The following is a 115343-nucleotide window of genomic DNA, read 5'->3' on the forward strand; positions in this document are numbered from 1 at the left end:
AAGCCGATGAAGTTGATTGGGAGCGGGTCACCCATTGGAGATGGGGTGATTCAGGCAGGCCTCAGAGTGATCCAGACAAAATGACGTTGCAGGACTGCGTTGAAGAGCGCCGTCGGATTGATGCGGATAGAACCCGCATTGAAGCCGAACTGTTGGTTGCTAAGCGCCGTCAGGATGATGACGCGATCCGCGACCTTGGTCATCGCATACAGGCGCTGAACCAGCAGGCGGCAGAGCTAAAATTGCGGCGGCATGCATTGGTGACGCAGGCAAATGTAGATGCCTACAAGCGTGCGGCGCAGGAGATATTGCCACCCGACCTTCTCCGCAAATTGTATGACCGCGCAAACGCGATCCAGCAGGAGATGACGAAATGAGCGAGGACGATCTTGACGATCTCGCCATGACACTCGCTCAGGACGTGGTGGGCACGACCGGCGATCCGGGCACCGCTGCGGCGGTGCTCTATCAAGCGTCCGTCGCGGTACTGTTCGCCCATTTCCCTGCCGAGCAGATCGCAGCCGCGTTGAAGGACATCATGGAGATTGCCCACGCCGACGTGGCCGAAGCCTTGGGCGAAGGAGCGACAGTGCAATGACGAACCTTCTCGACCTTGCCCAGCGGCTCGATGACTGTTGGCTCGACATCGTCGCGCCCGACGACAAAGCGGCCAGCTTCGCCCGTTGCGCCAATCTTATGCAGGAGGCGGCGACGCTCCTACGGTCCCATGGAATCCCAAGGGACATCAGCACAGCGCCGCCGGGTGACGGCTGGATATTGGGCTATGATCCGAGCATTGCCGAGCCGGGCCGCTCGCCTTGGGTTCCGATGACTCGCGGCGATGGCGGCTGGTATGACGACGGCGTTGATGTTTATCAGCCGACAATGTGGGTGCCGCTCCCCGATCCCCAGCCGGAGCCTTCAGGCTGGCGGCCAGCGGAAGGTCATATTGAGATCGCGGCCGGTATGCTCCAGGGAAGGCCGGTCTTCATCGCATCCATCATCAAGCCAGACGGCACGCAGGATATTCCCCGCGACTGTCGGCTGGCGAACACGGCCGAGGGCATCAGAGCAGAAGGCTTGTCATGGGCAAGCGACCTTAACCTGCCTGTCGTGGATATGATCGACGCCAATGTGGTGCCTTTCCGCCTGGGGGATCAGCAGTGATGATGATCCTGACCCGCCTCGACGCATGGCTGGGCATGAACCTGTTTCACCCGCCCATCATCCTGCTCTGCCAGCTAACCCGACAGACGCAATATGCCATGTATCGGGCGCTGTGGTTCTTCGCCTGCTGCCATGCAACCTATTACGCGAAGGATGACGGGTGGGGCTGGGCGGCGTTCTTGTGGCTCTGGACGATTATCACCTTCATCAGCGCTGCGTTTACCCCCGATGTTCCGACGCAATCCTTCGGGCTGTTTCGGTTCTTTGTCTGGTCGATGTTGGTGATCGATCTCATCGGCATCGCCTCCGGCGGCGCGCTTCATTCCCTTGCCATCCGGAATCTCATCATCCTGTTTGCGGAGTATGCCGCGACCATCAAGGCGATACCGCCGCGCCGGAAGCGCGAGCGGCGCACCAGCGCGAAGGAGGCCCGCGCTTGAACTCTGGCCCCTTCACCGAAATCACCGATCTCTTGGAGCGCGCGGCCCGAAATGGGACACGGGCCCACCTTAACCACGATCTCGTTCGCGCGCTGATCGCATCCGAGGCATATTCGCTTCTTCTGGCAGACAGGAAGAAGGAGATAATTTCAACATGGCAGGACAACGAAGAAGCGTTGCCCCGGCCGGGCGTACGCAACTCGGGCAGTTCTGGCTCTGGTATCGCGGCGACCGAGATGACTGGTGCATCTGCTGGTACGATGACGGCGGACCAGACGGCGTCCGTCGGACTGGCCGCAAGTCGACAGGCATCGGCGGCGGTAGCCCAGATAACCCACCGAAAGAAGCGCAAGACGCCTTAGCCGAGCATTATCTCGCATCTCAGCAGCCGGCTCAAAAGGCGATCGATGTCGCCTACGTAGAGGGCATCATGGCTGATTGGCTGCTGAAGCACGCCCAGCCCAATCTTTCGGACCCTGTGCGATATGCCAATTCGGTGGCGCACTGGATTGAGTTTTTTGCCGACGAGCGCCGCGCCGGACGCCTGACCGGGCCGCCCACGGTTGCCGACATCAACACTGCTCTGGTTCAACGCTTTCAGGCGTGGCGTATCGCGGCTGGGGTCAGCCCCCATACCGCCAGCCGGGACACGGCTGCTCTACGCCAGCCGCTCAATTGGGCTTGGAAGAATAACATGATCGCTTCGGCGCCATTCGTGCCGGACATCAAGGACAAGCCCGGCCCGAAGGAGCTTGTCTATACCGTCGACCAGATCGCGGCGCTGCTGGACGCGGCGCGTGCGGAACCTGACCGCGAGCATATCGCTATGCTGGTCATGATCGCACTCAGCACCCATGGGCGCATGCAGGCGATTCTCGAGCTAACCACGGACCAGATCCAAGGTAACCTGATCTACTTCAATGCGCCGGGCAGGAAGCAGACGAAGAAGCGCCGATCCATCGTGCCGATCGCGCCGACCCTCGCCCCCTGGCTGGAGGACCTTCCGGACGGCAAGGTGATCCAGTGGAAGAAGCCCAAGCGCAGCGCGGCTACCGGCAAAATCGAATATGAACTGCTGCCGGCGGGCAGCGTGAAAAAATCGTTCGAGAAATGCCTACTTGCTGCGGGCATCAGCGCCGTGGAGACGGATGATGACGGCGAACCTGTCTGGTTGCCGCCTCGCCAGAAGCTGGGCGAGACCGCTTGGCGTCCCAAGCTGGTCGGGCTCGGTTCGCCCAACACCCTGCGCCACACCATCTCGACGGAACTGCATCGCAGGGGCGTCCCTGAGGCTCAGATCGACACGGCGGCCGGGCACAGCGGCGATTCGACCAACAAGCGCCACTACCGCCACCTGAGGCCCGATTACCTCGAGGATTTCATCGAAGCGGTCGAGGATCTGTGGAGCGAAGTCGGCAAGCTGACGACAGCCCATTTGCGATACCAGCGCGATACCAAAGTGGTTGATATGGGTGCCGCTCGGACCAAGCGGAAGCCCAAAAACGGCTGAAAACATAGGGCTTTGATGGTGCCGCTTACGTGACTCGAACACGTGACCCTCGCATTACGAATGCGATGCTCTACCAACTGAGCTAAAGCGGCGTTGGGGCGGCCAGATAACAGTGCTTGGGGCGAAGGACAAGCGCTCAATTCCACTTTCCGCGCCTCTCCCTTGTCGAACCGTATCGGATCATCATTCCTCTCCCGTCTTTACGGCATGTTTACCATCCCGTGTCACTGTCGAGTCTCGAAGGTAAAGCTTTGCCTGGGCTAGGGACTGATTGGATGGACATTCTGCGCGGATATGGAATCGCCAGTGAAGCGGACGATTTCGAGTCCGCGGACGACGCAGCGATCGAAACGCCGCCCCTCATCGGATCGGATGAGCGCCGGATGCAGGTGCGCGCCTATAATTATTGGGCATCGCTGCTGGGCGAGCGCGGCCTGCCCTCGATCGAGGACCTTTCGCCCGAGGACCTGGAGGATTTCGGCCCCTACAGCGTCCTGCTGGACTTCAGCACCGGCCTTGAAAATCCCGCCCTCGTCTATCTCGGCTCCGCCCTGCGCGAGGAATGCGAGATCAGCGGGCCGATCCAGTTCATCAACGACGTCCCCTCGCGCTCGCTGCTGTCGCGGCTGACCGACCATTATCTCCAGATCATCGCCAATGCCGCGCCGATCGGCTTCGAGGCCGGCTTCGTCAACCAGCGCGGCGCGGAAATCCTGTATCGCGGCATATTGATGCCCTTCTCCTCCAACGACGAGACGATCGATTTCGTCTTCGGCGTCATCAATTGGAAGGAAGTCGCAGCCACCGACGTCAGCGCGGAAATCGACCGGGAGGTCGAGGAAGCGCTGCGCACCGCACCCAGCGCGCCGCCGGTCGCCCCGATCTGGGCCGACGGCCCGGCCGCCGACGACGAATTCGGCACGCTCGACCTGTCGGGGATGGAAACGCCCGACGAGGACGCACCGCTGGCCGACTGGCTGGCGCTTGCCCGCGACAGCGCGGAACAGGCCCGCACCAGCGAGGCGCGCAGCCATGCCGCACTCTATCGCGCCATCGGCCTTTCCTACGATTTCGCGCTGGTGACGATTGCCCGGCCGGATGAATATGCCGAACTGCTCGCGAACAGCGGGCTGAAGGTTCAGGCGCGCGCGCCGATGACCGCCGTGGTCAAGCTCGTCTTCGGCTCCGCCTATGACAAGACGCGGATCACCGAATATGCGACCGCGCTGGACCATGCCCGCGCGAAAGGCATCGCGCTCGGCAGCTTCGGCGATTATCTCGCCCACTATGAGGGCGGCCTCAAGGCCCTGGTCCGCGACGAACGCGCCCAGCGCCGCAGCGACGATCCGGCCAGGCCCGACCGGCAACAGACCGCCCGCGCCGCAATGAAGGCCGCCGCCGCGCTCGATCCCTTCGCCGTCGCCACCGACGGGGACGGCCTGGCCGTCGTGATCGCCCGCCGGGAAAAGGACGGCTCGCTCGTGCTGGTCGGCGCCCTGCCCGAGGGATCGGAACTCAGCCAGCGCGCCATCATCGCCGCTGCCAATTGATCCGTCCTTTATCGGTTGAAACGGCCCTGCTGCATTGACAGATACGTATCGAAGGCCGATTCCTCGTCTCCATTCCCTTGCATGCTGTTCCGCCATGCTGCGCCGCGTCATAATATTTCAATTTAGCGTAACTTTATTTCCTATCCTGGGTTGAGCCTCCGGACGCAGTGGCGCATAGTGGACGGCATAGGTTGGAGAAGGCCCGTGGCGGTTCCCCGGCGCCTTCTCCGTTCACAGGAAGCGGGGACGGACCCCGCAAGGAAGAGGCAAGCGCATGACGGCACTGGCGGAGCCAAAGGAACTCGACATCTCCATTCGCGACGCGCTGGAAACGGCGCTGGCCCGGGGCGCCCTGCCCGGCGAGAGCGAGGGTTTCGATCATGATGCGGTCCTGGATGCCGCCGCCTTCCTCGCCCGCACCGCCGGCGCCCGCAGGCCCGGTCATGTCGCCATCGCCATGGAAACGCTGGGCGAAGGGATCAGCGGGCGTTTCATGCGGATCGCCATCATCAATGACGACATGCCCTTCCTGGTGGATTCGATCGCCAATGCGCTCACCGCCGGCGGCATCATCATCCACCGCCTGCTGCATCCGGTGCTGTCGGTCGAACGGGACGGCAACGGCCATCTGAAGGCGATATTGGAGGATGATGCCGCCGGGGCCCGGCGGGAATCGATGATCTATATCGAGGCGGACCGTGTTGATGCGAAGGCCCGCCATGCGCTCACCAAGGCGCTGGAGGATACGCTGGAGGATGTCCGCGCCGCCGTTACCGACTGGCCGAAGATGCGCGAGGCGATGGGCAATGATGCCGACACCGTCACCGATGAGGAAGGCGCGGCGCTGCTGCGCTGGTTCCTGGCCCGTCATTTCACGCAGGTCGGCCATGAACGCCGCCGCCGCGACGGCAAGGCGGATGCGCGCATCGGCATCTGCGCGCTGAAGGATCAGGCATTGCTGGCGCCCGCCTCGCTGGAGGCGGCCTTCACCTGGTTCGAGGAAGGCAAGCGCACACCGCTGATCATCAAGTCCAACCGCCTCTCGCGCGTCCATCGCCCGGTGCTGCTGGACCTCATCATCATACCGGTGCGCGAGGGCAAGCGGGTCACGGCCCTGTCCATCCATGCAGGCATGTGGACCAGCGCGGGGCTGGCGACGACGCCGGACAAGGTGCCGTTGCTGCGTTCGGCACTCTCCGCGCTGATGGACAAGTTCAACTTCGACCCGCACGGCCATGCGGGCAAGGTGTTGACCCATGCGCTGACCGCCCTGCCCCACGACATATTGATCGGCTTCGACCGGGAGACGCTGGAACGGCTTGTGCTGACCTTCATGTCGCTCACCGATCGTCCGCGCCCGAAACTGGTGCTGGGAACGAGCGCGCTCAACCGCCACCTCTATGCCTTCGCCTGGCTGCCGCGCGAGGAACTGACCACGGCGCGGCGCGTCGCGGTGCAGGACATGCTGGCCCAGGCCGCCAATGGTCCGGTGCTCAGTTGGTCGATCGCCCTGGAGGAAAGCGGTCTCGCCCTGCTGCGCATCACGCTCGACCTGCGCGGCGAAGGGGTGGTGCCCGACGAACAGCCGCTCGACCGGCAGTTGAAGCAGATGGTGCGCGGCTGGCTCCCCGCCGTGGAGGAGGCGCTGGCGGAAACCGAGGAAGCGGGCCGCGCCGCCGCCCTCGCCCAGCGTTTCGCGGCCGGTTTCCCCATGGGCTATCGCAACGGCGCTGGCCCGGCCGAGGCGGCGATCGACATCCGTTTGCTGCACGGCCTGTCCGGTCCGGGCGACAAGTCGATCCGCATCTACCGCAACCAGGATGACACCCCCGCACGGTTGCGCCTCAAACTCTACAGCCATGACGCCATCGCCCTATCCGAAGTCGTCCCGGCCTTCGAGAATTTCGGCTTCCGCGTGATCGAGGAGATGATGACCCCGGTGGATGGCGGCTCGCTGGGCCATGTCCAGCGTTTCGTCCTTGAACTGCCCGCGGGCGGCAATGCCGACACGGTGATCGCCCGCGCCGATGTCGTGACCGAAGCCATTGCGCAAGTCACCGAGGGGGTGGCGGAAAATGATCGCTTCAACGAACTGATCGTGACGGCGGGACTGGACCAGCGATCGGTGGTGCTGCTGCGCGCGCTGTTCCGCTATCTGCGCCAGACCGGCATGGCCTATGGCATGGCGACCTTTGCCGAAACGCTGCGGCGCGAACAAGGTATCGCGCGCCAGCTGATCGAACTGTTCGAGGCACTGCACGATCCGCAGGCGAAGGATGGCGCCGCCCGCGCCGCCGCCGCACAGCTGGAGATCGAGGCCGGGCTGGAGAAGGTCACGGCGATCGACGAGGATCGCGTGCTGCGCCTGCTGCGCGCCGTCATCACCGCGACGCTGCGCACCAATTTCTACAGCGATACCGCGCAGGAGGCGCTGGCCTTCAAGCTGGACAGCGCGCAGATTCCCGGGCTGCCCGCGCCGCTGCCCTGGCGCGAAATCTGGGTCTATTCGCCACGCGTGGAGGGTATCCATCTGCGCGCAGGGCCCGTGGCGCGCGGCGGCCTGCGCTGGTCCGACCGGCGCGACGACTTCCGCACCGAGATACTGGGTCTCATGAAGGCGCAGCGGGTGAAGAACGCCGTCATCGTGCCGACCGGCGCCAAGGGCGGCTTCTATCCCAAGCAGCTCCCCAACCCGCAGGTCGATCGCGACGCCTGGTTCGCGGAAGGGACCGAAAGCTACCGCATCTTCATCCGATCGCTGCTCTCGGTCACCGACAATATCGTCAAGGGCAAGGTCAGGCATCCGGCGCAGGTCGTCATCCATGACGGCGACGATCCCTATTTCGTCGTCGCCGCCGACAAGGGCACGGCGACCTTCTCCGACGTCGCCAATGCGATCGCGCTGGACCGCGATTTCTGGCTGGGCGACGCCTTCGCCAGCGGTGGCTCCAACGGTTACGACCATAAGGCCATGGGCATCACCGCCAAGGGTGCGTGGATCAGCGTGAAGCGCCACTTCGCGGAAATGGGCGTCGACGTGCAGAGCGCGCCGGTGCGCGTCGTCGGCTGCGGCGACATGTCGGGCGACGTGTTCGGCAACGGCATGCTGCTCAGCAAGGCGATCAAGTTGGTCGCCGCCTTCGACCACCGCCATATCTTCCTCGACCCCGATCCCGACCCGGCGAAATCGTGGGAGGAACGCAATCGCCTGTTCCAGCTCCCCCGCTCCAGCTGGGACGATTATGACAAGGCGCTGATCTCCAGGGGCGGCGGGGTCTTTGCCCGATCCCTGAAGAAAATCTCCCTCACCCCGGAGGTGCAGGCGATATTGGGCGTGACGGAGAGCGAGATGGAGCCGACCGCGCTCATCGCCGCGATCCTCAAAAGCCCCAACGACCTGCTCTGGTTCGGCGGCATCGGCACCTATGTGAAGGCCGCCGCGCAAAGCCATGGCGATGTCGGCGATCCGGCGAACGACCGGCTGCGCGTCAACGCCGAACAGTTGCGGGTCAAGGTGGTGGGTGAAGGCGCCAATCTGGGCACCACCCAGGCCGCGCGCATCGCCTTCTCGCTGCGGGGCGGACGGATCAACACCGACTTCATCGACAATAGCGCGGGCGTCGACTGCTCCGACAATGAGGTCAATATCAAGATCGCGCTCAACAAGGAAATGACCGAAGGGCGTCTATCCTTCGACGACCGCAACAAACTGCTGGTCAGCATGACCGACGCTGTGGCCGACATCGTGCTGGAGGATAACCGGCTGCAAGCGCTCGGCCTCTCCATTGCGGAGGCGGGCGGCGCGGCGGACCTTGCCAGCTATGTGCGCCTGATCGAAACCTTCGAGGAATCGGGCCGCCTCGACCGCCAGGTCGAGGGTCTGGCCGCCAACGACCAGTTGCTGCGGCGCGGACAGGATGGCCTGGGCCTCACCCGGCCCGAACTGGCCGTGCTGCTCTCCACCGCCAAGCTCGCGCTACAGGACGCGATCGAGCATGGCGACCTCAGCACCGATCCGTCGATGGGCAGCGAACTCGCCGCCGCCTTCCCGCCTGCGATGCGGAAGAAGGAAGCGGACGCCATCGCCGCCCATGCCCTCAGGAAGGAAATCATCGCCACCAAGGTCGCGAACCGCATCGTCAATCGCCTCGGCCTCATCCATCCGTTCGAGCTGGCGGAGGAAGAGGGCTGCTCGATGGCCGACCTGGCCAGCGCCTTCCTGATCGCGGAGCGGCTCTATGACATCCGCAAGCTGTGGGACGATATCGACGCGGCGGACATGTCCGAAGCGGCCCGCCTCGCCCTGTTCGGCGACATCGCCAGCGGCATGCGGGCCCAGATCGCGGACATATTGCGCAGCCTGCCCGCGGGCACGCTGCCCGACGCCGGGCACGCGATCCTGGCCAGCGGAGTCGGCAAGCTGGCGAAACAGGTCGACGACCTCCTCACCAGCGAGGCGCTGCGCCGTGTGAATGCCGTGACCGACGGACTCCTCTCGCTCGGCACGCCGCAGGACCTCACGCGCCGCGCCGCCGGCCTCTTCAAGCTGGACGGCGCGGTCGGCATCGCCGCGCTGGCAGGCCGCCTGTCGGTGGACGAAGTCGCCCTCACCCGCGCCTTCACCCATCTGGGCGAAGCGGTCGGCATCGACTGGGTCCAGTCGACCGCCGCGCGCATGGAACCGTCCGACCCATGGGAACGCCTGCTGATCTCCGGCGTCGCCCGCGACATGCAGCAGGTCCGACTCGACTTCCTGGCCCAGGGCAAGGGCAAGGACATCGCTCATCATGTCGAGGAATGGCTGAAGGCGAAGGGCGCCCGCATCCAGCAGTTCCGCACCCTCGTCCACCGCGCCAAGGCCGCCGCGACGCCCAACGTCGCCATGCTGGCGGAAATCGCCGGACAGGCGCGCGGGTTGCTGGGACGATGAAAAGCGCCCTCCTCCGTCCGCTTCCCGCGGACGGAGGAGGGGATGATGGGCCTATTGCGGCACGTCTGCCGTGCCGTCGATCACGTCCTGAGGCGTGATCTTGCCCAGCCCCGGCCCATAGACCGGCACCACGGGTTCGGCGGGCTTGCGTCCATGCAGCGCCTCGATCTCGGCCTCGCGCTGCTTCAGATACAGTTCGCGATAATAGGCATAGGGATTTTCCTCGTCGCGGATCTGCTGGATCGTCTCGTCGAACGCGGCCCGCTCGCCAAGCTGATTGAGGATCGTCGCCGGGATCACATATTTGGGCTGGTTGAACGGCTTGCCCACAGCGAAGGGCACGATCATCTTGTCAACCGTGTCGCCGATGATGTCGCGCAGCGTCGTCGGCCCGACGATCGGCAGATACATATAGGGTCCCGGCCCCACGCCATAATAGCCCAGTACATTGGCCAACCCGTTGGGCCGATGCGGCAGGAAGAAGGGCTTGCGCTTCGCCACGTCGAACAGCCCCGCCACGCCCAGGGAAGTGTTGACGGTGAAGCGCCCGACCGTCTCCATCGCCTTGCCGGGCTTCAGCTCCAGCATATAGGCCAGGAACACCACCGGCTCCTGCAAGTTGGAGAAGAAGTTGCGGAACCCCTTGCGCACCGGCTTGGGCAGACCCTTGTTATAGGCCTTGGCGACCGGCTCCACCACGGCCTTGTCGACCGACTGCACCGCCTCGAAACTCTTGAGGTTCAGTCGCTCCATCGGGTCGCCCGGCGCCGGCCCCGTCCGCCCGGTGACGACGATATCGCCCTGCCGCGCGACCGGGACCGTCGTCGCGTCCGCCGCACCCGGCAGGTTCGGCAGCACCGGCGGCGGGGGCACGACGATAACCGGAGCGGACGCGGCCTGGGGCGCCTCAGCCGGCGTTGCGACAGGTACGGCGGCGGACGGATGTTGCGGCTGCTGCGTGTCGGCCGCCTCCGTCTGCGCGCCCAGCATCATCATTCCAGCGGCGACGGCCGGCAACAGCATCTTTCAGTCCTTTGCGGAAAGTTCCCCTGCGAAACCATGACGGTTCCGTGTCACCCCCGTTTCCAATGGCGGCTAGTTGGGATGATGCCAACCGTCAAGTGCATGACGTCTCGGCTTGGCGCGAACCGCCGTTCGCCCGCCACGTTCCCGCCGCGCCCATACATTTTGTTACATTTTTTGCGGCAGCTCAGGTTTGCAATTGCGAGTCGTTCGCGTTATTCAACGCCCATCATCCACCTCCAGGACTTGTCCCGCTCCCGATGCACGCCCCCGTCCGCGCTCAAAATCCCAGGAAGAAGAGCGCCAAGGCCTTCTGGCTGAAGCAGCTCCACACCTGGCATTGGGTAAGCTCCGCCATCAGCCTGATCGGCCTGCTGCTGTTCGCCTTCACCGGCATCACGCTCAACCATGCGGCCGATGTCGAGGGTTCGCCACAAACCGTCACCCGATCGGGCACCCTTCCCCCCGCCCTGCTGAAACAGGTCGCGCCCGATGATGCTGGCGCCGATGCACCCGACGTCAAGAAGCCCCTGCCCGCCCCCGTGGCGGCATGGGTGGAAAAGGAAATGGCACAGAACGGCGCTGGCGTGGCGGAATGGTCGGCGGATGAGGTCTATCTCGCCCTCCCCCGCCCCGGCGGCGACGGCTGGGTGTCGATCGACCGGCACAGCGGCGCGGTGTCCAGCGAAGCGACCAGCCGGGGCTGGATCAGCTACCTGAACGACCTGCACAAGGGCCGCAATGCGGGCGATGTCTGGAAATGGTTCATCGACATCTTCGCCGTCGCCTGCTTCCTGTTCGCCCTGACCGGCCTGGTCCTGCTCTGGCTTCATTCCCGCAAGCGCCCCACCACCTGGCCGCTGGTCGCCATGGGCCTCGCCATTCCGGCGGTACTCGCCATCATCTTCATTCATTAAGGGGGATTTTCACCTCATGCAGATCAGCCACAAGATCGTCCTGACGGGTGCCGCCATGAGCGCGGCCGGCGCCATCGCCGCGCCCGCGACGGCGCAGACGCTGGACGTCACCCTCACCCTGCCGCGCCTGTCGGTGGCCGAATATCACCGCCCCTATGTGGCCGTCTGGCTGGAGAAGGAAGGCGCGCCCGCGCGCACGCTGACGATCCTCTACGATGTCGACAAGCGCAACAATGGCGGCGCCAAATGGCTGCGCGACGTGCGCATGTGGTGGCGTGCATCGGGCCGTTCGCTGACCCTGCCCGCCGACGGCGTGTCCGGCGCCACCCGTGCACCCGGCACCCATAAGCTGAGCTTCACCGCGGGCAAGGGCGGCATGCCCAATCTCACCCCCGGCAAATATACGGTCGTGGTGGAAGCCGCTCGCGAATCCGGCGGCCGAGAAGTCGTGCGCGTGCCGCTGAACGTGACCGCCGCAGGGGCCAAGGGCAGCGCGACGGGCCAGTTCGAACTGGGCGCCGTGAACGTCCTGCTGTCACGCTGAAAAGGGGAGAAGTCATGACCGGATTCCGCAAGCTGCTGCTGCTCGCCGCCACTGCTGCCATCACCGTGCCGCAAATGGCCGGCGCCGCGCGTCCCTGGCTGCTGCCTTCCGAAACTATGTTCGCGGGGTCAGGCAATGAATGGTTGACGGTCGATGCCGCCATTTCCAGCGATCTTTATTATTTCGACCATCCGGGCCAGGACTGGCAGCCGGTGGTGACCGCGCCCGACGGCAGCACCGCGGCGATCGAGAACCGCGCCGTCGGCAAGCTGCGCCAGACCTTCGACCTCGGCATCAAGGCGAAGGGCACATACAAGATCGCCGTCGTCAACGAGATGCTGATGGGCAACTACATGCTGAACGGCGAACGCAAGATGCTGCCGCGCGGCACCACCGCCGCGACGCTGGCAACGGCCGTGCCGCAGGGCGCGACCGACGTGCAGACGGCGACGGCGACGACCCGTATCGAAACCTTCGTGACGGCGGGCGAGCCGGATCGCATGGTCTTCGCCACGACCGGCAAGGGGCTGGAAATGATCCCCGTGACCCATCCCAACGACCTGGCCGTGGGCGAACCCGCGACCTTCCAGTTCCTGCTCAACGGCAAGCCCGCCGCCGGGCTGGACGTGGTCGCCGTTCCGGGCGGCATCCGCTACCGCGCCGACCTCAAGCAGATGGATGCGAAGACCGACGCGACAGGCAGGGTGAGCTTCACCTGGCCGGAAGCGGGCATGTACTGGGTCAGCATCAGTTCCGGCGGACGGCGCGGGCCGGGCGGCGAAGGCGGTCCCGCTGGTCCCGGCAACGGCGCATCCGGCGCCGGCGGTCCACAGGGCCAGAACAATCCCGAAGCGCCGCGTCCCATCGGCCCACCGCAGGACCGCGCGACCTATGCCATGACGGTCGAGGTACAGGGCTGATCGCCGCCCCCCTTCGCATCGCCATCCCGCCCGGCCTGTCGCCCGACCCGTTCGAAGGACGGAACGGGCTGGGCCGGATCAGCGACTTTGGCGGGCCGACCATGGGCACAAGCTGGTCGGCCCGCATCGTCGATGCCCCCCCCGGCAGTGCCGAGGCGATCGAGGCCGTCCTTTCCCGCGTCATCGCGCAGATGAGCAATTGGGAAGCGGCATCCGACATCAGCCGATTCAATGCCACGCCGCTCGGCCAGTGGACGACACTGCCGGACGACATGGCACGGGTGCTGCGTGCCGGGCTGGATGTCGCGCGGCTGTCGGGTGGCGCGTTCGATCCGGCGGTCGGCCGGATGGTCGCGCGATGGGGTTTCGGCCCCGGCGGCGTCACCGGCCTGTCCACCACGCCCCATCACCCCTCCCCCTGGACCGCCATAGAGCTGGACGATCGCCGCGCCCGCCGCACGGCAGATGTAACGCTCGACTTTTCCGGCATTGCCAAGGGTTTTGCCGTCGATGCCGTCGCGGCGGCGCTGCATGACCTCGGCGCCCGGCATTTCCTCGTGGAGATAGGCGGCGAATTGCGGGGACAGGGTGTGAAACCCGACCTCCAACCCTGGTGGGTCGATGTGGAGGCGCCTCCCCATCTGTCCCTGCCGACATTGCGCGTGGCGCTCTGCGGCCTGTCCGTCGCAACCTCGGGCGACTATCGCCGCTTCCGCGAGGAAGGCGGCATCCGCCTTTCCCACAGCATCGATCCGGCCACCGGTGCGCCCATCGCCAACGCCGTCGCCTCGGTCACGGTACTGCACGAAAGCGCGATGTTGGCCGACGCCTGGGCGACCGCGATCACCGTCCTGGGCGCCGATCGCGGCATGACGCTCGCCACCCGCCACGGCCTCGCTGCAATGCTGATCCGGCGAACGGCATCAGGCGGTCAGGAATATATGACACCGACGCTGGCCGCGATGCTGGAATGACCGCATGTCCTCCCTCGCGGTCATCCAAAGCTTCAGCCGCCCGGACCAGAGGATAGGTGACCCAATGGCAACAGGGGCCCCGAAATCCATCCTATTTCTCCACAGCAGGCGGATTTACCTGTCCTATTTCGCGCCCACCGGCCTATCCCGCCTCGCTCTTTGAAACATCCGATCGATCACGCCCTCGCGCCTACGCGCGCCCAGGCACGCGCGCGCATATGGTGTGAACTTCGGCGTGAAAATGGCCGAAATCCAAGTGATCAGGCTTCCCGCGATCAGGCGTCGGCCCAGCGCCGCAGCAGATTGTGATACACCCCGGTCAACCGGATCACCTGCGCATTGTCATGCCCCAGATCGACCGCCAGCGCCTGGATGCTGCTGTCGAGGTCGAACAGCATCTGCCGCGCCGCATCGTCGCGCACCATGGATTGCAGCCAGAAGAAGCTCGCCACGCGCCGCCCGCGCGTCACCGGCTCCACCCTATGCAGCGAGGAGGACGGATAGAGCACCGCATGACCTGCGGGCAGCTTCACCCGCTGGACGCCGAAATTGGTCTCGATGGTCAGTTCACCGCCGTCATAGCTTTCCGGATCCTCCAGGAAGACGGTGATCGACAGGTCCGACCGCACGCGAAAACCCGTTCCCGCCTGAATTCGCACGGCATTGTCGACATGGGTGCCGAAGGCCTGCCCGCCCGCATAGCTGTTGAACAGCGGGGGAAAGACCTTGAGCGGCAGCGCGGCGGCAATGAACAAGGCCGACCGGCCGAGCGCATCCAGCACGATCTGCCCCGCCTGCTTCGCTTGCGGGGACTCCTCGGGCAATTGCAGGTTACGTTTGGCGAGCGCCGACTGATGGCCGGAGGTCACATTGCCGTCGACCCATTCCGCCGCATCGACCAGCGCCCGGACGCGGCCCAGCGTTTCACCATCGAGCAGGTCGGGAATGACGGTCAACATATCGGGGCCTCCTTGCCCAGCAGGACGGCAAGCCCCGCCTGCCGCATGATCGCATCGGACGAATGACGCAGATGGTCGGCCGCCTTGTCAAGGAAAGCGGGCGTCGCCGTTTCCCGTACCCGCCCAAGCCAGGACAACGCCTCATCCGTCGCGCCATCCTCGGCCAGCAGCCGGGCAAGGTTGAACTGCCCCCGAAAATCGCCGCTTTGGGCGGCGATCCGATAGTGTCGCAACGCCTCCTCCCTGTCGGGCGCAACAGCCCAGCCATCTTCATGGAAGCTGCCGATATAATTGGCCGCCTTGGCCCCGATCAGACCCGGATCGGACGCCGCCTTGCGGAACCAGTCCAGCGCCGCCTCATGCTCGTCCCGCAAGGCAAGCTGGGTGGCGTAATTGTACATCGCCTCGGCCAGTCCCCGACCGGCCGCGACGCGATAGCATTCCATCGCCCGGTCCGGATCGACGGCCACGCCCCAGCCCAGTTCATAGCAACGCCCGACCATGTTGAGCGCGAACATGTCATGGCTGGCGGCGGCCCGGTTGAACCAGCCGAAGGCGGCGCGTGGATCGGCAGGCAGTTCGATCCCATCCAGCAGCATCTGCCCCAGCAGGAGCTGCGCCTGCACCACGCCTCCCTCCGCCGCGATACGGATCAGCGCGGCGCGATCGCTCCCCGGCTCCGCCAGCCGCGCGGCGAGTGTGTCGGCACTCATCGCGCTCAATTCGGCCAGCGAAGGCAGGGATGGTTCGGTCATCGCATCAATATTTGATGCTGAGCGTCGCAAAGGCCGACCGGCCCGGTGCGAGCATCGCATAATGGTTGCTGTAGGCCTGGCTGAAATAGCTCTTGTCGGTCAGGTTCTGAACATTGACGGAAAGACCGATCTTCTCGTTGAAATCATAGCTCGCCCGGGCATCGAAGCGCCAGTAACTGGGAACGGAGCGGGCGATGGTCTTCGTAGCCGGACTGACCGTGACCGCGCCCGCGCTGTTCTGCGTGGCTGTGCGGTTGTCCGCATAGCCGCCATAGACCCGGCTCATGTAGAAGGCGCCGCCGCCGACATTCAGCTTGGGCAGCACTTCCACATTGGTCCACAGCGAGAAGCTGTGTTTGGCGGTCTGCGGGAACTGGCGGCCGGTGTTGACCGATTCCACCAGAACGGTCTTGGCCGCCTGCCCCGGAACGGCCGCCGCGGTCAGCGCGGTGAAGCCGCCCTCGACGATCTTCGCGTCCATATAGGTGTAACCGCCAAAGACGCTCCACTTGGGCAGGATTTCGCCGTTGAAGCCGAATTCCACGCCCTTGATCAACCGTTCGCCAATGAACTGGATCGTGTTGTCGGCGCCGGTCACGCGGGCATTCTTGGTTTCCGTGCGGAACAGTGCGACGTTCAGCGACAGGCGCGAATGGAACAGGTCCGCCTTGGCGCCGATTTCATAGGATTTGGTGCGCTCGACCTTCAGCGTTTCCTCCGCAGCGGCCCGCAATGCGGCGATGGCGGTGGCGGTGTTCGCCGGGGTCGTGGTGGTGGCGATCGTGCCCAGCGAATTGCCCTCCTGCCCTTCGCCGATCAGGCTGTTGGGCGGCGTGGCCGAGGTTGCGTAGGAGGCATAGAGGCTGGTGTTCGCGGTCGGTTTGAACACCGCGCCCGCCTGCCAGTTGAACACGCCGTCGTCGCGGCTGACGGTCGGGGACACGCCGTTGATCACCGGCAACGTCACCTTCGAATGATAATCGTCATAACGCGCGCCCAGATTGACGATCAGCGATGGGCCGATGCTGATCGAATCGAAGGCGTAGATCGCCTTGGTATGGGCGTCGTTCTGCGTTTCCTGTCCCGGCGTGGTGCGGGTGATCGGGCCGGTGGCGGCATAGTTGCCGTTCACATAATTGACCCAGGGATCGGACGGGTTCGGGTTGAACAGGCTGGTGCAATCGAAGGTCGCGACCTGCGCCACGCTGCACGAGGGACCATTGGTGGTGCCGGTCGAAAAATGGCGCGTGGTCACATTATAGGTGCCGCGACGCGCCTTTTCCCAACTGAGTTCCGCACCGGCGGAGAAGCTGTGCTCGATCGCGCCGGTGTTGAACTTACCGAACAGATCGATCTGGTTTGTCAGCGTGTCGACCGCACCATAGCGGGTGTTGGCACGGCGCCAAACCTGACCGGTGTTGAAGACGTTGCCCTGGCTGTCATCGGGCTGGGTATAGATATAGGCTTGGTCGTTGCGGCTGTAGCGCGCCGTGTTGCGCAACGTCACGCCGCCGAAATCATGCTGCGCGCGGACGGTGAACTGATCCGTCTTGCTCTTGCGGAAGTCGCGATCCTTCAGGCCATAATAGGTGTCGCGGTCGACATGTCCCTTGGTGCCGTTGGCCAGGGTCACATCGCCGACGGCCGGCTGCGAAAAAGTGAAGCCGGTGGGCGCGTTGCACACGGTCGTTGAGCAGGCATAGGTGTAGGGAATGCCGCTGTCGGGCAGTTCATCCGTATCGAGATGATACCAGGAAAGCGTCAGTTGCGTCGGCGCATTCAGGCCGATGGTGAGCGAGGGCGCCACGCCCCAGCGCTTCTGCCAGATGGCGTCGCGTCCGGCCACATCCTGGTCATGCCACATGCCCGCCACGCGGAAGGCGATGGAATCCGTCAGCCGGTAATTCAGGTCCGCCGTGATCCGCTTATAGTCCGCGGTGCCATAGGACAGGTCCATGGCGGCGAAATCGCGGTCGCGGGGAAGCTTGGTGATGATGTTGAGCGATCCGCCCGCGCTGCCGCGCCCGCCCAGCGAACTGTCGGAACCGCGCACCACCTGGATCTGCTCGACGGCGAAGACTTCGCGCGACTGCGCGGAGCTGTCCCGCACACCATCGACATAGGTGCTGCCCTGGCTGTCGAAGCCACGGATGAACGGACGGTCGCCAATCGGATTGCCGCCCTCCGCCGCGCCGAAGGTGATGCCGGGCACGGTACGAAGCGCGTCGACCAGCGTGGCCGAGCCCGTATCCTTGATGACATTTTCGCTGACGATCGCAATCGAGCGGGGGGTATTGATCAGCGGCGCGGTCGCCTTGGGCGAAATAATGTCCTGATTATAGCGGCCATTGACGATGATCTGGCTGGCGTCCGCCTGTTGGTCGGCAGCCGCGCCAGACATGTCCTCCGCCCTGTCGACCGCCAGCGCAGGGCTCGAAACCAACGCCCCCACACACCCCAAGGCCAGGAAGGCCGGTGTCGTGCGGCGGCGATTGTCGTCTTGCATGGTGATGGAGCCCCTATTGCCTAATCTTCTTGGGTTCCAGTTATTGCGACGCGTTCGCATAGTCAAACACTATTGCGAAACAAAATCATTTTGCCGACGGTGCCACTGCCGGGCTTATTCCCTGCGCAAGACGAAAGGAATCTCGACGATTCCCCTGACGCGAACGGCTTGCCCATCGCGGATCATCGGTTTCCAACGCCAACCGCGCACGGCGTCGCGCGCCGCATTGTCCAGTCGCGGGAACCCGCTGCTCTGCGTCACGGTCATGCTTTCCACCGCGCCATCAATGCCCAATGTCAAATCGAGTATCACCATTCCCTGTTCGCGCTTGCGACGGCTTTCGATCGGATAACGAGGCGGCTTTCCGGCGACCATCTGCGTGCCGATATCCCCTCCCTGCACAATGTTCGGGACGACAGCTGTGGCCGTCGCGGCAACGGGCACCGGAACGGCGACGGGCGATGCGGAGGGAACGGACACTGGATCGGGCGTGGTCGCGACGGCAGGGGTTGGCGGCACGGGCACAGGCACCAGCGGCGGGGGTGCGACAATCGCAGGCCGCGACGGCGGCGGCGGGGCTTCGGCGGCGGGCGGGGGTGGGGGCGGCGAGAGGTTCACGACCGAGAGACGCACCTCCTTGAAGCGCGGGACATGCTGGCGCGCCTGCACCAGCACCGTGATCAGCGCCGCGTGGACCAGGATGATGAGCATGACCGCCGGCACATGGACCGTGCGCCGCACGCCGTAGCGAGAGACAGGAAGATCGGACTGCGGAACGAGATAGGGAGAAACCGGCGCCGGCGCAGCCGGGGATGGGACGATCAGTTCATCCGCAGCATCTTCCATCACCCTATCCGCTGAACGAAACATGGCAGATTCCCTTTGGCCGGGCCATAACGCTAATAGTAATGCGACTCATTCGTATATGAAAATAAGACGGGTGGCGACCCGAGGAGGAGAGGATTGTATCGCCACCCGCCCATATCCCCCGGCAAGGGACGAATGCCGGGGGAAGGAGGACAATCAGAGCTTGTAGCCCAAGGTCAGCACCCAGGACCGGCCCTCACCGGGATTGGCCCAGCCATTGTTGCGGATGCTCGTATAATATTTCTTGTTGGTGAAATTCTGCACGTTGAGTTGCGCCGACAGATTCTCCGTGATCGGATAAGACAGCATCGCGCGATGCACCGCATAGGAGTCCGACTTGAAGAGCGGCACGATCGCCATACTGTTCGCCACCAGCGGCGTCGCAAGAGCCCGGTTGGTCAGGAAGAAGCTGCCCTGGTAGGTCAGCCCATAGCCGATCTGCAGCCCGAACGGAAAATTGTAGGTGGTGAACAGGCTGCCTGAATACCGCGGCGTGTTGGTCAGTTGCTGGCCGCGCTGCGGATCGATCACCGACGGATTATTGCCGCAGCCATTGGTCGTGGCCGAGACAGCCGGTGTCCAGGGATTGGCAAGGCAATGGTCCGAAACGCTCTGCAACACCTTGCTGTCGAGATAGGTATAGTTGGCGAAGATCGTCCAGCGCGACGTGATATTGCCCGACGCGCCGAGCGTGACGCCATTGACCCGGTTCCGGCCGTCGCCCACCGGCAGGTTGCCGACGAACGGGTCATTGGTCGCCACCCGATAGTTGGTGCGTTCGTTGCGGAACAGTGCCGCCGTCAACTGAAGCTGGCTGTCGAACAGATCGACCTTGGCGCCGATCTCATAATTGCGCGCCTCTTCGGGTGACAGATCGCAGGGATCGTTGTTGAAATTCGCCGCAGCCGCCAGGCCGCAGCCCGACCGCACGCTGGTCGCCGTCGGATTCTTCGAATTGCCATAGGCAATATAGAGGCTGGCATTTTCGACCGGCTTATAGACCAGCCCGACGCGATAGGAGAAGAGATGGTCCTTCGCGACCTGACCGGCGCCGGGGGTGGAGGCACCTCCCAGGGCAGGCGTGGCGATGGTGTCGGACCGGAATTTCCCGCGATTATATTCGTAGCGCAGGCCGCCATTCAGTTCGAGCTGATCCATCAGCTTGACCACGCCGAAGGCATAGGCCGCGACATTGAACAGGTCGCCGTCCTGGTGGCCGGTGCGGATCCTATTGACCGGCCCGCTATAGTCCGTCGCCGTTCCGATGGCGATCGGATTGAGCGTCGGATTGGGCGTGGCGCCATTGGCGTTGCGCAGCACATTGCCGCTGTCGAGCGCATAATCCTCCTGCATGGCGGAGGTGCCCAGCACCAGCCTGTGGCCGCCGGGAATGTCGAAGGTCAGATCGAGCTGGTTGTAGAGCGCCTGGTTCTCGGAAAAGCGGAAATTACCGCGCGGACCGCCGGGGTAATAGGTGCCAGGCACCTGTCCCGCCGCGCAGGCGATACCCGCCTGGGTCAGGCCGCTCGACAGGCAGTAGCTGCCCGCCTGCGGCGGATCGACCACCAGATTCTGCTCGACCCGCTGCCAGCGCGAGAGATTGCGGATGGAAAGAAGATCGCTGAACCTGTGCTCGAAGATGGCGGTGGCCTGATCGACCGTCTGATCCTGACGGTCGATATTCCTGTAGCCGAGATAGGCGCTGTAGGGCACGCCCGGCAGCGGACCGTCATAGATGCCGTTCTTGTAATAAGGCACGCCATAGAGCGGCGTGTTCCTGTCCTCCTGATGGACATAGAGCAGTGTCAGGGAGGTAGGACCGTCCACGCCCAGCTTGACCGACGGTGCGACGCCCCAACGCTTGTAATGATCGACCTGCCGTGCGGGCACATCATTTTCGTGGACCATGGCGTTCAGGCGCACCGCGATCCGGTCATTCACCCGGACGTTGCTGTCGATCGTCGCGCGATAATAGTCGGATGTGCCGACCCCCGCCTGGATCAGCGTTTCGTCATCGGCCTTGGGCCGCTTGGTGACGAGATTGATATTGCCGCCGATCGCACCCGAGCCGCCATAGACGCTGTTGGCGCCGTTGGTGACTTCGATCTGCTCCAGATTGAACGGATCGGTGCGGCTGTACTGAGCGCTGTCGCGCACGCCGTCGATGCTGATGTCGGTGTTCGCACTCTGGCCGCGCAGGTTGATGCTGTCGCCATAGCCCCCGCCACCCTCGCCGGCACCGAAGGTGATGCCCGGCACGGTCGCCAGCACATCGCGCAGCGTCAGCAGATTCTGTTTCTGGATCGTCTGGTTGCCGATCACGGTGATGGTCTGCGGCGTGTCCAGCAGCGGCCGGACATATTTGGGCGATTCCGCCTTCTCGACCTTCACTGCCGATTCATCGATCGCCGTGTCGGTGACCGTCATCCCGCCGAGCTTGGCGCCCTGCGCGCCGTCCTGCGCCTGAACGGTGGAAGCGAAGGCCATGGCACTGACGCAACCAAGCGCCAGAAAGGAAGAATGTGACATTGCTTTGGACATGGAAACAGAACCCCTTTTCTCTATTCCGGGGCATCTGCTATTGCGACTCGTTCGCATAGTCAATGCTATTGCGAATAATTATTATTTTATGGCCGCATATTATCCCTGAAAAGCCAGCACCTTATCGCGCTGGCCAGATTGGGGGGATCGTCCGCCGCCATGCGTGCCACGTCGATACGCGCGATCAGCGCATTGACAGGCAAGCCCTCGCGCACGGCGGCCGCGCGGAGGGCTTCCCAGAATATCGGTTCCAGGCTGATGGCGGTCTGATGGCCCGCGATGGTCACGCTACGCTTGACAGGCGGCGCGAAGAGCGCCGCCGAAGCGCCATCTTCACGTTCAGCCGACATCGCGTTCAGGGGGAACCGAAAAGGCGGATGTTCGAACAGGGGAGCCCGGAAAATCGCCGTGTACGGGCTCGTCCCCACTGCATGTCGACCAACCCATCCATCAATACATATGCTGGCCGCCGTTGATCGACAGCGTGCTGCCGGTCACGAAGCCGCCATCCTCGCTACAGAAGAAGGCGACGCCTCGCGCGATTTCATCGGCATGGCCAAGACGGCCGACCGGGATCTTGGCGACGATCTTTTCCAGCACGGCGGCGGGCACCGCGGCGACCATGTCGGTGTCGATATAGCCAGGCGCGATGGCATTGACGGTCACACCATATTTCGCGCCTTCCTGCGCCAGCGCCTTGGTGAAACCATGGATGCCGGACTTGGCGGCGGCATAGTTCACCTGACCATATTGGCCGGCCTGGCCGTTGATCGAGCCGATGTTGACGATGCGGCCCCAACCCCGCTCACGCATCCCACCGAAGGTTGCCTTCGCCATGTTGAAGCAACCGCCCAGATTGATGCGCATCACCTCGTTCCAGTCGTCGAAGCTCATCTTCGCGAGCACGCCGTCGCGGGTGATGCCCGCATTGTTGACGACGATGGAGATCGGCCCCAGCGCTTCTTCCACCTGCGCGCACCCGTCCAGACAGGCCTGGTGATCACCCACGTCCCATTTGAAGGAGCCTATGCCGGTCCGCTCGGTAAAGGCCTGCGCCTTTGCCTCATTGCCGGCATAATTTGCCGCGACCGTATAACCCATTTCCTTGAGCGCCAGGCTGATTGCCTCGCCGATACCACGCGTCCCGCCCGTGACGATTGCAACTTTGCTCATATCGGCTCTCCTTAAAAATAGTGACGGACGAAACTCACCTCTCCAACCAGCCGGCCAGTTCGCGACGGGCCAGATTCTCATACAGGTTCATAGCGTCCCGTGACGCGTTCAAACAACTCAAATGGACAAATTTATGACCACCGGCGGCGATAAAGTCCGCTTTGGCTCGAATAGCGATTTCCTCTACGGTCTCCAGGCAATCCGCGGCAAATCCGGGCGTCAGCACCGCGACCTTTCCGACGCCTTGGCCGGGAAGTTTCCTCAGACTGTCATCCGTCGCCGGTCCCAGCCATTTCGCCCGGCCGAAACGCGACTGGAACGTCACCCGTACTTCGCAGCCCAGCGCCTCCCCCAGCAATCGCGCCGTTTCCACGCACTGGTCGCGATAGGGATCGCCCAGCAGCCGCGTCCGCTCCGGCATGCCGTGGAAACTGGCGATCAACAGGTCGGGCGCGAAGTCGAGCGCGGCCAACTGAGTCAGTGTGGAGGCGCGCAACGCCTCGATATAGGCTGGGTCCGCATAATAGGGCGTAAGGGTACGAATGGCAGGCTGCGCGCGCATCTTGCGTAGGGCTTCATAAGCCGCATCCAGCGCCGTCGCGGTCGTCGCGCCGCAATATTGCGGATAAAGCGGCGCCAGCAGGATACGGTCGCATCCCGCGGCGACCATGGCCTCCAGTCGCGAGGCGATGGAGGGATTGCCATAGCGCATCGCCCAATCCACGACCAGTTCGGGCAAACCCTGCTGGAGCGCCGAAGAGATGGCACGGGTATAGACCGCGAGCGGAGAGCCATGCTCCATCCACACCTGTCGATAGGCATGGGCCGACTTGCGCGGCCGGGTCATCAGGATCGGACCACGCAATATCGGCTGCCAGAGCCATTGCGGTAATTCGACCACGCGGGGGTCGGAAAGAAATTCCTTCAGATACCGTCGCACGGACGCTGTGTCGGGCGCGCCGGGTGTACCAAGATTGATGAGGAGGATGCCGATCTTGCCCATTATCCCTCCATCAGCAGCGGCAAGTTGCGGAAACGACGCCCGGCCGTGGTGAACAGCGCGTTGGCGATGGCAGGTGCGACCAGGGGCGCGGCCACGTCGGTCAGACCCGTGGGCGGCGCGGTACTGCGGATCAACTCGACCGTGATCTCGCCGATGTCGCCCAGCCGGGGCAGCCCCATGCGGCCCAATATCGCGCGGGTCGGCATGCCCTTGGCATAGGGTATGGCTGCCCCCATGGCGAGCGCCAGCCCATGGACAAGCCCGCTTTCGATCTGTTGCCGGGCGATGTCGGGATTGACCTGTTCCCCGCCATCGACGGCGGCGATGATCCGGCCGACCTGTAGCTTGCCCTCGGAAATCCCCGCCTCCGCCATGACGGCAATATAGGCACCGTTGATCCTGTGCGCGGCAAGTCCCTGCCCGCTCCCGGCGATCCCGCCCTGCCAGCCGCCCATGGCGCCCACGGTCGCCAGGCAATGCGCCAGACGCGGATTGCCGCCCAGCATCTGGATGCGGAAGGACATCGCCTCGATCTGCGCCTGATGCGCCATTTCGTCGATGAAACTCTCCGTGAAGAAGGCGCCGTGCAGATGCGCATTGGCTCGCGCGAAACCCAGCGGCAGGCCGATCTCGGCGGGGAAATGCTCCACTGCCCAATTGGGCACGGCATAGGGCAGTTCCATGCCTGCCACCGCCAGCCGGCTCGAAACGCCGGCCGTGTCCGCAATCGCCTCGTGCGGCAGTCTGTGATGGGCGATACGCGCCCAGGTCTGCGCCATTGCGCAGGGCGCAGCGACCTTGGCAGACCAGATTTCGATCGCGCCGTTGCGGCCGAGCTTGCCCGCCATGCGCGCATGGGCTGGCGCGCTGGGCCGGTCCTGGATCACATCCTCCAGCCGCGACCAGAGCAGTTGCACCGGCCGCCCCATTTCGCGGGACAGCAGCGCCGCCTGCACGCCCGGCTCGAAATCCATCCGACGCCCATGACCGCCACCGGCATGCAGCGGATAGAGCGTCACCGCCCCCACGGACAACCCCAACGCTTTCGCAATGGCGGCACGCGCCAGGCCGGGCGCCTGGCTCGCCATCCAGACTTCCGCACCTTCATCGCCGATCCGCGCCGTCGCACACATCGGCTCCAGCCCCAGATGCAGCCCCGGCCGCACCTTATATTCGCTGGCAAGGATCGCCGCGCCCTGAGCCAACGGCTGGACATCGCCCTGCGCATAGAGCCGCTCGCCGGAGGATGCGGCAAAGGCCTGCTCCAGCGCCGCTTCCATGCCCCCGCTGTCGACGGGCGTACCGGCAAGCTCGAACACCGGATCGGCCAGGTCCAGCGCCTTGTTCGCCGCCCACCAGTTGTTGGCGACCGCCGCCACCCAGCGTTCCTGCCGGATGAGCTTGAGGAATCCGGTGACGGATTTCGCCGCGCCCTCATTGACGCTTTTCAGGACGGCATCGCCGATCGGTCCCTGCCGGATCGAGGCAAAGACCATGTCCGGCAGGCGGATGTCGGCAGCGAAATTATGGCTGCCATCGATCTTGGAAGGCGTATCGAGCCGCGGCAGTTCCTGCCCGGCCAGCCTGTCCGCATCCGTCTGACGGAAGGGCAATATGTCGGGCAGGTCATAAGTGGCAGCATCCTCCACCACCTCCCCGATCTTCAGCCTGCGCTGGCCGCCGTCGGAGATGATGCCGTTCTGGATATCGCAACTTTCCCACGCCACGTCCCAGCGCGCCGCCGCCGCCTTGCACAGCAGCACGCGCGCCGCCGCGCCCGCCTCACGATAGGCCTGGTGGAACATCGGCAGGGAAGTGCCCGCCCCCGTCAGCATCAGCGCGCGGCGGGTCGCATATTGGTCGATCGTCCAGTCGCCCGCCGCCCCGGCAAGGCGGCTCCAGTCATTGGCCAGCCATTCGCGCGCCAACAATGTGTTGGCATAGAGCGGGCTGACCGGCGCGCTCTGCACGCCGACCGTACGCCAGTCGGCGCCTAGTTCATCCGCCAATATCTGCGGCAAGATGGTGCTGATCCCCTGCCCCATCTCCGTTTGCGGCACGATGACGATGACCTGCCCGGCCCGGTCGATCTTGAGGAAGGCGTTGAAGGCGGTCTCGCCCGGCGCGGTATTGAGATTCGGGCGATAGGCCCTTGGCCACACCGCCCACGCCAGCAGCAACCCCGCGCTCGCGCCCCCGCCGATCAGCAGCGTGCGCCGGTTCAAACCTCTTGTCTTCTGCTGACCCAGCTTCCGCGGTGCGCGCCCCATAGCCCCGCTGATAAAGAGGCTTGGGACGACTGGAAAGCCTTATTGCGCGTCAATCGGCGCAAGTTGGAGGCGACGTATCTCGATCGCCGGACAACGGTCCATCACGACCTTGAGCCCCGCGGCCTCGGCGCGGGCGGCGGCGGCTTCGTTCACCACGGCCAGTTGCATCCAGACCGCCTTGGCACCGGCGGCAATGGCATCGTCCACCGCCTCGCCCGCCGCCTCGCTGCGGCGGAAGATGTCGACCATGTCGATCGGCACGCCGATGTCGGACAAGCGCGCCCAAACGAATTCGCCATGCACATGCTCGCCCGCGATCTGCGGATTGACGGGCAACACGCGATAGCCATGGTCCTGCAAGGTCTTCATCACGCCATAGCTCGGCCGGTCGGGCCGGTCGGAAATCCCGACCAGCGCGATGGTGCGGGTTTCATTCAGCAGATCGGCAATGTCCTGTGCGTCGGTCAACGGCATGATATCACCCTCCAATGGCCTTTCGACATGGGAAGGACGCGGGAGGGACGCAAGCCGTTCCCCCTTCAAAACTTTGCTTGAGGCCGCAGCCACGCCGCTACCTTTTCCGCGATCGCGCGGAAGGCGGCGCCATGCACATCGTCGCCCGCCGCGGGAGGATCGCCCGCGTCGGACCGGCGACGAATGTCGATCGCCAGCGGAATCCGGCCGAGGAAGGGCATGCCCATCTCGCCCGCCGCCGCCTCCGCGCCGCCCTGCCCGAAGGGGTCCGACACCTCTCCGCAATGCGGGCAGGCATAGCCCGCCATATTCTCGACCAGACCGATCATCGGCACCTGCGTCTGCTCGAACAGGCTGACCGCGCGGGTCGCGTCGATCAGCGCCAGGTCCTGTGGCGTGGAGACGATGACGGCTCCGGCAGGCTTGTGCTTCTGCACCATCGAAAGCTGCACGTCGCCCGTGCCCGGCGGCATGTCGACGATCAACACTTCCACTTCCCCCCAGTCCGCCTCGATCAGCTGGGCCAGCGCATTGCCCGCCATCGGCCCGCGCCAGGCCAGCGCCTTGCCCGGCTCGACCAGATGGCCCATCGACAGCATCGGAATGCCGAGCGGGCTTAGCACCGGGATAAGCTGCTTGTCCTTCGCCTGCGGCTTCCTGTCCTCGCTGGCCATCAGTCGCGCCTGAGACGGGCCGTAAATATCGGCATCGACCAACCCGACCCGGATACCCAGCCGTTGCAGCGCGACCGCCAGATTGGCCGAAAGCGTCGATTTGCCGACGCCCCCTTTGCCCGAAGCGACAGCGATGATCTTCATCGGTTTGCGCTCCGCCGTCATCGCGATACGCACGTCGCTGACGTCCGGCAGGTTGAGTGCGCCCTCGCGGATCGCCGCGGCGACGGCATCGCGCTGGTCCAGCGACAGGCCGGCCACATCCAGCACCAGCGACATCACGCCGTCCTTGACCCGCGGCGCGCTGGCGCGGCCGTCGGTCAGTATTTTCAGGCGGGCGGCAAAATCTTCAAGCTCGGTCATGGGAGCGCCATCTAATGGCTTTCGACCTCCGGTTAAACCGGCCGGCCCCCTTTTTTATCCCCCGCGACATCATTCGAAACAATAATCGTTGCGAAGGGCACTGTTTTTCGTGGGAAAGCCTTCCTATAGAGGAGCGATGAACAGAATTTTCGGGTGGATGCCGCGCATTGCGAGCGCCATGGCCCAGGGTCCCTGGGGCGGTAAAAACGACGGGCCGGACGGCAACGACGGCCAAGGCAAGGGCGGCGATGGCGGGCGCGAGGGCGGCCCGCGCAATCCCTGGACCCAACCGGGGCGCCCCTCCGGTCCCAAAGGCCCCTCCGCGATCGAGGAACTGCTCCGCCGCGGCAAGGAAAGCTTCGGCCAGGGCGGCGGTGGCGGCTTCGGCAACCTGCCGCCTCGTCCTTCGGGCAAGGCGCTGTGGCCTGCCGCCATCGGCATATTGGTGGTGCTCTGGCTGGTCCTGACCTGCTTCCACCGCGTCGGTCCGCAGGAACGCGGCGTCGTCACCCTGCTCGGCAAATATAGCCGCACCCTCTCGCCGGGCATCAGCCTGACCTTGCCCGCGCCGTTCGAGAATGTGACGACCGTTGACGTAGAGGAAATCCGCACGATCGACATCGGATCGACCCGCGCGGAAAGCGAGAATCTGGTACTGACCGGCGACCAGAACATCATCGACCTTGCCTATTCGGTGCGCTGGAACATCCGCAGCCCCGAACTTTATTTGTTCCAGTTGTCCGATCCTGACGCATCGGTCCGCGAAGTCGCGGAAAGCGCGATGCGTTCGGTCGTCGCCAGCGTCAGCCTGGAGGATGCGCTGGGCGCGGGCCGGACCGAGATCGAGCAGCAGGTCGAGCAGCGGATGCAGGAAATCCTCGACGGCTATAAATCCGGCATCCGCGTGCAGGGCGTCGCGATCAAGCAGGCCGACCCGCCGACAGCGGTCAACGACGCGTTCAAGGCCGTGTCCGCCGCGCAGCAGACTGCCCAGACCTATCTCAATGAAGCCCGCGCCGCCGCGCAACAGGTGACGGCCAAGGCGCAGGGCGAGGCCGCCGCCTTCGACAAGGTCTATGAGCAGTATAAGCTCGCGCCCGACGTGACCCGCCGCCGCATGTATTATGAAACCATGGAGGGCGTCCTGGCGAACGTCGACAAGACCATCGTCGAAAGCGGCAATGTGACGCCGTTCCTGCCGCTGCCCGAACTCAAGCGCCGGGCGCAGGCCAACACGGCCCAGGGCACCACGACCGAGGGAGGCCAGTGATGCAGGGCCTGGTCCGCCATCCCGTCGCGCTCGCGCTGCTCGCCATCGCCGCGCTGCTGCTGATCGGCAGCACCATCGCGATCGTGCCCGAAACCAAGCAGGGCGTGATCGTGCGCTTCGGCGATCCCAAGAAGATCATCAACCGATACCGGCCGAACGAGGATTTCGGGAAGACCGGCGCAGGCATCATCCTTCGCTGGCCGTTCATCGACCAGGTCGTCTGGATCGACAAGCGCGTCCTGTCCGTGGAAATGGAACGCCAGCAGGTGCTCTCCACCGACCAGTTGCGCTTGCAGGTCGATGCCTTCGCCCGGTACCGCATCGTCGATCCGCTGCGCATGTATATCGCGGCGGGCAGCGAAGACCGCGTATCCGATGCGCTGAGACCCATTCTCGGCTCCGCGCTGCGCAACGAATTGGGCAAGCGGCCGTTCGCAGCACTGCTTTCGCCGGAGCGCGGCCAGGTGATGGACAATATTGAAGCCGGCCTGAACCGGGTTGCCCGCCAATATGGCGCCCAGATCGTCGATGTGCGCATCAAGCGCGCAGACCTGCCCGATGGCGCGCCGCTGGAAAGCGCCTTCACCCGCATGCGCACCGCACGCGAGCAGGAGGCGCTGACGATCCGGGCCCAGGGCGCGAAGCAGGCGCAGATCATCCGCGCGGAAGCCGATGCCAATGCCGCCCGCATCTATTCGGACAGCTTCGGCAAGGATGCGCAATTCTACGATTTCTATCGCGCCATGCAGGCTTATCGTTATACCTTCTCCCCGGACAAGCAGGGGTCGACCGCCATGGTCCTCTCCCGCGACAATGATTTCCTGAAACAGTTTCAGGGGCGTTGATTTCATTACGGAACCAGCGCCATTCAATGACGGTTAAGGCAAGGCGGCGCATCCCGCTCATCGCAAAGTCCCGCCCTTCCTTCGCCAAGTTCATGAGAGGACCGTCACGAGTGCGTTACGCTTATGCCATTACCGGTGCCCTGCTGCTCGGCGGCACGGCCATCGCCGTCACGACCAGTTCCCATGTCGGCGCGCAAGTCGCGCAAAATGAAGGCATGCAGGCAGCGGCTCCCGCCGGCGCGCCCGCCAGTCTGGCCGATATGGTCGAAAAGCTGCAACCCGCCGTGGTCAACATCTCGACCAGACAGCGGGTGCAGGTCCAGAATCCCTTTGCCGGCACCCCATTTGGCGACCTGTTCGGCCAGGGCCAGGCACCGGGCGGCAAGCCCCAAACCCGGCAAGCCCAGTCACTGGGGTCCGGCTTCATCATTTCGGCCGACGGCTATATCGTCACCAACAACCATGTGGTGTCGGCGGGCGCGGAAGGCGCGTCGGTGGATTCGATCACGGTCACGCTGACCAACCGCGAGGAATATCCGGCCAAGCTGATCGGCCGCGATCCGGCGACCGACATCGCCGTGCTGAAGATCGAGCCGAAAAAGGCCCTGCCCTTCGTGAAGTTCGGTGACAGCACCAAGGCGCGCGTGGGCGACTGGGTGATCGCCATCGGCAACCCCTTCGCCCTGTCGGGCACGGTGACGGCGGGCATCATCTCCGCCGTGCATCGCGGCACCGGCGGCACCTATGACAAGTTCATCCAGACCGACGCGTCGATCAACCAGGGCAACTCCGGCGGCCCGATGTTCGACATGCGCGGCAATGTGATCGGCATCAACAGCCAGATCCTCTCGCCCTCGGGCGGCAATGTCGGCATCGGCTTCGCCATCCCGTCGGAACAGGCCGCGCCGATCGTCGACACGCTGCGCAAGGGCCAGGCGGTCAAGCGCGGCTATCTGGGCATCCAGATCAGCCCGCTGGGCGAGGATCTGGCCGATTCGCTTGGCCTTGCCAAGAATCGCGGCGAGTTCGTGCAGGGCGTGGAACCCGGCAAGGGCGCCGACAAGGCCGGGATCAAGGCGGGCGACGTGATCGTCAGCGTGGCCGGCCAGGAAGTGACGCCGGATCAGAACCTCTCGTCCATCGTCGCCAACCAGCCCATCGGATCGCGCGTGCCGATCGTGCTGCTGCGCAACGGCCAGCGCCAGACCGTGACCGCCGTGGTTGGCGAGCGCCCGTCCGAGGATGAGTTGAACGCCTTCGCCCAGCAACAGGACGATGATTTCAACCAGCAACAGGACGACCAGTCCGGCAGCGGCCAGGCGACGCAGCAATCGCTCGGCATTTCCGCCATCCCGTTGACCTCGACCATCATCCGCCAGCTCGGCATCGCGGCCGACACGCGCGGCATCGTGATCACCGCGGTGGACAGCTCGACCGATGCGGGCGCCAAGGGGCTGCGTCGCGGCGATGTGATCATCACCGCCAACAACCGGCCGGTCGCCACCCAGGCGGAACTTGACGCGCAGGTGAAGGCGGTGTCGGCCCAGGGCCGCAGCGCGATCCTCCTGCAAGTCCTGCGTCGCGGCCAGCCTGCGGTGTTCCTGCCGGTGCGGCTGCGCGATAAATAAACCGCTGATAATCAGCGGATCGTTACGGGCCGCGCTTGCCGGGAACCCTGTCTCCCCTCTACACTGAGGCGACAGACTCCGGCGGGCGTGGCCCGAAGCTTTTGGGGAGCATGACGGAATGAGCGACGGCATTTTCATCGGCCTTGGCGCACCGGACAAGGATGGCGGCATCCCTCAGACGCTGAACCTGCGCAGGGCCAACCGCCATGGCCTGATCGCGGGCGCGACCGGCACCGGCAAGACCGTGACGTTGCAGGGCATTGCCGAAAGCTTTTCGGCGCTCGGCGTCCCCGTCTTCCTCGCGGATGTGAAAGGCGATCTGTCGGGCATCTCCATGGCTGGCTCGCCCACCGCCAAAAATGCCGATAAGCTGGTCGCCCGCGCCAAGGAAATCGGCATCGAGAATTACAGCTATGCCGACAATCCGGCCATATTCTGGGATCTGTACGGCGAACAGGGTCATCCGATCCGCACCACTGTCAGCGAAATGGGACCGCTGCTGCTGTCGCGGCTGATGGACCTCAACGAAACGCAGGAGGGTGTGCTTTCCATCGCCTTCAAATATGCCGACGAGGAAGGGCTGCTGTTGCTCGATCTCGGCGACCTTCAGGCGATGCTGGCTTATTGTGCGGAAAATGCCGACAGCCTGTCGGCCCGCTACGGCAATGTGACCAAGGCCAGCGTCGGCGCCATCCAGCGGCAATTGCTCCAGCTTGAATCCCAGGGTGGCGACCATTTCTTCGGTGAACCCGCGCTCGACATTCACGACATGCTGAAAGTCGACGAGAAGGGCCGCGGCTATGTGAACGTTCTTGCCGCCGACAAGCTGATGCAGAGCCCCAAGCTCTATGCCACCTTCCTGCTCTGGCTGCTCTCCGAACTGTTCGAGACGCTGCCCGAAGTCGGCGATCCGGACAAGCCCGTCCTCGTCTTCTTCTTCGACGAGGCGCACCTTCTCTTCGACGACGCGCCCAAGGCGCTGACCGACAAGATCGAGCAGGTGGTGCGCCTGATCCGCTCCAAGGGCGTCGGCATCTATTTCGTGACCCAGAACCCGATCGACATTCCGGAGGATGTGGCGGGCCAGCTCGGCAACCGGGTCCAGCACGCGCTGCGCGCCTTCACGCCCCGCGACCAGAAGGCGATCAAGGCGGCAGCGGATACCTTCCGCGTCAATCCGGACCTGAACGTCGAAACCGCCATCACCGAACTCAAGGTGGGCGAGGCGCTGGTGTCGCTGCTTCAGGAGGATGGATCACCGGGCATCGTGCAGCGCACATTGATCGCGCCGCCGCGTTCGCGCCTGGGTCCGGTGGATGCCAAAGAGCGCGCGATCATCCAGTCGATTTCGCCCTGCGCGGGCAAATATGACACGACTGTGGATCGCGAATCGGCCGAGGAGATCCTCGCCGCGCGGGGGCAGGCCGCCGCTGCCGCCGCGCAGGCGTCCAAGGCGCAGGCCGAAGCCGACAAGGCCGCCGCCGCCCAGGCGAAGGTCGAGGCCAAACAGCGCGAGGCCCAGCTCAAGGAACAGGCCCGGCAGGAAGCCGCCGCCGCCCGCGAAGCCGCCAAGCCATCCGGTTTCGACAAGGCGATCCAGTCCGCCACCCGCTCCGCCGCCTCGTCGGTCGGCCGTCAGGTCGCCAATGAGCTTGGCCGCGCGGTCTTCGGCGGGTCCAGCCGCAAAAGCTCGGGCGGGATCGCGGGTCAATTGGTGCGCGGCATATTGGGCAGCCTGTTCAAATAGGCACGGGGAGAAACGCCATGCGAAAGATGGTCATCTGCATTAAGGGCATCTGCATACTGGGTCTGGCATCCGCCATTCCCGTTCATGCGCAGGATTATCGCGACCTGCATCGCGCCGCCGATGCCGCCATTGCCAGCGACATCGCCCGCGACCGTCAGGCCGAACGCGACGCCAAGCGCCAACCTTACGCCTCGCCCGCCTATGGCCCGATCCGCACCGCCACGGCCGCGCGCAATGCCTGCGCCGCCAAGGCACGGGAGGAGGCCGGACCCGGCACGAAAATCCTCGGGCGGATCGCCGCCAGCAGCATGTCAACAGGATGGGAAGTCGAGGGCGAAGTCGGCCCCTTCGATGGTCAGCGGTCAGTGCCTTTCGTCTGCTCCGTGCGGAATGGATCGGTGAGCGGGATCATGTTGCAGCCGGATCGCTAGACCCTTTCCACCATGTTCCTGCGAAGGCAGGAACATGGTGCCTCTCCAGCCTACGGGCAGGGATCCCTTTCCCCTAAAGCCACACCTTCCCCACCCCAAATATTGCTGCGCCTTTTCTCTACCGATCAGGTTGCGAGAGTCATTGTGCAGGCGCTAAGGAGGGCCGATGCATAGCCCTTCCATCCCGCACCATCCCCTGCGCTTCGGTGATTTCCGGGCCTATCTGCTGGGGCGGCTGACGGCGGTACTCGCGCAATACAGCATGATGGTCGTGCTGGCGTGGCAGGCCTATAATGTCGCGCGCGAAACGATGAGCACGGGGGCTGCCTCGGCCCAGCTTGGCCTGATCGGCCTTGCGCAATTCCTGCCGCTCTTCTTCCTGACGCCCGTGACAGGTTGGGTGGCGGACCATTTCGACCGGCGCAAGATCACCCGCTTCACTCTGTTGCTGCTGATGCTGGCGTCGGGAACCCTGGCCTTCGCAACCTATGAGGGTCGGATCACCCTGCCCCTGATCTTCGGCATCGCCGCCATCGTCGGTATCGCTCGCGCCTTCAACGGCCCGGCCTACAGCGCCCTTGCCCCCAATCTGGTGCCACGCGAAGTGCTGCCCAACGCCATCGCCATTGCCAGCGTCGTCTGGCAGGCGGGGATGATCGCGGGTCCGGCGCTGGGCGGCTATGCCTATGCCATTCAACCCTGGGGCGCCTATGCGCTGGCATCGGGCCTGTTCGCCGTCGCCCTGCTCTGCATGCTGCTGATCGGTCCGGTGCCGCAGCCGCCCCGGGACACCAGCCGCCATCCGGTGCGCCAGATGATCGACGGCCTCACCTATGTCCGCACCAACCGGCTCGTGCTTGCGACCATCACGCTCGACCTGTTCGCGGTTCTGCTGGCCGGCGCGACCGCGCTGTTGCCGGTCTATGCCCGCGACATATTGCATGTGGGGTCGGCGGGCCTTGGCCATCTCGCCGCTTCGCCGGGCATCGGCGCGGGTGTCACCGCACTCTTCTTCTCCTTCCGTCCGATGAAGACCGAAGTCGGTCTGAAAATGCTGGGCGCCGTCATCCTGTTCGGCATCGCGACCATCATCTTCGGCAGTACCGCCTTCCTGCCTCGCGCCATCGCGCCGGAAGTCGGCATCGCCGCCCTGATCCTGCTGGGGTCGGCCGACATGGTATCCGTCTATGTCCGCCAGTCACTGATCCAGCTTCATACGCCCGACGAGATGCGCGGTCGCGTGTCCAGCCTGTCGCAACTCACCATTTCCGCCTCCAACGAACTGGGCGAGGCGGAATCCGGCTTCCTCGCCGCACTGGTCGGCCCGGTCGCGGCGGTGATCGGCGGCGGCATCGGCGCCATTATGATAACCCTTATCTGGGCACGGCTCTTTCCAGAACTGCGCCTTGCCCGTACCTTCGACCCACCTGAAATCCTACCCGAACAAGGGGCGGCTGAATCCAAGCAGGAGAAAGCGCAATGAAGGCATCCAGCATTTTGGAAACCATCGGCAATACGCCGCATATCCGCGTCAACCGGCTGTTCGGTGATGCACCCAAAGGCACGGAAGTGTGGATCAAGTCCGAACGTTCCAACCCCGGCGGGTCGATCAAGGACCGAATCGCCCTGTCCATGATCGAGGCCGCCGAAGCATCGGGCGACCTGAAACCCGGCGGCACGATCATCGAACCGACGTCGGGCAATACCGGCGTGGGCCTGGCCATGGTCGCGGCGGTCAAGGGCTATAAGCTGATCCTGGTCATGCCCGAGAGCATGAGCCTGGAGCGTCGCCGGCTGATGCTGGCCTATGGCGCCAGCTTCGACCTGACGCCGCGTGAAAAGGGCATGAAGGGCGCAATCGAGCGCGCGCTGGAACTGGTCGAGCAGACCCCCGGCTCGTGGATGCCGCAGCAATTCGAGAATCCGGCGAACATCGACGTCCATGTCCGCACCACGGCGCAGGAAATCGCCGCCGATTTTGCTGACTCGCCCCTGGACGCGCTGATCACCGGCGTCGGCACCGGCGGTCATATCACCGGCGTGGCGCAGGTGCTCAAGCAGCTCTGGCCCCATCTCAAGGTCTATGCGGTCGAGCCGACCCTGTCCCATGTCATCAGCGGCGGCCAGCCCGGCCCCCACCCGATCCAGGGCATAGGTGCTGGCTTCATCCCGGCAAACCTCCACACCCAATTGCTCGACGGCGTGATCCAGGTCGATCCGGCTGACGCCAAGGAGTTCGCCCGCCGCGCCGCGCGGGAGGAAGGGGTGCTGGTGGGCATCTCCTCCGGCGCGACACTCGCCGCCATCGCTCAGAAGCTGCCGGAACTCGCCGCAGGCAGCCGCGTTCTGGGCTTCAACTATGACACCGGCGAACGCTATTTGTCGGTGCCCGACTTCCTGCCCGAATAAGGCAGTTCCGGGCCGGGCATGACCGACGCTGCAACCCCTGGCCAGCCACGCAAATGGGCGTGGCTGCTTTGGCTCATGCTGTTCGTCGGCCTGCCCGCCATGGTCGCGACCTGGGAAGGGCGTATACCCGCGTCAAAGCATCCGTTTGACGCCGTTTCGGTCACGCGTCTCAAACGTCCGACAACCCCGCCCCCGCCGGTAGAGCCGGTCGATTTTTATGCGCTCGACCGGAATCAGGCGCGAACGTTCAACGCCGCCGTGCCCTTTTCCCACCTGCCCAATCCGGCGGCGCGGCCTTTCCTCTTCACAGGATCCGAAACCGATCTCGCCCGCGCTACGGACTGTCTGGCCGCGGCGCAACTTTATGAGGCGGGCGACGATGCGTCAGGCGAGCGGGCCGTGGCACAGGTCGTGCTCAACCGCGTACGCCATCCCGCCTTTCCCAAGACCGTCTGCGGCGTCGTCTTTCAGGGGCAGGAACGCGCCACCGGCTGCCAGTTCACCTTCACCTGTGATGGCGCCCTCGCCCGCACGCCCACTCAGGCGGCATGGGAAAGGGCGCGGGAGATCGCCAGATCGGCGCTGGCGGGCAAGGTCTACAAGCCTGTCGGCTATGCCACCCATTATCACACCGACTGGGTGGTTCCCTATTGGAGTGGCAGTCTGGACAAGATCGGCGCGGTGGGCACCCACCTCTTCTTCCGCTGGCGCGGCTGGTGGGGCACGCCGCCCGCCTTCCGCCGGACGGGCGACAATGGCGAGCCGTTGATCGCGCGTATCGCCCGACTGTCCGCCGCTCATCAGGGCGGGCCGGGCGCGGTCGTCGTGCCGTCGGCCGCCTTGCTCGCCGGGGGCGCATTGCATGACCTGGCCGCGCAGCCGCAACAGGCGATCGGGGCGGACTCGCTGGGCAAGATGATGGCGGGCGTGCGGTTGATCGCGATCGCACCGGGCGCGAAAAGCTTCCTGGTCGAACTGGGGCGCAACACGGCGCCGGACAGTTGGCCGGCGCTGGCGCAAACCTTTTGCGCGGGCCGGCCGGAATGCCGGATCATGGCGTGGCGTATCGGCACCGCGCCGGCTGGCCTGCCGTTGTCCGGCGACCAGATGGAAAGCATGGCCTTCGCCTATATCCACAACGATGCGACAGGTTTGCAGCGCGCGCTGTGGAATTGCATACAGACGCCGCGCGGCAACAAGGATGAGTGCATGCGCCAGCGCGTTCCCACGGCAACCGCATCTGCTACGCCTCCCGCCGCACCAGAACTCGCCGGCGTGCGCCGTAAAGAGCGGTTCGAAACGGTGAAGATTACCCCACCTCCCCCCGTCATTGCCGTACCCGCCCAGCCCTGACGTCATGCTCCTGCCTTTGCAGGAACAGGAGATTCCGGGCGCCCTTAATCTCCGTTCTTCGCAGCACTCAAGCGCGGCAACGCACCGATGCGCGCCACCAGTTCGGACTGACGGCTGCAATCCAGCTTCGCATAGATATTCTTGATCTGCGTACGCACGGTATTGAGCGCCACGCCCCGTTCCTGGGACAATTCCTCCAGGCCCCGACCGGCGCAGAGCGCCTGAGCCACCTCCGCTTCAGCCTTGGTCAGGCCATAGAGCGCGCGAATGCGACTGGTAAGACTTGCATCCTCTTCATTCGGATCCGTGGCTATGGCAACGATCTGCCGCTGCGCGCCGACGCGCACCGACGCGATCGAGAGCACATAGGGCGAATCCGCCGCCCGATGGATGAAGATCGCACTGGCCTGCCCGCCCTCGCGCGCCGATGCGATCCTCAGCGCGGTCTGCAGGGCTTCGTCATCGCGGGGGTCGCGTGCCTTCAACTGCCGCTGACGCAAGGTCAGCCCATCTGCCCTGCACAGCAACATATCCGCCGCCCGATTGCAGTCGATCAGCGTCCCGTTCGGGCGCAGCGTGAAGACGGCATGCCCCAGCATATCGAGCGTGGCCTGCAAGGACCGGCCACGGTGATTGATGCGGTCGAGCTTGCTGCGAATCGCGAACATCCGGGCGATATGGCCCATATTCTCCTGGATCACGCGCTCCTCCTGGGAATCGAAGGGCTTTTGCGCGCGGCCGCGATGCAGGCCGATATGGCCGGTCAGGCCATCCCTGTGGATCACTCCGCCCAAACAGCGAAACGTATCATCGCCCATGGGCCTGATCCACTCATTGTAGATTCGGCTGCCCTCATAGATATGATCGGATACGAACGTCTCGACATTCCAGACGCGATTGACGGCTTCGGCCCGAACGACCGCCGCCCCCCATAAGTCGTCGTCCTGGAATTCCTCTTCGTAAATCGCCATTTGCCCGTCGGAAAAATAGCCCGAATAGGAAATCTCGGCGACATGATCGGATGCATGGCCCCAATGCAGCACCCCCGAACGCGCGCCCACGGCGCCCGCCAGCGTGGAAGCCAGCCGGTCGAAAGCCGCATCGTCCGTGGCGGCGTCATAAATATCTTCCGTGCGGATCAAAGCTCCATCCCCACCCGTTCCGTCCCCACGAAACCCAAAGCCGAATGGACTATACCGACTTGATGGATGCCGCATTGCACAAATCGGACATCAACCGGTTCATTTCGGCGCAGAAAATCGATAAGGGCGGTCCGGTGGTCCGCCGCCCTGCCTCTTTCTCCGCCATACCGGTCTCGCCACCGCTGCTGGCGCTATCCGCCATCACCCTGCTGATCCAGGGTAGCACTCTCATGTCGCTCGGCCTTTTCCTTCCCGCCATGGCGGCTGATTTCGGCGGACGGGCCGGTATCGCCGCCACAGCATTTCTGCTGGCGATGAGTATCATGGCGGCGCCCGTCGGCTGGGCGCTGGACCGGCTGGGCGTGCGGCCGGTACTGCTCGGCGGCATCATATTTAGCGCGGCGGGCTATGCCGCTGCATCACTGGCGCAGGAACGGCTGTGGCTCGCGGCGGCGATGGCCGTGGCAGGAGCAGGCGTCGGCTCGTCCACCATCGTGCCAGGTATCGCGATCATCACCCGCCGCCATCCCCGGCGGCGGGGTGCAGCGCTGGGCGTCTTCCTTGGCGCGGCGGTCATGGCGGGCGCGGTCGTACCGCCCCTCATCGGCGGGGCCATTATCCATTGGGGCTGGCGCGCGGCGATGCAGCTCTGCACGCTGGTGATCATACTCGCCTGTCCGGCGCTCGTGCTGGCGGTGCCCAGCGGTCGGATCGCAAGGGCTACCGAGACCGACGAACGCCCGCTGTGGCTCGTCCTGCGCAGCGGGAATGTCCGCCGGATCGTCGGCGCGATGACATTGCTGCAACTGGCAATCAACGGCATACTCTTCGCGGCCGTCGACGGTCTCATGGCGCAGGGCCTTTCGCAACCGGGCGCGGTGGCCGCATACAGCATCGCCAATCTGCTGGGCCTCCCGGCGCTGCTGCTGGGCGGGATACTGGCCGATCGTATCGGGCCGCAGCCTGCGCTGATCGGCACGGCGATGCTGCTGGCGGCCGGCACGGCGGCACTTCTCGGCGTGCGTATCATGGGATGGGGCGGAGTGACCGCCTTTGTCCTGCTATGGGGCATCGCCAGCGCCCTGCCCGGCCAGTCGGGACCGATGCTGCTGGCCGACAGCGTCCACCCGAACGCCTTTTCGCGACTGCTGGGCATCAACACCGCGATCATCAGCCTGGTGGGCGCGCTTGCACCGATATGGACAGACTGGATGCACCTTGCGAGCGGCGGCTATGACCTGCCCGTGCTGATTTATGCGGCAATGGCTCTGGCGGCGGCGGCGCTCGTCGCACTGATCCGCCCATCGGAGACTCGGGCCGACGGACAGGTCAAGACTGCGCCACCGCCGGCAGATCGTCCGCCAAATGCGGGAAGGCAGTAGTCGGACACGGAAAGCCCCTTCACAAACAGCGACCTCGGACCTATATGGGCTGTTCAAATCCGGTCCATGCACCGCCCTCGGGCGAGGCGGGGGCCGTCCCCCGGATCGCTCGGGGATCGGTTTCGTTTAGCGCTCGAAACCGGCGGAATGGGGCGAAAACGGCGGGTTACAAGACGCTGACAGTGCGGATCGGACAGTCCCGGCCCGCACTTTTTTGCGTGACTGCATAGGGGCGAATCACCCCGAAACTTGTCATGCAAAGGCTGAATTTTCGCTGCGATGCGAAAAAATTCGACGAACTACAGGCAGGAACCGCAATGGCGACCAAAGCTCTCCCCACGATCAGCAATACCGGCGCGAAGAAGCGCATCAGAAAGGTATTCGGCGACATCCACGAAGTGGTGCAGATGCCGAACCTGATCGAGGTCCAGCGGGAGAGCTATGAGCAGTTCCTGCGGTCGGACCCGAAGATCGGCTATGTCTCCGGCCTGGAAAAGACGCTGCGCTCGGTCTTCCCGATCCGCGATTTCGCGGGCACGGCGGAAATGGACTTCGTTCACTACGAACTCGAAGAGCCGAAATATGACGTCGAGGAATGCCGTCAGCGCGGCATCACCTATGCGGCGCCGATGCGCGTCACGCTGCGCCTGATCGTGTTCGAAGTGGACCAGGACACCGAAACCCGCTCCGTGCTCGATATCAAGGAGCAGGATGTCTACATGGGCGACATGCCGCTCATGACCCAGAACGGCACCTTCATCGTCAACGGCACCGAGCGCGTCATCGTGTCGCAGATGCACCGCTCGCCGGGCGTCCTGTTCGACCATGATCGCGGCAAGACCCACTCGTCGGGCAAATATCTCTTCGCCGCCCGCGTCATCCCTTACCGTGGTTCCTGGCTCGACTTCGAATTCGACGCCAAGGACATCGTCAACGTCCGTATCGACCGCAAGCGCAAGCTGCCGGTCACCGCGCTGCTCTATGCGCTGGGCCTGACGCCCGAGGATATGCTCGGCTATTTCTACAACAAGGTCACCTTCGTCCGTGGCGAAGGCGGCTGGCAGATTCCCTACACCGCCGAAGCATGGCGCGGCCAGAAGCCGGCGTTCGACATTGTTGACGCCAAGTCGGGCGAAGTCGTGTTCGCCGCCGGTCACAAGATTTCGCCCCGCGCCGCCAACAAGGCGGAGAAGGACGGGCTTGAGACGCTGCTGATCCCGACCGAGGAAGTCTATGGCCGCTACAGCGCCTATGACCTCATCAACGAGAGCACCGGCGAAATCTACATCGAGGCTGGTGACGAAGTGTCGCCCGAAAATCTCGAAAAGCTCGACCGTGCGGGCATCGACCGCCTTGAGCTGCTCGACATCGACCATGTCACTACTGGTCCCTGGATTCGCAACACGCTGAAGGCCGATAAGGCCGAGGAACGCGATCAGGCGCTGGCCGACATTTACCGCGTGATGCGCCCCGGCGAACCGCCGACGAAGGAAACCGCCGAAGCGCTGTTCGCCGGCCTCTTCTTCGATCCGGAGCGCTATGACCTCTCGGCCGTGGGCCGCGTGAAGCTCAACATGCGCCTCGACCTCGATGCCGAGGACACCGTCACCACCCTGCGCGTCGAGGACATCCTCGCCGTGGTCAAGGAACTGGTGAACCTGAAGGACGGCAAGGGCGAGATCGACGATATCGACAATCTCGGCAACCGCCGCGTCCGCTCGGTGGGCGAACTGCTGGAAAACCAGTATCGCGTCGGCCTGCTGCGCATGGAACGCGCCGTCAAGGAGCGCATGTCGAGCGTCGACGTCTCGACCGTGATGCCGAATGACCTCATCAACGCAAAGCCCGCCGTGGCCGCCGTGCGTGAGTTCTTCGGCTCCTCGCAGCTCTCGCAGTTCATGGACCAGACCAACCCGCTGTCGGAAGTCACCCACAAGCGCCGTGTCTCGGCGCTTGGGCCGGGCGGTCTGACCCGTGAACGCGCCGGCTTCGAAGTCCGCGACGTCCACCCGACCCATTATGGCCGTATCTGCCCGATTGAAACGCCGGAAGGCCCGAACATCGGTCTGATCAACTCGCTCGCGACCTTCAGCCGCGTGAACAAATATGGCTTCATCGAGACGCCCTACCGCAAGGTGATCGACGGCAAGGTGACGAACGAGGTCGTCTATCTGTCGGCGATGGAAGAAGCCAAGCACACCATCGCGCAGGCCAACGCCGAAGTGACCGAAGAGGGCACTCTGGCCGAGGATCTGATCTCGGCGCGTGAAGCGGGCGAATTCCTGATGGCGCCCAAGGACCACATCACCCTGATGGACGTCAGCCCCAAGCAGCTCGTCTCGGTCGCGGCCTCGCTCATTCCGTTCCTGGAAAATGACGACGCCAACCGCGCGCTCATGGGGTCGAACATGCAGCGTCAGGCCGTGCCGCTGGTCCGTGCCGAGGCGCCGTTCGTCGGCACCGGCATGGAAGGCACGGTCGCGCGTGACTCGGGCGCGGCCATCGCCGCCAAGCGCGCGGGCATTATCGATCAGGTCGACGCGACCCGTATCGTCATCCGCGCCACCGGCGACATCGAACCCGGCCAGTCGGGCGTCGACATCTATACGCTCCAGAAGTTCCAGCGCTCCAACCAGGACACCTGCATCAACCAGCGTCCGTTGGTGAAGGTGGGCGACCTGATCGAGGCTGGCGACGTGATCGCCGACGGCCCGTCGACTGAGTTTGGCGAGCTGGCGCTGGGCCGCAACACGCTGGTCGCGTTCATGCCCTGGAACGGCTACAACTACGAGGACTCCATCCTGATCTCCGAGCGGATCGTGAAGGATGACGTCTTCACCTCGATCCATATCGAGGAGTTCGAGGTCATGGCCCGCGACACCAAGCTGGGGCCGGAAGACATCACCCGCGACATCCCGAACGTCGGTGAGGAAGCGCTGCGCAACCTCGACGAGGCGGGCATCGTCTATATCGGCGCCGAAGTGGAGCCGGGCGATATCTTGGTCGGCAAGATCACCCCCAAGGGTGAATCGCCGATGACGCCGGAAGAAAAGCTGCTTCGCGCGATCTTCGGCGAAAAGGCGAGCGACGTGCGCGACACCTCGCTGCGTCTGCCGCCGGGCGTTGCCGGTACGGTCGTGGAAGTGCGCGTGTTCAACCGCCACGGCATCGACAAGGATGAGCGCGCCATGGCGATCGAGCGGGAGGAAATCGACCGTCTCGCCAAGGATCGCGAGGACGAACGCGCCATCCTCAACCGCGCGACCTTCAACCGCCTTCAGGAAATGCTGCTCGGTCAGACGGCTGCGGCTGCTCCCAAGGGCGTGCGCAAGGGCGTGGAGATCGACGAGGCCCTGCTGGGCGAGGTCGAGCGTCACGAATGGTGGAAGTTCGCGGTCGCGGACGACACGCGTCAGGCCGGCATCGAAGCCGTCAAGGCGCAGTATGACGAAGCGGTGAAGCTGATCGTCGAGAAGTTCGAGGACCGCGTCGACAAGCTCCAGCGCGGCGACGAGCTGCCGCCGGGCGTGCTCAAGATGGTCAAGGTGTTCGTCGCGGTGAAGCGCAAGCTCCAGCCGGGCGACAAGATGGCCGGCCGTCACGGGAACAAGGGTGTGATCTCGCGCATCCTGCCGATCGAGGACATGCCGTTCCTTGAAGACGGCACCCATGTCGACATCGTGCTGAACCCGCTGGGCGTGCCGTCGCGCATGAACGTCGGGCAGATCTTCGAGACGCACCTTGGCTGGGCCGCGCGTGGCCTCGGTCAGCAGCTCAAGCATGCGCTGGAAGATTGGCGCGAAGCCAATCCGAACGCGCAGGCTGGCGAGATGCCGGATGCGGTCAAGACCCGCCTGCTGGAAACCTATGGCGAGCACTATGCCGACCAGATCAACGGCCGCACGGCCGAGCAGATCGTCGACCTTGCCGAACATCTCCAGCGCGGCGTGCCGATGGCGACACCGGTGTTCGACGGCGCCCGCGAAGCCGACGTGTCCGCGATGCTGGAGTTGGCGGGCCTGCACTCGTCGGGCCAGTCGGACCTGTTCGACGGCCGCACCGGCGACCGTTTCGACCGCAAGGTGACTGTCGGCATCATCTACATGCTGAAGCTGCACCACCTGGTCGACGACAAGATCCACGCCCGTTCCATCGGCCCCTACTCGCTTGTTACCCAGCAGCCGCTGGGCGGTAAGGCGCAGTTCGGCGGCCAGCGCTTCGGTGAAATGGAGGTGTGGGCGCTCCAGGCGTACGGCGCCGCCTATACCTTGCAGGAAATGCTGACGGTGAAGTCGGACGACGTGGTCGGACGTACCAAGGTCTACGAAGCGATCGTCAAGGGCGACGACACGTTCGAAGCCGGTATCCCCGAAAGCTTCAACGTGCTGGTCAAGGAAATGCGCTCGCTGGGCCTCAACGTCGAACTCGCCGCGATGGACGAGATCGAGGAAGACGGCGACGGCTTCGCGCAGGCGGCGGAATAACGGGACTCTGGCCCTTGCCCTCCGAAGGCAAGGGCCATCCCTCCTTCGCCCCGGAATTTTACCCTCTAGAGGGACATGAGATATGAACGAACTGACCAACTTCGCGAACCCGGTCCAGAAGCCGGAAACCTTCGACCAGATCCAGATCGGCCTCGCCTCGCCTGAGCGTATCCGGTCCTGGTCCTTCGGCGAGATCAAGAAGCCGGAAACCATCAACTACCGCACGTTCAAGCCCGAGCGTGACGGCCTGTTCTGCGCCCGCATCTTCGGTCCCATCAAGGACTATGAATGCCTGTGCGGCAAGTATAAGCGCATGAAGTACAAGGGCATCGTCTGCGAAAAATGCGGTGTCGAAGTCACGGTGTCGAAGGTCCGCCGCGAGCGGATGGGCCATATCGAACTGGCCGCGCCCGTCGCGCACATCTGGTTCCTGAAGTCGCTGCCCTCGCGCATCGGCCTGCTGCTCGACATGCAATTGAAGCAGCTTGAGCGCGTGCTGTATTTCGAGAGCTACATCGTCACCGAGCCGGGCCTGACCCCGCTCGAAAAGTTCCAGCTTCTGACCGAAGACGAACTGCTCGACGCGCAGGACGAATATGGCGAGGACGCCTTCTCCGCCGGGATCGGCGCGGAAGCGGTCAAGCAGATGCTGATGGACCTCGACCTTGAGGGCGAGAAGCAGGCGCTGCTGGACGAGCTGGCCGTCACCAAGTCGGAACTGAAGCCCAAGAAGATCATCAAGCGGCTGAAGGTCGTCGAAAGCTTCCTGGATTCGGGCAACCGTCCGGAATGGATGATCCTCGACGTCGTGCCGGTCATCCCGCCGGAACTGCGCCCGCTGGTGCCGCTGGACGGCGGCCGCTTCGCCACCTCGGACCTGAACGACCTGTATCGTCGCGTCATCAACCGCAACAACCGCCTGAAGCGGCTGATGGAACTGCGCGCGCCGGACATCATCGTCCGCAACGAAAAGCGCATGTTGCAGGAAGCGGTCGACGCCCTGTTCGACAATGGCCGCCGCGGCCGCGTCATCACCGGCGCGAACAAGCGTCCGCTCAAGTCGCTGTCCGACATGCTGAAGGGCAAGCAGGGCCGCTTCCGTCAGAACCTGCTCGGCAAGCGCGTCGACTATTCGGGCCGTTCGGTCATCGTGACCGGCCCGGAACTCAAGCTGCACCAGTGCGGCCTGCCCAAGAAGATGGCGCTCGAACTGTTCAAGCCCTTCATCTACGCCCGTCTGGACGCCAAGGGTCTGTCCATGACCCTGAAGCAGGCGAAGAAGTGGGTCGAGAAGGAGCGCAAGGAAGTCTGGGACATCCTGGACGAGGTGATCCGCGAGCACCCGGTCATGCTGAACCGCGCGCCGACGCTCCACCGCCTGGGCATCCAGGCGTTCGAACCCGTGCTGATCGAGGGCAAGGCGATCCAGCTTCACCCGCTGGTCTGCTCGGCCTTCAACGCCGACTTCGACGGCGACCAGATGGCCGTCCACGTCCCGCTGAGCCTTGAGGCCCAGTTGGAAGCGCGCGTGCTGATGATGTCGACCAACAACATCCTCAGCCCCGCGAACGGCAAGCCGATCATCGTCCCCTCGCAGGACATGGTGCTGGGTATCTATTACCTGTCCATGGAGCGCGAAGGCGAGCCGGGCGAAGGCATGCTGCTGGCCGACATGCAGGAGGTCCACCAGGCCCTCTATGCCAAGGCCGTGACCCTGCATTCGAAGATCACCAGCCGCGTGCCGCAGACCGACGAAAACGGTCAGCAATATATGAAGCGGTTCGAGACGACCCCCGGTCGCATGCTGCTGGGCGAATGCCTGCCCAAGTCGCACAAGGTGCCCTTCGACGTCGTCAACCGCCTTCTCACCAAGAAGGAAATCGGCGACGTCATCGATCAGGTCTATCGTCACACCGGCCAGAAGGACACGGTGCTGTTCGCCGACGCCATCATGGCGCTGGGCTTCCGCCACGCGTTCCAGGCCGGCATCAGCTTCGGCAAGGACGACATGGTGATCCCGGATTCGAAGACCGCGATGGTCGACGAGACCAAGGCGCTGGTGGCCGACTATGAGCAGCAATATCAGGACGGCCTGATCACCCAGCAGGAAAAGTACAACAAGGTGATCGACGCCTGGAGCCGTTGCGGCGACCAGGTCGCGAACGCCATGATGGACGAGATCCGCGCCCAGCCCAAGGACCCGCAGACCGGCCGCATGGCCCAGATCAACTCGATCTACATGATGGCGCACTCCGGTGCCCGTGGTTCGCAGGCCCAGATGAAGCAGCTTGCCGGCATGCGCGGCCTGATGGCCAAGCCGAGCGGCGAGATCATCGAAACGCCGATCATCTCGAACTTCAAGGAAGGCCTGACCGTCCTTGAATATTTCAACTCCACCCATGGTGCTCGAAAAGGGCTTGCCGACACCGCGCTCAAGACGGCGAACTCGGGTTACCTGACCCGCCGTCTGGTCGACGTGTCGCAGGACTGCACCATCGTCGAGGAAGATTGCGGCACCGAAAAGGCGCTGGAGATGAAGGCCATCGTTCAGGGTGGTTCGGTCATCGCCTCGCTCGGTGAGCGCATTCTGGGCCGCACCACGGCGCAGGATATTGTCGACAGCAAGGACGGTACGGTCATCGTGCCGATCGGCACGCTGCTCGACGAAGCGCTGGTGGCGCAGATCGAAGCCATCGGCACGCAGGCCGTGAAGATCCGCAGCCCGCTGATCTGCGAAAGCAAGATGGGCGTGTGCGGCAAGTGCTACGGCCGTGACCTCGCCCGTGGTACGCCGGTCAATATCGGTGAAGCGGTCGGCGTCATCGCGGCGCAGTCCATCGGTGAACCGGGCACGCAGCTCACCATGCGTACCTTCCACATCGGCGGCGCGGCGAACTTCAACGAAACGTCGAACCTGGAAGCCATGTCGGACGGCACGATCGAGCTGCGCGACATGCCGACCATCACCGACAAGAATGGCCGCCGCCTGTCGCTCGCCCGCAATGGCGAGATCGCGATCATCGACAATGAAGGCCGCGAACGCGAAACGCACCGCCTGCCCTATGGCGCTACCGTCCTGATTGCCGATGGTGCCCCCGTGGCGAAGGGCGAGCGCTTTGCAGAGTGGGATCCCTTCACCATGCCGGTGATCACCGAAAAGCCCGGTATCGTGAAGTATCAGGACCTGATCGACGGCAAGACGCTAGCCGAGCAAACCGACGAAGCGACGGGTATCGCCCAGCGCGTCGTGACGGAGCATCGTGGTGCCGCCCGCACCAAGGAAGATCTGCGGCCGCGCCTCACCCTGCTCGACGACCAGTCGGGCGAAGCCGCCCGCTACATGCTGGCGGTGGGCGCGACCCTGTCGGTCGACGATGGTGCGCAGGTGCAGGCCGGTGACGTGCTGGCGCGTGTCTCTCGCGAAGCTGCGAAGACCCGTGACATCACCGGCGGTCTGCCACGCGTCGCTGAACTGTTCGAAGCCCGCAAGCCCAAGGACAATGCGATCATTGCCAAGGTCTCGGGCCGCGTCCAGTTCCTCAAGGATTACAAGGCGAAGCGCAAGATCGCCATCAATCCCGAGGATGGCGGCGAGCCGGTCGAATATCTGATCCCCAAGAGCAAGGTGATCGACGTTCAGGAAGGCGACTTCGTGAAGCGCGGCGACAACCTGATCGGCGGTTCGCCTGACCCGCACGACATATTGGAAGTGCTCGGCATCGAGCCGCTGGCCGAATATCTGGTCGCGGAAATCCAGGAAGTCTATCGCTTGCAGGGCGTGAAGATCAACGACAAGCACATCGAAACGATCGTTCGTCAGATGCTGCAAAAGGTCGAGATCATCGAGTCCGGCGACACCACTTTGCTGGTGGGCGAGCAGATCGACCGCGAGGAAATGGACGAGATCAACGCCAAGCTCCAGCCGGGCTTCGCGCCCGCCGCGGGTAAGCCGGTGCTGCTCGGCATCACCAAGGCCTCGCTCCAGACGCGTTCGTTCATCTCGGCGGCCTCCTTCCAGGAAACCACCCGCGTCCTCACGGAAGCGGCGGTCCAGGGCAAGAAGGACACGCTGGTGGGCCTCAAGGAAAATGTCATCGTCGGCCGCCTCATCCCGGCGGGTACGGGCGCTGGCATGAACCGCATGCGCGTTGCCGCCTCGTCGCGTGACGCGGCGATGCGGGCCGCGCTGCGCGCCTCCGCCCAGGTCGACCTGATTGCGCCTAAGACGGCTGCTGAAGAGCATGCCGCCGAACTGCGCCAGGGTCCGGAAGCAGCCATCGGAGACGATCCGCTGGGCGCCGTCCAGGGTGAGGATTTCACCACCGAGGATATGGAATAAGGTCTTGGAAACAGGGGCGCCTGCTCCCTATCTGGGGAAGCAGATTCTCTGATCTTTCGGATTGATGAAGAACCCGCCGGAAGCGACAGCCTGTCCGGCGGGTTATCTTTTGGGGTTCCATGGCCAAGGCGCGAAATTGTGCGAAATGCCTGTCGCAACCCTCTTGACCAATGCCGAATCCCCGCCTATTTGGCCGTCTCCGGTGAGCCACTGGCTTACCATGATGCCCGATCCTCTAATGGTAAGAGAGCGGACTCTGACTCCGTCAATCAAGGTTCGAATCCTTGTCGGGCATCCAGATTTTCCAATAAAACTCAGCGGTTTGGTCTTCCGACGCTTCATATGGTGGGCATTTTCGGATGCGGTCCAGTCCCGCGCCTTTCCGCCATTTTTCGCGCGTCCGCGCTTCCTCCCGGCGGTTCCTTGGTCCATGGATGACATATGGCACGGAACAAACTAATTGGGATTATCACCATCGCTAGATGGGCGAATCACAACAACAGACGTTACGCTGGCGTTCTCGATCCCCCTTGATCGAAAAGCCCCGCGCTGCCCCCTTCAAGCGCGGGGCTCATTCGTTTCTGGATCTGAAGCGGGCGGAAGTTCTTCCGGCCATGCCGAGCAGGCCTCTTCCTATATCCTCCGCCATAACTCCAAATATTCGCGATCCTTACTGCTGTCCGGACGTTCTCCCGGTGCAGGCAATGCCTGTAGTGCGACCCAACTGGCCCCGTCTCTCCATGCAGAGACGGGGCATTTTTGAATGGCTAGGCAGGGAAAAGGAAAGTGAGAGCAGACATCTGGATTGGGATAGCGTCAACACGTGCTGATCTGCCAGTTTGTCATGATGCGAATGATCATGCCCCACATAAACCCCGCCTCCCAGGGTAAGGAAGCGGGGTGCCACAGGCCAGTGACCTGCAAGAGCGCGCCCCTCCTATGAGCACCCGTCATTGTTCGCCATAACCTTAGTCATATCTCGAAAAAATCTTACGGTTGCCGTTGGTCGAGTTGAGGCTGCCATTCTGATGAACGTCGGATAAATCGGCCATTCAGCGAGCAGCCACGCCGCGTAATCCAAAGACTGTCTGCAACATCAGGGAGATAGTCATGGGGAAGAAGATCACATTGGCATTGGGCCTCGCCGCCGTGCTGGCTGCAACGGTGCCGTCGATCGCGATGGCGGACAATGGACGGCATCGGGGCTGGTATAAGCATCATGAGCGTGACGGCTATTACGATGGCCGCTACTATCGCGATGACCGGCCGCGCTACGTGCAGCGCGATTGCAAGACCAGCGGCACCACTGGCCTGTTGGTCGGAGCGGCGGCGGGAGCCTTGCTTGGCCGAGCGGTAGATACGCGCGGCGACCGTCTGCCGGGCACGATCATTGGTGGTGGCGCGGGCGCGCTGATCGGCAAAGAGGTCGACAGCAAACATCGCTGCTGACCTGTACCAGAAAGGCTGCGGCCCAACCTGGCTGCATGTTGGGCCATCAGATCGCACTATCCGTTTTGCCAGGAGCCAGCCGGGCATCGCCGGCGGCGCCTCGCCCCTATGCCTGTCCCTGACGGTCAATGGCCTGAGCGATCAGCAATTTCTCTCGCATGGCGGTCCGGGACATTGAGATCACATGGTCAACGCCATCGATTGTGATCGCCAAAGTCCCATTTTCGGTGATCTCGATCAGGCCCTTTGCCTTGAGATACCACAGATGAAATTCGAAATGGTTGTCAGAGCAGTTTAACATTTTCTGGACGTAATACCGACCAATACCGGCATCCTGAGCATTTTCTCGTCGTTTCGTGTACAGGAAATGAAGGATTTTTTCGTGCGCATCAGCATCGTCATATGCAGATTGCCCATCCTCCATCTCATCTTTTTCGGAGAAATCGAACCCGGTTCTCGTCGCGTATAATATGTTATATTCGGCACGCTTCTTGGCGTTCCTCAGCGCATTATATGCCTCGATGACTTCATTGAATTTCGTGACATCCGCGGTTTCAGCATGGTCCGGGTGGTATCGCTTCGCCAGCAAGCGATATGCAGCCTCCAACCCTCTGGCGTCACATTTCGGACTGACCTGCAAGATTTTGTAATGATCAACAAAGGGTTGTCCGTTAAGCATCAGAAACCTGCCCCCATCAGTATCCGTGGGCACCCCTGCCCGAAGCTTCAACTGTTTCCAACTGCAAGTCTGAAGCTCGCCCACATTCTCCGACGCGTGCGCGGCGTTGTCAAAGCAGATCGATGCACGGCTTTCCGGGACGACCGTCGCGCCATTGCCGCCCGATTGCCTTGCAGGCTTTCAGATGTCGGATTGAGACGCTGTTCATTGTTGGGCCGGACAGGAGGCGACCATGAGCGCTCTCCCCCCGTTCGTTCTGGCTATCATTGAGCTTTGCGATCCGCCTATCGCTCCAACTGGCCGTTCTCCGTCGCAAGATAGCGCCTCATAGAGCCAGGCTCACCCTATCCGCTTATTGGCACGCGCCAGGGGGCTGGTCATGGTGCTGTCATCGAAATGGGCATATCTGCCCATGATGAATATCGGTTCATATTTTCGCCTCGAAGGCGTTCTGGTCGCAGGAGCGGTCAGCCTTTATGTTCAAGCGCGCGATGGTGCTTTGTGGGAAGTTGGTTGGCTGAAAAATGTGGGCCATCTTCTGCAGACCAACGTCGCCGTCGAGGGCATCCGCACCGGTGCTGAAGCCATCGCTGTCAACTGGATTGAAGCGATTGAACCCATTGGAAGGGCGCTCAGTTCGGCAAACATGAGTTGCGGGGGAAAGCTCTCGACCTCTACCGGGCGGCTGGGCAATCCCTGACGCACCTGACATTCGGTTCCGGGGTCAGCCCACCACTGGCGCTGATGGAAGCGCCGTTACCCAGCCGGTAGATGGGCGCATTCGTCCCCTCGAACGGGTCGCCGGATTCTTCCACGACGGGCACAGCATGAGCGGCACGAGACCTTGCTGCCGCCGAAACTGGTCTGTGAGAAACGGTTCTCGCGCTTGGTGCCCTGAAGGCATTACCGGCATTGTTGAAGCTCTGTGAAATGGCCGCCCCCAACGAGCTTGCGCCACGTTGCGCATGCCCCACGCCGCCCAGAATAATCGCTGTTTCAGCCGCATCCTGCGCTACGGCTTCTTGAAATACTCCAACCGAAAGCATTGTTGCCAAGGTTGCCAGGACTAAGCGATTTGCCATGTGATTTCCCTTCGCGATCAGCATTACGGGAGGCATGTGGTTTATCACAGATGTCTGGGCCGGGACAGTCGGCAGGCTTCCGCGCTCCGCTGCTGAAATCTGTCGCTTTTCTTGACTCGAAACGAAATTGGGCACCACCGCCAATCCGGCCAGCGGGCCAATGGAACGGGCCGGAAAACGATCGATCCCGCGGCTCGGCGTCGCAGCCATGACGAGCGGATAAGCGCCAAAACGAATCTCGCCGGGCAAGCCATGTCGCGCGCGAATGGCCCATTTCCACGAAAAACCCCGCTCCTTTTGAAAGGCAGGCGAGGCAAGTCAGGTCGCACGCGGGCCAAAGCCCGCCGGATCAATTGCGCATGCGGCGCAATGCGCCGCAATGGCGCAAACGGGGTAAGCGATTCTATTTACCGTCGGCGCGGGCGAAGCGGCATTCCTTGGCCAGCCGGCGTCCACTGTCCCAATGGGGCTTGTACACGGCCATACCCTTGCGAAGCTGCTCGCAGGAGATGTTCAGTCCCCCCGCGTAGATGATCGCCACCGTCCGTCCGGCGGCATCGCGCGCAACCGGAACGATGGTGATCGGATCGCGCAGCGAATGTTTGAGGCTATCCTTGCTCCGACGCGGATCGACCGGCGTGCAGATCCTACCCTTGCGGCAGCGAGCGGCAACGTCCGGCGCCTCGATACCAAGCAGGCGAATAGGCTCTCCATTGACCCGCAGCATGCTGCCATCGACCACCGTCACAGCGGAGGCGATCAACAAGGCCGCGATCATTCCGCCCCAGCCACCATCATGGTCGCAGCTTCCTTCACAGGAAATATTTCCTCTTCCCCATCCCTGCCCCTTTCCGCACCTATAACTAAAGATTTACCCGTACACTTCTTCTGAGTGATAATAATTAACCTTTAGACCATCATATCTTACGTCTCTGTTCTGGAGGCAAGCCAGAAGCCAGAGGAAAGTACCGGATCAAATATCCATTCACGGGTCGCAGGGGCACGGCATCTGCCACACCGGGAACGGCCAAACATGGAAATATCATGGTTTTGGGGAAGGAGCCGGAATCAGGAGAGGCCATATAGGCGGGATGGAAGCTGGAAGGGCGCTGGGCGACGGATACCATCCATCACCCCATTCGATCACCCTTCCAGACTCCGCAACGCGAAACACGGCCTGGGGGAGAGGCAGCGTTCAACGCGCCGCAATCAGGACAGGCTGTTCCTTATCCGCCTGCACCAGCGTGCGCGCGCGTTGATCCGCACGCAGTTGGCTCATCATATCGTCTCTCTGCCAAACATCATCGGCGACGATGATCCATGCCTCGAACTTGGAATCTGCGGATATTCCCTGCGGCAGCGGTGTCAAACTCCCCATGGTCCTGACGGCGCGCACCGATATGCGGTCGATCGTACGGGATTCGGACGGCCCGGCAACGGCAATGGCCTGAGGTCGTCCATCGGCATCCAGGCGGAATTGCACACGCGCAAAGCCGACCGAATGACGATCATTGAAAAAACCCGCGCTGCGGCGGATGCTGCTGGTCAATCGGTTCTCCGTCCGGTCCGACCATTTCTGGTAGGTGACTTGCTGTTCCGGTGAAGCAACGACAGTCAATTGGTCGCCTGGCTGTCTGGCACTAACCCCTGTTGAAAGCAGCAGGGATGAGCAAAGCGCCAAAATCAAGGGCTTGGCATGCATGAGGACCTCCTCTGCCATTATGATGTGATAGGATTTTGGGATGCCGCTGCGGCGGTATTGACCGGCCGAAAGACGGCGCGAAGCTATATATTACAAAATAGGCATCTTTAGTAATGAATATAAAACAATGATCTGAGACACATATGGAATATTTCAAAACGCCGCCCGCCTGTCCCGATATGGAACATCGCTGCGATGCCGTCGCAACAGCAACGGCCAACCCATTTTGCCGGATCAATTTTGGTGGACCGGACCAAGCCGGCAAACAACGACTCGCTCTCTTTCGGGCCGCGGCGACAGGCCGAGCCGGTCGATCACCTCCATCCACCCCGCCACCACCCGTCGCAGGCTGAACGCCTCGATCCGATCACCCGGGACGATGGCGCTGGCCGGGTCAAGTTGGCCCAACAGCGCTTCCGCCATAGCCGTGGCATCGGCGGGATTGATCAACCGCCCGAACCGCCCGCCGTCCAGCAGGTCGGCCGCATTGCCAGCCGTGCTGGACGCGACCACGGGAATCCCAACGGCCATCGCCTCCAGCAGCGCATTGGGCGATCCCTCCCACCAACTCGGCAGGACGAAGGCATCCGCATGAACCAGCCAGGGAAAGACATTGGCGACCACGCCCGGCAACGCCAGATCATCTGCGACGCCCAGTTTGCGCGCCTGCGCCATCAATCGATCACGCATCCGGTCGCGGCTCTCGCCCAGAATGATGAGCCGCGCTCGCCGTCGACACCGCACCATGGCAAAGGCGCGCAACAGCGTCTCGAAATTCTTCTGTTTCGCCAGCCTGCCGATGGCAAGGATCACGGACACATCCTTCGTCATCCAGATATGGGGCGCCGCGGCGTCCGCGTCCGCCTTCGCCCGCGCCGCGGCCGCATCGATGCCGTTGGGGATGATCGCCACCCGCCCCTCACGGGCCGCATCGGCAAAGGCTGGAATGGAGGCCAGTGTCGGCGACACCAGCACGATCCGGTCGGCGTCAGACGCGATGAGCCGGGTCATGATGCGCCTTTCCCAACTCGCCGATCCGCCGTGGGGTGCGCCCGGAATGGCGCGTACCATGTCGTTGCTGATGCGATAGACGCGGCGTAGCCGGCCAAGACCCCGGCTTGCCGCCCAGGCCACGAAATGGCCCTGATTGCCGGCGGAAATCAGCAAATCGGCCCGGCGGCGCTTCAGATGGCGGCGAAGCGCGCCGATCGCGATCAACTTTTCGAACAGGCTGTAGGTACGGCTTTCCCGCAGCAACGCATGATGGGGAACGCCAGGAACACCCTCGCCGCCCGGCGTTGCCGTCACCAATTCCACCGGATAACCGCGCGCCGCAAGACCCGACGCCAGCAGCCGCGCGTTGCGCACCACGCCGGTCGCTGCCAAGGCATGGACGTAGAGAAGGATCATCGGAGCGCCTCCCTGTGCTGGGCGCGGGCTGGGGATGGAGCGCGCTCATGCGCCTGGCGTCAGCACCATGCCCACTGACCGGTTGAATAATGTCCGGGCCGGGGTCCAGTTCCCCCTCGACCAGCGACGGCCGTCGAACGATCAGGGTGAAGCCGGCAGGACGATTGCAGTCAGTTCGCTGCGATGCCGAGACCCACCGCTTCGGCCACCTTGATACCGTCGATCGCGGCGGAGAGGATCCCGCCGGCATAGCCCGCGCCCTCCCCGGCCGGATAAAGCCCCGCCACATTGAGGCTCTGAAAATCCTTTCCCCGGCTTATGCGGATCGGGGAGGAGGTCCGTGTCTCCACCCCCGTCATCACCGCGTCGGGGTGGTCGTAATTGGCGATCTGCCGCCCGAAGACCGGGATAGCCTCATGGAAAGCCTCCAGCACGAATGCGGGCAGGCAGCGCGACAGGTCGGTCATGGTAACGCCCGGCTTATAGGAAGGCACGACCTCGCCCAATTGCGTGGACGCCCGTCCGGCCAGGAAATCCCCTACTTTCTGCCCGGGCGCATGATAGCTCGCGCCACCCGCGACAAAGGCCATGCTTTCCCAATGGCGCTGCAATTCGATGCCCGCGAGCGGCCCGCCGGGATAGTCCCGCTCCGGATCGATGCCCACGACCAGACCCGAATTGGCATTGAACTCGGCTCGCGAATATTGGCTCATGCCGTTGGTGACGACGCGCCCTTCCTCCGAAGTCGCCGCCACCACGCGTCCGCCAGGGCACATGCAGAAGCTGTAGACCGTTCGCTCGTTGGCGCAATGATGGGCAAGGCTGTAGGCCGCCGCACCGAGCGCCGGGTGGCCCGCGCAATTGCCATAACGCGCCCGGTCGATCCAGCTTTGCGGATGCTCGATCCGCACACCGATGGAAAAGGGCTTGGCCTCGATATGCACGCCGCGCCGATGCAGCATCTCGAAGGTCGGGCGGGCACTGTGGCCCACCGCCAGGACGACATGATCCGTCTCGATGAAACCGCCATCCGCCAAATGCACCCCGCGCAGCGTCTGCGTGCCGTCACCCCGCCGTTCCAGTTCCAGCTCGTCGACCCGGTGCTGCCAGCGATATTCGCCGCCCAACCCCTCGATCTGGCGCCGCATCGCCTCCACCATCGAAACGAGGCGGAAGGTACCGATATGCGGATGCGCCTCGGTCAGGATATTGTCCGGCGCGCCCGCCGCGACGAATTCCTCCAGCACCTTGCGGCCCAGGAAACGCGGGTCCTTCACCCGGCAATAGAGCTTGCCGTCCGAAAAGGTGCCCGCCCCGCCTTCCCCGAATTGCACATTGCTGTCGGGATTGAGTTCGGCCCGGCGCCACAGCCCCCAGGTATCCTTGGTCCGTTCCCGCACCACCTTGCCGCGATCGAGGATGATCGGCCGGAAACCCATCTGTGCCAGGATCAGCCCGGCGAACAGCCCGCACGGCCCCGCGCCGATGACCACGGGCCGCTTGCCCGACCAGCCCGCGGGCGCCCTTGCCACGAATTTATAGTCGGTATCCGGACGCGGGCGGACATCATGATCCTTGGCGGAACGCTCCAGCACCCCGGCCTCGTCCACCAGTTCGAGATCGACGGTATAAACGAGCTGGATCGCATTCTTCCGCCGCGCATCATTGCCCCGACGCACCACGACATGGCTCAACAGCTCCTGCGGTTCGAGGCCCAGTCGTTCACAAATGGCGGCGTGCATCGCCTCGGCAGGATGGTCGAGGGGCAGTTTCAGTCCGGAAAGGCGCAACATGTCGACGCCCCTAAACCTATTACCGAGTCGGCTCCAGCCCCGTCACGCGCGACGCAGCCGTCCGGCCGCCCACTCACCCAGCAACGCCGCCACCATGCTGAGGCCCGTCAGAGGAAACAGAACGCCGAGCCCCAGCATCAATCCGGCCACGATGCGCTTGGCGCCCTGCGCCGCTGCCGGCGGTTCGCCCAGCCTGCCTTCGGGCCGCCGTTTCCACCACAGCACGGGCCCGGTCACGCAAAGCAGCAGCAGGCAAAGGCACCCTGCCAGCATCAGCAACCGGTTCGGTTCGCCATATTCCAACCCCTGATGGGTGGCGACGCCCCATTCCACCGCCTTGGCGCCGCCGCCGAACATGCGCCAGTCGACATCCTGCGCCACGGCGCCGGAGCCTGCATCGATGGTCAGGACATGCGAATCCTCCGCCCGGACGGCCAGCGCCGATACCAGCCAGGGCGAGCCCGGGGAAGCCGGCACACCGATCGTGACGCCCCCCGTCAGACCGCGCCGATCCGCGATCCGCATGATTTCATCCACGTCGACGCCGCCAGCGCCGCCCCGAACAGCGCCACCCTCGCGCAATGCCCATGGCAGCACTTCCTTGACGGGCGCGCTCCATGGCACGACGGCGGCGGACGGCCGCCCCAGCCCCTGTGCTGTGATTACACCGCGCAGCCCGCCACCCCAGACCTCGGTCCAAGGCATGCCGGTGACGGCCAGGAACAGGATCACGCCCGCCGCCAGAAAGCCGACCGTCCCGTGCAGATCGCGCCAGAACAGCCGCCCGCCGGGCCGCCCGCGCAGCGCCAGCGCCCGGTTCCCCGCGCGCGGCCAGCGCAGGTAGAGCCCCGTCACACACAACAGGATCGCCCAGCCCGCCACCACCTCGACCAGCCGGTTGCCAATGGGTCCGGTGATCGCCAGGCTGTGCAAATCCTTGATCGTCTTCATGACGCCGCCGCCCGCCATGCTGCCCAATATGCGCCCGTCATAAGGATCGACGAACCACGCCGTCCTGCCGACTGTCAGCCGCCAGCTTTCATCGGATGCGGCAGGGCGCTGGATCTGGCTCACCCTCCCGCCGCTTGCCTTCTCCACCGCTGCGACCAACCGGGACGGCGCGAGCAGCGCCCCGCCCGGCTGCACCACGATCCGGTCACGATAGACGATGCGCTCGATCTCCGGCTTGTAGAGATAGAGCGCGCCCGTCACCGCCATCAGCGCCAGCACCGGCAGGACGATCAGCCCGGCATAGAAATGCCAGCGCCACATCGCCCGGTAGAAATGCCCGCCTTCCATGGTCAGAACCGCGCGCGGACGCCGCCGTAGAAGGCGCGCCGTTCGATGGGATAGAAGATCGCCCGGCTTGCAGGCGCCAACTTCGCATAGTTCACCACCGCACTGATGTCGCCGATCGCGCGCTCGGCCGTCAGGTTACGCGCGTCCAGGAACAGGGTGACACCCGGCTTCACCTCCGCCTGCGCACCAAGGTTCAGCGTGGCATAATCCCCCACCCGCTTGCTGTTGGCATAGTCCACCCAGGCCCCCTGCGGCAGCCATTCGACGGCGGGTGAGACGCTGAACCGGTTCGTCCCCAGCTTCAGCTCCGCGCGATAGAAATGGCGCGGCACCACCGGCAGGCGGTTGTTCCCGAACTGCGCATCGTCGCGGAACCGGAAATCGCTATATTGATAGACCTGCCGCAGCTTAGCCCAAGGGGTCAGCGCCAAGTCCAGCCCCGCCTCGATCCCCTGGTGCCGCGTCCGGTCCGCATTGAAGGTCGCCGCCGGATAGAGCCCCGCCACCACATTATATTGGAGCAGCTCACCCTTCAGGTCGGCGCGGTAGAGGCTGACATCCCAATGTGCGATGCCCAGCGTCCCACGCGTGCCGATCTCCGCCGTCCAGGCCTTTTGCGTGCCAAGCGGCGTGAAACCCGGCAAGGCGACGCCGTTCGCGTCGATCGCTGTCTGCCCCAGCTCGATAAAGCCCGGCAGTTCCACCGACCGGCTGTAGTTCGCATAGAATTGCACCGCCCGCGCCGGTTCAAACAGCAGTCCGAACTTCGGTGCAAAGGCATCGAACGACACATCCCCGCTCCGCGCCGGGGCGAAACGATTATCCAGCCGCCGCTCGCCATGGGTATAGATGCCGCCCGCGATCAGCCACAGCCCGGACAGCGGCGCGATCCGCACCTCGCCATAGCTGTTGATCGTTTGCGCCCGCGCCTTCTGGTAAGAGGTCGGCGCCCCGGCCCGGCCGTTCACATTGACGAACTGGCGGAATTTGCCCTGCCCGAAGCGTGCCTGACCGCCCAGCGTCAGCTCGACCGGCAATCCCCCCCAATCGCCCGCCCAATCGAGGCTGGCAAAGACGCCGCGATCCTCCGACTTCTGGTCGACGACCTGATAGATCGGATGATCGAGCGCCTTGGCATTATAATAGACGCCAACCGCCAGTTGCCCGCCGCCAAGCTGTACCGTGGTCCGGTTCTGCAAGCGGATCGAATCGATGTTGCGCGCCTGATCCCCAGCGAAATTGCCCTTGGCTGGAAGGTCCAGCGCATCGCCTTCATTCAGCGATCCCGACAGCTTCTGCCGGATCGTCTGCACGCTCGCATAGAAGCGCGTCTCCACTCGATCGTTCAGCTTCAGCCCGGCATTGCCGTTGAAACGCAACGCCTTGCGCCGCCCATGATCGCGGTCGCCATCGGATCGGTCGGCGGACACGGCCGCCCAGGCATCGCCCCGCTCATCGCTATAGCCATAGGCCGCCTTGGCCCGCAGCGTATCGAACGACCCGCCATCGACCCGCATGTCCGCACCCGGCGCCGTGCGCCCCGTCGGCGTCACCGCGTTGATCGCCCCGCCCAGCGTCGATCCGCCCAGCCGCAACGCATTGCCGCCGCGATAGACCTCCAGATGCTGGAAGACCTGTGGGTCCAGTTCCTGGAAATCGCCGTTGTCGTCGGCCATGTTGATCGGAATACCGTCCTGCAACAGCGTCAGCCCGCGCATATGATAGCCGCGCGACAGGCCCGATCCGCGAATGGAAATCCGTACCTCCTGACCGAACCGCGGCTGGGTATAGACGCCCGGCGAAAAGCTCAGCGTGTCGCGCAACGACACGGCCAGCTTGTCTTCGAAATCCTCGGCCGACACGACATCGACGCCGCCGGGCGTGCGGACGACCTTCTCCGCTACTGCCTCGACAATGGGACTTGCGGTGACGATGATGCGGCCCTGATCGCCGCCTTCATCCGCCAGGACAGGAGCGGAAAGCGAGCAGGCCAGCGCACACAGCGAAACGCCGCGCGCAACGGAAAAAGCGGACATAGAAGGACAACCTTACTGAAAAATCACAAGAAAACAGCGGATTTTCAGAAGGTGGCGGGGGGCCCCGATGAAGGTGGCGGCGGCGCGGCCAGCCGAGCGATCGCCCCGGTCTTGAGCGCAAAGGCTATCGGCCCGAAACCGAGCTGCCAGGCCGGCAACGGCAGATCGGCCAACACCAGCGGCGGCACGGCCGGCTGCACCGATGCGGCGAAGGGGCAATGCGGCTGGCCCGGTGCGCCATCATCCTGGCGATGATGTTCGCCCGCCGCCCCATCCCGGCCAACGGCACCCCGGTCGACCACCACATTGACGGCGCCCTGGCCGGTACAAAGCGTCACCATGACGCCTCGTTCGGTCCGCACCGGCATGAAGCCGGAGGGGGCGACAAACTGGATCGCCAACACAAGCAGAGCCAGCGTGGCCAGCAGACCCCTTGCGGCTTCCGATTGTCTGACAGCGCTCATCATGTCGCCAAAGCCCTAGCGGCGACCGACCGCCCTGTCACTAGGACAAAAGAGCCACGGCAAGATATACTGACCTTGACGTAAACGTAAAGCACAGTTACATCAACCGACATGGACAAACGCACCAGCATCGCCGGTATCGAACTGCCCGATCATAGCGACCGGCAGAGCTACACCATCACCGACCTGTCCGAGGAATTCGGCGTCACCGCCCGCGCCCTGCGCTTCTATGAGGACGAAGGCCTGATCGCACCCGAGCGGCAGGGGCTGGCCCGCATCTATTCGCGCCGCGATCGCGCCCGGCTGGCGTGGATCCTGCGCGGCAAGCGGGTCGGCTTCAGCCTGTCCGACATTCGCGAGATGATCGACCTGTACGACGCGGATGAGGAACATGAGGAACAGCGCCGCGTCACCGTCGCCAAATGTGAGGCGCGCATCGCCCTGCTGACCCGGCAGAAGGACGACATCGACGCCGCCATTGCCGAACTGGCGCAATTCGTGGCCGTCCTTCACAGATAATCCGCCTTCACCAGAACAGAACCCTCGGAGAAGATCCATGCCCAGTTATGCCGCTCCCGTCCGCGACACCCGCTTCGTGCTTGACCATGTCGTGTGCCTGGACCGCTACACCAACCTGCCCGGCTTCGAAAATGCGACGGCCGATCTGGTCGAGGCGATCCTGACAGAAGGCGGCAAGATCGCCGCCGAAGTGCTTTTCCCGCTGAACGCCATTGGCGACAAGGAAGGCTGCACTCGCGACGCCAACGGCAATGTAAAGACCCCCACAGGCTTCAAGGCGGCCTATGACGCCTATGTCGAAGGCGGCTGGACCACGCTCCACGCGCCGGTGGAATATGGCGGCCAGGGTTTGCCCCATGTCGTCGCGACGGCTGTCAGCGAATATATACTCTCGGCCAATCACAGCTTTGAAATGTATCATGGTTTGACCAGCGGCGCCGTCGCCGCGCTGCTCGCCAAGGGCAGCGAAGAGCAGAAGCAGAAATATATCCCCCATATGGTGTCGGGCAAATGGACCGGCACGATGAACCTGACCGAACCGCATGCCGGCACCGATCTCGGCCTCATCAAGACCAAGGCCGTGCCCAATGCCGACGGCAGCCATGCGATCAGCGGCACCAAGATCTTCATTTCGGCAGGCGAGCACGACCTGGCGGAAAATATCATCCACCTTGTCCTCGCCAAGACGCCCGGCGCGCCGGACAGCAGCAAGGGCATTTCCCTGTTCGTCGTCCCCAAGTTCCTGGTCAACGAAGACGGCTCCCTGGGCGAGCGCAACGCCGTCTCCTGCGGATCGCTGGAACATAAGATGGGCATCCACGGCAATGCCACCTGTGTCATGAATTATGACGGCGCGACCGGCTGGCTGGTGGGCGAGGAGAATAAGGGCCTGGCCGCCATGTTCATCATGATGAACGCCGCGCGCCTGGGTGTCGGCTTGCAAGGCCTGGGACAGGCGGAGATCGCCTATCAGAATGCCGCCGCCTATGCCCATGACCGGCGCCAGGGCCGGGCGCTGACCGGTCCCAAGGATCTGGAGGAGAAGGCCGACACGCTGTTTGTCCACCCAGATGTGCGCCGCATGCTGATGGAGGCCAAGGCGCTGACCGAAGGGCTGCGCGCCTTGATGCTGTGGGGCGCGCTTCAGGTCGACCTCTCCCACAATGCCGCCACGCAAGAGGAACGCCAGGCGGCGGACGACCTCGTCCAGCTCCTGACACCGGTGATCAAGGGCTATGGCACCGACAAGGGATTCGACGTCGCCGTCATGGCGCAGCAGGTGTTCGGCGGCCACGGCTACATCTGGGAAAATGGCGTCGAACAATATGTGCGCGACGCCCGGATCGCCCAGATCTACGAAGGCACCAACGGCGTGCAGGCGATGGACCTGGTCGGCCGCAAGCTACCCATGAACGGCGGCCGAGCACTCCAGGCTTTCCTGAAGATCATCGCCACCGAAGTCGCTGATGCCAAGGCCGATGACAAGCTCGCTCCGATCGCCGAAGCGCTGGAAAAGGCCAGCGGCCAACTTGGTGCCGCAACCATGTGGCTGATGCAGAATGCAATGAAGAATCCCGACAATGCCGGGGCCGGTGCGGTCCACTATATGCACATTCTGGGCATCGTCGCGACCGGCCTGATGTGGCTGCGCATGGCGACTGCGGCGGCAACCCAGCTCGCGGCGGGCGCGGAGGACGCGAAATTCCTCGAAGCCAAGCTGGTGACGGCGCGCTTCTTCGCGGAACGTATCATGCCCGATGCAGGATCGCTTCGCCGCAAGATCGAGGGCGGCGCAGACAGCCTGATGGCGCTCGATCCGGAGATGTTCCTGGCGGCGTAAAACCCGGTCCGCCAGACAAACACAAGACGCTCCGCCCGGCCCGCCGCGGCGGAGCGTTTTCGTTCCGGGCGTCGACGACAATGTCTCGCCCTGCGCGGTGCGACAATTGCCCCATCTTAACCATATCCGTCGAGCCGCCTCGAATGAAGGACGCCCCGCGCTCGGCACCCTATACGTCGCCCCATCAGCCCGTAAGACTAGGCCTTTACGCCGGAGAGTCAGGCCATGAACGTCGACAGCAACGACACCTTGTCCGAAAGGGCACAGCTTCACTTCCTTGCGGCGCTGGTGGACGAGCTGATGCGCCAACTGCTCCTTTCCGGCGTCCTCAACCAGGCCCAACTCAACGAGATCGAGCGGCAGGTATCGAACCGCGTCGGCCATAGCCCCCGCGCCTGGTAGGGCTATTGCCCCGCGCCGCCATGCGATATCATTGCGGGATGCGTGCCCCCATCGCCCTTCTGCCGCTGACAGCCTTCCTTGCCAGCCCCCTATTGGCCCAAGCCTCCGAACGCACGGGCCATTATTATCTGCGCGGCGTGATGGAGACCGGCTCGGAACTGATGCTCCATCCGGACGGCCGCTTCCAATGGTATCTGGTCTATGGCGCGCTCGATCTTTTTGCTGAGGGCAGATGGACCGAAAAGGACGGTGCCGTCATCCTGACCTCCGAAAAGACGAAGGATGTGCCCAACCCCGGCTTCCGGACGCTCACCCTGACCGTCAGGGACAGATCACTGGTCCCGCCCGACGGCCAGGGCGCCTATGTCCGACCTGCGGACGAGAAGGACTGAACCGCCCCCTTCAATTCGGGACGATCAGATATTTCTCCCCGGTGCGGCGGGCGTTGTAGGTCAGCACCGCCTCCCGGTTCAGCGCTTCTGCAAGAGAGATGCGAGCCTTGTAATGGCTGGCGAAGGTGGTGGTGAGATTGTCGCGCACGCGCTGGCGCATGCGCTCGGCCGTTTCGGCGCCAGCGCTCTGGAGGAAGGGGAAGAGCAGCCAGCCCCCGACATTCCAGGCAAAGCCGAAGCTGCGCGTCAAGACGGTCGGCGACAGGTCCAGCGCACCATAGACATAGGCCTGCTTGCGGCTGTTGGAGCCATAGCGGCTATAGGGTGCGTCCTTGCTGGCCACCCGCTCCATGGCATGGAGAATCTCGCTGACCAGCGCCCCGCCTCCGATCGCGTCGAAGGCGATGGTGGCTCCGGTCGCGGCGACGGCCGCTTCGAGCTGGGCGGGGAAATCGTCTTTCCCGCTGTCGAGGACATGGTCTGCGCCCATATCCTTCAATATCGCCACTTGCGCGTCGTTGCGGACGATGTTCACCAGAGGGATGCCGTCCTCCTGGCAGATACGAACCAGCATCTGGCCGAGATTGGAAGCGGCGGCCGTGTGGACGATGGCCTTGTGCCCCTCCCGCTTCATGGTTTCGATAAAGCCGAGCGCGGTCAGCGGGTTGACGAAGGCCGAGGCCCCCTGCTCCGCCGTTACATCGCCGGGCAGGGCCATGCAGGCACTGGCATCGACCAGCCTATATTCAGCGAACATGCCCCCACCAATCAGCGCCACCCGACTGCCAAGCAGCGCCTGTGCTTCGGGCGCCTCCCCCGCGGCGATGACGGTGCCGGCGCCTTCATTGCCGATCGCCATGGGCTGGCCGACCCGTGCGGCCAGTGCGCGGCGAGCAGGATCGGGCATCCGGGCGACGATCCGCCGCTCATCATAATCGGCATTGGCGACATCGGCGGACGCGAAAAGCAGACCCAGGTCGGACGGGTTGATCGGCGCGGCCTCCACCCGGACCAGGACTTCACCGCCCCTGGGCGCGGGCAGCGTTTCCTCGACCAGTTCGACGATCAGACGGCCGTCCTCATGCAGGGTCGAGAGGAGTTTGAGGCCTTGGGTGTCACTCATGAAGGCTCCATTTTCAGGCTGATGGCCGATCGCGGTAGAGTGCAGGGAACATCGTCTTCAACGCGGCAAGCTTTGGCATGTCCCAGCGCAGGATATAGGGATGGCGCGGATTCTTGCTCAGGAAATTCTGGTGATAATCGTCCGCGTCCTGAAAGCCGGTGAAGCGTTCGAGGCGCGTGACGATGGGACCCTCCCAGAGGCCCGATCGGCCGAGTTGGACAAGATAGGCTCTTGCGGCCCTGTCTTGTTCCCCGTTCAGCGGGAAGAGCGCGCTGCGATATTGGGTGCCGTGATCCGGCCCCTGATAGTTGAGCGTCGTCGGGTCCGCGATCACCGAGAAGAAGATGCGCAACAGCGTGCCGTAGCTGACCTGCCTCGGATCGTAGGTGACGCGGACGGATTCGGCAAAGCCAGTGTCACCTTGGCTGACCCGCTCATAATCGACCTTGCGGTCCCGCGGACCACCCGCGAAGCCCGACACGGCGAGATGGACGCCCTTCACATGCGAGAACACGCCTTCCACGCCCCAATAGCAGCCGCCCGCGAAGATTGCGGTTTCAAGCTTGCTGCCAGGCGCGGCATCGATGGCCGGGACAGGAGCCAAAATCGGGCGTTCGGCACGCAGCGGGGAAGCGACGGCTAACGCCGCCAGAAAAGCCAGGGCGATGCCGTCAGAGCGCCGCATTATCCGCGGTCGAAGCCGGGGTGGCACTGGCCGATGCGGCCATCGCCGGGCTGGTCAGCGCCGAATGATCGTCATTCGGCTGGAGTATGAAAACACCGATCGCACCGATCGCGAACCCGCCCAGAAAGCGCAGGAACAGGTCGGATTTCAAGAATGCCGTCATGGCGTTCTTCCCTTCGGTCGTCTTGGCCGCCACAGGCGGACGGCAATGAATGTCGCGGCCTAGCCCCGGATGCATGCTGCGCAACGGCAGTTTCGACCAACGCGTCACCGGGGACGATGGACGACCGAGGGAGAAGGCCAGTTTCGGTTCGAAACGGGATATAGCGCCCGCCGATCCATCTGCAAGACGGCACGGCGGAAAAATTCCGTTTCCGAATTTGCGATTGGGGGGACCAGGATTGGCCTGGCGCTGTTTCCCCTCCACCATTTGCAAGGCAGATGATCCTCCCCATCAAGGATGGGGAGGATCATTTGATCACCTCAGCGCGGCGCAAGCTTCCTGGATGCGGGTGCAGGCCTTTTTCAACACCTCTTCCGAGGTTGCATAGCTGATGCGGAAGGCCGGCGAGAGGCCGAAGGCGGCGCCATGGACGGCGGCGACCTTCGCTTCGTCGAGGAAATAGCCGATCAGCGCCTCGTCGCTGTTAATGACCTCTCCCTTCGGCGTGGTCTTGCCGATCAAACCGCTGGCATCGGGATAGACGTAGAAGGCGCCTTCCGGAGTGGGGCAGTCGAGGCCGGGCGCATCGTTCAGCATGGCGACGACCATGTCGCGACGCTTCTTGAAGGCGGCGTTGCGTTCTTCCAGAAAGTCTTGGGGGCCGGTCAGCGCCGCGGCGGCGGCCGCCTGGCTGATCGAACAGGGGTTGCTGGTCGACTGCGACTGGAGCTTGCCCATCGCCTTGATGATCCATTCGGGGCCACCCGCGAAACCGATGCGCCAGCCGGTCATGGAGAAGGCCTTGGAGCAGCCGTTGACCGTCAGCGTGCGGTCGTAGAGGTCCGGGCAGACCTGCGCGATGGTGGCGAAGGGGGTCGGCGCGTACCAGACATGCTCGTACATGTCGTCGGTCATCACCAGCACATGCGGGTGACGCAGCAGCACCTCGCCCAGTTCCTTCAGTTCCGCGGCCGAATAGGCCGCTCCGCTAGGGTTGGAGGGCGAGTTCAGCATCACCCATTTGGTACGCGGGGTGATCGCGGCTTCGAGCTGGGCGGCGGTGATCTTGTAGCCCTGCGACGCCGGGCCTTCGATGAAGACCGGCGTGCCGCCCGCGAAGTTCACGATGTCCGGATAGCTGACCCAATAGGGCGCCGGAATAATGACCTCATCGCCCGCATCGACGGTCGCAACCAGCGCGTTGAACAGGGTGTGCTTGCCGCCCGAATTCACGCTGATCTGGCTACGCTTATAGACCAGGCCATTGTCGCGCTTGAACTTGAAGGCGACGGCTTCCTTGACGTCGGCCGTGCCATCGACGTCGGTATAGCGGGTCAGGTTCTTGCGAATCGCCTCGATGCCGGCCTCCTTCACGAAGTCGGGCGTGTCGAAATCGGGTTCACCGGCGGAAAGGCCGATAACGTCCACGCCTTCGGCTTTGAGGGCATTCACGCGCGCGCTCATCGCCAGGGTGGCGGAGGGCTGGATGCGACCGAGGGCTGCGGAAGTCTGGCTCATGGTAATAGTCTTTCTGAAGAATCCCCAAGGCCCGCAATAAGGGCGGACGCGGCGTCCTTTAGTGCGCAACGAAAGATCGGGCAACCGCCAGTTCGCTATGTCTGGCCTCGGTTCATCCCGATGCCATCCGGCTGGTTCAACGGACCAGCGATGCCGCCACCATACCCCGCGCGGCGTTACCGATGAAGAAGCCCTTTTCAAGGTCGCGCGGGCGCAGATCCTCCTCGATTGCCTCGCCCATTTCGATCAGGCTGCGGCGCAATATGCCGGGCAGCAGCCCGCGACGAAGCGGCGGGGTCAGCAGCTTGTCGCCACGCTCGACGAAGATGGAGGAGAAGCTGCCTTCGGTGAGGAAGCCCTGCTCGTCGGTCATCACCACTTCATAGGTGCCGCCGCGTTTCAGGGCGTCGCGATAGAGCGAGCGGTCGGTCGTCTTGTGGGCCAGGCGCGGGTCGCTAGCCGGGGCGTTGCGGGGCACGCAGGCCAGTTGCATGATCGCGTGCGGCCAGGTGCGATGTTCGCGCACTTCGATGGCGACCGAACCCCTGCGCGACACCAGCAGGCGCAGGCGGCTGCGCTCCCGCAAACGAAAGGTCGCGGCCTGAAGCTCGTTGCGCACATCATGGCGGTCGAAGGCGAAATCAAGCGCGGTGGCGCTGGCCTTCAGCCGTTCCAGATGCATTTCCAGCAGCCGGACGCCGTCGACGGGATCGAAAGCCATCGTCTCCAGCAGGTCGAACCGTCCGTCAGCCAATGCCATTGAAACCCATCACGCTCCCTGCGCTCATGCTATCGGTGTGAGAAAGCGCCCCTTGGCCAGACATTCCGCCCATTCGGAATGACTTTCCGAATCCGCGACGATTCCCGAACCCAGACCCAGGCGCCCCTCCGGACTGCCTTCTTCGACGCAAATGGTGCGGATGGCAACATTGAAGGCGGCGTCTCCCTCCGGATCGATCCAGCCCATGGAGCCGGTGTAGACGCCGCGCGCATGGGGTTCGACGGCATCGATGATCTCCATCGCCCGGACCTTGGGCGCGCCGGTGATCGAGCCGCAGGGAAAGAGGACGCGCAGCACATCGACCGGCGACAGGCCCGGCAGCAGGCGGGCGCGGACGGTCGATACCAGTTGATGGACAGTGGGATAGGTTTCGACCTTGAACAGGTCGGGCACCGTGACCGTACCGGCGCGCGAGACGCGCGAGAGATCGTTGCGCAGCAGGTCGACGATCATGAGGTTTTCGGCGCGCTGCTTGGCATCGCTTTCCAGCCATTCGCGCAAGGTGGCATCGCCGGCCGGATCGGCGTCGCGCGGGGCGGTACCCTTCATCGGGCGAGCCGTGAGCTGACCGCGGACGTTGGTGAAGAAGAGTTCGGGCGAGAAGGACAGGATGCTGTGGGCACCGGTGCGGATCACGCCGCCATAGCCCGCATTCTGGCGCGGACGGATCGCGGCATAGAGCGCCATGAGGTCGCCGCTGAAACGCGCGGCGCAGGGGAAGGTCAGGTTCACCTGATAGATGTCGCCGGCGCGAATATAGTCCTGCACCTGCGCGAAGGCGGCGCGATAGGCGACCTCATCGATCAACGGACGAACGGACTCCACCTGGGCCAGGGCGGGATCGGGCAGCAGGTCCGGCATGGCGCCGGGTGCGATCAGGCGTACCCCTTCGAACAGGCCGAACCAGAGCAGCGGCGTTGTCGCCATATCGGCATGATGACGGGCGGCCAGCGGACGAAGGCGATCCTCCAGCGCGAGGCCGGCTTCATAGCTGATGAAGCCGGCGGCATGGAGACCCCCCTCCTCCGCTTCGGCGAGGCGGTCGAGCGCGGGCTGGACATCCTCCAGCCGATACGCGGCAATCACCGACACCGGATCACGATACAGGCGCGCGGGCGCGGGAGCGCGCGTCCGGGCATCGTCGAACAGGGCAAAGGCTTCGGTCGGTCCCGGCAGGCGCATGGGGTTCTCTTAACGATCTTTTGGCGGCGCGGAAGGCTTGTCCGCCTATCTAGCATGTTGCGCCTTCGGCACGCGGGCCATAGAGACGGGCGGCATGAACGGCCCACCCTCCTCCGACGACGCCCCCCGCCCCTTCGGCCCGGCGCTTTCGCTGGCCTTGCGCGGCCGTTGCCCGGCCTGCGGCGAGGGGCGGATGTTCACGGGTTTCCTGAAGCCGAGTCCCGCCTGCGGGCATTGCGGCCAGGCCTGGAACCTTGCGCGCGCGGACGATTTCCCTGCCTATATCGTCATCCTGCTGCTGGGGCACATATTGGTGCCGCTGATGATCGAGGTGAATGCAGCGCTGGCGGTTCCGCTGGCCATTCAGGCGGTGCTGTGGCCGGGGCTGGCGATCCTGCTGGCGGTGGCGATGATCCAGCCCGTGAAGGGCGCGGTCATCGCCTTCATATGGTCCCGCAGGATGGACGGGTTCGCCTGAACCGTCTTATTCCGGCTGGATGATGAAATTGCGTTCCATCGCCTCGCGCAGCGTTTCGTCGATGCTGCGGCGTCCTTCGGAGCCGTGGGTGACGACGGTCGTATCGCAGGTCGCGACGCACATCCCCTTTTGAAAACCCGCCGAGCTGATCGTCCAGCTGGTGCGGCCGATATGGCCGATCGCGCAATGCACTTCGAACGGATAGGGGAAATGCGCTTCCTCGACGAAGTTGAGGTTCACGTTGGCGACCAGCCAACGCACGCCCTGCTCCTGCGGATGGCGGCCGAGATGGTGGTGGAAACGAATGCGGGCGGTTTCGAAGATCCCCGAGATCGCCACATTGTTGACGTGGCCCATGGTATCGATGTCTTGGAAGCGGGTGTCGATGCTGGTGACGAAACGATAGGCTTCCGGGCTCAGACGCCAGGATTCGGGTTTGGCCATGTCCTGCTTTCCATATGTCCTGTTTATCCTATGCTCTTAACCCCTCGCGGCGGGGATGCAATCTTCGGGTCGAAATTGATCGGACTGCGACCTTTATGACACAGGTGCGAAGGCGATCGTTCGGCTTGGGGAACGGATCGTTTCCCAGCGCGGCCATGGACTTCACCGCAGACGCAGCATAGCGTTCGCTCCTGCTTTTCGTTCACGGGGGCCTCATGCAACGCTACAGTCGGATTGCCATTTTCCTGCACTGGGCGATCGCCGCCCTGCTGGCCTTTCAGATCGCCGTGGGGTGGGCGCTGGAGGATCTGGGCGCGCGCGGGTTCGCGGTGTTCCAGTTGCACAAGTCGATCGGCATTTCGATCCTTGGCCTGACCCTGGCGCGCATCGTCGTGCGCTACTGGAAGCCGCGTCCCGCGCCGGTCGAAGGCGGCTGGCAAGGCGCGCTGGCGAAGGCGGTGCATGCGGGGCTCTATCTCTTCATGCTGGGGGCGCCACTGACCGGATGGGCGCTGGTGTCGACCGCGAAGGTGAAGGTGCCGACGCTGATATTCGGGACCGTTCCCCTGCCCCATCTGCCCTTGCCGATGAGCGCCAATGATCCGGCCTCCGCCGCGCATGCGGTGCTGGCATGGATCGGCATCGCCCTGCTCGCCCTGCATGTCGCAGGGGCGTTGCGGCATCATTTCCTGATGCGCGACGGCTTGCTGTGGCGGATGATGCCGGCGCGGTCGCCGCTGTGGCTGGTGGCCTTGCCCACGCTGATCGCGGTTGGCTTCCTGCTGGGGCGCGCGATTCTGCCGGCCTCCGCGTCCAAGGCGATGCCCCAGGCCATGGCTGTGCCGAGCGCACCGACCGCGGCCGAGGAAGAAGCGCCGGCCACTGTCGCCAATGTCCTTGGCACCGATGTCCCTGGCAATACCGAAAACGCGGCGGTTCCGTCCGAGGCGGACAATGCGGTCGCGGCCGGAGAACCGGTCGGGCCGCCATCGTCCTGGGCCGTGCAGCCGGGCGGGACGATCGGCTTTTCCGTCGGGAATGGCGGCGAGACGATCAGCGGCGGCTTTTCCAGATGGACGGCGAAGATCGCGATGGATCCGGATCATCCCGACAGCGCCGATATTCGCGTCGAGATCGATCTGGCAAGCGCCAGTGTCGGCGACAGCTACAAGGACGGGATGCTGGCGGGGGACGAATTCTTCGGCGTGGCCGCCCATCCCAAGGCGGTGTTCACCGCCAAGGGCGCGGAAAGGACTGGGGCGAACAGCTATCGCGCATCGGGCACGCTGACGCTGAAGGGCGTGAGCAAGCCGCAGAGCATCCGCTTCTCCCTATCCGGACCGGGCAAGACGCGGAGGGTTTCTGGATCGGCCACCATTGCCCGCGCGCCCTTTGGCGTGGGCAATGGCGAGAGCGGCGCGGGACTTGATCCCAAGGTCGCCGTCCACTTCGGATTCAGTGCCAAAGCGGAATAAGCGGGCATGGATTCGGCTCCGGACTTCTGCCAAAGCGATGTCATGGACAGCAGAATGGAGCCGCCGAGCGCGCGTATAGAGGACGGGGTGTTTCTGGGCTTCGTGCTGATCGTCTCGATCGCCTTCGCCCTGGTGATCGAACCGTTTTTCGCCGCGATCCTGTGGGGCGTGATCGCCGCCATCCTCTTTGCCCCGGTCAACCAGGCATTGCTGGGGATCATGCCCCGGCGGCGCAACAGTTCGGCCGCACTGACCCTGTTGCTGATCATTGCGCTGGTGATCGTTCCTGCCATCATCCTGTCCATCGCACTGGCGCAGGAAGCCACCATCTTCGCCGCCAAGGTACAATCGGGCGAGATCAACTTCGCCCGCATGTTCGCGCAGTTCCAGGCGAGCCTGCCCGGATGGGCGGCCGCCTTTCTGGAGCGGTTGGGCATCACCAATTTCGCAACCGTACGCGAGATGTTGAGCGAAGGCATCGCGTCGAGCTTTCGCACGGTCGCGACCCAGGCGTTGCAGATCGGGCAGAGCGCGTTCAGCTTTTTGATGGCGCTGGGCGTGATGCTGTACCTCACCTTCTTCCTGCTGCGCGATGGGCCGCGGCTTGCGGCGATGGTGGACAGGGCGGCGCCGATGCGGACCGCCCATCGGCGGGCCTTGATCAACCAGTTCGTCATCGTCACCCGCGCAACGATCAAGGGCAGCATCGTCGTCGCCATCGTGCAGGGGTTGATCGGAGGCATCATATTCTGGGCGCTGGGATTGCCGGGGGCGCTGCTGTGGGGCGTGCTGATGGGCTGTTTCTCACTGATCCCGGCGGTGGGAACCGGGCTGGTATGGGTACCGGTCGCCATCTATCTGTTCGTCACCGGGGCGTGGGTGAGTGGCCTGATCCTGGCCTTTTGCGGCATGTTCGTGATCGGGATGGTCGACAATATCCTGCGCCCGGTCCTGGTCGGTCGGGATACGCGCATTCCCGATTATGTGGTGCTGATCACGACGCTGGGCGGCATCGACCTGTTCGGCTTCAACGGCATCGTCATCGGGCCGGTGATCGCCGCGCTGTTCATCGCCACCTGGAACATCGTGACCAAGATGCGCAGCGGGGCCGATGGGCTGGAAGGGCCGCTGACGGAGGAAAATGTCAGCGCCTGAGAAAGCTCAAAGCTCCCCCAGCGCCGCGCTGGCTTCCATCCAGACTTCTTCGACCGCCTCCAGCTTCTTCTCGACTTCCGAGCGCTTCACCATGAGCTGGGTCATGGTCATCTTCGCTTCCGCGCCCGTGGCGGCCTTGGGGTCGAACAGCGCCTGATCGATGCGGCTGCGTTCGGCGGAGAGCGTCGCCATTTCCTTTTCGGCCTTGCTGACGGCGTTCTTGGCGACCTTCTGCTTTTCGCGCCATTGCGCGGCGTTGCGCTTTTCCGCCTTGCGATCGGCCTTGGGTGCGTCGCCATTGCCGCCGTTGCCGTCGGCCTTGCGCAGGATGATGTCGGTGTAATCTTCCAGGCTGCCGTCGAAGGGCTGCGCCGTGCCGCCATCGACCAGCACGAGCCGGTCGGCGACCAGTTCGATCATGTGGCGGTCGTGGGAGACGATCACCACGGCGCCCGAATATTCATTGAGCGCCTGCACCAGCGCCTCGCGGCTGTCGACGTCGAGATGGTTGGTCGGTTCGTCGAGGATCAGCAGGTGCGGCGCGTCGCGGGTGATGAGCGCCAGCGCAAGCCGCGCCCGCTCCCCGCCCGACATGGAGCCGACCTTCTGCGTCGCGCGCTCGCCGGAGAAGCCGAAGCGGCCGAGCTGGGCGCGGACGGCGGCGGGGGTGGCGCCCTTCATCACGCGGCTCATATGTTCGAGCGGCGTGTCACCGACGTCCAGTTCCTCCACCTGATATTGGGTGAAATAGCCGACATTCATCTTGGCCGAGGCGTTCATCGCGCCTTCCATCGGCTTCAACTGCGCCGCGATCAGGCGGGCGAGCGTGGTCTTGCCATTGCCGTTGCGCCCCAACAGCGCCAGCCGGTCGTCGGGGTCGATGCGCAGGTTGACGCGGCGCAGGACAGGGGTTTCGTTATAACCGACAGCCGCCATGTCCATGGTGATGAGCGGCGGGCGCAGTTCCGGCGGGCTGGGGAAGCCGAAATGGAGCGTCGGGTCCTCGATGGCCGCCGCGATGGGCTGCATCTTCGCCAGAGCCTTGGCGCGGGACTGGGCCTGTTTCGCGGTGGAGGCGCGGGCCGAGTTGCGGGCGACATAGTCCTGCAACTTCTCCCGTTCCGCCTGCTGCTTGGCGCGGGCGGCCTCCTGTTGCGCCAGGCGTTCGGCGCGCTGGCGTTCGAAGGCGTCGTAGCCGCCGGGGTAAAGCGTGACCTTCCCCCCTTCCAGATGGAGGATATAGTCGACCACATTGTTGAGCAGGTCGCGTTCGTGGCTGATGACCACCACGGTACCGCGATAGCTTTTGAGGAAATTTTCCAGCCACAGCGTCGCTTCGAGGTCGAGATGATTCGACGGTTCGTCGAGCAGCAGCAGGTCGGGGTTGGAGAAGAGCAGCGCAGCCAGCGCCACGCGCATCTTCCAGCCGCCCGAGTAGCTGTCGAGCGGGCGGCCCTGCATCTCCTCGTCGAAGCCGAGGCCGACCAGGATGCGGGCGGCGCGGGCCGGGGCGGTATAGGCGTCGATGGCGTTCAGCCGCTCGTAGATATGGCCGAGGCGGTCGGGGTCCTCCGTATGTTCCGCCTCCGCCATCAATTCGGCGCGTTCCTTGTCGGCGGCAAGGACGGTGTCGAAGGGGGTGGCGGTGCCGCTGGGGGCTTCCTGCGCGATATAGCCGAGGCGGGTGTCGCGGGGCATGTCGCAACTGCCCTCGTCGGGGTCGAGCTGGCCGATCATCACCTTCATCAGCGTCGATTTGCCCGCGCCGTTGCGGCCGATGAGGCCCACGCGGCTGCGCGGCGGCAGCGCGGCGCTGGCGCGATCAAGGATGGTGCGGCCGCCCAGGCGCACGGTGATGCCGTTCAGATTGAGCATGGAGCGGGCCTCTAGCAGAGGTGCAAGGCGTGGTGAAGGTGGCGGGGTGGAGTTTTGCAGTATGCCTCATGGTTGCGAAGTTCACGCCGTTGAGGCTGACGCATTTGCGTGGGTGCGGACGGGTGGTGCGGATTTCGCAATAGGAGAATTTTTGCGGAATGGGCGCGTGGACGCAGCCCGCCTGGTGCGGGGTGGGATGGGTTGACGGTGGGAAGGAGCCGGTGGGATTATGGCATGGGGTGGGGCGTGTAGGACAGCGTTTTGAGCGTGCTGCGTCAAATCGGGATCACCTCTCGCCGTTCGGGCTGAGCCGGTCGAAACCCTTGTCTTCTTTTGAAGAAGCAGGGCCCTTCGACAAGCGCAGGGCGAACGGGAGGTTAGGTGGTCCTGATCCAACGCACGTTGCGCCAGCGATCCTCAGGGAATGGCTAGGCCTGCGCATAAAGGGTGAAGGCCCCCTGCAGGCCGCCGACGCTGGACTGGCCGATCCACAGGTCGAACGCGCCGGGTTCGGCGATTCGCCGGTTGCCTGCGCCGACGAATTCCAGGTCGATGCGGGAGAGGGAGAAGCGGAGTGTCCTGCTTTCCCCCGGTGCCAGCGTGACGCGTTCGACACGCTTGAGTTCGCGGATCGGGCGGGTTCGGCTCGCGACGCGGTCGCGGATGTAGAGCTGGACCACTTCGCTGCCCTTGCGCTGCCCCCTGTTGGTGACGCGCACGGTGATGCCGATGGCCGCGTCCCAGCGGAGCGCGGTGTCGGAGAATTTGAGCTGGTCGAGGGTGAAGTCGCTGTAGCTGAGGCCATGGCCGAAGGGGTAGCGGGCGCTGTTGTCGGTGGTGGTGTAGCGCGAGCGATATTCGGTGCGGTTGTCGATCACCGGGCGGCCGGTCGACTTGCGGTCATAGAAGAAAGGCTCCTGCCCCGATTCCCACGGGAAGCTGACCGGGAGCTTGGCGGAGGGGTTTTCCTTGCCGAACAGAATGTCGGCGATGGCATGGCCGGATTCGGAGCCGAGGAACCATGTGGCGAGGACCGCCTGCGCATTGGCGACACCATCGTGCAGCGCGAGCGCCCGGCCATGGCGGAGCAGGACGATGACGGGCTTGCCGGTGGCGGCGACGGCGTCGGCCAGCGCCTGCTGCACGATGGGGAGTTCGATGGCGGTGCGCGATTGCGCCTCGCCCGACATGTCCTGCGATTCCCCCAGAGCGAGGATGACGATATCGGCGGCCTTGGCGGTTTCCACCGCCTTGGCGACGCCGCCGTCGATGGGCGTCAATATGCCGCTGCCCGGCGCGATCAGCAATCTGGCCGGGTCCGGCATGGCGGCGCGCAGGCCGGTGGCGATGTCGACGCCCTTCCCCTTGTCGCCGTAAAAGGCCCAGGGGCCATAGACGTTCATGGTGTCTTCGCCGAAGGGGCCGATGAGCGCGATGGTCTGGCTCTTGCCCGGATCGAGCGGCAGCACGCCATCATTCTGGAGCAGCACGATCGAGCGGGTGGCGGCCTCGCGCGCCAGCGCCCGGTGGGCGGGCGTGAAGATGCGGGTCCTTTCCGCCTCTTCATTCAGCGAGCGGTACGGGTTTTCGAACAGGCCGATGGCGGTCTTGACATAGAGGATGCGGCGGACGGCGACGTCGACCGTCTCCATCGGCACGGCGCCGCTCTTCACCAGATCGGGGATGTGGCGGATATAGAGGCCGCTCTGCATCGACATGTCGACGCCCGCGAGGATGGCGAGGCGGGTGGCGTCGCGTTCATCCTCCGCATAGCCGTGGGCGATCAGTTCCTCGTCGGCGGTATAGTCGGAGAAGACGAAGCCGCGGAACTTCATCTCGCCGCGCAGCGTGTCGGTGAGCAGGTCGCGGTCGGCGGTGGCAGGGACGCCGTTGATCTCGCTGAAGGCCGCCATGGTGGTGAGCGCACCCGCCGCGAAGGCCGAACCGAAGGGGGGCAGATGGGTTTCGCGCAACGTCTCGTCGCTGATGTCGACGCTGCCATATTCGAGGCCCCCGGCGACCGCGCCATAGGCGGCGAAATGTTTGGGACAGGCGAGCAGGCTGTCGTCGCGGCGCAGGTCGCGGCCCTGGAAGCCGCGCACGCGGGCGGCGGCGAAGAGGCTGCCCAGATAGACATCCTCTCCGGCCCCCTCGACCACGCGGCCCCAGCGCTGGTCGCGGGCGACGTCGACCATCGGCGCGAAGGTGAGGTGCAGGCCCGCCGCCGTGGCCTCGACCGCCATGGCGCGCGCCGTCCTTTCGGCGAGCGAGGGATCGAAGCTCGCCGATTCGGCCAGGGTCACGGGGAAGATGGTCTTGAGGCCGTGGATGACGTCGCCCGCGAACAGCAACGGGATGCCAAGGCGACTCTGTTTGAGCGCGATATCCTGCGCGCGGCGGGCGCCCGCTACGCCGATGCCATTGAACAGGCAACCGACGCGGCCCTTGCGGATTTCGTCGGCCAGTTGCTTTTCATTCTGGATGCCGACTTGCGGATTGGGCGGGTTGTAGGGACGGAAGCTGTCGGCAAGGCACGTCATCTGGCCTGCCTTTTCCTCTATGGTCATGCGCGCAATCAGGTCGTCGACGCGCTCCACCTCGCTCGCCGCGAGGGCGCGGCGAGGGAGCGGAAGGGTCAGGAAGCCGGCAAGGGCGGCGGTCAGGACGGCGCGGCGGTCGATGGTCATCAGGGGAAATGTAGCAGATGTCGGATGAACCGCATCTATCCCGTCAAGGCGGGCAAGCAACCGGCGGAGAGATGGGCTGAGCCATAAGGCCGATCAATACGGCCGGGGGAGCGATGGTGGACAGGGCTGGATTCGAACCAGCGTACGGGAAACCCGGGCAGATTTACAGTCTGCTGCCTTTAACCACTCGGCCACCTGTCCAGTCGCCACACCGTTTCGGGGAAGCCCCCGATCGGCTGGAGGGCGCTCCAATGGCGAAAGGAGACTTGCCTGTCAATGGTGCAATGTGAAAAGAGCGCGTCATGAAAAGAGGAAATCGCACCGGGAAGGCCAAAGGGACCTTTCCCCGCTTTTATGGACGGCATGCCGTCATCGCCGCGCTGGCCAATCCGAACCGGGTGGTGCGCAAGATATGGGGGACGCGGGACGCGCTGAATGCGCTCGACCTGCCGCCGGTCCTGCCCATCGTCTATGCCGATGTGGCCGATCTGGGCCGGATGGTGCCGGCGGACGCGCCGCATCAGGGCATCGTGGCGGAGGTCGAGCCGCTGGACGATGTCTGGCTGGGCGACGTGCTGGAGACGGGGCAGGACGACAACAGGCCCGTGCTGGTGCTGGACCAGGTGACGGACCCGCATAATGTCGGCGCGATCCTGCGGTCGGCGGCGGCGTTCGACGCGCTGTGCATCGTGACGCAGGACCGGCATGCGCCGCCCGAATCGGGGGTGCTGGCGCGATCGGCGTCCGGCGCGCTGGAAATCGTGCCCTGGGTGCGGGTGGTGAACCTGGCCCGTGCGCTGGATGAGATTGCGGAGGCCGGTTACTGGCGCATCGGCCTCGACGGCGAGGCGGAACAGACACTGGGCGAGGCGATCGGCACGTCGCGGGTCGCGCTGGTGCTGGGGGCCGAGGGCGAAGGGTTGCGCCACAACAGTATGGCGCATTGCGACATTTTGGCTAAACTGCCGATCAGCCCGCGCATGGAAAGCCTCAACGTGTCCAATGCCGCGGCGATCGCCCTTTATGCGGCCGCCAGCCGGTAGCCGGTCAAGGGACTGACAGGGGGTTGGACATAGGGGGTTGGATATGGCCGTTCTTCTGCGTGCTGTTTGCGGGTTGGCGGCCAGCCTGTTGCTCTCGGCCTGTCTGGTGACGCCGGGCAAGTTCGAATCGACGCTCGACATCCGCGCCGACCGGAGCTTCAGCTTCACCTATAAGGGCGAGATATTGGCGACCGATCTGGGCAAGGGGCTGGGCAGCCCGCCCGGCAGCGGCCCGGACGAGCCGCTGGACGACGGCACGCCCAAGGACCAGCCGAGCACGCTGCGCACCGCCTTGCAGAAAAAGACGCCGGCCGCGCCCGACGAGCATTTCGACGCCAAGCAGGACAAGGGCGACGAGCAGCAGATGCAGACGATCGCGGCGGCGCTTTCGAAGGAAAAGGGATTTCGCGCCGTCCGCTATATGGGCAATCACCGTTTCGAGATCGACTATGCGATCAGCGGCAGGCTGACCCACGCGTTCCTCTTCCCCTTCAACAGCGATGCGCAGATCGTGCTGCCCTTCGTCGCGGTGGAATTGCGCGGGGATGACCGGGTGCGGGTGAAGGCGCCGGGCTATTCCAACGGCTATGACAAGAGCCAGAACCCGATGGGCGGCAGCAGCACGGGCGACGCGGCCAAGGCGCTTGACGGCATCTTCACCCTCACCACCGATGCGGAGATCGTCAGCCAGAACCAGGAAGATGGCGCGCGGGCCGTGCCGCAGGGCAAGCGGATCGTCTGGAAGGTGACGCCGCTCACCAGCGAGGCGCCTGCCGCCACGCTACGGGTCAGGCCGTAGACGGGAGGGTGTTGCGGTCCACAGGATCGCGCGGGCAAGATGCCCGCTCCCCCCCTCATCCAACTGCGCCTAGCTTCGCCGCGCTCAGCAAGGCTGCGTATCCTTCTCCCTTCAAGGGAGAAGGAACGGCCGGTTGGACTCAGTCTTCCGGCGCGATGGTGACGCGCAGGCCGTCCAGCGAATCGCTGAAGGTGAGCTGGCAGGACAGGCGGCTGGTTTCGTTGCGGTGATCGGAGCTGTCGAGCAGATCATTCTCATCCTCGCTCACCGCCGGCAGGCTGTCGGCGAAGGCGGGATCGACATAGACGTGGCAGGTGGCGCAGGAGCAGCAGCCACCGCACAGGGCCAGCAGTTCGTCAAAGCCGTTGTCGCGGATGATTTCCATCACCGACAGGCCGTTCGCACCCTCGACCGCCTGCTCCTCGCCCGAACGGTTGACCACAATCAGTTTCGCCATGTACCCCGGTCCCTCAAAATTTTTTCCCGCCGCTCATGTCGGAGCGACGACGGGAAATCAAGGGCTGGACAGCGATTAAATGGTGACGACAGCGGATCAGTTGCGGGCAAGCCTGGATGCGATCGCCGCGCGGGAACCCGGCTTTGCGGCGGCGATCGCGCGGGTCGGCTATCCCCTGCCCCGCGTCCGTGCGCCCGGCTATGAGACTTTGCTGCGCACCATCGTGGGTCAGCAGGTGAGCGTCGCCGCCGCCGCCGCGGTCTGGCGCAAGCTGGAGGCGGAACTGGGCGAGGGTTGCGCGCCCGACACCCTGCTGGCGCGGGATTTCGACAGTTTGCGGGCTTGCGGCCTGTCGCGGCAGAAGCAGGGCTATGCCCGCAGCCTGGCCGAGCTGGTGGTGAGCGGCGAACTCGACCTGCATGGCTTGCCCGCCGAGGACGAGGAGGCCATTGCCCAACTGGTCAGGATCAAGGGCATCGGGCGTTGGTCGGCGGAAATCTACCTGCTGTTCGCGGAGGGGCGGCCGGACATCTGGCCTGCCGGCGACCTGGCCGTGCAGATCGAGGTCGGGCGCATATTGGGCCTGCCCGAGCGGCCGAGCGAAAAGCTGACCCGCGATCTTGCCGAAGGCTGGCGCCCGCATCGCGGCGCCGCAGCGATCATGGCCTGGCACCATTATAATACGGAGGTTCTTTAAGTGCCCTTGCCCCACGCCCGCTACATCGTCCTGGAACATGAGGGCGTGTGGAAGATCAATCTCGACAACCGCTATTACGGCCCCTTCCCGACGTGCGAGGCGGCGGTGGAAAGCGCCACCGGAACGGCGCGAAAGGCGAGCGAGGCAGGCTATCCGGCGTCCGTCCTGCTGATGCGGGGCAGCGCATTCGAGACGGTCTGGAGCAGCGTGGCCGATACGACCCAGCAATAATATGTCGTGATGCACCACGATTTTTTTGGGCAATTGCGGAACCTGTGGCCCTTTTGTGCATTTACCGGCTCCAGTTGCACGGGCGTTGGGATGAACAAAAAGGTCTTGATCGTCGAGGACGAGATTTTCGTCGCTTTGGAAATCGAACATATCGTCGAGGACGCGGGCTTCCTGGTCGGCGCCATAGCGGCTGACCGTCAGGCGGCGCTGGAAGCGGCGGGCGATTGCGACATAGCGCTGGTCGACCTCAACCTGCGCGACGGCCCTACCGGTCCGGGCATCGGCGTCGAACTGGCCAGCCAATTCGGCATTCGGGTCATCTATGTGACCGCCAATCCCGCGCAGATCGGCGACGCATCGCAAGCGGCGATGGGTGTCATCACCAAGCCCTTCCGGGCGCACAGCATCATCGAGACGCTGCATCTGGCCGCCACCGACAAACCGGAACTGGAAACCGCCGAAATTGCCGGCTTCACGCCGTTCCTGTCGGCACGCGGATCATGGATGCCAATGGAATCCAGAGGCTGAGGCTGAGGCCTTCGGGCCGCCAGTCGCGGGTCATCCGTCCGCCCAATTGCCGTTCGATGCTGAGTTGCATCAGCCGGCTGCCGAAGCCCTGATGGGTGGTGGAGACGGCGGACGGCCCCCCTTCCTCCCGCCAGTCGATGCGGATTTCCCCATCCTCTCCCGTCACCAGCATATGCACCTTGCCCATGGGCACCGAGAGCGCGCCATATTTGGCGGCATTGGTGGCCAGTTCGTGGAAGAGCAACGCCAGGGGCGTGGCGGAACGATCATCGATCGCCGGATTTTCGCCGGAAAAAAGGATGCGCGCGCCGTCCGCGTCGCGATAGGGCGCGAAAATCTGGTCGAGTATGCCCCAAAGCCGCCCCTCGCCCTGTTCCGGCTGCGAATTGGGACCGTGCGGGCGGACGAAGTCATGGGCGCGGCCCAGCGCCATGATCCGGTCGCGCAGGTCGTCCGCCGCCACGCGGATTTCGGGATGTTCGCGCGCCGACAGGCCGATGAGGCCGGAAATCACCGAGAAGATGTTCTTGATCCGGTGGGACAGTTCATGCGCGATGACCTCGCGTTCCTCCACCATCAGTATCTGGTCGTTGATGTCGGTGCAGGTGCCGATCCAGCGGATGATCGTGCCCTCCCCGTCCCGGATCGGCAGCGCGCGTCCCAGCGTCCAGCGATAGTCCCCGCTATGGTGGCGCATGCGATATTCGATCTCGTAGGGATCGCCCGTCTCCAGGCTGTGCCGCCAGCGTTTCCAGGCGATCGGCTGGTCGTCCGGATGGAACAAGGCGCTCCACCCCGCGCCATCGGTCGTACCCGGCGCGACCCCGGCAAATTCATACCAGCGCGCGTTGAAATAGTCGTTATAGCCGTCCGGCAGCGCCGACCACACCATTTGCGGCATGGTGTCGGCCAGGGTACGGAACATGCGGTCGCTTTCCGCCACCGCCTGCGCGTCCCTTGCCTGGCGGGCGATCACTTCCCGGTCGCGGCGCCGCCCTTCCAGCTCGACCATGACCTGATGGGCAAGCAGCGACAGGCCCTGGCGCTGAAGATCGGTCAGCCCCGGGCGCGGGCGGGTGTCAAGAACGCTCACCGCGCCAAGCGGCATTCCATCACCGTCGACCAGTGCAGCGCCGGCATAAAAGCGGATGAAGGGCGCGCCCGTCACCATCGGATTATCGGCGAAACGCGGGTCGAGGCCGGTATCGGGCACGATGAAGATCGCATCGTCCAGCATCGCATGCGCACAGAAGGAAACATCGCGTGGCGTTTCCTCCACATCCACGCCGGTGCGGGCCAGGAAACGCTGCCGGTCCGCCTCGACGATGCTGACCAGCGCGATGGGCGCGTCGCACAGCGCGGCGGCAAAATCCGTGATCTGGTCGAGCGTGGCAAAGCCGCCGGCATCGAGATCGTAGCGCGCAATGAGCGCTGCGCGATCCGCCTCGAGGCCGCTGCCGTCAGCCATCGCTGACGCGTTCGATGTCGGCGCCGACGGCGGAAAGCTTTTCCTCCAGCCGCTCATAGCCGCGATCGAGATGGTAGACACGGTTGACCTGGGTCTCTCCCTCGGCGGCGAGGCCGGCGAGAATGAGGCTCATCGAGGCACGCAGGTCGGTCGCCATGACGGGGGCACCGACCAGCCGGTCGACGCCGCGCACGATCGCCGTGCGGCCATTGACGCTGATGTCCGCGCCCATGCGCGCCAGTTCGGGAACGTGCATGTAGCGGTTCTCGAAGATGGTCTCCGTCAGCACCGACGCGCCGTCGGCCAGCGTCAGCATGGCCATGAACTGCGCCTGCATGTCGGTCGGAAAGGCCGGGAAGGGCGCGGTGGAGATGGTGAGCGGGCGGAGCCTGCCGTCCGACGCAACCTTGATGCCGTCCTTGATCTGCTCGACATGGACGCCCGCATCGCGCAGCGCGGCGAGGATGGCGTGCATGTCGTCGGCGCAGGCCCCCGCCAATTCCAGCGAACCGCCGGTGATCGCCGCGGCGCAAGCGTAACTGCCCGCCTCGATCCGGTCCGGCATGACGCTGTAGGTCGCGCCGTGCAGGCGGGGCTTGCCGTGGATGGTGAGCTTGTCGCCGCCCACGCCCTCGATCTCGGCGCCCATGGCGATCAGCAGCTTGCACAGATCGACGATCTCCGGCTCGCGCGCCGCATTTTCCAGGACGCAGGTGCCATTGGCGAGCACCGCCGCCATCAGGGCATTTTCGGTCGCGCCGACCGACACCACCGGGAAGGTGTAGAGCCCGCCGGGAAGGCCGCCGTCGGGCGCGCTGGCGCGGACATAGCCCGCCGCGATCTCGATCTTCGCACCGAACGCTTCCAGCGCCTTCAAATGCAGGTCGATCGGGCGGTTGCCGATGGCACAGCCGCCCGGCAGCGACACCCGCGCCTCACCCGCACGGGCGAGCAGCGGGCCCAGCACCAGGATCGACGCGCGCATCTTGCGCACGATGTCATAGGGCGCTTCGGTCGAGGTGACGCGGCCCGCGCGCAGCGTCATGACGCGGCCGAAATCCTCCGGCCGGGCGCCCTCGATCATGGTCGAGACGCCCAGCTGGTTGAGCAGATGGCCGAAGCTGTCGACATCGGCGAGGCGCGGCAGGTTGCGCAGCGTCACCGGCTCGTCGGTCAGCAGCGCGCAAGGCAGCAGCGTCAGGGCGGCGTTCTTTGCGCCGGAAATGGGAAGGCGGCCGTTGAGCGCTTTGCCGCCGCGGATGTGAATGCGGTCCATCGGCTGGGTTCTTACCGCTAATTGCGGTTTTCGCAAGGCGTCGGCTTGCCATTGCCAGGGCGGCGCGCTTTTTCTGATAGCCTGTTTGGAAATGCGCCTATCGGCCCCATGCCCCGCGCCAGCCCGCTCTTCCGCGCATTTCCGCACAGACTCTGACGCCGCCCTGAAACATTTGTGCGTTCGCCCGCCCATTATTGATCGAGTTTAGTGCAACTTGCGGAAATGCAGCCAAAAGACGCGTGAGGCGTTTTGCCATCGTAACGACAATGTAAGCAAGAAGGTGTGTTTGGTGGCAACAAGTTGTTTCGCGGACAGATTGGCGAAGCATGTGCCTTTGTCCGATGCAGAAAGGAAAGCGCTGACCCGGCTTGAGGAAAATCCCCGCAAGGTGAAGCGGGGCGCGATGATCCAGCGCGTCAACGATACGGTCACGGAACTGTTCGTCCTGCGCGAGGGACGGGTGATGAGTTTCGTCATCCTGCCCGATGGCAGCCGGCAGATCCTGCGCGTCTATTTCCCTGGCGATTTCATCGGGTCGGCCAGCACCATATACAGCAAGGCGCCGGAATCGCTGGTGGCCCTGTCCGACGCGATCATCTGTCCGTTCGACAAACATGCGTTGCGGCGGCTGCTGGAGGAATATCCGCGGGTCGCGGCCCTGCTGTTCCTGCTCTCCAATGCGGAGCGCGTCGCGCTGACGGACCGGCTCGCCTCATTGGGGCGGACCTCGGCCAAGGCGCGGGTCGCCTCCTTCCTGCTCGATATCTTCGACCGGCTGCGGGTGACGGACGACAGCATCGTCGACAGCTTCGACCTGAAACTGACGCAGGAGGAGATTGGCGACGCCATCGGCCTCACCTCCGTCCATGTGAACCGGATGATCCGGCGGATGGAGCAGGAAGGATTGATCGGCCGGGCGAATGGGCGGATCACGCTGCTCGACCTGGCGCGGCTGGAGGAAATCGGCCATTATACCAACCGGCACAAGGATATGGATCTGGACTGGGTTCCGTCCCTGAACTGATACCGAGATGCGGGCTGGAACGCGCGCAGGATGTCCCGTCAGGCCAGCAGTTCGACGTCCCAGTAGAGCCAGTCGTGCCAGCTTTCATGCAGATAGTTGGGCGGAAAGGCGCGGCCATGTTCCTGCAACTGCCAGCTCGTCGGGCGGATCGGCGTCACATGCAGTTGCATATGCGCTTCCTTGGGCGTGCGCCCGCCCTTTTTGAGATTGCACGGGGAGCAGGCGGTGGCGACATTTTCCCATGTCGTGCGGCCGCCCGCGCGGCGCGGGATCACATGGTCGAAGGTCAGGTCGCTGGGCGAACCGCAATATTGGCAGGCGAACTTGTCGCGCAGGAACAGGTTGAAACGGGTGAAGGCGGGATGTTCCGACGGCTTCACATATTGCTTGAGCGCGATCACCGAGGGGATCTTCATCTGCAAGCTTGGGCTGTGCACTTCCCGTTCATAGCTGGAGACGATGTCCACACGATCCAAAAAAACCGCCTTGATGGCGGTTTGCCAGGGCCAGAGGCTCAACGGATAATAGCTTAGGGGCGTGTAGTCCGCATTCAGAACCAGTGCCGGACAGTTTTCCGGATGTCGTATCAGGTCGGGATGGTACATATATTACCCTTCAATCCCTTTCGCCGCCGCTCTGATCGACCAGAAACGTGACGGGCGCATGACAGCATTAACACCCCTACCCCGTCAAGGGCCTGTATGATTCAATCGCATCAACCACAGCATATGGTGACTCGGTTCGCGCCAAGCCCCACCGGTAGGTTGCATATCGGCCATGGCTGGTCGGCATTGCTGGCGATGGACTTCGCGCGGGTCCGGGGCGGCACCCTCCGCCTGCGGATCGAGGACATAGACGGCACCCGCAGCCGTCCCGAGCATGTCGCGGGGATCATGGAGGATCTGCGCTGGCTTGGCATCGCCTGGGACGGCGAGATCATGTTCCAATCGGCGCGGCTGGGGGATTATGATGCCGCACTGGGGCGATTGAAGAGGATGGGGCTGCTCTATCCCTGCTTCTGCACCCGCGCGGACATCCAGGCCCAATGGGCCGCCAGCGCCAGCGCGCCGCATGGGCCGGAAGGGCCGGTCTATCCCGGAAGCTGCCGCGGACTGGCGGAAACGGAACGGTCGCAACGGATAGCGGCGGGCGAGCCGCATGCCTGGCGGATCGACATGGGGCGCGCCGTCGAGCGGGCCGGAACCCTGCATTGGGACGCTGCATCCCTTCATTCCGATCGAACGCGGGCGGTGGAAGCGAGACCGCTGCTGGCGGGCGACGTCGTGCTTGCGCGCAAGGATGCGCCGGCCAGCTATCACCTCTCCTGCACGCTGGACGACGCGGCGATGGGGGTCAGCCATGTGTTGCGTGGCGACGATCTGCTGGGGGCGAGCGATATCCACCGCTTGATCCAGGCGCTGCTCGACCTCCCCTCGCCCACTTATATCCACCATCCGCTGCTGGTGGGGCCGGATGGCAGGCGGCTTGCCAAGCGCGACGGTTCGATCGCGCTCGCCGATCTGCGGGCGCAGGGCGCCGATCCGCGACAACTGGCCGACGATCTGCGCCAGGCGCGCTTTCCGATTGGCATTTCGCTGGGGAGCGCCTAGATTCACGCCATGAACACCGTGCTTGTCATTGCCCTGATCCTGGCCATGGGCGCCACCCTGTTCGCGCTGATCCGGGGCATCATCGCCTTCTTGCAGGCGACCAAGGAACAGCTCAACTCGCCGGAAAGCGGCCCCAGTTCGTCCAGCCTGAAACAGAACAGGATGATGATGAACCGCATCCTGTTCCAGGCCGTTGCGGTGATCATCGTCGCCATATTGCTGCTGATGAAGGGCAACAACTGACCCCATGGTCAAGCTCAACAAGATCTACACCCGCACCGGCGACGCGGGCACGACGGGCCTTGTCGACGGATCGCGCCTGCCCAAGCATGCGCCGCGCATGCGGGCGGTCGGCGACGTGGACGAGGCGAACAGCGCCATCGGCCTGGCCATCGTGGCGATCGGTGACGGGCCGGAAGCGGCGTGGCTGACCACCATCCAGAACGACCTGTTCGACCTGGGCGCGGACCTCGCCACGCCGATCCCCGAGGGCGCGGACGAACCCTGGGCGCTGCGCATCGTCGCGTCGCAGGTCAAGCGGCTGGAGGACCAGATCGACGCCATGAACGCCGAGCTGGCGCCGCTGGACAGCTTCATCCTGCCGGGCGGATCGCCCGCCGCCGCCGCCGTGCATCTCGCCCGGGCGGTCACGCGCCGGGCCGAGCGCGCCGCCACCGCCGCGACCGATGAAACGGCGCTCAATCCCCAGGCGCTGGCCTATCTCAACCGGCTGTCCGATCTGTTGTTCGTGATGGCGCGCCGGCTCAACGGCAACGGCGCGGGCGACGTCAAATGGGTGCCGGGCGCCTCGCGCTGATATTCGCTCGCTCTGATATTTGATTGCCGCATTCCGCGAGCGGCCGGCCGCGGCCTGCCTCTCCATCCTTAACGGCTCGACTCGCGCGCCGCACGGTTCGTCCATGGGGCGGCCGTTAACCATTCCCCTTCACCTTGGATTTACGCGCCGCCCCAATTTTGAGCGCGATTTCAACGACGGGCCTCAGGGATGCAGTTCTACCGCGCGACCTCCTTCCTCTTTCCGCATTCCTTGCGCCGCCGCCTCTTCGCGCTGTGCCTCGTCACCACCCATATGCCGTTGCTGGGCTATATCGGCTGGGGCTTGGCGACAGGGCGGATCGCCTGGGCGGAGTGCATCATCCTGATCCTTGCCACCATGGCGGGCGCTGCGGGGGCGTTGATCGGCATCGGCGCGCTGCTGGACCCGATCCACGCGCTGGTCGATGCGCGGGATGAGGGCGACGCGCCGCGCCCGGAACGCGGCGGCACGCCAACCCTGCCGACGGTCGGCGACATCATCGCCAGGCTGTTCGCCGGGATGAGCCGGGCCGCGCATCCCGCACGGGAGATCGATGAACGCAACATCGCGGCGCAGGAGGACCCGCTGACCGGTATCGCCAACCGGCGCGGTTTCCTGGCGCAGCTCGACACCCTACCCCACGCCCGGCGCCGGGGCTGCATCGCGATCATCGACATCGATCATTTCAAGCAGGTCAACGACCAGCTCGGCCATGATGGGGGCGACCATGTGCTCGGCGATTTCGCGGCCCGCCTGTCATCGCAGACACGCCGCATCGACCTGATCGGCCGCTGGGGCGGGGAGGAATTCGCGATCTTCTACCAGGACGCGATCGAGGATGAGGCAAGCTGGTCGCTTGCCCGCATGGCCGACCGGATGCGGCAGGAACCGGTCGGCCGGGTGAACGGCCAACCGATCAGCTTTTCAGCGGGGCTGTGCGCCTGGCGCGGTGGTCCGGTGACGGCGGCGATCGCCCAGGCGGAAGAGGCGCTGCATCGCGCCAAGCGGTCCGGGCGGGATCAGATCCGGCGGGCCGAACGCCCTTCCACTCAGGCCTATGGTTAGCAGGAGACACGGTGATCGAAGGATCGGGCGCCGTCACCCCATGCCCCTTCCGAAGGGTAGCAGCGCCTCATAAACGGGGAGCGGCGGTTTGCCCGCCACCGGAACCCCACGCCGCATCAGAAAGGCATGGCGCACGATTTCCGCCTGCTGCTCCAGCCCATAACGATCGAAGGGCCGTCCCGGCACGATCTCATAGCCATAGCGGCAAAAGGGATGGCGCATCAGCGGCAGATACCATTTACCCCCGCGCTGGGCCTGCCAGACATGCGTCATCTCATGGATGAAATGCCCCTGGATATGCAGCGGCGTGTCGCAGAAATCCGTGCAGAACAGGCCTCCCGCTGGATGGAACCAGAGATCGCCGTCGGGCGCCATGGTGACGCCTTTGGGCTGGAAAGGCCACCATTTGCGATTATGCACCCTGACACGGCCGTAATCGATCGCCTGCCCGAAGACCGATCGGGCGAGAGCGGCCTCCGCCACCGTCAGCGGGCGAGCGGTCAATGGGCCTTGTGGTCGTCGGGGCTGGGCGCACTGGCAGGCGCAGCGGCGCCGGGCTTCTCGATGATGGCATCGACCAGCAGGCGGTCGCCATTGGCAAGCAGGAAGGTGAGCGTCATCTTGCCCCGGCCGATCGCGGTGTCGTTGACGCCCCAGAGCATCAGATGCTTGCCGCCCGGCGCGAAGGCGACCTTCGACTTGGCGGGGATGGGAACGCTTTCGATCGGCTTCATCGTCATCTTGCCGCCCTCGCTCATGCTCTCATGCATCTCGACCTTGAGCGCGTAATCGGTCAGCACGCCGCGCAGGGCCGTGTCCGCATCGCCGCCATGGGCGATGAAATAGCCGGAGGACGGCATGTCCTTATTGGGGCTGAGGCGCACCCAGGCCTGGTCGACATAGGTGGGCGCGGGGTCGCCGCAGGCCGCCAGTGCGAGGGGTGCAAGGAGGATCGGGGTAAAATAAGAGCGCATCGACAAGGCTTTCGTGACTGTCTCGTTTCCGGTCGATTGACTAGCTAATCTCCACAGCTTCTTGTGCCAAGCAAAAGCGCGCCTATATCCCTTTCGCAAACGGCCTTGCCTTGGCGCTTTCGTGAGGTATGGGGCCGTCAACCGCTGAATGTGATTTGGGGTTCAAAGAGGACAAGATGGCAAAAGTAATCGGTATCGACCTGGGCACGACCAATAGCTGCGTCGCCGTGATGGACGGCGGCAAGCCCAAGGTCATCGAAAATGCGGAAGGCGCGCGCACCACGCCCTCGATCGTCGCCTTCACCAAGGATGGCGAGCGACTGATCGGCCAGCCCGCCAAGCGTCAGGCCGTGACCAATCCGGACAATACGATCTTCGCGGTGAAGCGCCTGATCGGCCGCCGCTTCGACGATCCCATGACCAAGAAGGACATGGAACTCGTCCCCTATTCGATCGCCAAGGGCCCCAATGGCGACGCCTGGGTCAATGCCGGCGGCAAGGATTACAGCCCCTCGCAGATTTCCGCCTTCACCCTGCAGAAGATGAAGGAAACCGCCGAGAGCTATCTGGGCGAGACGGTCACGCAGGCGGTCATCACCGTTCCGGCCTATTTCAACGACGCCCAGCGTCAGGCAACCAAGGACGCGGGTCAGATCGCTGGCCTGGAAGTGCTGCGCATCATCAACGAGCCGACCGCGGCGGCGCTGGCCTATGGGCTGGAGAAGCAGGACGGCAAGACCATCGCGGTCTACGACCTTGGCGGCGGCACCTTCGACATCTCGATCCTGGAGATCGGCGATGGCGTGTTCGAGGTGAAGTCGACCAATGGCGACACCTTCCTGGGTGGTGAGGATTTCGACGCCAAGCTGGTCGAATATCTGGCTGCCGACTTCAAGAAGGAAGAGGGCATCGACCTCACCAAGGACAAGCTGGCACTCCAGCGCCTGAAGGAAGCGGCGGAAAAGGCGAAGATCGAGCTGTCCTCGGCCCAGTCGACCGAAGTCAACCTGCCCTTCATCACCGCCGATCAGAACGGTCCCAAGCACCTCGTCAAGAACATCACCCGCGCCGATCTGGAGCGGCTGGTGGCCGACCTCATCAAGCGGACCATGGAGCCTTGCAAGAAGGCGCTGGCCGATGCTGGCGTTTCGGCGACCGAGATCAGCGAAGTCGTCCTCGTTGGCGGCATGACCCGCATGCCCAAGGTGCGCGAGGCCGTGAAGGACTTCTTCGGCAAGGAACCGCATACCGGCGTGAACCCGGACGAAGTCGTCGCCATGGGCGCCGCCATTCAGGCAGGCGTGTTGCAGGGTGACGTCAAGGACGTGCTGCTGCTCGACGTCACTCCGCTGTCGCTGGGTATCGAGACGCTGGGCGGGGTGTTCACCCGCATGATCGACCGCAACACCACCATCCCCGCCAAGAAGTCGCAGGTCTATTCGACCGCCGACGACAATCAGCAGGCGGTGACGATCCGCGTGTTCCAGGGCGAGCGTGAAATGGCGGCGGACAACAAGCTGCTCGGCCAGTTCGATCTGGTCGGCATTCCGCCCGCGCCGCGCGGCGTGCCGCAGATCGAAGTCACCTTCGACATCGACGCCAACGGCCTCGTCAACGTCCATGCCAAGGACAAGGGCACGGGCAAGGAACAGCAGATCCGCATCCAGGCTTCGGGCGGGCTCAGCGACGCCGACATCGACCAGATGGTCAAGGATGCCGAGCGTTTCGCCGAGGAAGACAAGAAGAAGCGCGAATCGGCCGAGGCGAAGAACAATGCCGAGAGCCTGATCCACACCACCGAGCAGCAGCTTTCCGAGCATGGCGACAAGGTGGACGCCGGCCTGAAGTCGGAAATCGAAACCGCGATCGCCGCCACCAAGTCGGCGGTCGAGAGCGGCGATGCTGAAGCCATGAAGGCGAAGGCGCAGGAACTGGCGCAGGTCGCCATGAAGCTGGGCCAGGCCATTTATGAGAAGGAGCAGGCGGCTGCGGCTGCTCCGGGTGCGGATGCTCCGAAGGCGGACGACGATGTCGTCGATGCCGAATTCTCGGAAGTGGACGACAACAAGGCGTAAGCTGATGTGCTTGCCCCGTCAGGACTGTTATGGGCTTGACGGGGCAGGGACGCCGGGGGCGAGATGAGCACCGAAATCGATTATTACGAACTGCTCGAAATTGAGCGCACGGCCGATGCCGGGGCTATCAAGAGCGCTTATCGCAAGCTGGCGATGAAATATCACCCCGACAAGACCGGGGGCTGCGCCGACAGCGAGGCCAAGTTCAAGGCCGTTTCCGAGGCCTATGAATGCCTGAAGGACCCGCAGAAGCGGGCGGCCTATGACCGGTTCGGTCATGCGGCGTTCCAGAATGGCGGCGCGGGCTTTGGCGGCGGGCGCGGCGGCGCGGGTGGCTTTTCCGACCTGGGCGATATTTTCGAGACGATCTTCGGTCAGGCGGCTGGCGGTTTCGGCGGCGGCGGGCGACAGGCCCAGCGGCGCGGCGCGGACCTGCGCTACGACATGGAAATCACGCTGGACGACGCCTATCACGGCAAGAAGACCGAGATCGAGATCGAAGTCTCCGCGTCTTGCGAAAGCTGCGATGGGTCCGGCGCACAGCCCGGCACGGGGGTCAAGAGCTGCGGCACCTGCCACGGCCATGGCCAGGTGCGGGCGCAACAAGGCTTCTTCGTGGTCGAGCGGACCTGTCCGTCCTGCCATGGCGCGGGCCAGGTGATCGAAAGCCCCTGCCGCTCGTGCCGGGGCGAGGGACGGGTGGACAAGCCCAAGACCCTGTCCGTCAACATCCCCGCCGGTGTCGACGAAGGCACACGCATCCGCCTGTCGGGCGAGGGCGAGGCCGGGGCACGCGGCGCGCCCGCGGGCGACCTCTATATCTTCCTGCATGTGAAGCGGCATGCGATCTTCGAGCGGGATGGGACGACTTTGTTCGCCCGCGCGCCTGTGAGCATCACGACGGCGGCTCTGGGCGGCGTGATCGAAGTGCCGGGCCTCGATGGCCAGCGGCACGAGATCAAGATCCCGAGCGGCATCCAGTCGGGCAAGCAGATCCGCCAGCGTGGCGCGGGCATGCCGGTGCTGAACGGGCGCGGACAGGGCGACCTGGTGATCCAGGTCGATGTCGAGACCCCGACCAAGCTGACCGCCAAGCAGCGCGAATTGCTGGAAGCCTTTCGTGAGACGGAGACGGGCGAGGAATGCCCGCAGTCGACGGGGTTCTTCAGCAAGCTCAAGGAATTGTGGGGGGATTGATTTCTCCCCGCTTCCTTTAGAGCGATTTCCAAGCGATCGGAACCGATCGCTGGTTGAGAATCGCGGCAGACAAAAGGCTTGGAGCGGCGATCTGATTCAATCAGATCGCAAACCGCTCCAAGGCGCACAAAGCGCCAAATTTACCTGTTCCCGCGTTCCCGCTGCGCCCAGGCGTAAAAGGGAAATCCCCCCGCCATCAGCAGGAAGCTGGCGCCACTGGGCACCAGCCCGGCGCCCCAGAGCGTCCAGAGCGCATAGCCAAGCCCGATCAGCGCCACCGGAACCACCAGCCGGAACCTGAGCGCCGCCAGCGCGCATCCGACATAGAGCCAGAGCGTGGCCGAGGTCGACAGCAGCGCCATCGCCGTGAACAGCGCGACCAGCCCTTGCAGGCTGTTGGCGATCAGCATCAGCGTCCCCAGCGCGCAGGACAGCAGCAATGCGCGGACCGGCGTGCCGCGTGCGTTGGCTCCCGCCAGCCAGCGCGGCAGTTCGCCGCCCCGCGCCATGGCGAGCGGCACTTCGCCTTGCAACAGAGTCCAGCCGTTGAGGGCGCCAAGGCAACTGATGGTGGCGAAGGCGGCGATCAGATGCGCGGGGCCAGGCGACCAATAATGAGCGACGAAGGCAGCGAAGGGAGAACCGGACTGGCTTTCCGCCGCCGGTAAGGTGAGCGCTATGCCCGAGCAGACGAGCAGATAGATGAGTCCCGTGACCGCCGTGCCGATCAGCGTGGCGCGGGGGATGGTCCGGGCGGGATCGCGCACCTTGTCGGCGGCGACACTGGCGGATTCGAAGCCGAGCAAGGCCCAGAGGGTCAGCGCGGCCGAGGCCGTGATCCCGGCGCCGGTGAAACCGTGCGCGGGGAAGGGTGCGACCTCCGCCTTGCCGCTGCCCAGCATGAGGGCGAGCAGGATGAGAACCACGACGATCGGGATCAGCTTGAGCGCGGTGGTGGCGAGCTGGGTCAGGCCCACCGCCCGCGCGCCGATCAGGTTGACGCCGGTCGTGGTCCATAGAAAGGCGATCGATACCAGCGCTCCGACGCCCGGGCGGTTCAGCGCGGGCAGGATGCTGCTGAGATTGGCGGCAGCGGCGACGGCGATGGTGACATTGGTGAAGATCACCGAAATCCAGTAGATCCAGCCGATCGCGAAGCCGGCAAGCGGGCCATAGGCGCGGGTGATGAACTGCGCCGTGCCGCCGGCATCGGGCATCAGGACCGTCAACCGCGCGATGACATAGGCCAGGACCAGCGATCCCGCGATGGTGAAGACCCAGCCCGCCACCGCGTCCCAACCAAAGGGCGCGAGCGAGGCAGGCAGCAGGAACACGCCCGACCCGATCATATTGCCCATCACCAGCGCGATGCAGGCGGCAAGACCCAAGGTGCGGCTGGTGGAGGGAGGCATGTTCATGACTCAGCCTGGGGTTCGCGCATCGGCCATTCATGGGCTTATGCAGCGCGCGGCGCAATGGAGGCGGGAGCGGGATTTTCGAAACAAGGCATCGCAAAGCCGGCGTCCGGAAATGACAAGCCCCCCTTCCCCGGCCGGAGTCGGAACATAACCACCCTTCGTGCGATTCCCTTGCGAGAGCGGATCAACCGTATCGGAGGGGCATGGATGGGCAAAAGCCGAACCGCACCAAGCCAGATCGACCTCATCACCCGTTACCGGGAGGTCCGGGCGCTGAGCGAAGCGCTGGCGGCACCGCTTTCCGACGCCGATGCGACGGTGCAGTCCATGGCCGACGCGTCGCCGGCCAAATGGCATCTTGCCCATGCGAGCTGGTTTTTCGAGACCTTCGTACTGCGCGATCATGTGCCGGGCTACACGCCGTTCGATGCCCGCTACACCTTCCTCTTCAACAGCTATTATGAAGCGGAGGGACCGCGTCATGCCCGGCCGATGCGGGGGATGCTGACCCGGCCGAGCCTGAAGGACGTTCGCGCCTATCGCGCGCATGTCGACAAGGCGCTGGTCACCGCCCTGCCGATGCTGAAGCCCGAAGTGCAGGCGCTGGTGCTGCTGGGCCTCAACCACGAACAGCAGCATCAGGAACTGATGCTGACCGACATCCAGCATCTGCTGTCCCTGAACCCGCTGGAACCCGCGCTGTTCGACGCACCCAATGCCCTGCCCGCGCCGATCCCGGGCCCGCTCCACTGGATCGAGGGGCGGCAGGGACTGGTCGAGGTCGGCGACGATGGCAAAGGCGATTTCGCCTTCGATTGCGAGGGCCCCCGCCACAAGGCGGTGTTGCATCCCCACGCGCTGGCCCATCGTCTGATAACCAATGGCGAATGGATCGACTTCATCGAGGATGGCGGTTACGCGCGCACGTCCCATTGGCTGTCGGATGGCTGGGCCTGGGTCCAGGCGGAGGGGATCGAGGCGCCGCTCTACTGGAAACGCAACGAGCAGGGATGGACGCGCTATGGCCTGGACGGCCGCAAGCCGGTCAATCGCGCGGCGCCGGTGACCCATATCAGCCTTTATGAAGCCGATGCCTATGCCCACTGGGCGGGATTCCGGTTGCCCACCGAGGCGGAATGGGAAAGCGCGGCGCTCAATATCGCGCCGACCAGCGGCAACCAGCTCGACGGCGCGGCCTGTCCGCGCGCCCGCGCCGCGGAGGGTGGATCGGTGCTGACGCAGATGTTCGGCGACGTGTGGGAATGGACCGGTAGCGCCTATCGCCCCCATCCCGGCTTCCGTGCCGCCGAGGGCGCGGTGGGCGAATATAATGGCAAGTTCATGTCCGGCCAGTTCGTGCTGAAGGGCGGCAGTTGCGCCACGCCGCGCGGCCATGTCCGGGCGAGCTACCGCAATTTCTTCTACCCCCATCAACGCTGGCAGTTCACCGGACTGCGGCTGGCAAAGGATCTGTAAGGCGATGTTGCTGACCCAGTATGCCCCGCTGTCCCTGCGCGCGCCCGATCCGGCCTTCCGCCGCGACATAGTGGAGGGGCTGTCGCGCACGCCCAAGGCGACGCCGCCCATATGGTTCTACGACCGGCGCGGATCGGAACTGTTCGAGGCGATCACGGACCTGCCGGAATATTATCCGACACGAGCGGAAACCGGATTGCTGGAAAAGCACGGGGCCGATTTTGCCGCTGCCGTGGGAGCGGGACGCGCCGTGGTCGAATTCGGCGCGGGCAGTGCCCGCAAGACGCCCCATCTGCTGCGCGCCATCGACCCGGCCGCCTATGTGCCGATCGACATCAGCGGCGAGTTCCTGCACGCCAGCAGTGCCGAACTGGCGTCCGCCTTTCCTGGCCTGCCCGTGTTGCCGGTGGTGGGCGATTTCAACCGCGACCTGCTGCTGCCGGCCGCCGTCGAGGGCCTTCCCCGACTGGGCTTCTTTCCCGGATCGACCATCGGCAATATGGAGCCGGAGGCCGCCGTGGATCTGTTGCGGGCGATGCGGCGATTGCTGGGCGACGATGCGTTGTTGCTGATCGGTATGGACCGCATCAAGGATCGCGAGCGGCTGATCGCGGCCTATGACGATGCGGCGGGGGTGACGGCGGCGTTCAACCTCAACCTGGTCGCCCGCATCAATCGCGAGCTGGAGGGGGATATGCCGATCGACGGCTTTGCCCATCGCGCGATCTGGAACGACGACAAGGCACGGATCGAAATGCATCTGGTGGCGGTGCGGCCGTTGCATTTCCATGTCGCCGGGCAATGTTTCCGCATGGCGGCGGGGGAGACGATCCATACGGAGAGCAGCCATAAATATGGCGCGCGCGACGAAAGACTGCTGCTGCGCGCGGGCGGATGGGAGCCGCGGCACGAATGGACGGACGGTGAAGGCCTGTTTTCGCTGATACTGGCGAAAGCGGGCTGAGCGGGGACAACCGCTATTCGACGACCCTGGCCGACCAGGTGGTGATCCAATGCCAGGCGCCCCGGCATTCGCCCATGGCGCTCGCCTCGACCAGGCGGAAACGCGTGCCGTCCCAGACATAGGATTCGCTGCCGCCGCAATCGCCCAACCCCCTGCCCTTGGCATAGCTTTGCAGGGTGGAGGTCTGCGGCGCCCAACCCGCGTTGACGAGCATCGGATGGCTCGCGTCCTCGCTCCAGCCCGGCGGATAGTCGAAGCTGGCGAAGCGGAAGGCCCGGCGGCCGGGAATGCCGGTGGCGATCACGGGGACGGAGGTGAAATTATAGGCGCCCGCGCCGCACGGCACCAATATCAGCGTCTCCGTCTTCGACAATCGATGCAGGTCGGGCGGCGAGGCAGCATCCTTCATCTCGTCGGCGCAGCCGGTGAATGCGCCGACGGCCGTCAGTTCCTCCCGCCAGAGGGCCGGCGGCGCCGTGCCGGCGGGAATGATCGCGCGCCGGATGGACGGGATTGCAGGTGCAGGCCGCACCGCGCTGCGGGCGAGCGGACCGGTCGCGACGAGCGCCGCCATGGTGCCCGCCCGCCCCTGCCTCGCGTCCATATAGCGCAACGCGGCGGCGGAACCGGCCAAGGACGGCTGATCGATGCGCTTGCCGCCCGAACGGATTTCCATCCCGCCGCCCCGCGCCATGGCAATGGCCAGCGCCGAAGCCTGCGGCCCTTGCAGGCTGGCCTCCCCGTCCACGCTCACCGCGCTGGCGACCTTGCGGCCGTCGATCAGGAAATCCAGCGTCTCCCGCCCCTTGGCATCGCGGCTGACCCGGATTTCAGGATCGGCGGCCGCGTCCGCATCCCGGCTGATACCCAGCATGACGGGGCTGTCGGGCCAGTCGCCTCCCTCGGGCAGCAGGGACACCGCCTCGCACCGGTTGCGGTTGTCGCAACCGATGGTCCAGTCCTTGTAGCTTTCCAATGTGCCCGGCTTCGGCGCTTGCGCGAAAGCCGGCGCCATGACCGCCGACAGCATGACTGTCAGCCCGAATATGCGTTGCGCCCCCATGGGTTAACCATAGCTGGTTTCGTCGGCGACGGGTAGAACTTTCGTTATAGACGCGCAACGGTCAGCGCAGGCTGAGCATCAGCCCCGCCAGTGCCGCGCTCATGAGGTTGGCGAGACTGCCCGCCACCAGCGCCTTGAGCCCCAGCCGCGCGATCACCGGCCGCTGGTTGGGCGCAAGATTGCCCGTGACCGCCATCTGGATCGCAATCGAGCTGAAATTGGCGAAACCGCACAGCGCGAAGGTGACGATCGCGATGGTCGCGGGCGACAGCGCGCCCTGCACCTGGCCCAGATTGATGTAGGCGACGAATTCATTGAGCACGACCTTGGTACCGAACAGGCCGCCCGCGATCTGCGCCTCGTTCCAGGGAATGTTGAGCAGAACCATGACCGGGGAGAAGAGATGGCCGAGCAGTTGCTGGAAGCTGAGGCCGGGATAGCCGAACCAGCCGCCGATGCCGCCCAATATGCCGTTGGCCAGCGCGACGAGCGCCACGAAGGCCAGCACCATGGCGCCGACCGCGACGGCCAGCTTCACGCCGGTCTGCGCGCCCTGGGCGGCGGCCATGATGAGGTTGGCGGGCTTTTCCTCGTCATGAGTGGCGGGCGGCATCGGTTCGCCGGGCGTTCCCCCCGGCAGCAGCGCGGCGGGGCCGGTGTCGCCGATCCGGCTTTCGGGCAGGACGACTTCGGGATGATCGCCGAGCGGCAGTTCGGGCTCGCGCTCCGGCTCGTCGGGCATCATGATCTTCGCCATCAACAGCCCGCCGGGCGCGGACATGAAGCTGGCGGCAAGCAGATAGTCGATCTTGATCCCCATGGAGGCATAGGCCGCCAGGATCGTGCCCGCCACGCCCGCCATGCCGCTGGTCATCACGGCGAAAAGCTGCGGCGGGGTGAGGCCCGCCAGATAGGGGCGGATGACGAGCGGGCTTTCGCTCTGGCCGACGAAGATATTGGCGGCGGCGCAGAGACTCTCGACCTTGGATACGCCCGTCACCTTCTCGATCGCGCCGCCGACCCAGCGGACGATCTGCTGCATGATGCCCAGATAATAGAGGATCGACACCAGGCTGGCGAAGAAGATGATGACCGGCAGCGCGGCGATGGCAAAGCTGGCGCCGCCGATTTCCGGTTTCGCGAGCGGACCGAAGATGAAGTCCGTCCCGGCCTGCGCATAGCCGAGCAGGTTCGAAACGCCGTGCGACATGCCCGCGATCACCGCGCGGCCGGCGGGCACATAGAGCACCAGCAGGGCGATGCCCGCCTGCAACAGGAACGCCGCGCCCACGACCCGCGGCCGGATGGCGCGGCGGTTGGAGGACAGGGCGACGGCGATGGCAAGGATCAGCGCGATACCGGCTAGGCCAATGAGAAGGTGCATGAAAAGCTTTCGCGGGAAGAACGAATGGCGCGACCATAATGAGCACGCGGTGGCGAGGCCAGTAGCTTTACGATGTTACAAAGGCGTCACATCGGGACGGCATGCCATGAAAAATGCCGCCCCGTTGCCGGAGCGGCATGATCTTCCCACCGATGGCGGACGCTTCAGGCGGCAGCCTTGGCCCGCGACATGCGCTTGCGCTCGTTCGGGTCGAGATAGCGCTTGCGCAGGCGGATGTTCTTCGGCGTCACCTCGACCATTTCATCATCGTCGATATAGGCGATCGCCTGTTCCAGCGTCAGCTTGCGCGGCGGCGTCAGGCGGATGCTGTCATCCTTGCCGCTGGCGCGGAAGTTGGTCAGCGCCTTCGACTTCATCGGGTTGACTTCAAGGTCTTCGGGCTTGGCATTCTCACCGATGATCATGCCTTCGTAGAGCGCCTCGCCCACGCCGACCATCAGGATGCCACGCTCTTCGAGAGGACCGAGAGCATAAGCCACCGCTTCGCCCGCGCCATTGGAGATCAGCACGCCATTCTTGCGGCCTTCGATCTTGCCCTTGTGCGGGCCGTACTTCTCGAACAGCCGGTTCATGATGCCGGTGCCGCGCGTGTCGGACAGGAATTCGCCATGATAGCCGATCAGGCCACGCGACGGCGCGGAGAAGGTGATACGGGTCTTGCCGCCGCCCGAGGGACGCATGTCGGTCATCTCGGCCTTGCGGATGTTCATCTTGTCGACAACCGTACCGGAAAACTCATCGTCCACGTCGATGACGACGGTTTCATAAGGCTCGGTCTTAGCACCGGTCTCATCCTCACCGAACAGCACGCGGGGGCGCGAAATGCCCAGTTCGAAGCCTTCACGGCGCATGGTTTCGATGAGCACACCCAACTGGAGTTCGCCGCGACCGGCGACTTCGAAGCTGTCCTTGTCATCCGATTCCGTGACCTTGATCGCCACGTTGGATTCGGCTTCGCGCATCAGGCGGTCGCGGATCATGCGGCTCGTCACCTTGCTGCCTTCACGGCCCGCCATCGGCGAATCGTTCACGGCAAAGCGCATCGACAGGGTCGGCGGATCGATCGGCTGCGCTTTGATCGCAGTGGTGACGGCCGGGTCGGCAATGGTGTTCGACACGGTAGCGACGGTCAGACCGGCCAGCGAGATGATGTCGCCTGCCTGCGCTTCATCGACCGGCACGCGGTCGAGGCCGCGGAACGAGAGGATCTTGGACGCGCGACCGGTTTCCAGCACATTGCCATCGGCATCGATCGCATGGATCGGCTGGTTGACCTTCAGCGTGCCGGACTGGACGCGGCCGGTCAGGATACGGCCAAGGAAATTGTCGCGGTCGAGCAGAGTCACCAGGAAGCTGAACGGCGCATCGACGTCCAGCGCCGGCGGCGGCACATGGTCGACAATCTTCTGGAACAGCGGCTCCAGCGTGCCTGAACGCAGCGAGGCGTCCTCATTGGCATAGCCATTGCGGCCCGAAGCGTAGAGGACAGGGAAGTCGAGCTGCTCGTCATTGGCGTCGAGCGTGACAAACAGGTCGAACACCTCGTCCAGCACTTCCTGGATGCGTTCGTCGGGACGGTCGATCTTGTTGACGACGACGATGGGCTTGAGACCCAGAGCCAGCGCCTTGCCGGTGACGAACTTGGTCTGCGGCATCGCGCCTTCCGACGAATCGACCAGCAGGACGACGCCGTCTACCATGGAGAGGATGCGCTCCACCTCGCCGCCGAAGTCGGCGTGGCCGGGCGTGTCGACGATGTTGATGCGGGTGCCGTTCCATTCGACCGAGGTGGGCTTCGCCAGGATGGTGATGCCGCGTTCCTTTTCGAGGTCGTTCGAGTCCATCGCGCGTTCCTCGACGCGCTGATTGTCGCGGAAGGTGCCGGACTGGCGGAAAAGCTGATCGACGAGCGTGGTCTTGCCATGGTCGACGTGCGCGATGATCGCGATATTACGCAGGGACATGAAGCTGCCTTCGGGATATGGGTTTTCCCGGCGGGCACCGCGCCTGTCCAGGATGTTTGCGCGCGCCCCTACAGGAAATGACGCGTTGCGGCAAGCGTTGCGGGCGGGCGGCACGATTGCAATGGCCGGGGCAGGCCTTTAGCGTGCGACGCAGGCTTGCAGCCGAACTGTTCTATATACATATAACAGTGCGAACCCTTGATGGCCCCTGGGAGATGACATGGCTTCGACCGCGCCGACCGCCACCGCTACGACATCAGGCGATACGCTGAACCTGACCCCGCCCGATCCGGTGCCGCCGGTCGCGCCCGAAAAAGCGGCGGGACTGGTTCCCCTGGAGGACGAGAAGAAGTCGAAACTCGACGAGAAGGTCGATGCCTTCGTCGACGATCTCGTCGCGCAGGACGCCAATTCGCCGGAATTCGGCCAACGGGTCGACCAGCTCACCAATATGGGGCGCAAGGAAATCGCGGAGGCCGCCGGGCATTCGAACCGCTTCCTCGACCGGCCGGTGCGCGCGATGGACAGCGACAACAAGGTCGGCGTCGACCTTGCCGAACTGCGCCGGACCATCGAGGATCTGGACCCCGGCAAGCGCGGCAGCCTGACCGCGCCCAAGAAGCTGTTCGGGCTCATCCCCTTCGGCAACCGGATGCGCGATTATTTCGACAGCTACAAAAGCGCGCAGAGCCACATCAATTCGATCCTGGGATCGCTGGCCAGCGGCAAGGACGTGCTGATCAAGGACAATGCCGCCATCGATGTCGAGCGGCAGAATATGTGGCAGACGATGGGCCGTCTGGAGCAGATGATCCATATTTCCAAGACGCTCGACGCCCGGTTGGAGGGCAAGGCGCTGGAACTGGATTCGACCGATCCGGCCAAGGCCAAGGCGATCCGCGAAAGCGCGCTTTTCTACATCCGCCAGCGCACGCAGGACCTGCTGACGCAGATGGCGGTGACGGTGCAGGGCTATCTGGCGCTCGACCTCGTCAAGAAGAACAATGTCGAACTGGTGAAGGGCGTGGACCGCGCCAGCACCACCACTGTCGCCGCGCTGCGCACCGCCGTGACCGTGGCACAGGCGCTGGTGGGGCAGAAGCTCGTCCTCGAACAGATCACCGCGCTCAACACGACGACCGCGAACATGATCGATTCGACCGGCGAGATGTTGAAGACCCAGACCGCGCAGATCCACGAGCAGGCTGCGTCCAGCACCATTCCCATCGAGACGCTGCAACGCGCCTTCCAGAATATCTACGACACGATGGACAATATCGACACGTTCAAGATGAAAGCGCTGGAGAATATGAAGACGACGGTGAACACGCTGTCGAACGAGGTCGAGAAGTCGAAGGGCTATATCGCACGGGCCGAGGGACAAGCGCAGGCCGCGCAACAGGCCCGTGCCGACAATCCGCTGCTGAGTGCGATCGAGGCCTGATGCGATGAGCCGTTCCGACCGCGTGCTGGCCGATGCCGAAGCGGTGCTGCGCCGCCATAGCGAGCGCGGACAGAGCCTGTCGGCGCGTGCCCGGCAACGGCGCAACGCGGCGCTGATGCGCAAGGTCAAATATGCCTTCTGGGCCATCATGGCCGTGCTGGTGGCGAGCACCCTCGCCGGCTTCATCGCGCCGATCGGCACGACCGGGGTGATGATCGCGCTGGGCGTCATGCTGGCGGCGGTGCTGCTGATCGGGGCGATGCCCGGCGAGCGGCGCGTCCGCACCGAGGCGCTGGCGGATACCGCGCTCACCGCCTTGCCGCTCCAGGCCGAAATCTGGCTGGAAAACCAGCGCAAGGCCCTGCCCGCCCCCGCGGTCACGCTGGTCGACAGCATCGGCGTCAAGCTGGAGACGCTGGCGCCGCAACTCGAACGGCTGGGGGAACAGGAACCGGCGGCGCAGGAAATCCGGAAATTGCTCTCCGATCATCTGCCCGAACTCGTCACCGGCTATCAATCCATCCCCGAACCGCTGCGGCGCGAGGAACGCAATGGCCGTGTGCCGGAAAAGCAGTTGATCGAGGGGCTGAGCGTCATCGACGCGGAAATCGCCCGGATGAGCGAGACACTGGCGAGCGGCGATCTCGACAAGCTGGCGGTGCAGAACCGTTTCCTGGAACTGAAATATCAGGAGGCGAAGGAACTGGGTCAGTAGAACCCTTTTCCTTCAGGACCGTTCTATTGTCGTCATGATCCATCTGACGCTGATCATCGTCGACTTCCTGACCGGCCTGCTGGCGGCCGGAGCATGGGCGCTCGCCACGGCAGGAGGGGCGATTGCGGCTCTGGTGGCCGGCGGGCTGACAGGTGCGGCGATGTTCCGCAAATGGCGGCAAAGGGAATGAGGCGGCCGGTCAGTAGCCCTCGATCCAGGCGGTCATCGCCGACTGGGTCAGCGGCTGGCTGAACTGGATGCCGAAGCGCTTGCCATTGGCCCATATCACCCGGCCGCTGGCTTCCTGTCCCTGGCCCTCGACGGTCAGGAAGGTGCCGGCCGCCGGCGGCGTCTCGCAATGGGCGAGCGCTCCGGAGCAGGACAGGTCCAGGAAATGCGCCCGCGCCGCCATGCCGCCGAAGTGCAGCGCCACCGGCTCGAACATCTTGTGACGCGGATCGTGCCGCCGCTGTCCGGCAGCGGCCGTCGATTCAACCATTTCCTGTCCCTCTCCCGAAGGCCCTGTTCTTCACGAAGAGAGCTAAGGCGTCCGCCGAATCACGGCTGGCTGGCCATTAACCATAATCCACATCAGGGAAAGCGCCGAATGCAGTGGCCGGTCAGGAGCGCAGGGCGCACGGCACGATCGCGGCCGGATCGGGGCGCGCGGCAGCCCGCTTGAACCGGGCGAAATAGCCGCCTGCCGTCGGCTTGGGCACCAGTTCCTCCAGCCGGAAACCCATGGCCGCCAGTTCGCAGGCGAGCAGGCGGGGCGGCGTACCATGCTGGTCGGTCGGCCGGTTGGCGTCGACCACGATCAGCTCGCCGCCGGGCTTGAGCGCGGGGCTGAGATTCCAGAGGAAGGCGTAGGGCTCGGCAATTTCATGATACATATGGACCATGAGGATACGGTCGAAGCTGTTCTCCGGCAGCTTCGGGTCCTCCGGCGCGCCCAGCTTGACGCTGACATTGCGCCAGTCCTCCCGCGTGATGCGGCGGCTGAGCGCCTCTATCACCTCGGGCATGATGTCCTCGGCCAGCACACGGCCCCTGTCGCCGACCCTTTTGGCGAGACGCACGGTGTAATAGCCCTCGCCCGCGCCGATGTCCGCCACCGTCATGCCGGAGCGGATACCGGCGCGATCCATGATGTCCTCGGCTTCGTTCACCCGGTCGCGCGCTTCCTCGCTGGACCAGCGGGTCGAGACGATCGGCGCCACCGGGCGGTCAGCGCGCGGAAAGGCGCGGGCGGCGGCCGGGCGCTCGCTATTCTTGTCCGACGAGAACGGGCCGCAGCCCGCCAGCAAAACCAAGCATGCTGGCAGGATTCCGGCCGGCAGCGCCGGAGCCTTCATCAGTCGACATCCTCCACATCGACCTTCTCGCCCGTCACCTTCTGGCTGAGCGCGGCCGCCATGAAAGGATCGAGCGCGCCGTCCAGCACATCGTCGGGCGAGGTGGAGGTGACGCCAGTGCGCAAATCCTTCACCAACTGATAGGGCTGGAGGACATAGGAGCGGATCTGATGGCCCCAGCCGATCTCGGTCTTCGCCTGATAGTCGGTCGAAGCGGCTTCCTCCCGGCGGCGCAGTTCGGCTTCGTAGAGGCGCGCCTTCAGCATGTTCATGGCCGTGGCGCGGTTCTTGTGCTGCGACCGGTCGTTCTGGCTGGCGACGATGATGCCGGAAGGAACGTGCGTGATGCGGACCGCCGAATCCGTCGTGTTGACGTGCTGCCCGCCGGCACCCGAGGCGCGATAGGTGTCGATCTTGAGGTCGCTTTCATTGACCTCGATCTCGATATTATCGTCGATCACCGGATAGACCCACACCGAGGAGAAGCTGGTGTGGCGGCGCGCCGAGCTGTCATAGGGGCTGATGCGGACCAGGCGGTGCACGCCGCTTTCGGTCTTGGCATAGCCATAGGCATTCTCGCCCTTGAACAGGAAGGTGGCGGACTTGATACCCGCCTGGTCGCCTGCCTGATAATCCACCAGCTCGACCTTGTAACCGCGCCGTTCGGCCCAACGGCGGTACATGCGGCTGAGCATTTCCGCCCAGTCCTGGCTTTCCGTCCCGCCCGCGCCCGCATGGATTTCCAGATAGGTGTCGCTGGCGTCCGCCTCCCCGGCCAGCAGCGCCTTGATCTTGTCCTCGTCCGCGCGGTCGGCCAGCGCCTTCAGCGAGGCGATGGCTTCGTTGACCATGTCCTCGTCACCCTCCGCATCGGCCATTTCGATGAGTTCGGCGGTATCGGTCTTCTCGCTCTCGATCGCGCGGGTGGCGCCGATGGCGGCGTCGAGCCGTGTGCGTTCGCGCATCACTTCCTGCGCCTGTTTCTGATTGTCCCAAAGCGTCGGATCCTCGACGCGGGCGTTCAGTTCGTCGAGGCGGCGAAGGGCGCGGTCCCAGTCGAGGAAGCGGCGCAGCAGATCCAGCGCGGCGTCGATGCGGTCGATATATTGCTGCGCTTCGGCGCGCATGGGAGGTCTCCAGAATGTCGGGGCGCTTGGCCGTCAGGACAGGCAAACGCATCAAGCCCCTGCCCCTATCCGAGGGCGGTGGATTTGGGAAGATTCAATCCTTGTCGGCGTGCGCGGAAGGATTGGCTGGAATGGGCCATTTTATGGCGAAGTTCACACTGTATGCGCGCGCGTGCCTGCCCGCGCGTAGGCGGAGGCGGGGTTTTTATCGGACGTTTCAAAGAGGGATGCGGGATAGAGCGGTGGGTGCGGAATAGGACAGGCTGAATGGGCGGCTGTTGGAAAAATAGGATGTTTTTTGAGGAACGCTGTTGCGGTTGGGTTACCTATTCTTCCGAGTCAGGGTCGGGGAATGGCCGGTTGCCACCAGTCAGCACACGTGCTCCTGCGGAGGCAGGAGCACGTGTGCTTCAAGGAAAGCTGAAGGCAGCACTCCGCCCTAACCCGCGTTCAATAAATCCCGCCCTGATCCTGCAGGAAGTCGCTGTCGGTGCGCTGGTGGCGCTGGACCGTCGCCTCGATGCGGGCGGCGGCCTTGTCTTGCGCGGCCACCTCTTCCTTACGGATCGAGCGGCGGGGTTCGGATTCGGGCTTGAACGCTTCCCAGATCACGGCGGGCTTGGGCTCGTCGGTCGGCCAGACGCCGTAGACGCGCTTGCCCGAGCGGCGGTCGATCGTGACCATGCGGATGCCCGCGGGCGCGACGAAGGGCGTCTTGGGCATGGTTTCGAGCACCGGGGTCATCGCCGCCTTCCAGATCGGCGCGGCGACGCGGCCGCCCTGCGCCCAGCCGCCCAGGCTCCTCGGCTGGTCATAGCCGATATAGACGCCCGCCACGATGTCCGGCGATCCGCCGACGAACCAGACGTTGGTCGGGCCGTTGGTGGTGCCGGTCTTGCCGAACAGCGGGCGCTTGAGGTCTGCCAGGACCGTGGCGGTGCCGCGCTGTATGACGCCCTCGGCAATATGCACGACCTGATAGGCGGTCATCGGGTTCATCACCTGCCGCCCCTCAAAGCCGAAGCGGGGCATCGGCTTGCCGTCCCAATTGGCCATGTTGCAGCCGTCGCACGCGCGCCAGCGCAGCGGCCAGATCACCTTGCCGCGCCGGTCCTGCACATAGTCCATCAGCTTGGGGCTGAGCTGCCGTCCCTGGTTGGCGAGCATCGCATAGGCGTTCACCATCCGCTCGACCGTGGTTTCGCCTGCTCCCAAGGCAAAGGAGAGATAGGGCTGGTAATCCCCGATCCCCATCGCCTTGATCGTGCGGACGACGCGGTCCATGCCGGTCTGGCTGGCGGCGCGCACCGTCATCAGGTTGCGCGACTGCTCGACGCCCCAGCGCATGGTCTGCGGCCCGGCGCTGCCGCCGGTGAAGTTGCGGAAGCATTTCTGGCCCAGGCCCGCGCCCTGATAGACGCACAAGGGGCCGTCGACGATGATCGAGGCCGGGGTCATGCCGTTGTCCAGCGCGGCGGCATAGACGAAGGGCTTGATGGTCGACCCCGGCTGGCGCATCGCCTGCGTCGCGCGGTTGTAGGAGGACAGGCGATTGTCGAAGCCGCCCTGCATGGCGCGGACGCGGCCCGAATGGGTTTCCTCGACCACCATGCCGCCGGAGACTTCGGGCACGTTGCGCAGCGCCCATGACGAACCATTGCGCGCCACCACGATCAGGTCGCCGGGCTTCATCGCGGCGAAGGCCGGACCGCCGCTCTTGCGATAGGGCAGTTGCGCCGCGTCGGCGGGCAGCGTGCCGGTCGATCCATCGGAAAAGCCGATCTGCGCCGCGGAGGAATCGCGGTTGACGATCACGGCCACGCGCCATCCGGCATAGTCGACGTCGATATAGCTGGCCGCCAGTTCGCGCTGCCAGCCGCGCGCCATGTCGACCTTGCCGACCGGACCGGACCATCCCTTGCCCGCGTCGAAGCGGAGCAGGCCGTTGCGCAGCGCCGTCGTCGTCAGATCCTGCATCTTCGGATCATAGGGGCTGCGCACCCAGAGGCCGCCGGCATAGACGCTGTTGGGGCCATCTTCCGCCTTTTCGCCGAAGAGCTGGATCAGGCGGCGGCGCACCTCCTCCATATAATAGCCGCCGGCACGGGCGTCGAAGCTGGAGCCATGGGCCGCCACCGTGCCGAGCGGCTGGGCCTGCGCCTCATCGCGTTGGGCTTTCGTGATCCAGCCATTCTTGGCCATTTCCCCCAGTGCCCAGTTGCGGCGTTCCAGAGCGCGTTCATGGCCGGTCGGGCTTTCAGGCCGGTAATTGGCCGGCCCCTTGGGCAGGATCGCCAGATAGGCCATTTCGTGGAGCTTGAGGTCGCCCACATCCTTGTCGAAATAGGCCCGCGCCGCTGCCTGAACGCCATAGGCGTTGCGGCCCAGGAATATCTGGTTGAGATAGAGTTCGAGGATCTGCTGCTTGGTCAGCACCCCCTCCATGCGATAGGCGAGGATCATTTCCTTCACCTTTCGGGTCGGCGAATATTCGTCGCCGATGAGGAGGTTCTTCGCCACCTGCTGCGTGATGGTGGAGCCGCCTCGCGCGCGCTGGCCCGAACCGATCTTGGTCGCATAGTCGAACACCGCGCCGAAGAAGCCGGGAATGTCGACGCCATGATGTTCGAAGAAGGTCTTGTCCTCCGCCGACAGATAGGCGCGGATCAGGAGCGGCGGATAGTCGCTATACTGGAGCTGCACCCGGCGTTCGCGGGCATAGCTGTGGACCGGCTGGCCGTCGGTGTCGCGCACGATGGTCGGCAGCGGCGGCTCATATTCCAGCAGCGTCGCGGCATCGGGCAGGCCGCGCGCGAAGAGCAGCCAGAAGGCGGCATAGGCCAGCAGCAGCCCGCCCAAGCCGACCGCGATCCAGCGGAACCAGCGCTTGTCCCAATGGGGCTGGAGACGCTGCCGAAAGTCGCTCGCGCCGCGGCGCAGGCGCTGGCTGAAGGACGATGCGGCGTTTTCTGGGCGAGCCTCTTCCATGATGGTCGAGGCTGTAGGGTCAAAAATCGTTTAGCGCCAGAGCGGATCGACGGACCATTCAACCGCCTGCCCCATCCCCGCCCGCCGCCAGCCTGCGCGCGAAATGCACCTCGATCGCACGGGCGACGCCGCGGGCAATGTTCGCCTGCCCCTCTTTCGACGCGAGGAACGCCGCGTCGGCGGTGTTGGAAATATAGCCGGTTTCGAACAGCACCGATGGCGTGTCCGGCGCCTTGAGCACCATCAACGAGGCGAAGCGATGCGCCGTATTGCGGAACGGGACATAGGGCGCCGCCTCCCGCTGGAGCAGGCGGGCGAAGCTGACCGAGATGTTCATCGATTCCCGCTGGGTCAGGTCGATCAGGATCGAGGACACGTCACTGGACTGGCCACCCAGATTGACGCCGTTCAGCACATCGGCCTTGTTTTCACGCGCGGCAAGGCGCGCAGCTTCGCGATCGGAGGCGGTTTCGGACAGGGTGTAGACGGTCGCGCCCCGGGCGATGGCATCGTCCGCCGAATCGGCGTGGATGGAGATGAAGAGGTCCGCATTCAGCTTGCGGGCAATGCCATAGCGTTCCTGGAGTATCAGGAAATGATCGTCATTGCGGGTCAGCGCGACACGCACCCGGCCTGATTTCACCAGTTGATCGCGGACCGCCTGGGCGATGGCGAGCGTCACATCCTTTTCCCGTTCGCCATTTTCGCGGTTGACGGCGCCCGGATCATGGCCGCCATGGCCGGCATCGATCACCACCAGCGGCCGGGAGGCATCGCGCGGCCCCTCCACCGGCGGCAGCGAGAGGCCGCGTGCCACCGGCGGGATCGGCACGGTGATGCTGTGGAGACGCCTGGCCGGGCGCGGCGCCATATGCGCGGGTTGATCGAAGCGCATGTCCGTCCGATCGCCGTCGCGAAGGATGGCGGAAAGCGGGGCGCCGGAGAGGATCATGCTTGCGAGCGCAAGACTTTGGAACATGAACCGCTTGTGCAACGCATGGACCATGGCCGTCCAGCCCCATTTCATGCCGCCTTTCCGCCTGGCATTCGCGCGGGGAAGCCGGCGTTGGGCATCCTTTCCTTTCGCGGGGCGGAATAGAGGGTTAACGCCTTCTTCACCATGATATGGTCAACGGTTGCCGGTGAAGTTCCAGCAGGCAACAATATTTCAAGGGGCCGTTGCCCCGGTGCATTTTGACTGCTACCCATTCACATTCCTGAGAGGCTCGCCCATATTGCGCCAGCCCTTCGGGGCATTTCACGATGGCATCGGCGGCCGCCCAAGCGTCCGGCACGATGCACGAACAGGTTGACGCTGCATGAGGCATGATTTCCAATCCACGCTTGCCCCGGTTCCGGGCGATGCGGCGTGGTTGGTGGTGTCCGGCACCTTGTCCGGCCCTGCCTCGGCAGCAGACGCGCAGCTTTTCCTACAAAACCGGGCGATGCAGCAATTCGCGCCGCCCCCCTGCTATCGCGTGGCAGCCCGGCCCAGCGCCGCTGGCCGTCCACGCCGGAGAACAATGAATGACAATGCGTATGCTGATCGATGCGCGCCACCGGGAAGAGACCCGGGTCGCGGTCGTCAAAGGTAACCGGATCGAGGAATTCGACTTCGAATCGGCCGAGCACAAGCAGCTCAAGGGCAATATCTATCTCGCCAAGGTGACGCGCGTGGAACCGTCGCTCCAGGCGGCGTTCGTCGATTATGGCGGCAACCGCCACGGCTTCCTGGCTTTCAGCGAAATCCACCCGGACTATTACCAGATCCCGCGTGAGGACCGCGAGGCGCTGCTGCGCGAGGAGCGCGAGCATGCCGAGGAAGAGGCCGCGCTGCGCGCCGATTATGACGATGACGACGATCATGCCGGAGCGTCCGACGGCGGGCTGGAAGTCGTCGAGGCCACCCATCATCATGACGATGATGAGCATGAAGGCGAAGGATCGGGCGGCGAAACCGCCGACACTGGCCGGAACGGCCGGGGCCGTCGCGGCAAGGGCGACGAAGCCGCCGACGAACTGCGCCGCAAGCGCATGGCGCTGCGCCGCCGCTACAAGATCCAGGACGTCATCAAGCGCCGCCAGGTGCTGCTGGTGCAGGTCGTCAAGGAAGAGCGCGGCAACAAGGGCGCGGCGCTGACCACCTATTTGTCGCTGGCAGGCCGTTACTGCGTGCTGATGCCGAACACGTCGCATGGCGGCGGGATTTCGCGCAAGATTTCCAACGCCGCCGACCGCAAGCGGCTGAAGTCGATCATCGCGGAGATGGCGCTGCCCTCGACCATGGGCTGCATCGTCCGCACCGCGGGCCTCCAGCGCACCAAGCCGGAGATCAAGCGCGACTTCGACTATCTCGCCCGGCTGTGGGACGAGATCCGCGAAAAGACGCTGAAGTCGGACGCCCCCGCGCTGATCCACAATGACAGCGACCTCATCAAGCGGGCGATCCGCGATATCTACAACAAGGATATCGAAGAGGTCATCGTCGAGGGCGAATATGGCTATAAGGCCGCCAAGGACTTCATGAAGCTGCTGATGCCGAGCCATGCCCGGCGCGTGAAGCAATATGCCGACGCGGTGTCGCTGTTCCAGCGCGCCAGCGTCGAGGACCAGCTCGCGGCGATGTACAATCCCGTCGTACAGTTGAAGTCCGGCGGCTATCTGGTCATCAACCCGACCGAGGCGCTGGTGTCGATCGACATCAACTCAGGGAGATCGACCCGCGAGCATGGCATCGAGCAGACCGCCGTCGCCACCAACCTGGAGGCCGCGCGCGAGATCGCCCGGCAGTTGCGCCTGCGCGACATGGCGGGTCTGGTCGTCATCGACTTCATCGACATGGAGATGAACTCCAACATCCGCAAGGTCGAGAAGGCGATGAAGGAGGCGCTGAAGGACGATCGCGCCCGCATCCAGGTCGGCCGCATTTCGGGCTTCGGCCTGATGGAAATGAGCCGCCAGCGCCTGCGCACCGGCGTGCTGGAAGCGTCGACCCGCCAGTGCCCGCATTGCGAAGGCACGGGCCTCGTCCGCACCGCTTCGTCGGCGGGCCTGGGCGCGCTGCGCATGCTGGAAGAGGAAGCGGCGCGCGGTCGCGGCTCCCTCATCACCCTGCGCGCCAGCCAGGAAGCGGCCTTCTACGTCCTCAACAACAAGCGCCACGAGCTGGACGAGATCGAGCAGCGCTATGGCGTGCGCATCGCGATCCTGCCCGATGGCGAAATCGAGGGCGCGCGCATGTCGGTCGAGGCCAGCGGGCCGCGTCCGGAGCGCGTCGTCGACTATACGCCGATGGTCGAGGAAGAAGATGATCTCGATATCGTCGAGGAACTGGACGAGGAAGAGGTCGAGGAAGTCGAAGCCGCGCATGAGGATCGCGCCGAGCGGGGCGAGGACCGTGAAGGCGGTCGCCGTCGCCGTCGCCGTCGTCGCCGTCGCGGCGGCCAGCGCGACGAGCATCGTGCCGACGCTTCCGGCGAGGAAGGGGCCGAGGAAACCGAGGCAGCCGACGAGGAAGCCGACATCGAGGACGAAGCCGAGGCCGCACCGGCCGAGGCTGCCGCCGAGGGTGAGGGCGAAGGTCGCCGCCGTGGTCGCCGTGGTCGCCGGGGCGGACGCCGCCGTCGCGAGGCGGGCGAAGGCGGGGCCGAAGAAGCCGTGACCGAAGCCGAGGAAGCGACCGAGGTGGTCGAGGCCGCGCCGGAACCCCTTGTGGAAGCGGTTGCCGAAGCGCCTGCCGAAGAGGAAGCGCCCAAGACCCGCCGCCGTCCCCGCGCCCGCAAGGCGAAGGAAACCGCCGCCCCCGCCGCTGAAGCGGTAGAGGCCGTGGTGGAAACGCCCGTCGAAGCCGCACCGGAAGCCCCGGCTGCGGAAGAGGCGCCGGTCAAGCCCAAGCGCACCCGCCGCAAGAAGGCCGATCCGGTGGTCGAGGAAGCCGCCGTCGCCGAGGTCGTGCCGGTCGCGGAAGAGGCGCCGGCCAAGCCCAAGCGCACCCGCCGCAAGAAAGCCGATCCAGTGGTCGAGGAAGCCGCCGCCGAAGTCGCGCCGGTTGCCGAAGCGCCCGCCGAATTGGCCGAATCGGTCACGGTGAATGGCGATGCCGAGGCGGCCGGTGAAGGCGAGGGTGAGGACGGCGCGCCGCGCCGCGGCTGGTGGCAGCGCACCTTCGGTCAGTAAACGGCACGGGATGATGAAGGACGCTGCCGTCTTGCCGGTTCAAACGGTCAGACGGCGGCGTTTTCATTTCAGCGGAAGTTCATCCCGGCCATGGCATCCCCTGGCATCGATGCGACAATCCCCCCTGCCCCGGACCGCTCTCCCACGCCGGATCGCCCAGGCATGAATGCCCGCTGGCTTCGTCTCGCCGCCGTGGCCCTGACGTCCCTCGCCCTGCTGGCGCGTCCGGCGGCGGCGCAGCAGATCCTGCGGGATGCGGAAACGGAAGCCTTCATGGCCGACATGTCTGCGCCGCTGGTCAAGGCCGCGGGGATGGAACCCCGCAATGTCCAGGTGCTGGTCATCAACGACCCCGACATCAACGCCTTCGTCGCGGGCGGCCAATATGTCTGGGTGCATAGCGGGCTGATCGCGGCGGCCGACAATGTTAACCAGGTGCAGGGCGTGGTCGCGCACGAACTCGGCCATATCGAGGGCGGCCATGTCATTCGCTATGGCGAGGGGATGAAGGAGGCGACCGGCATCACGCTGCTCAGCCTGGTCCTGGGCGCGGCGGCGATCGCGGCGGGCGGTGCCGAAGCGGGCATGGGCATCCTTGGCATGGGACAGCAGGCGGCGATGGGCAAGTTCCTCGCCTTTTCCCGAACACAGGAAAGCTCCGCCGACCTGGCCGGCGCGCGCTATCTCAGCAAGGCGGGGATTTCGGGCAAGGGCAGCCTGGAATTCTTCAAGAAGCTGCAGAACCAGGAATATCGGCTCGCCATCCCGCAGGACGACAGCTATGGCCGCACCCACCCGCTGTCGGGCGAGCGCATCAATGTGCTGCGCGAGGTCTATACGGTCGATCCCGCCTGGGACAAGCCGATGGACCCGAAGCTGGAGGCGCGGTTCGAGCGGATCAAGGCGAAGCTGGTCGGCTTCGTGTCGGAGCCCAATCAGACCCTGCTCAAATATCCGGAAAGCGACCAGTCGATCCCGGCCCATTATGCGCGCGCCTATGCCTGGCACAAGAGCGCCTATCCGGACAAGGCGCTCAGCGAGGTCGACGCGCTGCTGACTGCCGCGCCGCACGATCCCTATTTCCTGGAATTGAAGGGACAGGTGCTGCTGGAAAGCGGCAAGCCTGTCGATGCGATCCCGCCCTTGCGCGAAGCGGTGCAACTCACCAACCAGCCGCTGATCGCCACGCTGCTCGGCCATGCGTTGATCGCGACGGAGAATGACGCCAATTTCGCGGAGGCGGAGAAGGTGCTGCGCAACGCCATCGCGCGGGATCGGGAGAATCCCTTTGCCTGGTATCAACTGGGTGTCGTCTACGAGCATCGCGGCGATATTCCCCGCGCGGCGCTGGCGACGGCGGAACGCTATTCGATGATGGGTGACGACCAGATGGCGCTGCGCAGCGCGGACGCGGCGATGCAGGGGTTGAAGCCGGGAACGGTTGACTATCTGCGCGCGCAGGATATCGCCATGGTTTCCCGCGCCGCCGTCGAGCAGAAGCGAAAGAAGAAATGACAGACCAATCGCGGCCCGGCTTTCGCGCGGCGCTTTCCAACAGGACCATATTGATGACCCTTGGCGTTTTCGCCTTCATCGCCGCGACCGCGACGGGCGCCGCGCTCGGCACGCAGAGCACCGGCCGCGTCGATGCCAGCGACAAGGCGGCGATCGAGCAGATCGTGCACGACTATATTCTGGAGCATCCGGAGATCATTCCGCAGGCCGTCGAGAAATTGCAGGCCAAGCGCATGACGGGCACGATCGACGCCAGCCGCCAGACCATCGAAACGCCCTATGCGGGGGCGTGGGAAGGCGCGGCCAAGGGCGATGTGACGGTGGTCGAATTTTTCGACTATGCCTGCGGCTATTGCCGGGCGTCGCTGCCCGATCTGGCGAAGCTGGTGGGTGAGGACAAGGGGGTGAAGGTCGTCTATCGCGAGCTGCCGATCCTGTCCGACGCGAGCATCGATGCCGCGAAAGTGTCGCTGCTGGCGGCGGAGAAGAACCAGTATATGCCCTATCACCGCGCGCTCTATGCGGCGGGGAAGGTGACGCGGGAAACGATCCTCGCTGCCGCGGCGAAGGTCGGGATCGATGCGAAGGCGGCGGAAGCGGCCATTGCGGACAGCAGATATAATGCGGAAATCCAGTCGAATATCGGCCTTGCGCAAAAATTGCAGGCGTCCGGCACGCCGACCTTCGTGATCGGGAAGCAGGTGCTGAACGGCGCGGTGGGATATGATGCGCTCAAGGCGGCCGTGGCGGCCGCACGGGGGAAGTAAGCGGCGATTTCGGGTGGATTCTTGCTTCTGGCCCGTCTTCCCCGCGGAAGCTGCGATCGCGGGCGGGAACGCACATGCCAGCCCTTAGGGGATCCCCGCTTTCGCTGGGGTGAGGGATGTTGCCGACGTCCGCAAATGGCCGAACCGCACTCGTCCGTGGACAATGCTTAAAAGCGTCTTCCCCCCTCCTCCGCCATTGACTCGGCTTCCCCTTTTGCCTATCGGACGCCCCCTGACATGCGGCCGCCCGACCGGCGGCCCTTTTTTGTCACGCCCGATTCTTATAGTTTTTTGAGGAATGAACGATGAAGCGCACCTATCAGCCGAGCAATCTGGTTCGGAAGCGCCGTCACGGTTTCCGCGCCCGCATGGCGACCCCCGGCGGCCGCAATGTGATCCGCGCACGCCGTTCGCGCGGCCGCAAGAGCCTGAGCGCCTGAACGACGCGCCGCTGAACAGCGCGCCTGCCGTCATGGGCAAGC

General features: G+C 64.5%; 99 protein-coding genes and 3 tRNA genes (2 of these 102 cut by a window edge). 54 read left to right on the top strand and 48 right to left on the bottom strand.

Annotation, left to right across the window (positions count from 1 at the left end):
• The 5 genes from YP76_RS10130 to YP76_RS26610 form a co-directional block, all read left to right on the top strand.
• On the top strand, positions 1-377 hold the 3' portion of the coding sequence (locus YP76_RS10130) for a hypothetical protein (protein WP_046763481.1). It extends 133 nt beyond the left edge of the window; 377 of the gene's 510 nt are visible here — the last part of the coding sequence; its start codon lies beyond the left edge, outside the window; the stop codon is at positions 375-377.
• Positions 374-598, top strand: coding sequence for a hypothetical protein (locus YP76_RS10135; RefSeq protein ID WP_046763482.1), 225 nt, complete (start codon positions 374-376; stop codon positions 596-598). The genes YP76_RS10130 and YP76_RS10135 overlap by 4 nt, the downstream gene beginning before the upstream one ends.
• Positions 595-1167, top strand: coding sequence for a hypothetical protein (locus tag YP76_RS10140; protein ID WP_046763483.1), 573 nt, complete (start codon positions 595-597; stop codon positions 1165-1167). Before YP76_RS10135 ends, YP76_RS10140 begins: the two co-directional genes overlap by 4 nt.
• A complete protein-coding gene (locus YP76_RS10145) occupies positions 1167-1607 on the top strand; it encodes a hypothetical protein (protein ID WP_046763484.1) in 441 nt (146 codons plus the stop codon). The genes YP76_RS10140 and YP76_RS10145 overlap by 1 nt, the downstream gene beginning before the upstream one ends.
• A 154-nt stretch (positions 1608-1761) precedes the next feature.
• The gene (locus YP76_RS26610) at positions 1762-3117 is read left to right on the top strand and encodes a tyrosine-type recombinase/integrase (RefSeq protein ID WP_084733102.1); all 1356 of its coding nucleotides are present in this window, start codon (positions 1762-1764) and stop codon (positions 3115-3117) included.
• Between the two features lie 16 nt (positions 3118-3133).
• Here YP76_RS26610 and YP76_RS10160 read toward each other — a convergent pair.
• Positions 3134-3209, bottom strand: a tRNA-Thr gene (locus YP76_RS10160).
• A gap of 183 nt (positions 3210-3392) precedes the next feature.
• Between YP76_RS10160 and YP76_RS10165 the strand changes: the two genes are divergently transcribed.
• Positions 3393-4667, top strand: a complete 1275-nt coding sequence (locus tag YP76_RS10165; RefSeq protein ID WP_046763486.1) for a PAS domain-containing protein — start codon at positions 3393-3395, stop codon at positions 4665-4667.
• Positions 4668-4941: 274 nt separating this feature from the next.
• Positions 4942-9597 carry an NAD-glutamate dehydrogenase gene (locus YP76_RS10170; RefSeq protein WP_046763487.1) on the top strand — a complete coding sequence of 1552 codons (4656 nt, stop codon included), beginning with the start codon at positions 4942-4944 and terminating at the stop codon, positions 9595-9597.
• 51 nt (positions 9598-9648) lie between these two features.
• Here YP76_RS10170 and YP76_RS10175 read toward each other — a convergent pair whose 3' ends face one another.
• A complete protein-coding gene (locus YP76_RS10175; protein ID WP_046763488.1) occupies positions 9649-10620 on the bottom strand; it encodes an MlaA family lipoprotein in 972 nt (323 codons plus the stop codon).
• 260 nt (positions 10621-10880) lie between these two features.
• Here YP76_RS10175 and YP76_RS10180 point away from each other — a divergent pair, with 260 nt between their 5' ends.
• The 4 genes from YP76_RS10180 (at position 10881) to YP76_RS10195 (ending at position 13975) form a co-directional block, all read left to right on the top strand.
• Positions 10881-11537: a PepSY-associated TM helix domain-containing protein gene (locus YP76_RS10180; protein WP_046763489.1), complete on the top strand. Its 657-nt coding sequence runs from the start codon at positions 10881-10883 to the stop codon at positions 11535-11537.
• Positions 11538-11553: 16 nt separating this feature from the next.
• Positions 11554-12081, top strand: a complete 528-nt coding sequence (locus YP76_RS10185) for a DUF2271 domain-containing protein (protein WP_046763490.1) — start codon at positions 11554-11556, stop codon at positions 12079-12081.
• A 14-nt stretch (positions 12082-12095) separates the two neighbouring features.
• Positions 12096-13001 carry a DUF4198 domain-containing protein gene (locus YP76_RS10190; RefSeq protein ID WP_046763491.1) on the top strand — a complete coding sequence of 302 codons (906 nt, stop codon included), beginning with the start codon at positions 12096-12098 and terminating at the stop codon, positions 12999-13001.
• Between the two features lie 101 nt (positions 13002-13102).
• Positions 13103-13975 (top strand): FAD:protein FMN transferase, encoded by an 873-nt coding sequence (locus tag YP76_RS10195; RefSeq protein WP_046763492.1) that lies wholly within the window; start codon positions 13103-13105, stop codon positions 13973-13975.
• A gap of 275 nt (positions 13976-14250) precedes the next feature.
• Here YP76_RS10195 and YP76_RS10200 read toward each other — a convergent pair whose 3' ends face one another.
• The 11 genes from YP76_RS10200 to YP76_RS10250 all read right to left on the bottom strand — a co-directional run bounded on the left by YP76_RS10200 (position 14251) and on the right by YP76_RS10250 (position 27560).
• Positions 14251-14934 (bottom strand): Fe2+-dependent dioxygenase, encoded by a 684-nt coding sequence (locus YP76_RS10200; RefSeq protein ID WP_046763493.1) that lies wholly within the window; start codon positions 14932-14934, stop codon positions 14251-14253.
• A complete protein-coding gene (locus YP76_RS10205) occupies positions 14928-15689 on the bottom strand; it encodes a tetratricopeptide repeat protein (RefSeq protein ID WP_046763494.1) in 762 nt (253 codons plus the stop codon). Before YP76_RS10205 ends, YP76_RS10200 begins: the two co-directional genes overlap by 7 nt.
• A 4-nt stretch (positions 15690-15693) precedes the next feature.
• Positions 15694-18195 (bottom strand): TonB-dependent receptor, encoded by a 2502-nt coding sequence (locus tag YP76_RS10210; protein ID WP_046763495.1) that lies wholly within the window; start codon positions 18193-18195, stop codon positions 15694-15696.
• 114 nt (positions 18196-18309) lie between these two features.
• Positions 18310-19065, bottom strand: coding sequence for an energy transducer TonB (locus YP76_RS10215; protein WP_052757379.1), 756 nt, complete (start codon positions 19063-19065; stop codon positions 18310-18312).
• Between the two features lie 153 nt (positions 19066-19218).
• Positions 19219-21603 carry a TonB-dependent receptor gene (locus YP76_RS10220; protein ID WP_046763496.1) on the bottom strand — a complete coding sequence of 795 codons (2385 nt, stop codon included), beginning with the start codon at positions 21601-21603 and terminating at the stop codon, positions 19219-19221.
• 86 nt (positions 21604-21689) lie between these two features.
• On the bottom strand, positions 21690-21953 hold the full coding sequence (locus YP76_RS10225; protein WP_046763497.1) for a ribbon-helix-helix domain-containing protein: 264 nt from the start codon (positions 21951-21953) through the stop codon (positions 21690-21692).
• A gap of 100 nt (positions 21954-22053) precedes the next feature.
• Positions 22054-22776, bottom strand: a complete 723-nt coding sequence (gene phbB / locus YP76_RS10230) for an acetoacetyl-CoA reductase (RefSeq protein WP_046763498.1) — start codon at positions 22774-22776, stop codon at positions 22054-22056.
• A 34-nt stretch (positions 22777-22810) separates the two neighbouring features.
• Positions 22811-23779 (bottom strand): ferrochelatase, encoded by a 969-nt coding sequence (gene hemH, locus YP76_RS10235; protein WP_046763499.1) that lies wholly within the window; start codon positions 23777-23779, stop codon positions 22811-22813.
• A complete protein-coding gene (locus tag YP76_RS10240; RefSeq protein WP_046763500.1) occupies positions 23779-26049 on the bottom strand; it encodes a molybdopterin cofactor-binding domain-containing protein in 2271 nt (756 codons plus the stop codon). The genes hemH and YP76_RS10240 overlap by 1 nt, the downstream gene beginning before the upstream one ends.
• Before the next feature lie 39 nt (positions 26050-26088).
• Positions 26089-26523, bottom strand: a complete 435-nt coding sequence (locus tag YP76_RS10245) for a CoA-binding protein (protein WP_046763501.1) — start codon at positions 26521-26523, stop codon at positions 26089-26091.
• Positions 26524-26588: 65 nt separating this feature from the next.
• Complete coding sequence (locus tag YP76_RS10250; protein WP_046763502.1) at positions 26589-27560, bottom strand: Mrp/NBP35 family ATP-binding protein; 972 nt, start codon at positions 27558-27560, stop codon at positions 26589-26591.
• A gap of 136 nt (positions 27561-27696) precedes the next feature.
• Here YP76_RS10250 and hflK point away from each other — a divergent pair, with 136 nt between their 5' ends.
• The 8 genes from hflK to YP76_RS10290 all read left to right on the top strand — a co-directional run bounded on the left by hflK (position 27697) and on the right by YP76_RS10290 (position 37243).
• On the top strand, positions 27697-28830 hold the full coding sequence (gene hflK / locus YP76_RS10255) for an FtsH protease activity modulator HflK (protein WP_198147462.1): 1134 nt from the start codon (positions 27697-27699) through the stop codon (positions 28828-28830).
• A complete protein-coding gene (gene hflC / locus YP76_RS10260) occupies positions 28830-29675 on the top strand; it encodes a protease modulator HflC (RefSeq protein ID WP_046763503.1) in 846 nt (281 codons plus the stop codon). Before hflK ends, hflC begins: the two co-directional genes overlap by 1 nt.
• Positions 29676-29785: 110 nt before the next feature.
• Positions 29786-31303: a Do family serine endopeptidase gene (locus YP76_RS10265; RefSeq protein ID WP_046763504.1), complete on the top strand. Its 1518-nt coding sequence runs from the start codon at positions 29786-29788 to the stop codon at positions 31301-31303.
• A 118-nt stretch (positions 31304-31421) separates the two neighbouring features.
• On the top strand, positions 31422-33050 hold the full coding sequence (locus tag YP76_RS10270; RefSeq protein WP_046763505.1) for a helicase HerA-like domain-containing protein: 1629 nt from the start codon (positions 31422-31424) through the stop codon (positions 33048-33050).
• A gap of 17 nt (positions 33051-33067) precedes the next feature.
• Positions 33068-33481, top strand: a complete 414-nt coding sequence (locus YP76_RS10275) for a hypothetical protein (protein WP_046763506.1) — start codon at positions 33068-33070, stop codon at positions 33479-33481.
• Positions 33482-33647: 166 nt separating this feature from the next.
• Complete coding sequence (locus YP76_RS10280) at positions 33648-34964, top strand: MFS transporter (protein ID WP_046763507.1); 1317 nt, start codon at positions 33648-33650, stop codon at positions 34962-34964.
• Positions 34961-35890 carry a cysteine synthase A gene (gene cysK / locus YP76_RS10285; protein WP_046763508.1) on the top strand — a complete coding sequence of 310 codons (930 nt, stop codon included), beginning with the start codon at positions 34961-34963 and terminating at the stop codon, positions 35888-35890. Before YP76_RS10280 ends, cysK begins: the two co-directional genes overlap by 4 nt.
• A gap of 18 nt (positions 35891-35908) precedes the next feature.
• Positions 35909-37243: a cell wall hydrolase gene (locus YP76_RS10290; protein ID WP_046763509.1), complete on the top strand. Its 1335-nt coding sequence runs from the start codon at positions 35909-35911 to the stop codon at positions 37241-37243.
• 44 nt (positions 37244-37287) lie between these two features.
• Here the strand turns inward: YP76_RS10290 and YP76_RS10295 are convergent, their stop codons facing one another.
• The gene (locus tag YP76_RS10295) at positions 37288-38385 is read right to left on the bottom strand and encodes a helix-turn-helix transcriptional regulator (RefSeq protein ID WP_046763510.1); all 1098 of its coding nucleotides are present in this window, start codon (positions 38383-38385) and stop codon (positions 37288-37290) included.
• A 44-nt stretch (positions 38386-38429) separates the two neighbouring features.
• On the opposite strand from YP76_RS10295, the gene YP76_RS10300 reads away from it, so the two are divergent.
• The 5 genes from YP76_RS10300 to YP76_RS10320 all read left to right on the top strand — a co-directional run bounded on the left by YP76_RS10300 (position 38430) and on the right by YP76_RS10320 (position 50039).
• The gene (locus tag YP76_RS10300) at positions 38430-39767 is read left to right on the top strand and encodes an MFS transporter (RefSeq protein ID WP_232307505.1); all 1338 of its coding nucleotides are present in this window, start codon (positions 38430-38432) and stop codon (positions 39765-39767) included.
• 317 nt (positions 39768-40084) lie between these two features.
• Positions 40085-44251, top strand: a complete 4167-nt coding sequence (gene rpoB / locus YP76_RS10305) for a DNA-directed RNA polymerase subunit beta (protein WP_046763686.1) — start codon at positions 40085-40087, stop codon at positions 44249-44251.
• Between the two features lie 82 nt (positions 44252-44333).
• Positions 44334-48590, top strand: a complete 4257-nt coding sequence (gene rpoC, locus YP76_RS10310; protein ID WP_046763511.1) for a DNA-directed RNA polymerase subunit beta' — start codon at positions 44334-44336, stop codon at positions 48588-48590.
• 224 nt (positions 48591-48814) lie between these two features.
• Positions 48815-48888: transfer RNA gene (locus tag YP76_RS10315), tRNA-Gln, on the top strand.
• Positions 48889-49700: 812 nt separating this feature from the next.
• Positions 49701-50039 (top strand): glycine zipper 2TM domain-containing protein, encoded by a 339-nt coding sequence (locus tag YP76_RS10320; RefSeq protein WP_046763512.1) that lies wholly within the window; start codon positions 49701-49703, stop codon positions 50037-50039.
• Between the two features lie 106 nt (positions 50040-50145).
• On the opposite strand, the gene YP76_RS10325 is transcribed toward YP76_RS10320, so the two are convergent.
• On the bottom strand, positions 50146-50802 hold the full coding sequence (locus YP76_RS10325) for a DnaJ domain-containing protein (RefSeq protein WP_052757380.1): 657 nt from the start codon (positions 50800-50802) through the stop codon (positions 50146-50148).
• A gap of 328 nt (positions 50803-51130) precedes the next feature.
• Here YP76_RS10325 and YP76_RS10330 point away from each other — a divergent pair, with 328 nt between their 5' ends.
• Complete coding sequence (locus YP76_RS10330; protein ID WP_157035746.1) at positions 51131-51418, top strand: DUF5818 domain-containing protein; 288 nt, start codon at positions 51131-51133, stop codon at positions 51416-51418.
• On the opposite strand, the gene YP76_RS27755 is transcribed toward YP76_RS10330, so the two are convergent.
• From YP76_RS27755 to YP76_RS10365, 8 genes are all read right to left on the bottom strand, one after another.
• Positions 51393-52049 (bottom strand): hypothetical protein, encoded by a 657-nt coding sequence (locus tag YP76_RS27755; protein ID WP_232307506.1) that lies wholly within the window; start codon positions 52047-52049, stop codon positions 51393-51395. The genes YP76_RS10330 and YP76_RS27755 overlap by 26 nt on opposite strands.
• Positions 52050-52203: 154 nt before the next feature.
• Positions 52204-52578: a thermonuclease family protein gene (locus tag YP76_RS10335; protein ID WP_046763514.1), complete on the bottom strand. Its 375-nt coding sequence runs from the start codon at positions 52576-52578 to the stop codon at positions 52204-52206.
• Positions 52579-52995: 417 nt separating this feature from the next.
• Positions 52996-53502: an energy transducer TonB family protein gene (locus YP76_RS10340; RefSeq protein WP_046763515.1), complete on the bottom strand. Its 507-nt coding sequence runs from the start codon at positions 53500-53502 to the stop codon at positions 52996-52998.
• Positions 53503-53736: 234 nt separating this feature from the next.
• Positions 53737-54912, bottom strand: a complete 1176-nt coding sequence (locus YP76_RS10345; RefSeq protein ID WP_046763516.1) for a glycosyltransferase — start codon at positions 54910-54912, stop codon at positions 53737-53739.
• Between the two features lie 170 nt (positions 54913-55082).
• On the bottom strand, positions 55083-56705 hold the full coding sequence (locus tag YP76_RS10350; protein WP_046763517.1) for an NAD(P)/FAD-dependent oxidoreductase: 1623 nt from the start codon (positions 56703-56705) through the stop codon (positions 55083-55085).
• Positions 56706-56747: 42 nt separating this feature from the next.
• The gene (locus YP76_RS10355) at positions 56748-58004 is read right to left on the bottom strand and encodes a PepSY-associated TM helix domain-containing protein (RefSeq protein ID WP_046763518.1); all 1257 of its coding nucleotides are present in this window, start codon (positions 58002-58004) and stop codon (positions 56748-56750) included.
• Positions 58005-58006: 2 nt separating this feature from the next.
• Positions 58007-60040, bottom strand: coding sequence for a TonB-dependent receptor family protein (locus tag YP76_RS10360; RefSeq protein WP_046763519.1), 2034 nt, complete (start codon positions 60038-60040; stop codon positions 58007-58009).
• Between the two features lie 44 nt (positions 60041-60084).
• Complete coding sequence (locus YP76_RS10365) at positions 60085-60507, bottom strand: DUF2946 family protein (RefSeq protein WP_046763520.1); 423 nt, start codon at positions 60505-60507, stop codon at positions 60085-60087.
• A 108-nt stretch (positions 60508-60615) separates the two neighbouring features.
• Between YP76_RS10365 and YP76_RS10370 the strand changes: the two genes are divergently transcribed.
• The 4 genes from YP76_RS10370 (at position 60616) to YP76_RS10380 (ending at position 63657) form a co-directional block, all read left to right on the top strand.
• Positions 60616-61023 carry a MerR family transcriptional regulator gene (locus YP76_RS10370; protein ID WP_046763521.1) on the top strand — a complete coding sequence of 136 codons (408 nt, stop codon included), beginning with the start codon at positions 60616-60618 and terminating at the stop codon, positions 61021-61023.
• 37 nt (positions 61024-61060) lie between these two features.
• Complete coding sequence (locus YP76_RS10375; protein WP_046763522.1) at positions 61061-62863, top strand: acyl-CoA dehydrogenase C-terminal domain-containing protein; 1803 nt, start codon at positions 61061-61063, stop codon at positions 62861-62863.
• 225 nt (positions 62864-63088) lie between these two features.
• The gene (locus YP76_RS28220) at positions 63089-63265 is read left to right on the top strand and encodes a hypothetical protein (protein ID WP_197707396.1); all 177 of its coding nucleotides are present in this window, start codon (positions 63089-63091) and stop codon (positions 63263-63265) included.
• 38 nt (positions 63266-63303) lie between these two features.
• Complete coding sequence (locus YP76_RS10380) at positions 63304-63657, top strand: hypothetical protein (RefSeq protein ID WP_046763523.1); 354 nt, start codon at positions 63304-63306, stop codon at positions 63655-63657.
• Positions 63658-63667: 10 nt separating this feature from the next.
• On the opposite strand, the gene YP76_RS10385 is transcribed toward YP76_RS10380, so the two are convergent.
• The 6 genes from YP76_RS10385 to pabB all read right to left on the bottom strand — a co-directional run bounded on the left by YP76_RS10385 (position 63668) and on the right by pabB (position 69109).
• Positions 63668-64780, bottom strand: a complete 1113-nt coding sequence (locus YP76_RS10385) for a zinc-binding dehydrogenase (protein ID WP_046763524.1) — start codon at positions 64778-64780, stop codon at positions 63668-63670.
• A 13-nt stretch (positions 64781-64793) separates the two neighbouring features.
• On the bottom strand, positions 64794-65465 hold the full coding sequence (gene msrA, locus YP76_RS10390) for a peptide-methionine (S)-S-oxide reductase MsrA (RefSeq protein ID WP_046763525.1): 672 nt from the start codon (positions 65463-65465) through the stop codon (positions 64794-64796).
• A complete protein-coding gene (locus YP76_RS28225; RefSeq protein ID WP_198147463.1) occupies positions 65452-65628 on the bottom strand; it encodes a hypothetical protein in 177 nt (58 codons plus the stop codon). Before YP76_RS28225 ends, msrA begins: the two co-directional genes overlap by 14 nt.
• A 315-nt stretch (positions 65629-65943) precedes the next feature.
• A complete protein-coding gene (locus YP76_RS10400; protein WP_046763527.1) occupies positions 65944-67146 on the bottom strand; it encodes a pyridoxal phosphate-dependent aminotransferase in 1203 nt (400 codons plus the stop codon).
• A 136-nt stretch (positions 67147-67282) separates the two neighbouring features.
• Positions 67283-67906: an aminotransferase class IV gene (locus YP76_RS28645; RefSeq protein WP_046763528.1), complete on the bottom strand. Its 624-nt coding sequence runs from the start codon at positions 67904-67906 to the stop codon at positions 67283-67285.
• A gap of 24 nt (positions 67907-67930) precedes the next feature.
• Positions 67931-69109 (bottom strand): aminodeoxychorismate synthase component I, encoded by a 1179-nt coding sequence (gene pabB, locus YP76_RS28650; protein WP_046763529.1) that lies wholly within the window; start codon positions 69107-69109, stop codon positions 67931-67933.
• A 94-nt stretch (positions 69110-69203) separates the two neighbouring features.
• Between pabB and YP76_RS10415 the strand changes: the two genes are divergently transcribed.
• Positions 69204-69587, top strand: a complete 384-nt coding sequence (locus tag YP76_RS10415; protein WP_046763530.1) for a DUF983 domain-containing protein — start codon at positions 69204-69206, stop codon at positions 69585-69587.
• A gap of 6 nt (positions 69588-69593) precedes the next feature.
• Here YP76_RS10415 and YP76_RS10420 read toward each other — a convergent pair whose 3' ends face one another.
• Positions 69594-70031: an acyl-CoA thioesterase gene (locus tag YP76_RS10420; protein ID WP_046763531.1), complete on the bottom strand. Its 438-nt coding sequence runs from the start codon at positions 70029-70031 to the stop codon at positions 69594-69596.
• 215 nt (positions 70032-70246) lie between these two features.
• Here YP76_RS10420 and YP76_RS10425 point away from each other — a divergent pair, with 215 nt between their 5' ends.
• Positions 70247-71506 carry a cytochrome b/b6 domain-containing protein gene (locus tag YP76_RS10425; RefSeq protein WP_046763532.1) on the top strand — a complete coding sequence of 420 codons (1260 nt, stop codon included), beginning with the start codon at positions 70247-70249 and terminating at the stop codon, positions 71504-71506.
• 42 nt (positions 71507-71548) lie between these two features.
• Positions 71549-72661 carry an AI-2E family transporter gene (locus tag YP76_RS10430; protein ID WP_046763688.1) on the top strand — a complete coding sequence of 371 codons (1113 nt, stop codon included), beginning with the start codon at positions 71549-71551 and terminating at the stop codon, positions 72659-72661.
• A 6-nt stretch (positions 72662-72667) separates the two neighbouring features.
• On the opposite strand, the gene YP76_RS10435 is transcribed toward YP76_RS10430, so the two are convergent.
• From YP76_RS10435 to YP76_RS10445, 3 genes are all read right to left on the bottom strand, one after another.
• Entirely contained in the window at positions 72668-74536 is a 1869-nt protein-coding gene (locus tag YP76_RS10435) for an ABC-F family ATP-binding cassette domain-containing protein (RefSeq protein WP_046763533.1), read from the bottom strand.
• A 428-nt stretch (positions 74537-74964) separates the two neighbouring features.
• Entirely contained in the window at positions 74965-77223 is a 2259-nt protein-coding gene (locus tag YP76_RS10440; RefSeq protein ID WP_046763534.1) for a glycoside hydrolase family 3 N-terminal domain-containing protein, read from the bottom strand.
• Positions 77224-77337: 114 nt separating this feature from the next.
• Positions 77338-77424 (bottom strand) — tRNA-Tyr (locus tag YP76_RS10445).
• Between the two features lie 101 nt (positions 77425-77525).
• Between YP76_RS10445 and rlmB the strand changes: the two genes are divergently transcribed.
• Together rlmB and YP76_RS10455 are read left to right on the top strand one after the other, a co-directional pair.
• Entirely contained in the window at positions 77526-78266 is a 741-nt protein-coding gene (rlmB, locus tag YP76_RS10450) for a 23S rRNA (guanosine(2251)-2'-O)-methyltransferase RlmB (protein ID WP_046763535.1), read from the top strand.
• Between the two features lie 43 nt (positions 78267-78309).
• Positions 78310-79065: a hypothetical protein gene (locus tag YP76_RS10455; protein ID WP_046763536.1), complete on the top strand. Its 756-nt coding sequence runs from the start codon at positions 78310-78312 to the stop codon at positions 79063-79065.
• A 139-nt stretch (positions 79066-79204) separates the two neighbouring features.
• Here YP76_RS10455 and YP76_RS10460 read toward each other — a convergent pair whose 3' ends face one another.
• Positions 79205-79522, bottom strand: coding sequence for a 2Fe-2S iron-sulfur cluster-binding protein (locus tag YP76_RS10460; protein ID WP_046763537.1), 318 nt, complete (start codon positions 79520-79522; stop codon positions 79205-79207).
• A 79-nt stretch (positions 79523-79601) separates the two neighbouring features.
• Here YP76_RS10460 and YP76_RS10465 point away from each other — a divergent pair, with 79 nt between their 5' ends.
• From YP76_RS10465 to YP76_RS10475, 3 genes are all read left to right on the top strand, one after another.
• Complete coding sequence (locus YP76_RS10465; protein WP_046763538.1) at positions 79602-80219, top strand: DNA-3-methyladenine glycosylase family protein; 618 nt, start codon at positions 79602-79604, stop codon at positions 80217-80219.
• Positions 80220-80450 carry a hypothetical protein gene (locus tag YP76_RS10470; RefSeq protein WP_046763539.1) on the top strand — a complete coding sequence of 77 codons (231 nt, stop codon included), beginning with the start codon at positions 80220-80222 and terminating at the stop codon, positions 80448-80450.
• Positions 80451-80540: 90 nt separating this feature from the next.
• On the top strand, positions 80541-80978 hold the full coding sequence (locus YP76_RS10475; RefSeq protein ID WP_046763540.1) for a response regulator: 438 nt from the start codon (positions 80541-80543) through the stop codon (positions 80976-80978).
• On the opposite strand, the gene YP76_RS10480 is transcribed toward YP76_RS10475, so the two are convergent.
• Positions 80923-82446, bottom strand: a complete 1524-nt coding sequence (locus tag YP76_RS10480; protein ID WP_046763541.1) for a sensor histidine kinase — start codon at positions 82444-82446, stop codon at positions 80923-80925. The genes YP76_RS10475 and YP76_RS10480 overlap by 56 nt on opposite strands.
• A complete protein-coding gene (gene murA, locus YP76_RS10485) occupies positions 82439-83722 on the bottom strand; it encodes a UDP-N-acetylglucosamine 1-carboxyvinyltransferase (RefSeq protein ID WP_046763542.1) in 1284 nt (427 codons plus the stop codon). Before murA ends, YP76_RS10480 begins: the two co-directional genes overlap by 8 nt.
• A 286-nt stretch (positions 83723-84008) precedes the next feature.
• Here murA and YP76_RS10490 point away from each other — a divergent pair, with 286 nt between their 5' ends.
• Entirely contained in the window at positions 84009-84746 is a 738-nt protein-coding gene (locus tag YP76_RS10490; protein WP_046763543.1) for a Crp/Fnr family transcriptional regulator, read from the top strand.
• 38 nt (positions 84747-84784) lie between these two features.
• Here YP76_RS10490 and YP76_RS10495 read toward each other — a convergent pair whose 3' ends face one another.
• Entirely contained in the window at positions 84785-85351 is a 567-nt protein-coding gene (locus tag YP76_RS10495) for an HNH endonuclease (RefSeq protein WP_046763544.1), read from the bottom strand.
• A gap of 123 nt (positions 85352-85474) precedes the next feature.
• Between YP76_RS10495 and gluQRS the strand changes: the two genes are divergently transcribed.
• The 4 genes from gluQRS to YP76_RS10515 all read left to right on the top strand — a co-directional run bounded on the left by gluQRS (position 85475) and on the right by YP76_RS10515 (position 88238).
• Positions 85475-86356 carry a tRNA glutamyl-Q(34) synthetase GluQRS gene (gene gluQRS, locus YP76_RS10500; RefSeq protein ID WP_046763545.1) on the top strand — a complete coding sequence of 294 codons (882 nt, stop codon included), beginning with the start codon at positions 85475-85477 and terminating at the stop codon, positions 86354-86356.
• Positions 86357-86365: 9 nt separating this feature from the next.
• Positions 86366-86599 (top strand): twin transmembrane helix small protein, encoded by a 234-nt coding sequence (locus tag YP76_RS10505; RefSeq protein WP_046763546.1) that lies wholly within the window; start codon positions 86366-86368, stop codon positions 86597-86599.
• Between the two features lie 4 nt (positions 86600-86603).
• On the top strand, positions 86604-87173 hold the full coding sequence (locus YP76_RS10510; protein WP_046763547.1) for a cob(I)yrinic acid a,c-diamide adenosyltransferase: 570 nt from the start codon (positions 86604-86606) through the stop codon (positions 87171-87173).
• Between the two features lie 189 nt (positions 87174-87362).
• Entirely contained in the window at positions 87363-88238 is an 876-nt protein-coding gene (locus YP76_RS10515; RefSeq protein WP_046763548.1) for a GGDEF domain-containing protein, read from the top strand.
• Between the two features lie 33 nt (positions 88239-88271).
• On the opposite strand, the gene YP76_RS10520 is transcribed toward YP76_RS10515, so the two are convergent.
• Positions 88272-88742, bottom strand: coding sequence for a hypothetical protein (locus YP76_RS10520; RefSeq protein ID WP_046763549.1), 471 nt, complete (start codon positions 88740-88742; stop codon positions 88272-88274).
• On the bottom strand, positions 88739-89212 hold the full coding sequence (locus tag YP76_RS10525; protein WP_046763550.1) for a copper chaperone PCu(A)C: 474 nt from the start codon (positions 89210-89212) through the stop codon (positions 88739-88741). The genes YP76_RS10520 and YP76_RS10525 overlap by 4 nt, the downstream gene beginning before the upstream one ends.
• Before the next feature lie 176 nt (positions 89213-89388).
• On the opposite strand from YP76_RS10525, the gene dnaK reads away from it, so the two are divergent.
• Both dnaK and dnaJ read left to right on the top strand, forming a co-directional pair.
• A complete protein-coding gene (dnaK, locus tag YP76_RS10530) occupies positions 89389-91287 on the top strand; it encodes a molecular chaperone DnaK (protein ID WP_046763689.1) in 1899 nt (632 codons plus the stop codon).
• Between the two features lie 63 nt (positions 91288-91350).
• Entirely contained in the window at positions 91351-92484 is a 1134-nt protein-coding gene (gene dnaJ, locus YP76_RS10535; RefSeq protein ID WP_046763551.1) for a molecular chaperone DnaJ, read from the top strand.
• Positions 92485-92624: 140 nt separating this feature from the next.
• Here the strand turns inward: dnaJ and YP76_RS10540 are convergent, their stop codons facing one another.
• Positions 92625-93902 carry an amino acid permease gene (locus tag YP76_RS10540; protein ID WP_046763552.1) on the bottom strand — a complete coding sequence of 426 codons (1278 nt, stop codon included), beginning with the start codon at positions 93900-93902 and terminating at the stop codon, positions 92625-92627.
• 207 nt (positions 93903-94109) lie between these two features.
• Between YP76_RS10540 and egtB the strand changes: the two genes are divergently transcribed.
• Both egtB and egtD read left to right on the top strand, forming a co-directional pair.
• The gene (egtB, locus tag YP76_RS10545) at positions 94110-95378 is read left to right on the top strand and encodes an ergothioneine biosynthesis protein EgtB (RefSeq protein WP_046763553.1); all 1269 of its coding nucleotides are present in this window, start codon (positions 94110-94112) and stop codon (positions 95376-95378) included.
• Between the two features lie 4 nt (positions 95379-95382).
• A complete protein-coding gene (gene egtD, locus YP76_RS10550; protein ID WP_046763554.1) occupies positions 95383-96342 on the top strand; it encodes an L-histidine N(alpha)-methyltransferase in 960 nt (319 codons plus the stop codon).
• A gap of 13 nt (positions 96343-96355) precedes the next feature.
• Here the strand turns inward: egtD and YP76_RS10555 are convergent, their stop codons facing one another.
• The 3 genes from YP76_RS10555 to typA all read right to left on the bottom strand — a co-directional run bounded on the left by YP76_RS10555 (position 96356) and on the right by typA (position 100774).
• Positions 96356-97405, bottom strand: coding sequence for a DUF1176 domain-containing protein (locus tag YP76_RS10555; protein WP_046763555.1), 1050 nt, complete (start codon positions 97403-97405; stop codon positions 96356-96358).
• Between the two features lie 61 nt (positions 97406-97466).
• Positions 97467-98789, bottom strand: a complete 1323-nt coding sequence (locus YP76_RS10560; RefSeq protein ID WP_046763556.1) for a NupC/NupG family nucleoside CNT transporter — start codon at positions 98787-98789, stop codon at positions 97467-97469.
• 164 nt (positions 98790-98953) lie between these two features.
• A complete protein-coding gene (gene typA, locus YP76_RS10565) occupies positions 98954-100774 on the bottom strand; it encodes a translational GTPase TypA (RefSeq protein ID WP_046763557.1) in 1821 nt (606 codons plus the stop codon).
• A 220-nt stretch (positions 100775-100994) separates the two neighbouring features.
• On the opposite strand from typA, the gene YP76_RS10570 reads away from it, so the two are divergent.
• From YP76_RS10570 to YP76_RS28235, 3 genes are read left to right on the top strand one after another with little or no spacing between them, the layout of a single operon-like run.
• On the top strand, positions 100995-102218 hold the full coding sequence (locus YP76_RS10570) for a toxic anion resistance protein (RefSeq protein ID WP_046763558.1): 1224 nt from the start codon (positions 100995-100997) through the stop codon (positions 102216-102218).
• Between the two features lie 4 nt (positions 102219-102222).
• Entirely contained in the window at positions 102223-102933 is a 711-nt protein-coding gene (locus YP76_RS10575; RefSeq protein WP_046763559.1) for a hypothetical protein, read from the top strand.
• Between the two features lie 34 nt (positions 102934-102967).
• On the top strand, positions 102968-103123 hold the full coding sequence (locus YP76_RS28235; RefSeq protein ID WP_197707394.1) for a hypothetical protein: 156 nt from the start codon (positions 102968-102970) through the stop codon (positions 103121-103123).
• Between the two features lie 9 nt (positions 103124-103132).
• On the opposite strand, the gene YP76_RS10580 is transcribed toward YP76_RS28235, so the two are convergent.
• The 5 genes from YP76_RS10580 to YP76_RS10600 form a co-directional block, all read right to left on the bottom strand.
• A complete protein-coding gene (locus YP76_RS10580) occupies positions 103133-103432 on the bottom strand; it encodes a PilZ domain-containing protein (RefSeq protein WP_046763560.1) in 300 nt (99 codons plus the stop codon).
• A 121-nt stretch (positions 103433-103553) separates the two neighbouring features.
• Positions 103554-104288 (bottom strand): class I SAM-dependent methyltransferase, encoded by a 735-nt coding sequence (locus tag YP76_RS10585; protein ID WP_046763561.1) that lies wholly within the window; start codon positions 104286-104288, stop codon positions 103554-103556.
• Entirely contained in the window at positions 104288-105415 is a 1128-nt protein-coding gene (prfB, locus tag YP76_RS10590; protein ID WP_046763562.1) for a peptide chain release factor 2, read from the bottom strand. The genes YP76_RS10585 and prfB overlap by 1 nt, the downstream gene beginning before the upstream one ends.
• Before the next feature lie 450 nt (positions 105416-105865).
• A complete protein-coding gene (locus YP76_RS10595) occupies positions 105866-108403 on the bottom strand; it encodes a penicillin-binding protein 1A (RefSeq protein ID WP_046763563.1) in 2538 nt (845 codons plus the stop codon).
• A 58-nt stretch (positions 108404-108461) separates the two neighbouring features.
• Positions 108462-109409: an N-acetylmuramoyl-L-alanine amidase family protein gene (locus YP76_RS10600; RefSeq protein WP_408640435.1), complete on the bottom strand. Its 948-nt coding sequence runs from the start codon at positions 109407-109409 to the stop codon at positions 108462-108464.
• 521 nt (positions 109410-109930) lie between these two features.
• Here YP76_RS10600 and YP76_RS10605 point away from each other — a divergent pair.
• The 5 genes from YP76_RS10605 to rnpA all read left to right on the top strand — a co-directional run.
• The gene (locus tag YP76_RS10605) at positions 109931-112579 is read left to right on the top strand and encodes an Rne/Rng family ribonuclease (RefSeq protein WP_232307507.1); all 2649 of its coding nucleotides are present in this window, start codon (positions 109931-109933) and stop codon (positions 112577-112579) included.
• A gap of 162 nt (positions 112580-112741) precedes the next feature.
• The gene (locus tag YP76_RS10610; protein ID WP_046763566.1) at positions 112742-114094 is read left to right on the top strand and encodes a M48 family metalloprotease; all 1353 of its coding nucleotides are present in this window, start codon (positions 112742-112744) and stop codon (positions 114092-114094) included.
• Positions 114091-114861, top strand: coding sequence for a DsbA family protein (locus YP76_RS10615; RefSeq protein WP_046763567.1), 771 nt, complete (start codon positions 114091-114093; stop codon positions 114859-114861). Before YP76_RS10610 ends, YP76_RS10615 begins: the two co-directional genes overlap by 4 nt.
• A 305-nt stretch (positions 114862-115166) precedes the next feature.
• Positions 115167-115301 (top strand): 50S ribosomal protein L34, encoded by a 135-nt coding sequence (gene rpmH, locus YP76_RS10620; protein WP_013848777.1) that lies wholly within the window; start codon positions 115167-115169, stop codon positions 115299-115301.
• A gap of 32 nt (positions 115302-115333) precedes the next feature.
• Positions 115334-115343, top strand: the start of a protein-coding gene (rnpA, locus tag YP76_RS10625) for a ribonuclease P protein component (protein ID WP_232307508.1). Its footprint extends 467 nt past the window's final position; only the first 10 of its 477 coding nucleotides appear in the window; the start codon lies at positions 115334-115336; its stop codon lies beyond the right edge, outside the window.

Source organism: Sphingobium chungbukense, from assembly GCF_001005725.1.
GTDB lineage: Bacteria > Pseudomonadota > Alphaproteobacteria > Sphingomonadales > Sphingomonadaceae > Sphingobium > Sphingobium chungbukense.

What these genes read in the sequence shown, in the direction of transcription:
- cysK (WP_046763508.1), top strand. Translation starts at nt 34,961, where the DNA reads ATGAAGGCATCCAGCATTTTGGAAACCATCGGCAATACGCCGCATATC.
- YP76_RS10140 (WP_046763483.1), top strand. Translation starts at nt 595, where the DNA reads ATGACGAACCTTCTCGACCTTGCCCAGCGGCTCGATGACTGTTGGCTC.
- YP76_RS10180 (WP_046763489.1), top strand. Translation starts at nt 10,881, where the DNA reads ATGCACGCCCCCGTCCGCGCTCAAAATCCCAGGAAGAAGAGCGCCAAG.
- YP76_RS10215 (WP_052757379.1), bottom strand. Translation starts at nt 19,065, where the DNA reads ATGTTTCGTTCAGCGGATAGGGTGATGGAAGATGCTGCGGATGAACTG.
- YP76_RS10610 (WP_046763566.1), top strand. Translation starts at nt 112,742, where the DNA reads ATGAATGCCCGCTGGCTTCGTCTCGCCGCCGTGGCCCTGACGTCCCTC.
- YP76_RS10415 (WP_046763530.1), top strand. Translation starts at nt 69,204, where the DNA reads ATGAACGGCCCACCCTCCTCCGACGACGCCCCCCGCCCCTTCGGCCCG.
- YP76_RS10350 (WP_046763517.1), bottom strand. Translation starts at nt 56,705, where the DNA reads ATGTTGCGCCTTTCCGGACTGAAACTGCCCCTCGACCATCCTGCCGAG.
- YP76_RS10505 (WP_046763546.1), top strand. Translation starts at nt 86,366, where the DNA reads ATGAACACCGTGCTTGTCATTGCCCTGATCCTGGCCATGGGCGCCACC.
- YP76_RS10570 (WP_046763558.1), top strand. Translation starts at nt 100,995, where the DNA reads ATGGCTTCGACCGCGCCGACCGCCACCGCTACGACATCAGGCGATACG.
- YP76_RS10270 (WP_046763505.1), top strand. Translation starts at nt 31,422, where the DNA reads ATGAGCGACGGCATTTTCATCGGCCTTGGCGCACCGGACAAGGATGGC.
- YP76_RS10615 (WP_046763567.1), top strand. Translation starts at nt 114,091, where the DNA reads ATGACAGACCAATCGCGGCCCGGCTTTCGCGCGGCGCTTTCCAACAGG.
- YP76_RS10275 (WP_046763506.1), top strand. Translation starts at nt 33,068, where the DNA reads ATGCGAAAGATGGTCATCTGCATTAAGGGCATCTGCATACTGGGTCTG.
- gluQRS (WP_046763545.1), top strand. Translation starts at nt 85,475, where the DNA reads ATGGTGACTCGGTTCGCGCCAAGCCCCACCGGTAGGTTGCATATCGGC.
- YP76_RS10605 (WP_232307507.1), top strand. Translation starts at nt 109,931, where the DNA reads ATGACAATGCGTATGCTGATCGATGCGCGCCACCGGGAAGAGACCCGG.
- hemH (WP_046763499.1), bottom strand. Translation starts at nt 23,779, where the DNA reads ATGGGCAAGATCGGCATCCTCCTCATCAATCTTGGTACACCCGGCGCG.
- YP76_RS10330 (WP_157035746.1), top strand. Translation starts at nt 51,131, where the DNA reads ATGATGAATATCGGTTCATATTTTCGCCTCGAAGGCGTTCTGGTCGCA.
- YP76_RS10580 (WP_046763560.1), bottom strand. Translation starts at nt 103,432, where the DNA reads ATGGTTGAATCGACGGCCGCTGCCGGACAGCGGCGGCACGATCCGCGT.
- YP76_RS26610 (WP_084733102.1), top strand. Translation starts at nt 1,762, where the DNA reads ATGGCAGGACAACGAAGAAGCGTTGCCCCGGCCGGGCGTACGCAACTC.
- hflC (WP_046763503.1), top strand. Translation starts at nt 28,830, where the DNA reads ATGCAGGGCCTGGTCCGCCATCCCGTCGCGCTCGCGCTGCTCGCCATC.
- YP76_RS10320 (WP_046763512.1), top strand. Translation starts at nt 49,701, where the DNA reads ATGGGGAAGAAGATCACATTGGCATTGGGCCTCGCCGCCGTGCTGGCT.
- YP76_RS10435 (WP_046763533.1), bottom strand. Translation starts at nt 74,536, where the DNA reads ATGCTCAATCTGAACGGCATCACCGTGCGCCTGGGCGGCCGCACCATC.
- YP76_RS10345 (WP_046763516.1), bottom strand. Translation starts at nt 54,912, where the DNA reads ATGATCCTTCTCTACGTCCATGCCTTGGCAGCGACCGGCGTGGTGCGC.
- YP76_RS10175 (WP_046763488.1), bottom strand. Translation starts at nt 10,620, where the DNA reads ATGCTGTTGCCGGCCGTCGCCGCTGGAATGATGATGCTGGGCGCGCAG.
- YP76_RS10495 (WP_046763544.1), bottom strand. Translation starts at nt 85,351, where the DNA reads ATGTACCATCCCGACCTGATACGACATCCGGAAAACTGTCCGGCACTG.
- YP76_RS10365 (WP_046763520.1), bottom strand. Translation starts at nt 60,507, where the DNA reads ATGATGAGCGCTGTCAGACAATCGGAAGCCGCAAGGGGTCTGCTGGCC.
- YP76_RS10425 (WP_046763532.1), top strand. Translation starts at nt 70,247, where the DNA reads ATGCAACGCTACAGTCGGATTGCCATTTTCCTGCACTGGGCGATCGCC.
- YP76_RS10210 (WP_046763495.1), bottom strand. Translation starts at nt 18,195, where the DNA reads ATGCAAGACGACAATCGCCGCCGCACGACACCGGCCTTCCTGGCCTTG.
- YP76_RS10400 (WP_046763527.1), bottom strand. Translation starts at nt 67,146, where the DNA reads ATGAGCCAGACTTCCGCAGCCCTCGGTCGCATCCAGCCCTCCGCCACC.
- YP76_RS28235 (WP_197707394.1), top strand. Translation starts at nt 102,968, where the DNA reads ATGATCCATCTGACGCTGATCATCGTCGACTTCCTGACCGGCCTGCTG.
- YP76_RS10555 (WP_046763555.1), bottom strand. Translation starts at nt 97,405, where the DNA reads ATGGGGGCGCAACGCATATTCGGGCTGACAGTCATGCTGTCGGCGGTC.
- prfB (WP_046763562.1), bottom strand. Translation starts at nt 105,415, where the DNA reads ATGCGCGCCGAAGCGCAGCAATATATCGACCGCATCGACGCCGCGCTG.
- YP76_RS10245 (WP_046763501.1), bottom strand. Translation starts at nt 26,523, where the DNA reads ATGCCGTTGACCGACGCACAGGACATTGCCGATCTGCTGAATGAAACC.
- YP76_RS10240 (WP_046763500.1), bottom strand. Translation starts at nt 26,049, where the DNA reads ATGGGGCGCGCACCGCGGAAGCTGGGTCAGCAGAAGACAAGAGGTTTG.
- YP76_RS10560 (WP_046763556.1), bottom strand. Translation starts at nt 98,789, where the DNA reads ATGCACCTTCTCATTGGCCTAGCCGGTATCGCGCTGATCCTTGCCATC.
- YP76_RS10355 (WP_046763518.1), bottom strand. Translation starts at nt 58,004, where the DNA reads ATGGAAGGCGGGCATTTCTACCGGGCGATGTGGCGCTGGCATTTCTAT.
- YP76_RS10540 (WP_046763552.1), bottom strand. Translation starts at nt 93,902, where the DNA reads ATGAACATGCCTCCCTCCACCAGCCGCACCTTGGGTCTTGCCGCCTGC.
- YP76_RS28645 (WP_046763528.1), bottom strand. Translation starts at nt 67,906, where the DNA reads ATGGCATTGGCTGACGGACGGTTCGACCTGCTGGAGACGATGGCTTTC.
- YP76_RS10220 (WP_046763496.1), bottom strand. Translation starts at nt 21,603, where the DNA reads ATGTCCAAAGCAATGTCACATTCTTCCTTTCTGGCGCTTGGTTGCGTC.
- YP76_RS10465 (WP_046763538.1), top strand. Translation starts at nt 79,602, where the DNA reads ATGGTGACGACAGCGGATCAGTTGCGGGCAAGCCTGGATGCGATCGCC.
- YP76_RS10385 (WP_046763524.1), bottom strand. Translation starts at nt 64,780, where the DNA reads ATGAGTGACACCCAAGGCCTCAAACTCCTCTCGACCCTGCATGAGGAC.
- YP76_RS10380 (WP_046763523.1), top strand. Translation starts at nt 63,304, where the DNA reads ATGCGTGCCCCCATCGCCCTTCTGCCGCTGACAGCCTTCCTTGCCAGC.
- YP76_RS10360 (WP_046763519.1), bottom strand. Translation starts at nt 60,040, where the DNA reads ATGTCCGCTTTTTCCGTTGCGCGCGGCGTTTCGCTGTGTGCGCTGGCC.
- YP76_RS10455 (WP_046763536.1), top strand. Translation starts at nt 78,310, where the DNA reads ATGGCCGTTCTTCTGCGTGCTGTTTGCGGGTTGGCGGCCAGCCTGTTG.
- YP76_RS10170 (WP_046763487.1), top strand. Translation starts at nt 4,942, where the DNA reads ATGACGGCACTGGCGGAGCCAAAGGAACTCGACATCTCCATTCGCGAC.
- YP76_RS10290 (WP_046763509.1), top strand. Translation starts at nt 35,909, where the DNA reads ATGACCGACGCTGCAACCCCTGGCCAGCCACGCAAATGGGCGTGGCTG.
- YP76_RS10190 (WP_046763491.1), top strand. Translation starts at nt 12,096, where the DNA reads ATGACCGGATTCCGCAAGCTGCTGCTGCTCGCCGCCACTGCTGCCATC.
- YP76_RS10460 (WP_046763537.1), bottom strand. Translation starts at nt 79,522, where the DNA reads ATGGCGAAACTGATTGTGGTCAACCGTTCGGGCGAGGAGCAGGCGGTC.
- YP76_RS10135 (WP_046763482.1), top strand. Translation starts at nt 374, where the DNA reads ATGAGCGAGGACGATCTTGACGATCTCGCCATGACACTCGCTCAGGAC.
- YP76_RS10370 (WP_046763521.1), top strand. Translation starts at nt 60,616, where the DNA reads ATGGACAAACGCACCAGCATCGCCGGTATCGAACTGCCCGATCATAGC.
- YP76_RS10300 (WP_232307505.1), top strand. Translation starts at nt 38,430, where the DNA reads ATGGACTATACCGACTTGATGGATGCCGCATTGCACAAATCGGACATC.
- YP76_RS10200 (WP_046763493.1), bottom strand. Translation starts at nt 14,934, where the DNA reads ATGTTGACCGTCATTCCCGACCTGCTCGATGGTGAAACGCTGGGCCGC.
- YP76_RS10575 (WP_046763559.1), top strand. Translation starts at nt 102,223, where the DNA reads ATGAGCCGTTCCGACCGCGTGCTGGCCGATGCCGAAGCGGTGCTGCGC.
- YP76_RS10480 (WP_046763541.1), bottom strand. Translation starts at nt 82,446, where the DNA reads ATGGCTGACGGCAGCGGCCTCGAGGCGGATCGCGCAGCGCTCATTGCG.
- YP76_RS10205 (WP_046763494.1), bottom strand. Translation starts at nt 15,689, where the DNA reads ATGACCGAACCATCCCTGCCTTCGCTGGCCGAATTGAGCGCGATGAGT.
- YP76_RS28220 (WP_197707396.1), top strand. Translation starts at nt 63,089, where the DNA reads ATGAACGTCGACAGCAACGACACCTTGTCCGAAAGGGCACAGCTTCAC.
- YP76_RS10165 (WP_046763486.1), top strand. Translation starts at nt 3,393, where the DNA reads ATGGACATTCTGCGCGGATATGGAATCGCCAGTGAAGCGGACGATTTC.
- pabB (WP_046763529.1), bottom strand. Translation starts at nt 69,109, where the DNA reads ATGCGCCTGCCGGGACCGACCGAAGCCTTTGCCCTGTTCGACGATGCC.
- YP76_RS10595 (WP_046763563.1), bottom strand. Translation starts at nt 108,403, where the DNA reads ATGGAAGAGGCTCGCCCAGAAAACGCCGCATCGTCCTTCAGCCAGCGC.
- YP76_RS10525 (WP_046763550.1), bottom strand. Translation starts at nt 89,212, where the DNA reads ATGCGCTCTTATTTTACCCCGATCCTCCTTGCACCCCTCGCACTGGCG.
- murA (WP_046763542.1), bottom strand. Translation starts at nt 83,722, where the DNA reads ATGGACCGCATTCACATCCGCGGCGGCAAAGCGCTCAACGGCCGCCTT.
- YP76_RS10225 (WP_046763497.1), bottom strand. Translation starts at nt 21,953, where the DNA reads ATGTCGGCTGAACGTGAAGATGGCGCTTCGGCGGCGCTCTTCGCGCCG.
- typA (WP_046763557.1), bottom strand. Translation starts at nt 100,774, where the DNA reads ATGTCCCTGCGTAATATCGCGATCATCGCGCACGTCGACCATGGCAAG.
- YP76_RS10585 (WP_046763561.1), bottom strand. Translation starts at nt 104,288, where the DNA reads ATGAAGGCTCCGGCGCTGCCGGCCGGAATCCTGCCAGCATGCTTGGTT.
- YP76_RS10420 (WP_046763531.1), bottom strand. Translation starts at nt 70,031, where the DNA reads ATGGCCAAACCCGAATCCTGGCGTCTGAGCCCGGAAGCCTATCGTTTC.
- rpoC (WP_046763511.1), top strand. Translation starts at nt 44,334, where the DNA reads ATGAACGAACTGACCAACTTCGCGAACCCGGTCCAGAAGCCGGAAACC.
- rpmH (WP_013848777.1), top strand. Translation starts at nt 115,167, where the DNA reads ATGAAGCGCACCTATCAGCCGAGCAATCTGGTTCGGAAGCGCCGTCAC.
- YP76_RS10515 (WP_046763548.1), top strand. Translation starts at nt 87,363, where the DNA reads ATGCAGTTCTACCGCGCGACCTCCTTCCTCTTTCCGCATTCCTTGCGC.
- YP76_RS10250 (WP_046763502.1), bottom strand. Translation starts at nt 27,560, where the DNA reads ATGACCGAGCTTGAAGATTTTGCCGCCCGCCTGAAAATACTGACCGAC.
- dnaJ (WP_046763551.1), top strand. Translation starts at nt 91,351, where the DNA reads ATGAGCACCGAAATCGATTATTACGAACTGCTCGAAATTGAGCGCACG.
- egtB (WP_046763553.1), top strand. Translation starts at nt 94,110, where the DNA reads ATGGGCAAAAGCCGAACCGCACCAAGCCAGATCGACCTCATCACCCGT.
- YP76_RS10600 (WP_408640435.1), bottom strand. Translation starts at nt 109,409, where the DNA reads ATGGTCCATGCGTTGCACAAGCGGTTCATGTTCCAAAGTCTTGCGCTC.
- YP76_RS10185 (WP_046763490.1), top strand. Translation starts at nt 11,554, where the DNA reads ATGCAGATCAGCCACAAGATCGTCCTGACGGGTGCCGCCATGAGCGCG.
- YP76_RS10195 (WP_046763492.1), top strand. Translation starts at nt 13,103, where the DNA reads ATGGGCACAAGCTGGTCGGCCCGCATCGTCGATGCCCCCCCCGGCAGT.
- dnaK (WP_046763689.1), top strand. Translation starts at nt 89,389, where the DNA reads ATGGCAAAAGTAATCGGTATCGACCTGGGCACGACCAATAGCTGCGTC.
- YP76_RS10280 (WP_046763507.1), top strand. Translation starts at nt 33,648, where the DNA reads ATGCATAGCCCTTCCATCCCGCACCATCCCCTGCGCTTCGGTGATTTC.
- YP76_RS10430 (WP_046763688.1), top strand. Translation starts at nt 71,549, where the DNA reads ATGGACAGCAGAATGGAGCCGCCGAGCGCGCGTATAGAGGACGGGGTG.
- msrA (WP_046763525.1), bottom strand. Translation starts at nt 65,465, where the DNA reads ATGCGGCGCTCTGACGGCATCGCCCTGGCTTTTCTGGCGGCGTTAGCC.
- rpoB (WP_046763686.1), top strand. Translation starts at nt 40,085, where the DNA reads ATGGCGACCAAAGCTCTCCCCACGATCAGCAATACCGGCGCGAAGAAG.
- YP76_RS10440 (WP_046763534.1), bottom strand. Translation starts at nt 77,223, where the DNA reads ATGACCATCGACCGCCGCGCCGTCCTGACCGCCGCCCTTGCCGGCTTC.
- YP76_RS10510 (WP_046763547.1), top strand. Translation starts at nt 86,604, where the DNA reads ATGGTCAAGCTCAACAAGATCTACACCCGCACCGGCGACGCGGGCACG.
- hflK (WP_198147462.1), top strand. Translation starts at nt 27,697, where the DNA reads ATGAACAGAATTTTCGGGTGGATGCCGCGCATTGCGAGCGCCATGGCC.
- YP76_RS10475 (WP_046763540.1), top strand. Translation starts at nt 80,541, where the DNA reads ATGAACAAAAAGGTCTTGATCGTCGAGGACGAGATTTTCGTCGCTTTG.
- egtD (WP_046763554.1), top strand. Translation starts at nt 95,383, where the DNA reads ATGTTGCTGACCCAGTATGCCCCGCTGTCCCTGCGCGCGCCCGATCCG.
- phbB (WP_046763498.1), bottom strand. Translation starts at nt 22,776, where the DNA reads ATGAGCAAAGTTGCAATCGTCACGGGCGGGACGCGTGGTATCGGCGAG.
- YP76_RS10375 (WP_046763522.1), top strand. Translation starts at nt 61,061, where the DNA reads ATGCCCAGTTATGCCGCTCCCGTCCGCGACACCCGCTTCGTGCTTGAC.
- YP76_RS10340 (WP_046763515.1), bottom strand. Translation starts at nt 53,502, where the DNA reads ATGCATGCCAAGCCCTTGATTTTGGCGCTTTGCTCATCCCTGCTGCTT.
- rlmB (WP_046763535.1), top strand. Translation starts at nt 77,526, where the DNA reads ATGAAAAGAGGAAATCGCACCGGGAAGGCCAAAGGGACCTTTCCCCGC.
- YP76_RS10335 (WP_046763514.1), bottom strand. Translation starts at nt 52,578, where the DNA reads ATGATCGCGGCCTTGTTGATCGCCTCCGCTGTGACGGTGGTCGATGGC.
- YP76_RS10145 (WP_046763484.1), top strand. Translation starts at nt 1,167, where the DNA reads ATGATGATCCTGACCCGCCTCGACGCATGGCTGGGCATGAACCTGTTT.
- YP76_RS28225 (WP_198147463.1), bottom strand. Translation starts at nt 65,628, where the DNA reads ATGACGGCATTCTTGAAATCCGACCTGTTCCTGCGCTTTCTGGGCGGG.